Here is a 91,293-nt window from a genome sequence, read left to right on the forward strand (position 1 = left end):
CGAAATAACAAGGCCGATAGTGGATGATTAGGCTCCAAGCTGAAAGTAAACCACCTCCGCAGCCATTTATTGGTGTGGTCTACAGAGGATTATGTCTTTTTAGAGGGGAAAATCCCTAGAACCCCACAATGGAACGATTGTGCTCGACTCATTTCAAATTGCATTATTTATTATAATTCCGCGTTACTATCGGCATTTTTACAAATCCAAGAGAGGAACGGTAGGCAAGATGTGGTTGATGTTATTTCTCGGCTTTCACCTGTTGCTTGGCAACACATTAATCTAAATGGGGAATATGCCTTTAATAAAGACCGCAAAGAAATCGACTTAGCTGGTTTACTTAGTGATGTAGAATCAATAAGTTAAAGAATGCCATCTGTTTGTATTTCTAATTCAAAAGGTACTGCGCATCAAAGTGCCATTAAAAATTGGAGGTGTTGATATTCTATATGCTTGATATATACAAGCTAACATTGATAGAAAACAGATAAGCTAACAAGTTTTTAGTCGAGCCATGAACTGTTCTATAATTGTTCTAATTGCAAAACTCTTCAATTTGGTTTGTTACTAGATTTAAAAATACTTTTCTATGCTCGATTTTAGTAAGTAGCAGCTTTTGGATGTCTTCAGGAACTTTTCTTTCTCCTGCATCTATTGCCATTAGTAATGGCTTGATATCAACTACAAGAAGACCTGCCGCCCTTGCTGCTCGAATGAACTTTAATCTCTTTAATGCACATAAGCCGTAAAGTGAATGGCCTGACTTAGTTTTTTCTTCGCAGTGTACTAAGTTCTCAAGAACATAATTTCTTACCGTATGGACAGATGTTTGTGCAGCTAGTGCCAGTTGAGAAATACTCAAAGGAAAATCCAACGCATCATCATCACTACTAATGAACTTATTGATGTCAGGTATCTCTGTCAAAAAACTGACTTCACCAACAGGAATGTTTTCAACCTTAGATTTAATCATGATTTAGCATGCTTCCAATTTGTGTTGTTAATGGAATGCCTTAAGATATCTTGATTACATTCAATCAATTGGCACTCCATTAACATTTCTGTAAGTACATTACCGTTAAATGATTACCCTGCGCAGCAAGATAGCTCTTTAACGTCTTTGCTAAAGGTTTGAGCGCATAACTTCAATCCTTCAACCATCGTCAAATACGGAAATAGTTGACCTGCCAATTCTTCGACTGTCATTTTATTATGAATAGCAAGAGCCGCACTTTGAATCAGTTCTCCGCCTTCATGGGCTAAAATTTGTGCGCCTATCAGTTTTCCCGTGGATTCTTCAGCTACCAACTTGATAAAACCATCCGTTTCAAAATTTGCTAAAGCTCTTGGTACGTTTTCCATATCAAGTACACGACTTATCGTATTTATTCCTACCGCTGAAGCTTGTACTTCGGTTAGACCTACCGTAGCAACTTGTGGGTCGGTGAATATAACAGCAGGCATGGTAGATAAGTCGAGTTGCGCATTTCCACCTGTCATATTAATTCCAGCCCTACTTCCGGCAGCAGCAGCAACATAAACAAATTGTGGCATATTGGAGCAATCTCCAGCGGCATAAATGTTAGCTGTTGATGTTTCCATCATACTATTAACAACAATGGCACCACTTTTATCTGTTTCAACACCAACATTTTCTAAACCAAGCTTTCCAGTATTTGCATGGCGACCCGTAGAGATAAGCAATTTTTCAGCGATTAATGTTCCTTCGTTAGTTTCCAATGAAAAACCATTGCTATCATAAGAAACATGACTTGCTTGCGTATTATTAAGTACCCTAATACCTTCTTTTTCAAAGCACTCTGCCAGTTTTTCACCTAATAACGGATCTTCAGCATATAAAAGGGTATGTCTGGCTAGAATTGTCACACGGCTACCTAAACGGGCATAAGCTTGCGCAATTTCCAGAGCAACAACGGAGGAGCCGATGACAACTAGACTACTCGGTAACTCTTCTGCAAATAAGGCTTCTGTTGATGTCCAATAAGGTGTATCAACTAAACCCTTAATTGGCGGAATGCTTGGTGTAGAGCCTGTTGCAATTAAAATGCGATCTGCAACCAGCTCTTCTTCACTACCATCAGACTTGTGAACTAGCAAGGTATTTTGATTTTTAAAACGTGCATAACCTTTAAGTAAAGATAGCGCGGGATTACTCTCTAAAATACGTTGATATTTAGCATCGCGTAGTTCTTCGACGCGAGCGTTTTGCTGATGTGCTAATAAGGAGCGGCTAAGTTGTGGCTGAATATTTTCTAAACCATCAAACGGGTTAGTACGTTGCTGATGCGCTAATTGCGCAGCACGGATCAATATTTTTGAAGGAACACAGCCGACATTTACACAGCAACCTCCGATTACATCGGCTCCTTCAATGATAGTAACTCTTGCTCCGCCTTCTGCTGCTTTAATCGCACTGGCAAAGGCCCCTGAACCACTACCAATAATGGCTACATGTAATTGTTCTGGCTGGATGTCATTTGACGAGCAACAACTATTCGTTGACATATTTTATTCCTCTAAAAAAGTTAAGCGGTACAAGTTTCATCATCACAGCGTTTATTCGCAGGAGAAACCATGTCCCAAATTGATACAGCAACCATTAGTCCTAGCCCCGTATAAGTAACGTATGAACTCCACCCGTACTGGAACCAAGGGTATAAAGAGAGTAAAACCAAAATGGGGCCAATTGAACCGATAAAACTACGGTACCATTGACGATGGCTAAACCAGCCTAAGATATTCATTGCCAGCGCTAATACTGCAAACAGTGGTAACAACGTATTGATAAATACCCCTTCCCACTGACTAAGAAATCCCATCCCAATTGCCGCACCAAGACTAGCTATCGCGGGAAAACACATGGCGCATCCCATTGCCGAAACAAGTGCACCTATAGAGCCTGCTTTATCTCCGATACGCGTAACTAGTTCTAAGGGGCTAAACATTACTTATTTTCACTTTTTAAATTTGAAGGGTAGCCAGCGTTGGTAGTCGCTGCAATTAATGCATTGATGTTGGTTTTAGTGTCATCAAAAGAAACAACAGCTAGCTTAGGCTTGTAGGTAACTTTCGCATTTTCAACGCCATCAACATTTTCTAATGACTTTTTAACTGTGATTGGACATGTCGCACAGTTCATCGTTGGCACTTCCAGTGTAACTGTTTTTACTTCAGCAAAAGCACCAAAACTAGAAAGTGAAAGCAGTGCGGTTAATAATAATTTTTTCATAATTAGCTCCAAATTTTAAAATGTTATAAATTTCTTGATCTGTATATTAAGCAAACAAAAGTATCCAATAATTACTGGTCACTAAAATTGTCGCAACTATAGCGCTCAGCCAGAAAATGACTTTTCGTTGTTGCTGTTTCTTAGGAATTGCACAGGCCGTTCCCGGCTCACACTCTTCTACAGGACGGTAAATTTTCCAACCTGAGTAGCCAAACAACAACACTACAAATGCGATAAATAATGGCCTATAGGGTTCAAATGCAGTTAAATTACCAATCCATGAGCCACTTACCCCAAGTAATAACAGGAGCAAAGGACCTACACAGCATACGCCTGCGCCTAATGCTGCTATGATGCCTCCTATCATTGGAAGGTTTGATTTTTTTTGATTCATATAGATACCTCATTAAGTGATAATGCAAGTGTATTGCATGTACCTAAGTACGGAGTCAAGGGTGATTTATAAAAAATTTATCTTTGATAATCTGCTACGACAGATACGGGGAATAAGCTAACTTGAATTAAGGCGCAGAAGTAAAATTGGATATGCTGTTTTAGTGGGAAATGGTAGTTAAGTGAATCATTTACTTCGGTTGCAACGAATCAATTATTGGGCAGTGGCTATCGTCATCATTATTTTGGCATTGTCCTAAATGTTCTTCCAAAGCGTGTTCTAACAACAACAAGTCAGCCATCTTTTTTTGTACTGCGATCAGTTTTTTATTAGCTAATTCTTGTACTTTACTACATGGACTATCGTTTAACGCAAGTAACCCTTCAATCTCATTTAGCGTAAAACCTAATTCTTGAGAACGCTTGATAAAATGTATTCTATTTACCGTTTCTTTCGGGTAATGTCTATAGCCCTGCATAGGCTTTGGTGGTTGTTTAATTAAGCCTTTGCGTTCATAAAAGCGAATTGTTTCGACATTTACACTCAGTTCTTTAGCCAACATACTTATGGTTCGTTTAGACACGTTATCAATTACCTTACTGACTTTTTGTTTACTTACTTTATATCTAATTAAAGTGATCTGATTTAATGGCACCGCACACTTTTGTGAAGGATAATTAGTCCAACAACAAAGGTGTGAAAATGACCCAACGAAGAAAACCTAGAAAATATACTGATGAGTTCAGAGAAGAAGCTGTAAAGCTAGTCACTGAACAAGGTTACAGTGTTACTGAAGCAGCCAAATCATTAGGCATAACAACTAAGCTGCTTTACAACTGGAAAGACAAACTAGCCAAGCAAACTTCAGGCGAAGCATTAAGCAAAGATGAGAGAGCTGAACTGGTTAAGCTCAGAAAAGAGAATAAACGCTTACAGATGGAGCGTGAGATCTTAAAAAAGGCGAGTGCCTTCTTTGCGAAAGAAATGAAATAAAGTTCGAATATATTAAAGAGCAGCAATGGCGCTTTCCAATTAGCGTTTTGTGCGAGGTTCTAGAAGTGAGTCGGTCAGCCTATTACGCATGGCTGAGGCGACCAGCCAAGATTATTAGTGTTGAAGAGTTAATGCTTTATCGTCGCATGAAGAGGTTATTTGATGATAGCCGCAGTAGTGCTGGTGCCAGAACCTTAATGAAGTTGCTACGCAAAGAAGGCTTTAAAATTGGTATTTGTCGGGTTAAGAGCTTGATGAAAAAGCTCGGTTTAGTCGTTAAACAGCGAGTGGCTTATAAAGTGACGACTATGCGCAAACATAGCCATGCGGTTGCTGATAACTTATTGAAGCGCCAATTCAATCCAGCCAGAGCAAATCAGGCGTGGGCGGGTGATATCACCTATCTAAGAACGCATCAAGGCTGGATGTACCTAGCTGTTGTGATGGATTTGCATTCTCGCCGTATTATTGGCTGGGCGTTGAGTAAACGCATGACGGTTGATTTAACCATGAGAGCGATGCAAATGGCTATCAACCTGCGTCAACCCAAAGCAGGCTTGATCTTCCATAGCGACAGAGGCTCACAATACACCAGTAAGCGTTTTCAATCATTGCTATGGAGCAATCGAATTACGCCATCAATGAGTGGTTGTGGAGCATGTTTAGATAATGCTGTGGTTGAAAGGTTTTTCGGCAGCTTGAAAAATGAATGGCTATTAAATGTTTACCATTTAACCAGAGAAAGCATGAAAACTGATGTAGAGAAATACATCAAATACTACAACTCAGTTCGGCTTCATACTTCATTAAATGATATGTCGCCAATTGAGTTTGAAAGTGTAAGGAAAAAGTGTGCGGCCTAGCTTGACCAGATCACATGTCTGACACATCAAAATCAAGCACTGGAAGCATCGAGTCGAGATTCATCTTTTTTTGAAGAGCTGAGGATTCCAACAAACCAAACTCTTCACCATTATGATACTGAAATTGGTATTTTTTAGGCTCACTAGCAATGTCAACTAAGCGCCGTAACTCACCTGAGTTACCAGCGTAATAAAGATATCCAGCCTGACTAAAAGGGTCGAACTTCTTAATGTCGCAAAATGCAATGTAAGTCTTTAAGGCGCTTAATTTAACTACTAGAGACCATGCATTGGTTTCATTTTTCTTCTCTTGATCAACCCATCTTTTTAGCTTTTGCATTCTTTCCAGTCGAGAGGGTTTAGCTAATGGTTTTTTGGGATCACACTGTTCATGACACCAATAAATAAAATTGTGTCTTGTGCTGTTTAGCACCCCTTCTGGCCGTATATCAACGATCAAATCTAATGAAGTAACATTTTTCTTAGTAATCGGCGGAGCGGGTGATTTATTTTGATTTCTCGATGCTGCTAATCGACTTTTTGCCATATCATCACCTCAGCGATTGTTGTGCGAATTGATTTTTACGCTGAGCGAATTCCAACCATGTTTTATTGTCATTCATGTAGTTAACGTATTTTTGAGTGGTAGAGGTGCTTTCATGCCCCATCAAATCAGCCAGCTCCTGTAACAAAGCCTCGAAGGGCTTACCTGTTTCCATATGTTTGCTGTACAGCCAGTCGGTTGCGAAAGTGGCTCGTAAGTCATGAGGGGCAAAATAAATATCAAGCCCACAGTGTGTCAAATCATTGCGGATAGTTTCCACATACTTTTGAATGGTGTTTGGAGCGTAGATATTGCCATTCGATTTAACGAATAAGTGGTTATGGCGAAGTAATCCTTTTTCAATAGCCTTCTTCCTCGCCTTACTTAACTTGTACTCGTACAACAGATCCATGACACTGGCTGGGATTTCAATTGTTCTGTTTTTTTTGAACTTGGTTAAGCAACCGTTAATATTCTCACCAATTTGCACCTTAACTACTTTAGCTTTTGGCTTGTCCACGACAGAGGCAGGAAATGTTATTAATTCCTCCAATCTCAATCCCGTTTCAGTTTTTAAGTACACCATTAGGGCTTTAGTGTCAGATGAATTTTCAATATCAAGGTGTTTATAAAGCTCTTGTTTTTCATCTTCACGAAGTGGGTTAAGCTCTCGAATATCAGCATCTTGAGGTTTTTTTATGTTCTTAAATGGTCTAGTGAGACCTGTGGTGTATACAATAATTTCCTTACTGTGACTGCGATTGAGATGTGAGAGCATTTCATGTTGTGCTCTGTTTCCTTTGTTGCTTATGCGAACAGTCTTTGCCTTAAACTCAAATGGTCGAAAGGTTTTGCTGATTGAAATGATCCGCTGGCGATGAAGGAAGATGAAGTAATTGACAACTTTCAAAACATAGTTAGAGGCTGTACTTGGAGAACCACCGACTTTTCCAGTTTCATCCTTGGTATAAAGGTTTTCCAATAAATAGTCTCGATATCTCACGATTGGACTTTCCTCTACCTTCTCGGTGCAGTCATATATTGTTAACGGAGGTTTTTCATCAACCAGAAGGCCAGTCCTTGGGTGTGTATGTTCGGGGATTTCCGTGCTCAACCACCGATAGAAGCTCAATAACGCAACTGCATGGGATTGAATCGTCTTATCGGAGGATATATCTGGATCTGCCAACAAAGAGTGAAGATATAGATTCACTGGCACCACATTGATACCATCGGGGTCTATTAAAATTGGAAGTTTATGAGCAAATGGTTTTGAGTTGTCCCTAACGTCATGGATGATCTCGCCACTGTCAGGGTGTGGCCTACTTATAAATGAGGGATATTTCTCCGTACTAATCCACATAAGACAATAGTCAAAGCCGAAGTCATCTGGAAACGACCTATTTTGTTCAATCACATTAACACCTAAATCATCCGTTATTCACACTGCTAAGCCTTCCCCCAGGGGGTTACGCGTTCATACATCTACTTTTTCAAGATATTTCTTAACCAATAGTAAAAATTGTAACCACCCCTCATCTCGACGTCTAATTTATACAACCTGAAACATTACAACATGTGATGTCTAAAGTATTTCCCAACTGTAAGCGCATAGTTGGACGAGAATGCCAAAATGCCATGGCGCTGCATTTCAGCTTTGATTTGAAAGACGGGTACGCCCATTTTAATACCGAGTAACTTAGCTTCACGCGACCGTGCAACCACGCAGCCGTCATTGTTGGACAGCACCACAATCGGCGTATCTTTTAAATCAGGACGAAACAGCTTCTCACAACTGGCGTAAAAGTTGTTGCAGTCCACCAAGGCAAATACTGGCATGGGATAGTCACGACTTACGGCGTATGTTTCGCACCACATTGGTGACCACACCAAATATCTCTAACTCTGTCCCTTCAGGAATATGAATGGGCTCATACACCTGGTTTCTTGGGATCAGCATGACGCACGGCCTTAGTTGAAGCTCCTTTACCGTGAGTTCACCATGGATGCCAGCGATGACAATGTCACCGTGTTCGGCTTGGACAGAGCGATCAACCACCAGAATATCATCTGGGTGAATCCCGGCATCAATCATTGAATCACCTTCAACACGCACAAAGAACGTTGCAGCCGGTCGCTTGATGCACAGCTCGTTGAGGTCGAGCGTTTGCTCAACATAATCCTGCGCTGGATTCCCATATGAACTCATTCTGCCCATATCTTGTCAGCTCTCTGTAGAAATTGAGGCGCTACTGAGTTCCTCCAGCGCCAAGTCGATATAGTCGCGGAGGAGGGCGCTCAATTCAGTAGGACTCCTGCCGTGTCTGAGTTCGATAGCAATGTCCTTGAGATTGGACCGTAGCGATTCAACGGCAAGCTTTGCTTTAATCAGGTCTAAGGTACTTCCAAACCTCGCCACTTCCTCGAAAGCCAAGTGAATATACGGTTCAAGACTACTGATCGAAGTATGCCCCGTGTACTCTTGAACCTTTCTCTTGAGGGTCTCACCATCCAGGAGAGCACGCCGAAAATCGTCCCCATTTTCGAATTCATGTTGCTCAATCAAAGCCACAAAAAGCTTGGTAATGAATCTATGCCGGAACATGTGTGCGCAGGCTTGCTCTTCGATCTTGGCAGCCTTGGCAAGCAGCAGTAGTTCATTCGTCAGCGTCTCGGTAGCGAGCCTTAGTCCACTACTTTCCGAAATCAGCAGATAGCCCAAGTCACTAGCGCTACCGATGGTCTTCTTAATGATCCGGTGTCGGAACTTTTCGATGAAATTTACGATCAATTCAAGGTCCATTTTGGAAACCGGCAAGTATCTGTACTCTTCCCTTCCTCCCGAGCGCTTGGCGGTGAAGACCTTGAGAACAGGCTCTTGCTTCATCTTCCTCGCGTTATAGATGTCTTCGACTCTGATGTTCGCGATCTCAACTCGCCTTGCCCCAGTAATCTCCAAAAGCTTGACCAGAATGAAACGCCGTCTTCTCTGATAGGTCGTCGTGCTCACATCCGGAATCACTTCGATCAGTTTTGCGATATTTGTAGAATTGATAGGTAAGCGCCGTGTTGGAGGCTCGGGGTTAGGAAAGGAATGGTGATGCCAATAGGTATGGACTATCTGCTTTCTCTGACCAGCCAGCTTGAACTCCTTCGTCTCAGCCCTGATCGTTCCTGCGGCGCCGACGAACGACGGTTCTAGATAGAGTTCTCCAACGAATCCTAAAAAGCCGAGGCAGGTTCTCCCTATGTTTGCCACATGGGCTGCTCTCCGTTTTCTCTGCTCTGGTTTTCGTGGATCCATTTCTCCTTGGAGCGTTCTGATGAATAGTGAAAAGCGAGAATCAGTCAACCCTATGAATGAGTAGTTGTTGTTAAAGCAAAAGCGAATAAGGTGTGAAAGAAGCTTGGCATATTGAGTAAGTGTCCCACCGCCTTCCTTACGGGAAAGTCCACGCTCAAAACAGTGCAGCATATATAGGTTCGCCTCGGTGCACGGCCTGCCATCGGGCCAACAGAGAAGCGGAATGTTATCAGCTCTGACGCTGAGGACGTGGCTATTTCGATCAACCCCGTAAGGTAATCGGAAAACATCGCTCGTTAGATTATAGAGTTTCTCATCCTTCGGCATTGGACGGGCTCTCATGTAAAGGCGTCTGAGGCCGCTTGCTTAATGAGAACATTAAAAGCAGCTCTCTACGGCGCTTTTTGAAAAGGATCAGATCTGCCGGGTCTGGGCATTTCTCGGCAAACTGTTGGGCGAGTGTTACTGATTCTCTAAAAACATTCGTAACCAGTGCGATTTCATCCCACAACTGAGAGATGGTCCTTTCCTGAGCCTTAATCTTATCTTTGAGGTCCTGCTTGGTTATAGAGGACGATGAAGGCTTGACTACGGTTGAATCGTGAATAGCTTTTGCGGCCTGGCGTCTCAGGTGATCAATAGTCGTAAACCCACCAGGGAGTATGTCATTCGCTCTGTTCTTAAGCGTATTGAGAGACATAGGAGAAATAAAAGCTTCGCTAACCGCCAGCTTTGCAAGTCCACTTTGGCTCTTCAAAGCGATCAAAAGTGTTATGTTTTCTTGATGCTCGGCGGGTGAGTGAATAATCGATTCGAGATACTCAACGCGAGAAAGAACAGATCTGTTGCTAATCTCAAGCTGAGCAGACACCTGCCGTGATGCTTTCTTCATGAATTTTCTCCGGTGATTTTAAAGAGGATCTCATGGCGCTTTCCTGTCGGTGTGTCGAAGAAGACTGGCTCTATCTTTAGCAACCCTTCCATCATTAGGTCTTCGATATAGTCTGCGACTTCATCCGACTGCATGATGGAAAATGATGACAATCCGTAACGCTCACGTAGGAGATTACCCAGATCTTCTGTGTTGCTCTGCCCTATGAGAAGTGCATCAGATGCGTATTCGGCACCGATTCTTCGCAACACCTCTCCTGGAACGGTCTCTGTGATGTAGTGATAAACATGCTCGACATTCGTATGACCCAAAAACCACCGAAGTGTGTCTAGGCCGCCAAATCCGCCGGCCCAGAAGAATGTCATAGCGAAGAAGCGTCTAAGTTGATGGGTACGAATGTAATAACGATGCCCAGTAGCGTCCTGTTGGACTTCGAAATAGTCAGAAAAGCGGTTTAGCACCTTGGCCGCGTCTACTGAACCCATCGCAGACAGGCCAACTTCGCGATAATGAGGCTTGCTGAACAGCCTATCTGAAATCGTAACTGAACTAAGCAAGGAGAGCTTCTGACGAAGATCACCCAAGCTCAGAATGCACCGGGCCGCGACATTGGGAATGGGACGAAGGACCTGTTCACGAGTCTTGCCGAAGTTCCGTTTCCGCAAGTCAAACTGTAAATAATAGCCATGGGACTTCTTAACAAGGCAGGTATCTGCCTTAAGATCCCTAAGCTCTCCAGAACGTCTGGCACTAAGCGCAGCGAGTATTATCCAGATGGCACCATAAAGTACCTCAATTAGCTGGAGCAGTCCCTCATTCTCTCTGAACCGCTTAAAAAACAGAGCGCTACCGCCTCCACGGTTCTGCCCGCGAAAATCTGCCGAGAGATCCCAGATACTTACTCCGATGTCTCGCAACCTCTTTGGGATCAGCTCTATCGTTTCAGATTGGGTCAAATCCCCGATGGCACATCCACGTGCATCAGCCTCTCGCGCCAAGGCCAGATAACCATCGATAAGGACCTGACCCAAATCTAAGTAGAACTCCACTGCGTTCCGAAACGATGAAAATACGACGTCCCGAGGCAGCGACCGGTAACGCCCGGTGCCCTTCATCTTAAGTTGCCCGAGGAAAGCTCTATTATCCAAGGCTGTTAGCGAAAGATGGTTGATATGGTCCAGCCCACAGAGCTTAAGGAGTTCCATCCGTTTAAGCGATTGTCGGTAGAAATCAACCCCAGCCTCAGAGGGAAGTGGATCATCATACAGAACCATGGACGAAACCATGGGATACTCTCTAAAGGTCTTCTCGGATGGGCTAAAGTGGAGCTCGTCCAGCACCAGCCCCCGGAATTTAGGCGTCACTAAAGTTCGCTCATGATAAATTTCAGAGTAGATACTGTTTGGAGAAACTTGATGACTAAAAAATGAATGCCCATGACTACCCGCCTTAATCGGTATGCGTTTGTAGTTTCCGTTGATCCACAGAAAAATCCTAGCCGCAACAATCTCCGACTCTGATAAGCCAAGGTTGCTCTCATCTACATCATCAACAATAGCGATTCCAGGAACCTTTGATAGAACGTACTGTGTCTCCAGCTTCGTAACCTGATGGCTGTTGAGGCGAAGGAAACGCTGTAGCTCTTCACGCGCAGCGTAGAGATTGTTCTTAGCGTACTGATCAGTAGCCAACACAGCCATGAACTCAGTTATGTCATGCGGCGTAATTAGCTTGAACTGATGGGATGCCAGTTGGAAATGCTCGGCTCTCAGGAGAAAGTAGTCGATGATACCTAAGGTCGTACGAACCCTTTGCTGTACCGTCTTCGGGGCAAGCTGGCTGCCTCCGGTGGCCAACGGATGGGACGACAGACATAAATATGCCTTTATGCTTTCCAAAAGGTTGTGATGTCTTGGGTGGGTGAGCAGTAGCCCATCATCGAGCCTAACCCTGAAATCAATAACAGTGTCTCTCTTGCCATTTTCGGCAAAACGAGCGCTCCATACTGGGTCATCGAACTTCGAATTGAGCCATTCAGCGCTTCGGAATAGTCCTAGATCCGCATCGACTGATCGCGTTATGAAGTCCAATTCGCGAGGTAGCGCGCTGCTATCATCCATAGACTAGACCCTCAAACTGTTGAGGATTCGCTATCCCCTTAGCCTTAACTAGACAACCGCGGATATATGGATCTAGATAACCATCAGATTCAATGTGAGCCTCTATCTTCGCTGCGAACTGGCTCCAGTACACAGCCGTTCCCGCCGCACGTGGGCCAGCTTGCTCAACGGCCATTTTTAGCGAGAGGAGCACACCAAGAACGCCTTCATCGATAGAAATAACGATCTCTGGATCTGACGAACCAGATATTTGCTCAGAGGAACTACTCAGCTGTTCGGGTTCTTCAGGCGGCGTTCGAAGGGCATGCGCCTCTAGAAACATATCCAACTCACTCATGCTGCTAAAGTCCGTTGCATCAAGCAGATAAGGAGAGTCCTTCATAGCGTGGACAATCACCGCGTTTTGGAAAATCCTGACCCACCGCTCTTGGAAAAACTGCATGATGGTAGGCGGCAGATAATGGTTCATGGCGACTCGTTTCGAGTTGCCTAGTGACTCTGCCATTTTCTCTATGCTTAACGACTTGAGGTAGACGAGAACACCTGCGGTAGCCCTTATCCGGGCCAGCGACAATACGGAGACCATGTCTCCTAACTCGGCGCTATGAGCTTGTATAAAGGCTTTCTGCCGGAGGATCTTGGCGAAGCTGGTCTGGTTTGTGAAAGTGTAAGGTTCCTGAAAGCCCTGACCACCCGCGACGATGAACAATCGTCGCCAGGCATCATCCCTTTTCTCCTTGAGATAGCGCCTAACCGGGGCCGTGATCTGGATAAGCAGCTCGACCACCGAAGCTGCGTCGTCGCTCAGTACAACCTCCTGTTGCTTCCCTTTCCGGTTTTTCTTCACAACAAGCACAGATCCAGAGTCGGTCTTAACAAAGCCGGTTCGCTTACCGTTTCGGTCGAATAACTCGCATTTCAATAGAGATGCCTCGGTCAGAACGGGATGCTGCGCTACTAGCCAGAGAGCGATGGGAGCAATCGCATACTTCGTCGGCATAGCCAGATTCGCCGCTAACTCCGATGTTGAAAAAGAACTCCCTGTTGCGCTTACCAAGTGGCCGCGCATAGCGTGGTCGATGATTGCAAATCCGTTGTGGGTTTCTTTTACAGTTCTGATAAGGCTGTTCATCCCCATCACAGGCTGGCCATAAGCCCGAGCAGATATTCGAGAACCTAGCGTTATCAGATCCCCTTGATCGCAGGCCTGATCAATAACGTTCAAACGATGAGCTATGTGATCAATCTCCCGTCGAGCCCACCGAACGACTTTATTGAAGTCGTCTTCGATCTGTCTGAATAGAAGCTCCGTTGCCTCCTTATCTGTGACAGACAGTGGGATCTGGGTCAAAAGCTTTTGTGATACAAGGGATTCACCATCAGCGTATCGATGGTGGCCTACTTCATGGAGGAATCGAGTGAGCTTTTTGCTCCCTTCGGGCCACACATCGCCAAGCGGGGAACACATAAGCCCTCCGCTAACCAGAACAGACTTTGCCCAACAGATGATTCTGATCCATTGGCGCTGAAGGTTTGCCAACACCCGTTCCGTCGGTTGGGTTTGGCTCCGCTCGGAGTACCCTTCGAAATGCCAGCGCTGAAAGCTCCAGAAAAGCTGATATACAAAGACTGGATCTTGGAGCACGTGAGCGTTTAAGGAAGGTCTGTCTATCGGATCATCGTCATACCAGCGCAGAAAATCATCAAATCGAGAGACCACATTAGCGTAGTTACTATAATGACTATGAGCCAAGGCGTGCTTCTTACTCTCCTGGTGTAATTCCATCGTAAAATCAGGCCCAAAAACATCGAAGATGGCTCCCATCTTTAATCGAAATGAGTTCGCGCTTCTGTCTGCGACTTGCCACCCCATGAGCTTGGCTGCTCGTACAGGGTCAATCCCAATAGCTTCAAACTGAGCGATGCATTCTCGGACCTGGCTATCTGTAAGGTCTGAATATACAAAAATATTGATAGGAGACGATTTAGACAGCTCAGCGAGGAGTTTAAAGAAATACCGGACAAGTCTCTGTCTGCCTGAGTATTTTACTTCAGCAGCCAGAAAACAGTTTGAGTAAAGCGCGCCATAGAAAAGGCGCTGAATGCTCAGAAAAGCATTTGTTCGAAGGTCTAGAGTGCTTGTGATAGGTGGATGGTTGATTAGCCACAGGAAACATTCGAAGTAGAACACAGCCCTATTAGCGCTCCGCCGCTGGGACGGCGGTAAATTAGCAAGGTGAGATTGAATTAGAAGCAAAACATTACCGGACAGAACCAGAAACTGGAAATTCTTATCTGTGTGGCCTTTCGTAATGATACCTTGGGGAAAACTTTTTGGGGAAACCCGACTCATAAAGAGATCTCACTCACCTTGCTCTACAAGATAAGCCTACTATAAAAAACTGTATATACATACAGTTTTTTATAGCGCGAGATACTGCTAAATGACCACACTGCTCAACTACGGCCGCAGATAACTACCGTATAGCCGTCTCTGAGGAGCAGCGTTAAAGGGGGAGAGGGCATACGCTCACTGTTGCTTTAACAGAGCCAACTGAAATTTCCGGAACCGGACGTTAGATGATTTTCCTGCGCATATACCGGAGTCGGCACAATGCGGACATACGGAGCGGCCTGATCGATGTCTTTAGCTGCGATTTAGCTGCCGCTATAAAGGAAGATTGAAAGAACACCTCTCATCTTATGATGCTGAGGTGCTTAGTACCCGCCAAGTTGCCTTAGTTATAAGAAGCGAAAATTTCTCTACCTATTTTGGCAATAGCTTTATTTCTCTCGTCAAACGAAGCTTCAGTCTGGGTGAGATATATCGCAACAATTAATGGCTGCTGTTCATTTGACCAAATCGCAGCGGTGATTCCCCTAGACCCAAAACCACCAGCACCCGACCTATCAGCAATTGACCACCCCTCTGGTAGCACTGAACGCAACAAGCTATCGGACACCTTGTTGCCAGCCATCCATTCAATTAATTGTTCTTTAGAGCCACTTGAGAGTTTCTCGCCATAAAGCAGTTTCCCGAGGCTTTTTACAATCGCGTTAGGTGTTGTTGTATCACGCTCATCCCCGCTTCGCGCTTCATTTAAATGAGGCTCTATACGATCCAGTCGCGTTACTTCATCACCGAGTTCTTTCATGAACAAGGTCAATTCAGATGGGCCACTAATACCGTCCAGTACTATATTAGCCGCTGTGTTGTCACTCATAACCATTGCAGCCGTGCAAGCCTGCTTGAGGGAAAAGCTCTCTCCAACAAGCTTTTCTGTTATCGGCGACCAAGTAATAAGGTCTTGTTCCTCAATCTTCACAGATCGATCAATCGACAGCTTCGCCGTTTCAACATCGTGGAGCAATTTCGCACATGCAAGAGTTTTAAAGGTGCTCATCAACGGAAAACGTGAATCGCCGTTGTAATGCCAAAGGTAACCATCAGAAACGCTGTAGATTGAGACTCCTACTTTAGCACCCAGGTTTTGCTCTACCTCTTTGATGCTGTTGACTATCAGGTCTGGAGAAGAGTTGGCAGGAATGCTGAGGGTTAAGCTGCTTAACAGCGATACAAAAACAACAAATTTGGAGTACATACGATAGTTTTTTCCTAGATATAAAGAAAGGTGTTTCCTGCTCGCGATGATACATCAAAACGAATATCGATTAAAGAATTAGCGTCTGTTATGGGTCGCGACCTGCGGTTTAAAGCAGCTTCGAGTGAAAGAGAATTGCGTCTGCTTTACCAGTTTGTTTAAAAACTCTCACGGTTCGGAGTGGGCCAGCGCTTATCGAGGCCACCGAAGTTGTTCCGTCTCGCCTGAGTCGGACAAGGCCATTTATATTATTTAGTTAACTAGCCTAACTCAACTTTGCTCGGATGAGCGCTAAGGCAACCAATTAGGGGATCCCAGCGGGGATCAGTGAAAAAACTCGACCGAGTGATAGTTGTCAACGCCGTAAAAGTAGGTATGAACGAGATTTATCTTACTATCTTATTATTTTTTCGTTATTTATTAATAGATTTCAGAACATTGACAAAAAAGAGCAATATGGGAAAAGCGCTGGTGAAGGAAAACCAGCAGAAACACGTTCCATGAACAATGGAATACGAAGGCGCTTGGCTTTGATGAAGGCAAGTGCGCCGCTACGGCCTATCAGCGAGACACTCATGACGAACCTCGAAAAATCATAATTAATACTGTTTGTTTATACAGTATCTAATGCTATGCTGATTTCTACAAGTAAAATTGTAGGTAAAACTGTAGTTGTTCGAGTAAGACGCTGTGTTGTCGGTGATTTCTTTTTTGTGTTGAAAAACTAGATGTGGGGGGATCGCTCGCCCTCGTCAAAGCCTGCAAGGCTTGGACAATACTGCTTCTGCCTACTGCTCTTGTTTCTGTTACTGATCCTGTTACTGCTACTGGTTAACGCATGGGTCAAGTAACCGTCAAACAAGGCTTGTTGAACCCTTTGCAAAGGGTTTAAAAACAGTTAGTAAAATTCTGCTTCGTATTGAATTTACTGGCTTAAAGCGAAGTCAGGAGCATCATTAAAATGCTCAGTCGAACTCAGTTCAAGCCTTTTTCAACCGTTTGAAAAGGGGTTGGCTAAGCCATACCTAAAGGGTATCGGTAAGGGTTACCTAAAGGGTTTAGCTAAGGCTTTCTGAAAGGCTTAGCCAAAGCCTTCATACATGGGTTCACCCAGTAGAAAGATTAAAAAAACGCTGAGGTATCCAAGGTGCATTTAGAAAAACCTGTGGCACAGTGAAATCACCTAAAGCGAACAATAGAATTGAAGAGGAACCATCAATGACAAGAGCCCCTGCGCCATTTCCGCTAGAGCGCCTCGCGGATATCCCAGAAAGACCAGAAGATTTTAGATTGCTGGAGCGTATTCCATTAACGCGTGAGCCGCAGTCCTGGCCACTTGAACTATCTCCTGTGGTCGGTGATGAACAGCCAATGGTGCTGCTCGATACAGAGACAACTGGACTGTCTGCCGATGACGAGTCCATTATTGAGCTTGGTATGGTTAAGGTGCTTTACAGTCCCTCGGCTAAGCGGATTGTGTCGATTGTTGATGTGATCAGTTTGTATGAAGATCCCGGCAAGCCAATCCCCGAGCTGATTACAGAGTTAACCGGTATTACCGATGACATGGTGCGAGGCCAGCGCATTGATGATTCACTGGTAGCGAGTTGGTTATCCGATGATCCGCTGGTGGTTGCACACAATGCACAGTTTGATCGTCCTTTCTTTGAAAAGCGGTTTGCTGCATTAGGCCATCTATCTTGGGCCTGTTCAGCCAGTGGCATAGATTGGAAGGCGCTGGGTTTTGAAAGTCGAAAGCTTGAGTACCTGCTGCTTCGCTTAGGTTGGTTTTATGAAGGACACCGAGCCGCAACCGATTGTTTGGCGATGGCCTGGTTGTTCCATTTGTTGCCCGAGTCCGTTGCAAACTTGTTGTCTGAAGCAGACAGGCGAACTGTGTTAGTTCGTGCGTTTGGTGCGCCGTTTGACGTAAAGGACTATTTAAAAGAACGTGGTTACCGTTGGCATGACGGCGTTAAAGGTGCCAACAAGCATTGGTGGCGCGAAATCAGCGAAGACGAGTTGCCGCAGGAACAAACTTACCTGGATGATTTGTATCATCGTGGCTCAGAACATGCCCACTATGACTACAAAGATGCCCGTAATCGATTTAAAGCTTTGTAGCTCTCTACAAGGTAAGCCTTGCATATTTGAAAACCTCTGGAAAATGGAAAGTGAACTCATGGTTTAACCAACAAGAGGAATCTTTCCATGTACCAAGACACCTACATTGAATACTGGGGCGAAATCTTCGTCTCTGCCCGCATCATTGAATTTGGCATCACGTTCGAGCGCTTTCTTAAAGATCCATGGAAGCACTTGATGTCCTGTGGCCAAGACTCAGCCCCAGACGCGATTGCTGAAGGGATGTTGCCATTGCTACCAGCCCAGGCAGAGGTTGCTAGGCGCATTCGGGAGAGTGAACAACGAGCCCTGATGTCTACAGGGTCGGACAAAGGGGTATCTCATCGCGGTAACATCGTGGTGCCACTGGTTCGGGTAGCGCATTGATAGCGGCTATGATCGATGGACCAAACAAGGTCTTCACATTGATACCTGAGCGGCAATTGCAATCCAGATCAAAAAGTTGCCGCTTAGTCTTCCCTACAAAACAATTTGTGATAGGATGATACCTAATAAAATTAATTAGGTTGAAGCCTATTCAGTGTTTTATGTCCATCTGTCCAGCTTCAACCAGTAGAGATTGATTAGTCATTGTGGATGAAGAGCAGCATTGAGTGATGCTTTTCAATGTGATTACGTGATGTCTGACGGTACTTTATAAACAGAGTTTTAAGAAACTGGTTGAATTGGATAAACAAGACGCATGACAAATGATGGTCTGAAACAAACAGTAGTGGCGAAGCCAGATAGGCTTTCGCAGATAGCGCAGTTGCCACAAGCAACCAGGGATCGCATTGCCCACATCGATTTCACCTTATTGTTTAAGGGCGAAGCGGTGCGGGCGGATTTAGTCGATCGCTTCAGCATAGCCGCCGCACAAGCAACGAAAGACTTCACAATGTACCGAGAGCTTGCACCAGGCAACATTGAGTATGACCAAAAGCTCAAGTTGCATAAGCGTGGTCAAGCTTTTGAACCCTTGTTCGACTACGACGTTGTGAGAACGCTGGCGACGATTAGCCAAGGGTACGGCGATGGCTTTACTGGAAAGGTAAAACCACCTCTTGCGTGTGAAGCGCCTTATCACCTTAACAAGCCGAGCTTATCTATAGTAGCGAAAGTCACCGAGGCCATACACAAAGGCAAAGCCTTGCGTATCACCTATGTATCGTTATCGAGCGGTGAAACCACGCGTGAAATTGTGCCGCATACGCTGGTAGACAATGGCCTGCGTTGGCACGTTCGTGGTTATGACCGCAAGCATAATGAGTTCCGTGACTTTGTGCTTACCCGAATTAAAGCAGCGGTTGTGATTGAGGATTCGACTTTGTCTGAAACTGAGCTCGAAACCCAAGATCGGCAATGGAATCGCTTTGTAGAGCTTGAGTTAGTGCCGCACCCACGCATAGAGCACTGCGAAGCGATTGAACTGGATTATGGCATGGCGGGTGGCGTTCTAAAGGTTGAGATTAGAGCGGCAACTGCGGGGTACTTGCTTCGGCTTTGGAATGTTGACTGTTCATATAATCACTCATTAAAGCAACTTGAATATCAACTATGGCTGAAAAACAAACAAGCGTTATATGGAGTAGCAAACTTAGCTTTAGCGCCAAGTTATGAGGAAGATGAATGAACAATATTACGGAATATCATGCTAAGTATTTTGCGCACGAATTATCAATCCTGCATTCAAATAATGGGGTTGATAGGCTATCCCAGTCGCTATTTGACGCCAGTGTTGATCTGAACCCACACCAGATTGAAGCCGCACTTTTTGCCATTGAAAATCCGCTCAGCAAAGGTGTTGTACTTGCTGATGAAGTCGGTTTGGGTAAAACAATTGAAGCTGGATTAGTCCTTTGTCAATACTGGGCTGAACGTAAACGGAAGTTGTTAATCATCTGCCCTGCGTCATTGAGACGTCAGTGGGCCTGTGAATTGTTAGAAAAATTCAATCTGCCATCTCAAGTTATTGATGCAAAAACATTTAACCAGTTGCAAAGGGAAGGTATTTATAATCCTCTCAATAACAAGCAAATTGTCATCATGTCTTACCATTATGCGGCAAGATTAGAAGATAAACTTGTTGCTGAAATGTGGGATTTGGTCGTAATTGATGAAGCCCACAAGCTTAGGAATGCACATCGTGAAAGTAACAAAATGGGTCAAGCTCTCAAACGAGCTTTAGATGGCCGAAAGAAACTGTTACTGACTGCCACGCCATTACAAAATTCTTTAATGGAGCTTTATGGCATGTCTACATTAATTGACGAGCATGCTTTTGGCGATCAAAAAGCATTCCGAAAACAATTTATGCAGGCGGATAGCGACCCTTTGGAGTTGAAAGAACGTTTGTCTGGGTTTGTAAAGCGAACGCTGCGTAAAAACGTGCTTGAATACATTAAGTACACTGAGCGAAAGGCTATAACAATACCTTTTTACCCTAGTGAGCAAGAGCAAGATTTGTACGAACGCGTGCAATTATTGCTTGAACGAGAAGACAGCTATGCACTACCGAAGAGACATCGACATCTGACAGGATTGATCCTGAGAAAACTTTTGTCTTCAAGTACAAAGGCAGTGCTTAACAACTTGCAGATCCTTAAGTATCGATTGGAAAAGTTAGCGAGTGACGGGGAAGATGACAGTGCAATCGACATCGTCCAACAAATCATTACAGACGACGATTTGGAGGATGATTTTGTTGATGAACTTGATAGTACATCTGAAGCGCAAGAGAAAAAACCAATAGATTTTTCTGCTCTTCATGCTGAAATCTCAGAACTGGAAATCTTGATCAATAAAGCAGAGCAAATCGGGGTTGATACCAAATCAAAAGAGCTACTTGTTGGTTTAGAAAAAGGGTTTGTGCAACTCGCTGAAATGGGCGCTGCCAAAAAAGTCATCATCTTCACTGAGTCAATGCGTACCCAACAGTACTTAGCAGAATTTCTCGAAACCAATGGTTATGCCGATAAAGTCGTTACTTTTAGTGGCACTAACAACACGCCTCAAGCGAACAAGATTTATCAACAGTGGAAAGAGCAATATCAAGGGTCATCACGTGTTACAGGGTCAGCACAAATTGATAAGCGCTCTGCGCTGATAGACCATTTTAAAGAACATGCAGAAATTATGATTGCGACAGAGGCAGCGGCTGAAGGTGTTAACCTTCAGTTTTGCTCTCTGTTAATCAATTACGATTTGCCTTGGAACCCGCAACGTGTAGAACAGCGGATTGGCCGTTGTCACCGATATGGTCAAAAGTTTGATGTCGTTGTCGTTAACTTTCTCAATCAACGAAACCAGGCAGATCAGCGTGTACTCGAACTGCTAACAGAAAAGTTTAATCTATTTGATGGTGTGTTTGGCGCATCAGATAGCGTGTTAGGCAGCATTGAGAGTGGTGTAGACTTTGAAAAAAGAATTCAATCTATCTATGACTCGTGTCGCTCGTCTGATGAAATTGAAGCTGCATTCTCGTTGCTACAAAAAGAGCTAGAAGATGAAATTAGCGTCAAAATGCAAAGGACCCAAGAAAAGTTAGTTGAGCACTTTGATGAAGACATCCACGATATTCTAAAGATCAAACTCGACGAAGCGAGAGAACGCCTAGACAAAGTGGGACGGTGGTTTTGGGCTGTAACGCATCAACAATTAAAAGATTGCGCCAGTTTTGACCACGAAAATTATCGATTTACGCTACAGAAATCAGTCAAGCAGCTGCCAGTAGGTCAATATCAATTGCTGAGAAAAGCAGGTAGTGAAAACAGTGAGTTGCAAGTTCAAGATCAACATAGCCATGCTTACCGCATTAATCATCCACTTGGTGAATATGTAATTGATAATGCTAAATCGATAGAAACTAAACGAGCGCTGCTGTCGTTCGACTACACCAATCATGCAACAAAGATATCCGTTGCTGAAAAGTTAAAGGGCCAGTCAGGGTGGTTGACGTTGAGTGTTCTTGGCGTTGATGCATTCAACAGGCAAGAGTTTTTGCTTTTTACAGCTAAAACAGACAGTGGCCAACTTATTGATAATGATGCTTGTAAAAGGCTGTTTAATTTAGGGGCGAGTGTAGGCCGAAGTGAGAACGGCAACGAGCAAAATACCCTACCTTCTGAGCTTATTGAACTGAAAAAACGCCAAATTGACGCCAAGCTGGCTGAAGTTATGGACGAAAATAATGCATTGTTTGAAGTTGAAAGAGACAAATTAGAGAAGTGGGCTGAAGACAAAGTGTTCGCCGCAGAGGAAGCGCTGCGAGATACGAAGGCACAAATTAAGTCAGTAAAGAGAGAGTCTAGGCACGCGCTAACAGTTGAAGAGCAAAAGTTAAATCAAGAGAAGCTCAAGCAACTGGAACGACTACAAAAACGCCAGCGAATGGAGATATTTGATATTGAAGACGAAATTGCTGATAAGCGGGATGAACTAATCACGGCTTTAGAAGAGCGCATGAAGCAAAGAACTGAAGTGACAGAGTTGTTCACAATTCGTTGGCAAGTAATTTAATTTTATAAGAGAAGACTATGAGCAAGTACAACGAGCTAGTTAAAAAGCTAAAAGAGATTTTTCAGATTGACCGTCCAGAGTTGGACTTTGGCATTTACCGTATCCTCAATTCGCGTGCTGACGAGATAAATGACTACCTAGACAATAAGCTTAAAGCAAAAATACAAGCTGCATTGGCTGATGCAGGAAATGCGAATAAGGCTGATCTTGAGCAGCAACTCCAAGCTGTAATAAAAGCGACAACGGAAGCAGGGTTTGAGCCAGATCAAAGTCCAAAAGTTCAGGCGTTGAAAAAGCAAATAGCTGAGACAGCAACAGGTGCTAGCGAGCATGAAAATGCCGTATTCTCGCACCTGCTTACCTTTTTCTCACGCTACTACGATAACGGCGATTTTATCAGTAAGCGTCGCTACAAAGGTGATACTTATGCTATCCCTTATGCAGGTGAAGAAGTCATGCTGCATTGGGCCAATAAGGACCAGTATTACATTAAAAGCGGAGAGAACTTTGCCAACTATGCTTTCAAACTCGATGATGGTCGTAAGGTAAGCTTCAAACTGCTGTCGGCAGATACCGCCAAGGATAATCGTAAAGATAACGATGCTGACCGTCGCTTTGTCCTCATTGAACCCCATACTCGCACCAAATTTGACGAGGATGGAGAAGAGTTTGAACAGACTTATCAACCAGTTGAAGTCATAAAATCGACAGAAATTATTAACGGTGAATCAGTTGAAACCGAAGAATTAGTAATTCATTTCGAATACAAAGCGATGAAAAAAGGCACCAAGCAAGATGCCTTAGTGCAAGCCGCGATTGACACTATTTTATCAGATAGCCAAGTACAACAGTATTGGGCGGATCTTTCCAAACGAGCGCCAACCGAGAGCAACCCTAGCCGCACAGAGCTTGAACGCCATCTTACCACCTACACTCAGCGTAATACCGCAGATTACTTTATTCACAAAGATCTCGGCGGATTCTTGAGCAATGAGCTGGATTTTTACATCAAGAATGAAGTAATGAATCTAGATAATGTTCAAAATGCGGAAGTGTTTGCGAACATCGAAAAGCAATTGCGCATGATCCAGTGTTTACGAACTGTGGCGCAAGAATTAATTACTTTCTTGGCACAGTTAGAGAATTTTCAAAAGAAACTGTGGACGAAGAAGAAGTTTGTCTCGTCTTCGCATTACACCATCACACTAGACCTTCTAACGCCAGAGCTTAAGCAAGAAGCTGTAAATAATAAGCTGCAAATCGGGCGTTGGATTGATTTAGGATTTATCACTAGTGAGGTGGACATAAAGGATTACGATTTTCTTCCTGTGGACACTGAGTTGTTTACAATTGACTTTAAAGAAAGTGTGATAAATTTATTCGATGATATAGACTCTAAAGTTCAACACCTAATGATAAATGGTGATAACTATCATTCCTTACGACTAATAAAAAATAAATATGCTGGTAAAGTAGACTCAATTTATATAGACCCGCCATACAATACAAATGCATCTGAAATATTATATAAAAATGGGTTCAAACATAGTGCATGGAATTGCTTAATTGAGAATCGGGTGTCTGAGGGGTATCAATTATTAAGTGATACAGGAACTCAGGTGTTTACGATTGATGATTATGAGCTAGAAAATAGTTTATTGATTAATAATGAGATTTTTGGTTCTGAAAACCATCTCTCTACAGTACCTATTCGCAATAATCCTCAAGGTCGATCAACGGTTTCAGGTTTTTCAATTAACCATGAGTACGCAATTTTCCATAGAAAGACGGAGCAAGTGAAATCAGTCGGTCGTCTACCAAGAAGTGATTCGCAAAACCAACGGTACAATGAAACTGATGAGAATGGTTTAAAGTTCCTTTGGGAGAATTTTAGAAAAACAGGTACGGATTCAAGCCGAAAGGATAGACCAAAACAGTATTATCCTATTGTTGTCCAAAACGGACGTTTAGAGATCCCAAGTATGGTATGGAACGAGGCTAAGAATGAGTGGGATTATGACTTAGCAACGTCTGAATCTGCCGTAGTTGTTTTACCGAATGATTCAACTGGTACCGAAAGAGTTTGGAAATGGGGAATTGAGCGTGCGCGAAAAGAGCTTGCACACCTTAAGTATGAGAAAACTAAAGATCGGTATGAAATTTATAGACGTAATTATCTTAACGATGAAGGAAAATTGCCAGGGACTTGGTGGGATGATGCGTCATACGCTGCTGGTTCGCATGGAACCAATCTTCTGTCATCTATGTTTACTCGTGAAAGGTTATTTTTATTTCCAAAATCTTACAAGGCTGTTGTTGACTGTCTTAAAGTAGCCGGAGCAAATAGGCATAGCTTAGTTTTGGATTATTTTTCTGGTTCAGCAAGTACCGGTCACGCTGTTGTAGTAATGAATGATGAGGACGGTGGTACAAGAAGCTCTATTCTTGTTGAGCAAGGAGAGTATTTTGATTTGATCACAAAACCACGAATGCTCAAATGTTTATTTGCTTCTCAATGGAAAAATGGTCGCCCTCTTGTTACGAGAAACAAATCAAGCATTACTAAAGTTGTAAAAATAGAAAGCTATGAAGACACCTTAAACAACATTTCTTTGACTAAGAAGAATGCTGATTTATTTGAATTGATTTCTTCCGAGGCATCAGACGACTATTTATTAAAATATATGCTAGAAGAGGAAAGTAAAGGTTCATTGCTGAATACAGATAACTTCCGCAAACCATTCAACTATGAAATGAATATCGCCACTGACTCTGCTGGTGCAACAGAGCGTAAGCCGATTGACTTGGTAGAAACGTTTAATTTCCTGATTGGTTTACAAGTTAAGTCGATTGAATCGAATATCGAGCGTGGCTTTGTGCGTGTTGAAGGGACTTTACCAAGTGGTGAGCGTACACTTATTTTGTGGCGCGATTGCGACAAAATTGGTTATGAAAAACTTAATGATTACGCTAACCGCTTTGATCTGTATGCCAAAGAGCAGACTTTTGATGTGATTTACATTAATGGCGACCATAATTTGCCAACTGCATTTACGGTTGATGGTGACGACGGCGAAGTGTTACGTAGCTTAAAACTCCGTCAAATTGAGCCGGAATTCCTGAGCCTGATGTTTGCTGAGGAGATTTAAGCATGGCCCGTTCTCCACAAAAAGCTGCGTCTACTGGGAAAGCAGTTAAAAAACAAAGCAATAGTAAATTAAGCTTCCATAAACAACTGGTGCTTAATCGTTTTATGTTTCGCTTTTTCAAAGATGGGACTTTGCAAGGTTTAAAACTACGTTTAGGCGAAGACCGTTTTGAAGGCATTCATGAAGATGGACAAAGCTTGTTCTTCCATGAATTGAGTAACTATCTCTTTGAGGTCGATTTAATCGACCTTGATGAGCTGCGTCACTACGACTTGAACATTGTTAAGCATTGGCAACAGATCACGCAGCACCGTAACCGTAAAGAAGATACGGTACTGAATATGAAGTATTTCCAGTACTTGTCTCTCTTGTTTACAGAGATTTATCTCGACTGGCACTTCAATCGAAAACAAGAGCTGCTTAATGGGCTGAATCGCGAGCTTGAAGCTTACAATTTAGAAAACAGTAAAACAGCGAAAGACAGAGCCAATCAGTTTAGACAGTATATTTTGGATGATTTGAACAAGCTGGCATTTTGGAATGCTACGGGTTCAGGTAAGACGTTGTTATTACACGTTAATATTTTGCAGTATTTGCACTATTTTCAAAATGGTAATACCAGCCATTACCCTGACAAGATCATTCTGTTAACACCGGATGAGCGCTTGTCACAGCAGCATATGAATGAACTGTATGACTCAGGATTTTCTCATATTCAGTTGTTTGATAAGTCTAAGCCAACACCGTTCAGAGGCACGATTGAAGTTATTGATATCAATAAACTTGCAGATGAAATGGGTGACAAAACGGTAGCGGTTGAAGCTTTTGAAGGTAAAAACCTTGTGCTAATTGATGAAGGCCATAAAGGTACAGGTACTGCTGCTGGTGCTTGGATGCGTCGTCGTGACAAGTTGACCCGCGATGGTTTTGCCTTTGAGTATTCTGCCACCTTTGGTCAGGCTGTTTCCGACGGTAAAACGGTTGACTCAGTTGAAGCGGATATCAAAAAGAAGAAAGCTAAAATGCTGTTCGAAACGACAGCTTTAGGTAAGTTAACTGAAGAACAGTTAGCACAATTGGAATTAGATACAGAGGAGCAGCGTGACGCTCGCATTCAAGCAACACGCGAAGTGTATGGCAAATCAGTGCTATTTGATTACTCGTATAAATTTTTCTACGAGGACGGTTATGGAAAAGAGTCACTAATCCTTAACCTGAACCCAGCGCAAGATAAACAAGATGAGCGACGTTATGAGTACTTCACTGCGTGTTTGCTCAGCTTCTACCAACAGCAATATTTGTTCACTAAAAACAAAGACCAGTTAGCTGAGTTCAACATTGAAAAACCACTTTGGGTGTTTGTGGGAAACACTGTTGGCGGTGAAGATTCTGATATTCATGCTGTCTTACGCTTTCTAGCTTGGTTCTTGAATAATGAAGCACAAGCTAAAGCTTGGATAAAAGATCTGGTGGATAACAAAGCGCGGATTCTGGATACCAAAGATCGGAATATTTTTGAGAAGCGTTTTATAGCTTTGATGAATGGTCCTGAAGATATTTATGCCGATATTCTTGCCAAGTTATTCAACACAACTCATTCAGGCCAGCGTCTTCGAGTATTAAATCTGATAGGTAGTAAAGGTGAGTTGGCGCTTCAGGTTGGCGAAGCTGCGCCATTTGGTTTGATTAACATCGGCGATTCACCATCGCTTTACAAGATGTGTGAAGAGGACGCCACCTTTGATTATCAAAGGGATGATTTTGCTAGATCACTCTTTCATACCTTGAACGATAAAGACTCTAAACTGCATATCTTGATTGGTTCTCGTAAGTTTACCGAAGGCTGGAGTAGTTGGCGTGTATCTACTATGGGTCTTTTAAATATGGGTCGAGGTGAAGGTTCGCAGATCATTCAGCTGTTTGGCCGTGGTGTACGCTTAAAAGGTCGTGACTACTCGCTAAAACGCAGCACGCCGGGGCAACGGCCAAAAGGGATTCATTTAGATAAGCTTGAAACTTTGAATATTTTTGGTGTTCGTGCCGATTACATGGCGACGTTCAAGCAGTATCTCGAAGACGAGGGGATTACTCCTAGTGATGAAATATTAGAGCTGAATTTTGAAACGCGTCCTAACTTACCGGCAACCAAGTTGAAAACGCTAAAATTGAAAGATGGGTATAAAGATAATCAGAAATACGGCTTTAAGCGTGTTCATTATCCTGATCTATATCAAGTTCCTACTGAGTTCGAAGGGAAAATTAAACTTCCTCATGTGAAGTTAGACCTGTATCCAAAGCTTGAATCCATTGATACAAATAGAAAAGGCGACAACACGCCCGTCAATGTTCGATTTGAAGGTAAACTCGATTATAAAGTGGTTTCTGCATTCGACTTTGAGCGCTTATACCTTGCAGTTCAGGATTATAAATTGCAACGAGGTTGGTCGAACCTTCGTCTTGAAAAGCAACGGCTAATGGATTTCTGTTTAAGCAATAGTGGTTTTTCAAACAAGTGGTACACACTGCTTATTCCGAAATCAGAGCTAGACATCAAGCAATTTTCTGATGTTAAGAAGCAAGAAGATATTATGTTGCGCCTGTTGCTTGACTATACAGAGCGATTTTATAACGCGTTGAAAAATGCTTACGAAGGACAGTTCTATCAGGTAACGCAAGTCCAGGAAGACGATCCTGGCATGATCAAAATGTATCATTTTGAAATTGAGGAATCGGATGACGGCTTAGATTATGCTCAGCGATTAGAACAATTGCAGGATATCGTTGCTCAAGGGGATATTGGCAAAGCTAAAGAATGGAATGCCCCGGGAATGGTGGCAGTGACCTTTGACAAGCATTTGTACTATCCACTTCTCTCGATTGAAAAAAATGCTGACTTGCCCTTAAAAATGCGACCTATGGCATTTGATGCGCCAAGTGAAATTACTTTTATCCAAGATTTAGAGGCATTTATTGAAACACCAAAAGGTCAAGAGATTATTGGTGACAAAAGTCTCTATCTGTTGCGTAACGCTGATACTAAATCGAGAGGTTTAGGCTTTGCTACTGCGGGTAACTTCTATCCTGATTTCCTCCTATGGCTGGTGGATGATAAAACGGGTAAGCAGTGGCTTAGCCTTATTGATCCCAAAGGTATTCGAAACCTGAATTTAGATGACGCTAAGTTTGGACTGTATTCTGAAATTAAAGCATTAGAGCCGAAGCTCGCTGATAAAGACTTAAGCTTAAGTGCTTTCATCGTATCTGAAACGTTGCATTCGGATTTGATCAACGTATCTGAGCCAAAAGATAAACTTGAAGATCGTAATGTTTTATTTATGGAAGATACTGGACCGGTTTATTTAGAGAAGTTGTTTAGAAAAATGGTTGCTTAGCTTAGGCAGGCCTGAAGGGCTGAAAAGCCCTTCGATTACATCCAATGTGTTGGTATCTCTAACTCGAAATTTTTAGCAACATACTGAAGCATCGTGATGATCTCACGATGCTTTTTTTCATCGTAGGGTAACCCATCTTGCTTTTTCTGGATGATGTCTTTTAGCTCGTTCAGGTTGAACATTCCAAGCTTATAAAAATTTCCCCAGCTAGGAACTCCAAATAAGTTATAAATCGTTTCAGTGGCATCGCGCTCGCTAGCAAGACGCTTGGGTTCATCGATTTTAGCAAGAGCCGCTTCACCTTCTTCTTTTGTATCGTATGTATTCAGTTGTTTCATAGTTTTGCCACTTAAATAGCTTAAAGATTCGATTATTTATCTGATGACAGATATTGCCATTTACTAAGGATTATACCATTTTTGCAGGGGTATTTATGCTTAGTAGATTTTTAAAGTCGCAACACCAACCTGAGTCAACTGAATCGGAAATCCCACGCTATCCGCCATTCCTTAAGGGGTTGCCAGCCGCGTCACCTGAGGATTTGCAGTCCACACAAGACGAGCTAATTGCCAAACTACGCCAGGTACTTGGCTTTAATCAGCGTGATTTTCAAAGGCTGATTCAGCCCTGCATTGATCATCTGGCTGCTTATGTTCATTTGCTGCCAGCTTCTGAGCATCATCATCACAGTGGTGCGGGTGGTTTATTACGTCATTCGTTGGAAGTTGCTTTCTGGGCGGCACAAGCTGCTGAGGGGATCATCTTTGTTGCCAGTGGCACACCGGTTGAGAAAAAAGAGCTTGAACCAAGGTGGCGTGTTGCGGCGGCTCTTGGCGGTTTGTTTCATGATATTGGTAAGCCAGTTTCAGACTTGTCCATCACAGATGAAGATGGACGCTATCAATGGAACCCTTTTTTAGAAACCTTATCCCAGTGGACCACAAATAACAGCATTGAACGCTATTTTATTCGCTGGCGCGACGGACGATGCAAGCGGCACGAGCAATTCTCAATTCTGGTTTTAAACCGGGTGATGACACCTGAGTTGCTCGCCTGGTTAACCCAACCGGGCCCTGAGATTTTGCAAGCTATGCTGGAGGCAATTGGCAATACCGATCCCGAGCATGTCCTGTCTAAATTGGTTATTGAAGCCGACCAAACCAGTGTCCAGCGAGACCTGAAAGCTCAACGAATTTCCGTTGACGACAATGCCCTTGGTGTCCCAGTCGAACGCTATCTACTTGATGCCATGAGGCGATTGCTTGCCAGTTCCCAGTGGTTAGTCAATCAGCGAGACGCCAGAGTCTGGGTACGAAAATCGAATCAATCAACCCATCTTTACCTGGTTTGGAAAAGCGCGGCTAAGGACATCATTGAGCTATTGGCCAAAGACAAGATACCTGGCATACCAAGAGATCCCGATACCCTTGCGGACATCCTCATTGAGCGAGGATTGGCCACTAAATCCGCCTCAAATGAGCGATATGAAAGCCTTGCCCCTGAAGTGCTGATCAAAGACGGCAAGCCAATCTGGCTACCCATGCTGCATATATCTGAGGCCGATTTATTGTTCAGCTCGAATGTACCAAGTGGTGTGACACTGTTTAACAAATCTCAGTGGGAAGCAACACAGCAAACACAAGCAGAACCACAGAGTCGTTCCAGTGAGCATTCAGACTTGCCTGAAGCGTCATCATCAATCGAACATAGCAATTCGGCAGAGTCGCCATCGTCAAAATCGTCCGAACAAGGTGATGAACTTCGTCTTGCTAGTGATGTTAGTAACCCCCAGGCAACTGAAAATGCTCCGGGTGATGGATGTGAAAAGCCTAACAATTCATTTGATGGCGCTATCGCGAATAACGTAAACCAGCAAAACGAAGCAGCATTGAATCTCCCTGAATCTTTGGCGTGGCTCCCAGAGGCCAGCAGTGCGTTGGTTATGGTTGGTGAACAGATACTGATCCGCTATCCCGATGCCGTAAGACCTTGGTGTGCTCCCCGAAAACTGCTTGCTGAACTCAGTCGATTAGATTGGCTTGAATTAGATCCCGCAAACCCGACGCGTAAAGCCAGAACTGTGACTAGAAATGATGGCGTTCAGGAGCAAGGGTTACTGCTGAAAGTATCGATTTCTAAAGGGCTTACTGCACTGATTGACCTTCCCAAACAAGACGCAGAACCGGCGGCAGCAATTCAGAAAGAAGAGGCTTCACAGCGTCCGAGTCGAACTAAGATAACCAATGCCCAAGCAAAAGAGCCCGCCACAATAGCGGAGCGTAAGCAAAAGCCGATTGCGCCCAATGCGAACTCAAGTACAGACCCCAAACACGCGCAGCGGCAACAGATGGTTAATTTTGTGAAAGATTTGCCCATCTTACTGACCGATGGCGATTACCCAGACGTGGATCATAGTGCCGATGGTATTCGCGTCACGATTCAAACCTTACGCCAAGTCGCCAATGAGCATGGCATTCCAGCCGGACAGCTACTTCGGGGGATCTCGGCCAGTGACCAATGCCAGTTTGATGAGGGGGAAACGGTTCTGTTTACCGCTCACGCTAAACGTTAATCCATTTGAAGTTAAGCAGATTGTAAACGGTTATTTTGCGGAGCATGAATGAAAGAAAACGCATATGAGATGCCCTGGCGCACGAACTATGAAGCCATGGCAGTAGCAGGTTGGCTGGTTGGAGCAACTGGGGCAATTGCCGCAGAAATGCTGACTGAGCTACCACCTGAGCCATTTTGGTGGATGACAGGGATTTCCTCGGGCATGGCGTTGTATCGCCTGCCCGAGGCTTACCGTCTTTATAAACTACAGAAGGGGCTAAAAGGCAAACCATTGGCTTTTATGGAGCTGTCGCATTTACAAAAGGTGATGGCAAAACATCCTGATGAATTGTGGTTAGGGTATGGCTTTGAGTGGGACCAACGTCATGCTCAACGCGCTTATGAAATCCTAAAGCGGGATAAGCAAACCTTGCTTAACCAGGGGCACGGTAAGCAAATGGGTTCGACCTGGATTCATGGTGTTGAGCCCAAAGAAGAAGATGTGTACCAGCCAGTTGGTCACACTGAGGGGCATACCTTAATTGTCGGCACGACCGGGGCAGGGAAAACCCGATGCTTTGATGCGATGATCACCCAGGCCATTTTGCGTAATGAAGCCGTGATTATTATTGACCCTAAGGGAGACAAGGAACTTAAGGATAATGCGCAGCGAGCCTGTATTTCCGCCGGTAGTCCTGAGCGCTTTGTGTATTTTCATCCGGGCTTTCCAGAGCATTCAGTACGTCTTAATCCCCTGAGAAACTTTAACCGAGGCACTGAAATTGCCAGCCGAATTGCGGCATTAATCCCATCTGAAACCGGTGCTGATCCATTTAAAGCCTTTGGCCAAATGGCACTTAATAACATCGTGCAAGGTCTGTTGCTTACTTCACAGCGTCCTGATCTGAAAACACTGAGACGATTCTTGGAAGGTGGCCCAGAAGGCTTGGTAGTAAAAGCCGTCACAGCCTGGGGTGAGCAGGTGTATCCGAACTTTAGTGTGGAGATCAAGCGCTTTACCGAAAAAGCCAACACATTAGCTAAACAAGCCATGGCGATGCTGCTTTTCTACTACGAACTCATTCAGCCCATAGCCGCCAATACCGATTTAGAGGGGCTATTGAGCATGTTTGAGCATGACAGAACCCACTATTCCAAGATGGTGGCCTCATTGATGCCGGTGCTCAATATGCTCACTTCAAGTGAATTAGGTCCATTGCTATCACCGATTGCAAACGATGTGGATGACAGCCGGTTAATTACGGATTCTGGCCGTATTATCAACAATGCCCAAGTGGCGTATATCGGCTTGGATTCATTGACCGACGCCATGGTGGGTAGCGCCATTGGCTCGTTGCTTTTATCCGATCTCACCGCCGTGGCCGGTGACCGCTATAACTATGGTGTTGATAATCGTCCCGTAAATATCTTCATCGATGAGGCGGCTGAAGTCGTCAACGATCCTTTCATTCAACTGCTCAACAAAGGCCGTGGCGCAAAAATGCGTTGTGTGATTGCTACTCAGACCTTTGCTGACTTTGCAGCTCGTACAGGCAGCGAAGCTAAGGCTCGCCAGGTGTTAGGTAACATTAACAACTTGATAGCCCTTCGGGTGATGGATGCCGAAACGCAGCAGTACATTACCGACAATCTGCCTAAGACTCGGTTGCAGTACATCATGCAAACTCAAGGTATGTCGTCAAACTCGGACAGCCCCGCGTTATTTACCGGCAATCATGGCGAGCGCTTGATGGAGGAAGAAGGCGATATGTTTCCACCGCAGTTATTAGGCCAGCTCCCCAACCTGGAGTACATCGCCAAGCTTTCAGGCGGCCGCGTGATCAAAGGCCGCATTCCTATTTTAACCAGCTCTACACAGGCAGCATAAGGAGTCTGTATGCATCATTCTGTCTGTCTTAAAATGACAACAATTACCAGTAAAGAAATGCTCGCTCAGTGGCAGCAACATAACCCCCAGTTCAAGGAAACTTTAAGACTGCTTGAAACCGACTGGCCTCATGCTTTGGCCTCAGTGCACTGTTTGGCGGACTATTTAACAGATGCGCTCACTTTAGATGGTCATTCCATCTTTGATTTGTGTCTGTGCAATGGCTTGGGTAGTTATGAAGAAGTCAGTTGCGATGATGATAGTGTCCGACTGTGGCATTTCATTGAGGCGCTGACCTGGAGTGCCGCCAGTGCTTTAACTGGGATTCGCCTGCGTGATCCTGACCATTTCGAGTGGGCCGCCGTGGATGGTGTGTATTTCCACACCTGGATTCGTAATCGTCCAAATCGGATGGCGCATTTGGCTGAAGGACGCATCGACGTGCGTTATGTCAGTGGCCATACGACGACAAAGCGGCTTCAACAAGTGATTAAAGCCCGGATTATGACGCCAACCGTTGCAGCCATGCTGGCCCGAGTAGAAGAGGATGTTTGGCATGAGCAAGCATAAGTCGGTTTGGCTACTTTGTCTGGCGCTGATGCTGGAGATTATTGCCATTGGCGTGTTAGTGCCCGGTGATTGGACTGGCCGGGTCATCAGTAAAGAGAAGCAGATGATCCAAAACCAATTGGGCGCACAAACAAGCTATTGGATTGGTCAAACTAGCCATGGCTGGTATCAATCATGGGTTGTGGATACGCAGATGGAGCAATCTGTGCGTGATTTTCTAATCCCCAATGAAGAGCAGCGACTGCGCTCTAAAGGGATGGAGAACATGGGAGGCTTTTGGTTTGTCTGGGTGGAAGACCGTATTCAGGCATTTTTTGATGTGTTGTACCAAGTGTTCACTCGATTTGCTTTGCTGATGGTCTGGTTGCCCTTTGCGCTTATTCTCATGTTACCGGCGCTGTGGGACGGCTTGATGACCTGGAAGATTAAGAAAACAACCTTTGATTTTTCGAGCCCTATCATTCACCGCTATAGCATGATAATTCTGGGCTCAGGCATCATCTTGTTATTTATGGGATTGTTCGCCCCGCTGGCTATTCCACCGGTGGTGTTACCGTCGCTGATCATCGGTTTGGCATTGATGGCGGGGTTGGCGTTAAGTCACTTGCAGAAGAAAATATGAGGCCAGTTAGGCCTCATCTTGTAGAGCTAAAACCTTACGCCTACTGCATTGCCATTCTCGTCTTCAGCAGGCAAATGGTAAGTATCAATAAGGTGGCCTTGAAGCCAAATATATTGAGGCATCCAAAAAGAGTACTGTCGTATAAGAGCCAATACTTCTTTTAACGGTTTGTTTGCATGAGGCTCGGCAAGACGAAAGTACATGAATGAGCAATCATCTCGAAAATACTCATGAAGCTCTGAATCCGATAGCGTTTCTTTTAGCGGTCTGTTTTGTTCGTCGTCCTCATCAGGGGAATTGGCATAAATTTCAAATAGCTGCTTTTCAGTAAGCATCTCCAAGAAGTGGTCTTCAATTAAAACCCCATCACTGGTATCGACATCCATACCATCTTTGACATCAAAAGCCATGACACATCCAGAAGATAATGCCACTTCTGATGGTTTAAGTAAGTCATTAGCTTGCACAACTTGATGCCAATGATTAAAACCAGCAGATACTGCAATTTCATCGAGTGCTTGAGTGTGTGTAATGGATTTTTCACGCTTAAGCTTTCGCGCTTTTTGCTTTAAACGTTCAACCGTGGCAGAGGAAATGATTTTAGTAATTTGCATTGAGTTTCTCCTATTAGCGAATACGGTGCCCACTGCCGAGGTCGCAGAAAAAACCTAAGCAAAAAATAAATTTGATATGCATGTCGTCCCGTCCGGGTTTGCTAAAGTGGGCAGCTGGTCTCGACACGACCAATATCTCCATCATATCAACCGCATCAAAAAGATCAATTGTTAGTATTGTCTGAGTAGAACCCTCAAAACCTTCAAGAATTCGGCATCTAGCTGACCACTGAAGCTGCCAATCCCAAGGCATCCTTCACTTCTCAATTCAAACAACGAGGAGTGACTATGGAACCTGTGAGTATTCCGTCCTATATCGATGACCCGCCGCACTTCCTGCTTTGGAGTGCCGATGAGATGGCTCCCATTCTGTTGGGGCTAGTGATCGGCATTTTTACCGGTAATGCCTTGGTTTTATGCCTGTTGGGGTTGGTGACAACCAAGCTCTATCGGCGTTTTCGTGATGGTCGCCCAGATGGTTTTATTCTTCACGCCATCTACTGGGCCGGACTGTTGCCAACCAAAGCCAAGACGATCCCTAACCCATTTATCAGGAGCTATCTGCCGTGAAGTTCGACGTGTTTTTAAAATCATGGCAAGGCACGCAATTAGAGAACCGATGGCAACGGTTTCTGATTACAGTGCTGGTGCTATCTAACTTGCTGCTTGCGGTTGCGGCATTTTCTCGCAATACCGTAGTGGCCATTCAACCACCAACCTTGTCTGAAACGGCTGAAGTGTCACGAAACCAAGCCACTCAACCTTACCTGGAGTCCTGGGGGCTCTACCTGGCTGAGCTTATGGGCAACGTGACGCCGGGTAATGTGTCCTTTATCCGGGTTGCTATAGAACCACTGCTTTCTCCAGCGGTGTACCAGCAAGTGGTCGATGCACTGGAAATTCAGGCAAGGCAAATCCGAGAAGACCGAGTCACGCTCAAATTCCAACCCAGACAAGTGGAGTATGAGTATGAAACCGGCCATGTCTTTGTGACCGGTTATTCCTTGGTCTCTGGACCATCTGGAGATGAACAGCGCCAAACTCGCACCTATGAGTTTGACATCGATATTGAGCAATACCGTCCAAAGCTCAGTTGGATGGATACGTATGAAGGGCAAGCTAGAACGAAGCGCGTTCGTGAAAAGTTGACCCAAGAGCAAAACCGGAGGGTGAATGATGCGAACCAAAATTAGTCGATGGATGACACCAAGCTTAATCGCAATGAGCTTGAGTGGCGTCCTGTTATCTCAAGCGTCGTATGCAGACGTGGAATTGCCAATTGTGCCAGCCAGTGTGATGAAGCAGTCTGCCACTGCAAATCCACCGGTTCAAAGCAATACGGTTGCAGCGGATACGCCAACAACGCTACTGATGACACCGGGGGTTAATGAACTGATCCCTGTAGCACTTGGTCATCTGAATCGAATTGTGACGCCGTTTGAATCGCCTCAGGTGAGAACAACCAGTGATGCTCAGACGCAAATCAAGGGGAATGTTGTATATGTAGCCACGGACAAAGAATCACCGGTTTCACTTTACATCACACCGCCTGGTCAGGAAGCGCCCGCATTATCAGTCACCTTAGTACCTCGTCGTATTCCACCGCGTGAAATCACCTTAGCTATTGATGGTCAGCAGTGGCCTATTAAGGGCGTCGTGAACCGCAAAGCCGCCACTTGGGAAACGGCTCAACCATACGTCGATAGCTTACGTGACTTACTCAGAAGCCTTGCATTAAATGAGTTACCACAAGGCTATGACATCCGTTTAGCTGGCCAAACTGACACAAGCCCGAAATGTTTTCAGCCTGGCTTAAAGTTTGGTTTTAAGCAGGGGCAAATTGTGACGGGACATTACTTCACAGTCTATGTAGGACTGGTTGAAAGCTTTGCCGATGAGCCGATAGAAGCCAGTGAAATAGCCTGTCATGCACCAGATATAGTGGCAAGCGCTTACTGGCCTCGCAATATCTTGTTGCCGGGTGAAAAGACTGAGTTGTATGTGGTTGTTCGCAATCATCGTGAAGAACCAGTGGAAAGTCAGCGACCTTCGCTTCTTGTGGGAGGTAAGTAACGATGAAAGCACAATGGGAACAAATGAGCCCGAACATGAAGCGGGGTCTATCGGTTGCTGGTATTGCTGGTGGTCTCATCCTTATGGTGATGGTGTTTTCACCTAATCCTGACGATGGCTCAAGTAGTCGGAACCGGCAGGAAACAATCCGGCACATTCTTACGGATACCAATACTCGTGATGTTGGGGTCGATAGTTTGGCTGCGAACGTAAAACTACTTAGTGAGCGCAATGAACAGTTACGTCGTGAAGTTGAGCGCTTGCGTCGTGACGTCGATTCAGGACGGCTAAGCCCAGGTTCGCCTTCTATACCAAGTGAGGTCAATGCGGAGCTGGCCCGCCTTAGAGCGGAACTTGATGATGTTCGCGCAGGAGGTGATGCAGCAGTTGAAGGCACAAATAGCCGTTTTGAAGTGCCTTTATCTGCCATGGAATTACCCAAAGACGAAAAGCCTCTGCCGTCTAACCCAGACGACTATTTTGCCAATGCGCCGCTGCCTGATCCGCTCTATCAGCAGCCAGCCAATGGCCACGGTACACGAGCACGAGATGTTCCATTGCCGCCAATCACGATTCGTATGATTGAGCCTGAAGTGGTTGCTGAACCAGAGGTTGTTGTGCAAGAAGCGCCGCCTTTGTATCTACCGGCGGGCAGCATCATCTCAGGTACTTTGATCACAGGTTTGGATGCTCCTACTCACGAGTCCGCAAGACGCGAGCCTTTTCCTGCATTGCTGAGGATTCAAAAGGAAGCCATTTTACCTAACCGATTTAGAGCGGATATCAAAGAGTGTTTCTTGATCGCCGCAGGTTACGGTGATTTGAGCTCTGAGCGTGCTTATTTGCGAGGCGAGACCATTTCATGTGTGAGAGAAGATGGTGGCGTCATTGAAACGCGACTGGATTCTTATGCTGTGGGTGAAGATGGCAAAGCCGGTATTCGTGGCCGATTAGTGTCGAAACAAGGCCAGCTGGTGGCCAAATCGATGATGGCCGGATTCCTTCAGGGCTTGGCTGGCGCATTTGATGTAAATCCTGTTCCGACGATTCAGACGAGTAATGCCGGTGATACTCAGCTGTACCAGCAAGTCATGAGCCAAGAAGCATTACAAGGCGCTGCGATTAAAGGCACAGGTAAAGCATTGGATCGAGTGGCCAAGTTCTATTTGGACATGGCTGAAAATATGTTCCCAGTCATAGAGGTAGACGCTGCAAGGAAAATTGAAGTCATAGTCACTCGTGGTGCCTCGTTGTCGTTGGCCACTTCGCAAGGGGGAGGTGCAAGAAGATGAAAAAATCCTGCATGTTGCTAACCGATCGAAGTCCGTTTCAGACAATAAGATGTGTATCCAGAGGAGAGTTAACCATGACGACATCAATGCAGAACAACCCAAAGCACCAGTCAAAACAGTGGTCTAAAGCTGGATTACTTTTATTGGCAGTCGGCTCCACCTTATTGTCTGGCTGTAGTTCATTGGGTCTTGGGAGTAGTGAATATGGATGCCCTGGTATGCCTGACGGTGTGCGCTGTTTATCCGCTCGTGAAGTCTATGAGCTTACCAGTAATGGGGCTGCACCCAAGACGATTGATGCTGTGGCGACTCGAATTGGTTCTCCCTCTGGGTATTCACAATCTGATTTAGAGGCAGGGCTGTTGAGCCATCCAGCATTACCTGAGACGCAGCAATCTGTACCTATTCGCATTCCTTCAAGGGTGATGCGGATTTGGATTGCGCCTTGGGAGGATGACCGTGGAGATCTGAATTTATCCAGCTACGTGTTTACCGAAATTGAACCGCGCCGGTGGGATATTGGGGTGTCAGCACCTCGAACGGTTTCGCCAGTGCTACGTCCACTTCAGACTCAAAGCGATTCAGCCTCAGCGGGAGCTGATGGTAAGCGCGATAACTTGAGTATCTACGGAGAAACTAACGAATGACAAATGCAGTTCGCACCATTCAAACTCAGCGCCTAATGACCATTGGTGCGCTTGGTTTAATGGCGTTAATGATTTCGGAGCCCTCATTTGCGGGCACCGGTGGTGATGCTTTCACCGATGTGTGGGATACCCTAAAAGACTGGACCCAAGGTACTTTGGGACGGATCGTAGCGGGAGCCATGGTACTGGTGGGTATTGTGGGCGGTATCGCTCGCCAAAGCTTGATGGCTTTTGCCTTGGGCATTGGTGGCGGTATGGGTCTCTACAATACGCCAACAGTCGTTGAAAGTGTTATGTCTGCAACTTTACCTGTTGTTGCCAGCACTCAAGAAGTTATTGGCACAACTGTTCCAGCAATCAGCGCCGTTTTACTGGGCACCTGATAAACTTAGTAGAGGCCTTTAAAAGGTTTGGGTCTACAAAGTCACTGCTTTTTAGACCCAATTTTTTACATTCTAAACTCATTATTAGTAACGTTGCCTAGTAATTCGTTACTCACAGTTTTAAATAGTTTCGCCAAAGTATTTTGCAGGTAAACTTGAAACTTATCCTGAGCTAGGGTTCTATCAAATACATCTGTTGGTAAGAAACGTTTCATTTCTGCAATGAACGCTTCACTAGATACAATATCAGGAAGTCGGTCGAGAAAGTTATCCAACATTTTGTTGAAGTGCTCAAGTTTATAATCTGACACCTTGTTTTTAACTAAGTCCATATTGAGTGTCGCGCCTTGTTGCTGTAACCAAGCTAAATCCCATATATCTCGGTGGCGGACATACCTTGTAGTGGCAGGCAAGGAAATGATTTTATCCGCCATGACTTCATCCAAGCTTTCTGTCAAAATTAGCGTATCACTGTATCCATCAGGCAAAAAATCATAGTTTATTTGAAGAGGTTGGGGCTCTCTTGTATAGGCTGGAATGTTTGCCACTTCTACTTTGATTTTTTGTTTTGGCAGATCTTTTCTCTCAGGAGAAGTCACTACAGCTATTTGCCACTTATCAATGCTCAATTCAGAATATTTAGGATCTTGCTTTAGATCCTTTGGTTCTTTTACTGTCACTTCAAGCCCGTATCGTTCGCCAATGTACTTTTCTATACAATGTTTCATGTCTGCCAGCATCGCTGAGCTGAAATCCTTCCCGCCAGCAAAATCCAGATCTTCGCTGAAACGATTGCCGCCATAACAAAGGCGCAATGAAGTGCCACCTTGAAAAGTTAGTTTGTCTAGAAGTCCACCTTTCTCTAGCGCAAATAAAATATCGTAGTGTAAGAGCTCTTTCTCTATCACTGAGCGCATATGAGATACATTTTCAACCTGCATTGCTTTATTTACCAATTGCGCGAAATTTTCTTGATCAATTTTCATATAGCCCATCCTTGCTTACTAAATGTGTATTTCGGCCAACTCGTTTTAAGTCTCTGTATGCAGTTTGTTTCGTTGCTAACCTAAGCGGTCTGCCGACTAAACTGGTATTTTCTAAAATATCCATTGGATCTCGTTTCGTATGCGTAAATTCAATTGTACCCAAAGGTGTTTTGAATTCACCGGAACGTCCCGTTGTCATAACAGTTAAGCGATCTACTGGAATTTGCGAAATAACTCCAAAATCAGAAAGTGCAGACTCTAGGCTAATGTAGTTATATTCTCCACGCCGAATGGTTTTAGCAATTTGCTCCAACGTATCGCTGCCTTTCGACTGCGCTAAATTGTATAAGTACACACCATTAATGATTCGGGTGAGTAAGCCATCGTCTTGCAAACGTTTAATTCCCGCACGCAATGCTCGTTCATTATCTTGATGAAAGATTTTCGCCAGATCTGAATTAGTAAAAACACAGCGACCACGCTTGTCATATTCTAAGAGCTTTTTAATTGCCTCAGCCTTTTTCACAATACGCCTCTAGTTATCAAGGATGACATTTAAACATGTCATAAGTGTAGACTTATTTTTTATGGGGCGCAAGTGTACAATAATGACGCTAAAAGGTGTCAAATTTGTCAACTTGACCTCTGGGGGTATTAAAAGGACTTGGTTAGTTTACACTGTGATGAATTTTAACACCCAGAGTGTGAAAAAGCGGATTTAGATAAACTAGATGAATTGGGGGAAGCCTGTAAGGCTGCCAGAATGAAAGCTATATCTGAACTAATAGTGCGTAACAACAAGTGGCACCCTAGCAAGGCATCCAATTCTTCAATCTATCTAACCGAGTCCACATAGGACAACTGCATAGACTGGAGCCTCGATTTACATTAACGAGGACTCCTCATGCGAAAACTATCTCCAATTATTCTGGCGCTTGCGCTGTCTCCATTGGTTCAAGCTGAACCTGTGTCTGAAGTGTCGCCCGTTGGCAGAATTGACGGCATGGTTTCTTTACCTGTCACGGGTATGAAAGCGGTCGAAAGCAATGGCCGTATTGTTTTCATGTCAGACAGTGGCCGGTTCGTCATTGATGGCACGCTCTATGATGCCTGGTCGAAAAAGCCGCTTACCAGTCTTGAAGAAATTCGTGAAGCGGGGAACACGCTGGACTTAAGTCGTCTTGGCTTAAAAATGGATGATTTGAACCCACTGACGCTGGGCGAAGGCAAAAAGAAAGTGGTGGTCTTTGTTGATCCACGATGCCCGCACTGCCATGAGCTTTTGAAACAAGCTTTACCGCTAACCAAAGAATACACCTTCCAAATACTCCCTGTGCCAGTGCTTGGTCCTGATTCAGAGCGTCAGGTTCGCCAGCTTGGCTGTGCGCGTGACAAGAAAGCGGCCACCGATGCATTGCTCAATGGCCGGATTGGTAACCTAGAACAGGATGATGCCTGCAACTTAGAGCCAATGCAGCGTACCTTGGTGACGGCTCAAATCCTGGGCATTCAAGGTGTGCCTTTCATTGTCGCCAATGATGGTCGCATCAGCCGAGGCCGTCCTTATGACCTTTCTGCTTGGTTGGAGGGGCGTTAATGAAAGCCTCTCTGTATTCAGGGCAACGCGCTTCAGAGCTCTTGCCAGTATTGGCCTATTCAGACGATGAGCAACTGTTTTTCATGGAAGACCAGAGTGTTGGCTTTGGTTTTCTATGTGACCCATTGCCGGGTGGTGATGAGTCTGTTGCAGATAGGGTTAATGTTCTACTCAACAACGACTGGCCAAAAGACACTTTGCTGCAATTTGGCCTGTACGCCTCGCCTGATATTCAAACCGACATTCAGCGAATGATGGGCTTACGGCATCGTCAATCTGATCCATTGCTCAGGGCGTCTATTCGCAAACGTGCGGATTTCCTCGATGGGGGCACGGTTCAACCGATAGAAGAATCGACCCAGACTCAGGTACGCAACTTTCAACTGATCGTCACCTGCAAATTGCCTTTGGAAAGTCCTATACCGACGGAGCGTGAGTTGAGTCGAGCATCCGCGCTTCGGGCTTCTTTCTCGCAAGCGCTGGCAACGGTTGGTTTTCGCGTCACTGAGATGACTGACCGAAATTGGCTCGCGGCATTAAGTGCGCAACTTAACTGGGGAAAAGATGCTTCTTGGCGCAATCCATCTCCAATCCGCAGTGAGGCAGATAAACCACTTCGAGAGCAAGTGTTGGATTATGACCGAGCTATCAAGGTGGATAGCCAAGGTCTGATGCTGGGCGATTACCGAGTTAAAACCTTATCGTTTAAGCGCTTGCCTGAGCGGATCTGGTTTGGTCATGCCGCAAGTTTTGCGGGCGATATGATGACGGGCAGTCGCGGTTTACGCGGCAGCTTTTTGCTGAATGTCACCATTCACTTTCCTTCAGCCGAGGCCATGCGATCTCGTTTAGAGACGAAGCGTCAATGGGCGGTCAATCAGGCCTATGGCCCGATGCTCAAGTTTGTGCCGGTGCTTGCAGCCAAGAAAAAGGGATTTGATGTTCTTTTTGAAGCCTTGCAAGAAGGTGATCGTCCTATTCGGGCAAACATGACCTTAACGCTGTTTTCCCAAACGGAAGAAGCGTCCATCAGCTCTGTTTCAAATGCTCGAGCTTATTTCAAAGAACTCGGATTTGAGCTGATGGAAGACAAGTACTTCTGTTTGCCCATTTTTCTGAATGCCCTGCCATTTGGTGCCGACCGCCAGGCGATGAACGACTTGTTTCGATTCAAGACCATGGCGACACGACATGTGATCCCACTGTTGCCTTTGTTTGCAGATTGGAAAGGCACGGGCACGCCAGTGATTAACTTTGTTTCCCGTAATGGCCAGATCATGAGTGTGTCCCTTTATGACTCGGGCAGTAATTACAACTGTTGCATCGCGGCGCAATCGGGGTCGGGTAAGTCATTCCTGGTGAACGAAATCATCTCCTCCTACTTATCTGAAGGCGGCCAATGCTGGGTGATTGATGTTGGCCGCTCTTATGAAAAGCTGTGTGAAGTCTATGACGGTGAGTTCTTACAGTTCGGGCGGGACAGTGGCATTTGCTTGAATCCGTTTGAAATTGTTGAGGACTATGACGAAGAAGCGGATGTGCTGGTTGGGCTATTGGCCGCAATGGCTGCACCTACGCAGTCATTAACTGATTTTCAGATGGCCAACCTAAAGCGTCAGACCCGTGAACTTTGGGAGAAAAAAGCTCGTGCCATGTTGGTTGATGATGTGGCTGAGGCCTTAAAAAGTCATGAAGACCGTCGTGTGCAAGACGTGGGTGAGCAGCTCTATCCGTTTACGACACAGGGCGAATATGGCCGTTTCTTTAATGGTCACAACAATATTCGTTTCAAAAACCGTTTCACCGTTCTGGAGTTAGAAGAGCTCAAGGGACGCAAGCACCTGCAACAAGTGGTGTTGCTTCAGCTTATCTACCAAATCCAACAAGAGATGTACTTAGGTGAGCGTGATCGTCGCAAGATTGTGTTCATTGACGAAGCCTGGGATCTGCTGACTCAAGGTGATGTCGGTAAGTTCATCGAGACGGGTTACCGTCGATTTCGAAAATATGGCGGCAGTGCTGTAACGGTAACGCAGTCGGTCAACGATTTGTATGACAGCCCTACAGGTAAAGCCATCGCTGAAAACTCGGCCAATATGTACCTGCTTGGTCAAAAAGCTGAAACCATCAACGCGCTCAAAAAAGAAGGCCGCTTGCCACTAGGTGAAGGCGGTTATGAATACCTGAAAACCGTTCATACCGTCACTGGTGTCTATTCCGAAATTTTCTTTATTACCGAAATGGGCACCGGGATTGGCCGCCTCATCGTCGATCCGTTTCACAAGCTGTTGTACTCGTCCCGTGCAGAAGATGTAAATGCGATTAAGCAGTTAACGCGCAAAGGCCTTTCTGTTGCTGATGCCATCTCCCAGTTGTTGAAGGAGCGAGGCTATGAATAAGTCCACGCTTTGGCCATTTATGGCCTCTATTACTTTGTCTATTGCTGGTAGCGGTTTAATGACCAGCTGGCTCTTAATGAAAACACTCGAACCCATCCACAGCCAGTTGGCGTTAAGTACGCCCATTGCAGTCGTGGATTTTGGGGAGGCGGTGTTGTCACTGGGCCCCAATGCCAGCGAACAAGACATCGAATCCAGGTTGCTTCAGACCAATCAACAAATTGAAAAGCTAAAAGCAGCCGGTTTTATCGTGCTGGATGCCCAAGCGGTGGTGGGTGCTGATGATTCCGTATTTGTGCCAGTAGGCTCAAAGGAGGTGTCTCATGCAGATACTCCGTAAAAGAATGCCTTGGCGGCCATATTTCATCCGTTTGACCGTTCTTGCGTTAATCATGGCCATGGTAGGCACCTACGCCATGATGCGCTACCGAATAGGTATTGATACCCAGCAAGAGCGCTGTCTGCCTGATACCACGGTGTATCTGATTGATCTATGGAATAAAGAGCCTGTTAAGGATGGTTTGTATGCCTTCCACTCAAAAGGACTCGCTCCGTTATATAACGACGGTACTCGTATGTTGAAACGCCTAACAGGGATGCCTGGGGATGAAGTCAATGTGACGCCTGAGCATGTGCTGGTGAACGGTGCTGAAGTCTCAACCGGCATGGCATTAGCCCAGCGTCTTGGTGTGGCTGAAACAGAATTTAGCCGCTCATTGACGCTGCAAGAAAACGAATATTGGTTTTCCGGCGAGGCTGCTACGAGTTTCGACTCCCGCTATTGGAATGCCGTTAAGCGCGAGCAGATTGTTGGTCGCGCTTGGCCGCTTTGGTAGGAGGTGGAAGATGAGAAGACTATGCCTCTTATTTTTGTTGGTTGCGCCATTGGCTTTTAGTCAAGTGTCCTGGGCACAAGAGCCTTATCCGTTGTCTGACGAGGACAAAAAGATCGTCGAAATGAGCCGCAGCATTTTACAAAGTGCTGTGGATGGTTCATCTGAATTTATCGAGCCTTTTTCACCGATTGAACAACCTAAGTCGCTCAAACACAACGATGAATGGTTGATATTTGCGTCGTCCTCACTGGGGGATTCCTCACTGATGCAGCTATTTAAAGAGGCCAGTGCTACCGGCGCTATTGTGTTGTTTCGGGGAATTCCTGAAGGAAAGACCTTGGGGGCGGCTATCCGTGATTGGCATACCCTGATGGCGGGACTTGATCCTGTTCCTCAGGTTCGAATCGATCCGAAAGCCTTTGTGCACTGGCGGGTGACTAGCGTGCCTGCCATTTTCCGCATAGAAGATGACAAGGTGACTGCAAGTGCACTAGGGGTTTACAGCAAGGACTGGTTGCAACGTCAAATTGAAACAGGCAATACCGGATCTTTGGGTCAACGCGGTCCGATTCATTCCATTTTAGAACCGGATTTGATGCAAGTGGCGATGCAGCGTTTACAGTCGCTTGACCTGGGCGCGTTAAAGAAAAAAGCCATTGAGCGTTTCTGGTCTCGCCAAACTTTCACTGACTTACCCAAAGCCACGCAGTATCGGATAAGAATGGTTGATCCAACCATCGTCATGAAGCGGCCACTATTGGATGCCAATGGCCGAACATTGATCCCAGCAGGAACGCGTATTAACCCGCTCAAAGCCTTGCCATTTACTCAGCAGCTTGTGGTGTTTAATGCGTCGGACGCTGAAGAAGTGGACGCAGTTTCGCATTGGCTTGAGGGCCAAGATAGGACACTGCGCCGCATTACGCTTATCACCACGCAGCTCGACCGTGCTCAAGGTTGGAATAGCCTCAATGCGCTCGAAAAGACATTGGACAGTCCGGTTTACCTTCTCAATGCCTCGCTAAAGCAGCGCTTTGATTTGCAAGTCACCCCGTCGTTTGTTCAAGCAAAGGGGCTCGCGTTTGAAATAGAAGAAATTCCAGCAAAGGAGCTTGTTCATGCAAAAGCTCAATAATACGTATCGTCTGATGCGGACTCTCGTTGTCATGCTTGTCCTGGGCGCATCTATTCCTGCAAAAGCCGAACTGACCTGCCCAGACGCGGGTTTATTGTCTGGCAAGTTGCTGACGGATGTTTGCTGGTCATGCATTTTTCCTATCCGGGTTGCAGGGCTTCCTCTTGGCTCTGGCAATGTCCCAAGCGGCGCATCAAACAAGTCATTTTGCTTATGTGAAGACAACTTAGGTGTGCCAAGGCCAGGTATTGCTACCAGCATGTGGGAGCCAGCGCGTTTGATTGAACTGGTCAGAACGCCAGGTTGTTCGCCTTCACTGGGAGGGATTCGTTTACCGTTAGGTGATAGGCGATTGCAAGGTGGTCATGGTGAAGGTGAATACGATACCGGTGATCTTGCTTTCTACCATTACCATTATTACGCCTTTCCGCTTTTGGTCATGCTCGATTTGTTCATGGATGGCAATTGCAATGCCGATGGTTACATGGATTTTGACTTGATGTATTTGTCGGAATTGGACCCAACATGGCTGAACGATGAACTGGCCTTTTTTACTCAGCCTGAAGCTGCTGCTGTTGCTAATCCATTGGCTATCTCTGCTTGTACCGCTGACGCTGCTTCATCAACGCTTGGTAAACCCATCGACCAGTTGTTTTGGTGTGCTGGCAGTTGGGGCCATCTCTATCCGTTATCTGGCCACACCTTAGCCTTTGGTTCATTAGCAGAAAACACCAGCCATTTAGCGGCGCGTGCAATCGCGGCTCAACACAGGCGTGGTCTTGCAAGACGAACAATGGGGAACAGTGCGCTATGCCGACCTGTTATCGAACCCATGCTGCCGAAATCCCAATACAAGATGAGTATGTTCTTCCCTGTACCGGAAACTGAAAGTGCGCATGTCATCGGTGAAAGCACCATGAAATGGGGAGAGTGGCGAACAATCTCTGGTGCCGGTGAAGATGCGCTCTACATTTTGTGGCGCTGGCAAGACTGCTGTAACTCGGGAGGTTAAATATGAAACCAACACTTTTTACCCGAGTTTTAGCGGGTGTTTTATCAATCACTATGGCGTGCTTGCCCTTACATGGTGTGGCCGCTGATGTACAGCGCCAATCCGGCCTACGCGGACAACAAGAAGGTAAGCAATTGCTGCAAAACTGGACGATGCCCGCACTCAATGGCAATACATTGTCGGTGCCGAATGGCGGTGGTAATGAGTCCATTAACTTGCAAGAGCTTTTCCCTGGTATGGATCAGGGCTCATTGGATGTCTTAACGGGCGTTTATGGCTCTGATGCCAGCATGAATCAATTGGGGACACAGCGCCAAGAGAGCATGGCATCCGAAAGTGGCGCTACGGGTGAAGCGTTTCGGTCTCTACAGCAAATCAAAGACAGGTCTCGGCCAGATATGGTCAATGATCCGCTTTGGGCATTAACCGATGCGGTTCAAACTGACCCAAATCTATTAACGCAAAGCTTCCCAGGCTGTGAGTCTCAAGGTGAAGGCAGCCCAAACTACCAGCAATGCGACAGGCTCAATACAGCGGTTAACAGCTGCACTATCACTCACGATTACACGGCAGGTATCATTGAGCATGTTTCAGGGCCGATGAACCTTCGCTCTTGTGGTGAAGGGTGTCTTGAAGTTTGGATAGGACGAATTGGTGACAACTACTGGAGTGGTAGTTGTAAAGTGTTCGAACAGGCCATCACACTCAAAGTCGTGAATCCCGATGCGATTACCTCAGCCGTACTTGAGTACGCCAAATGGGATGACTACATGCAAGTGTGGCTTGGTGATCAGAAAGTCTGGTCTGGGCCGAACAATAACTTTCCACCAGAAACGGCAGGTCGCTGCGAGCTTAGTACCAGTTGGGAACGCAATCCTAATACTGACCTCACCGCCAAGCTAAAAGCGGTAGAGCCCGGTTTAGAAGTGCCAGTCAAAATTCGCGTATCGGTAACGGGTAGTGGTGAGGGCTATGCACGCATCAAGGTGCGCTTTGATCCAACCAAGGTGGTGATGAATGATAGTTGGTCACCGCAATCCTGTATTGAACAAGCAGCGGATATCCCGACGAAGTTTTCAGACTACAGCATTCAATGTACGGATCAGCCGTCATCAACCAACGGATGTACGGTGGTCAATGGTGTTTCAGTTTGTGAATCCTATTTTGCCCCAAGCCCAGTGACTGGCATATCGCCTTTGTGTCGGCGTGTACAAGTAAGTGTGGATGACGAAAGCTATAGAGGGATTGAAAATCAGGCCTGCCAAGTGCTTGAAACGAATCCTTCCTGTGGATTCATGTCGTCAGAATGTGCCGAAACCAATGATAAAGATGAATGTATTCGTTTTACCGATACCTATGACTGTGGATTGCAAACCAGCGATCCAAAGTGTGTGGTATCCAATCTTATGCCGAGTAGTTTTGAGGCCTGTGAGCCTACTCAGAAGATTACGCCATTTACTGAAACCAAGCATGTACCGGATTACCAGGTGTGCGAGAAGATCAGCACGCTTACTCAGTGTCAGTTAGAGCGACGTGTATCCGCTGAAACCCATCAACAAAGCTGGTCCATTGAGCGTGGTTGCTTTAGCTCCGAAACGCTCAGTTTTGTTCCACAGCACAGCAGTACTATGCAAACTGGAAACGCGACGCTGAGGATTTTTGATAATCAAAATACTGAGATAAAAGTCACCGAGTCGCCATCCAAGGCAAATGGTTGGAAAACGACACTCTCACTGACGGGCAATAAGGAAACGGTGACTGAGACGAAACCGTCGATTAAGTACCCTGAAATGACCTGTCCAAAAGGAACCTTGGTTGGCTCATTGTGCAAGGTCGTTAATGGGTCGATTATTTCGTGGCATGAACCCCAGGAAGTCACTCGTTCCAGATGTGAATTCGGCTGGAACAAAGTCGATTTCGATACTTGCAGCCGAGAAGTTCAGAAGTGTTTGGCTCCTGCGAAACTGAGCGCTTCATTGACCTTCTCTGGCAAGTACTTAGAGCAGGAGGTAGTTCATCAATCAAGTGATCTGGGCATAGACCAATGCTTGATGCAAACGGATCAGTTTACTGCGGTGCAGTGGCAGTGTTTGGATACGGGCACAAAACGAATCGACGAGTTAACGGTTGGTAGTGGCGAGTTGGCCAATCTTGGAAGCCTTTATCCGGCGGTAGTTTCGTCTCCTGCTCATTTAACCAGTCGCGGCAGTTCTGATGGACTGGGGCTCTCATGCTGGAGGGCAAGAGCGACCTACAATGCTTCGACTGCTCATCCAGAGTTCAACATGGGCAGCTCAGATAGCTGGGTAGATGCCAATGGTAATACACAAACCATCGTCAATAACGGACAAAACACGACCACCAATACGTGTTCCGCGCTGGAGCAAAACCCGGCCTGCCAGTATGTCAGAACCGAATGCACTGAAGGCGGGGCTGGTCATGAAGGCTTCTGTTATATCCAAAGTTTGGTGTATGACTGCGGACAAAGCGTTGAAGTGCAAAACGCTCGAATGGAAACTCAATACAACTGTGAGGGGCCAGTTCGCTGTATGGGCACAGATTGTTTAGAGCCAGAGTCAATTAAGCAGGCTAACTTTGCAGAAGCCGCTGCGATGCTTAATGCGGCGCAATTTATGACCAATGATATGTCATGCACGGGAGCTGATGGCCAAGATAACGTCGAGTGTACGGTTTTTAAAGGTAATGCAGGCCAGTGCAAAAAAGCCGTTGGCGGTATAGTGGATTGCTGTGAAAAGCCAAGTGGCGTGTCGTTATCGGATTACATCACGATGATAGTGGCAGTTAACAAGCTTGATACAGCAGTCATGGCCATGAATCCGTCGTCGGCAATCTATGGTTCGTGGAATACGCTTAGGGAACCGATAACGAGTACTTGGAGTGCGGTTAAAGAGCCTTTTGTGTCTGCATGGGACTCTCTCATGGGGGCTGGGCCATCAACGGCTGCTGGCGCGGGAGCGGAGCAAGCTGCGACAGGCTTCATGCAGGTGTTGACCAACAAAACGGCTGAATGGGTAGGCACTACCTTTGGTTCGGGGGCGCAATCGGCACTGTTTAGTAACGTTGGTGGCGCGGTTGGAGCCGATGGTGTCGTTTCTGGCGGCAACTTTGCCCTGGGTGGCGCTGCGGGCGCGGTTCTGAGTACGGTTATGACGGCCTACATGATTTACTCAGTCACCATGATCCTCATTCAGCTTATCTGGAAATGTGAGCAGAGTGAGTTTGAAATGAACGCCAAGCGGGTATTGAAGAGTTGCCATTACGTGGGCTCTTACTGCAAGTCTAAATTCTTAGGTGCCTGTGTTGAGAAACGGCAATCATATTGCTGCTTTACTTCGCCGCTTTCACGGATCATTCAAGAACAAGTGCGTCCGCAACTTGGTCTTGGCTGGGGCAGTGCCAAGTCACCAAACTGTGAAGGTTTGACCGCGAGTCAGTTAAACCAAGTGAATTGGAGCCAAGTCAATTTGGATGAATGGATAGGTATCTTGTCAATAACAGGCAACCTACCAGAAATACCGTCACTGGATTTGGAAAGACTCACTGGCTCAGGAAGTACGCTAAACGTTGATGGTAATCGTCAGAGTGCCGCAAACAGAGCTATTGAAAGGCTAAACGGAATGGATGCTCAGAAATTGCGCCAGGAGGCGACGGAAGAAATTTCGGGGAACAATTAAAAGAAATTGCTCCGTTAGCCTGGTTTTGCAGGGCTAATGGAGCATATAAAAAATAATAAATATGCATTGAATTAACTACGACTAATTTGTGTCAGATGTGTTTGTAGTAGGAGCGATAAAAGGGTTTGACTTCTCCGGACAGACAGCTTTGAGCGAGGAACTGAAGGTCGGACAAACACATTTTTGGACAGGCGTCCGTTAGATCTTATGCCATAAAGCGTCGACTTCGGATAAGCTGCACTTGGCAAAACCCTATTAACTAGCCACTGACACAGAAGAGGGTGAACCGGAAAATGACACGCACCGCAACTTCTTTATTGACCCTGTTGGAACGAGAATAAGGCACTTGATTAGCAACACATCAACTTAGCAAAATCACCCAAAATACAAACTACTTTTTCATGTTATAAACGATCTGTTCTTGTAGTAACTTACTAATGATTTTTATATCTAATACCAACGCCGCGCTCTGAGGCAAGTTTGGAGCGCAACGGATAACTTGTACGACTGGGATATCAGGTTCGCCCAGGACATTTGGGTATTTCAGAATTAACTTTCCCTTCGTACAACCAAAGGGCCCACTGTCTAATCGAACCACCATTCCTTATTCTAGAAGCCTCAGCCCAAGAAAGGTTATACTTATCAGATAGGTAATTTCCAATATCTTTTCCTGAAATATCGTTATTTGATTCAATCAATTTTACAATTTCTAGAAGAATACTTTCTGAATTTGCACTTATCCAAATAGCTTCACTAAAGTTTGAGAACTTATTAATCCTATCTAGAGCTAACATGTAACTATTTTTTTCAATAATAACAAGTTCAAATCGCTTTAGAACTGCAAGTGCGTTTCGATAGCCTTTCGGCTTCTCTTCTTCCTTAGCTACATCTCCATTTTCTTTCAACCAATTTAATGTCTCTAAGACTAAGGCTGGTGATGCGGGGGCAGTAAATATATTACTCTTTCTTCGCCTCCGTTCTGATTTTAGTCTTTCAGTAACGACATCCCCCTGATCACGGTATACCCAGCCATTACCTGACACCTCTATAAATCCGCATAACTCTAACCACCGACAAAGCCTAACTGTATAACTATGCCATGTTTTTTCAGCATATTTGTTGTGGGGAAATAATTGTTTCAGAGTTTCAATTAGAGCATTAACCGTCACAGAAGAGCGGGAAGCTTTTTCTTTAAAGGCATGTGTAAAAGCATGCTTTTTGAATTTTTCTCGTATGGCTTTTAGAATACTAGCTTCATTACCTTCTAAGATATCTTCACTAAGCGAATAAAGGCCGCCCTCCCTGTTAGCAACCCCAAACATAACCATATCAGAACCAATATTTTGAATTGTTCCTTCAGATAATGTTGCTTTTCCTGATAGATCTTGTATTGAAAGTTTAACCCCATGATCAAGGTATCTAACCACTTTGTATAATGATGAAAAATCAGTAGACGGAAGATACCTCAAAGGTATAACAGGGACATTCCCTGTTAATATGTACTCTCTGAAAATATCCCAGTAGACATTCAGTCTATCACCACTCCTGATGACCAATCGTCTATTAATAAGTGACTTTAAAGTATCAGGACCTGATGTTTCGATTATCTCAAACCAGTCAACTGGCGCTCGTTGAGCTATTAGTTTTAAACAAGCTGCTTCACCCGGCTCAAGCTCTTCCATATCTTCTTTAAACAAACTTGCAATATCTAGCTTATTCTCTAGCAAGTCGTTCTGATCAAAACCATTATCAATTTTATCATAAAGGTGAATACACAACTTTTTTAGTAGCCAAGGGTATCCCTGACTACTTGCAATTAGGTTGTGTTTCAAATCAGTGTGTAACTTCTGGTTAATTTCTTTTTCAAATATACTTATCGCAGCGCCGGACTCGCCATCAGAAAAAGGGACTAATTTTCTAGTGACACGATAATCTGAAAGTTGATGCCAAAAGAAATAAGCAGGGTGCTCACTATGAGTTGTACTATCAGTTTTCCAAGCAAAGCCTAAGCAAAAATTAAGTTTAATAGATGCTGCATTTAGTAGTAATGACTTGGCTTTTTCAAATACTTCAAATAGCTCTGGTTTAGAATATAGCTCTTCAAACTGATCAAAAACCAATGTTACGATCTGGTTTTTTGGTTCTAATGACTCTAAGAACACTCGAATTGCTTCAGAATTAAGCGGACTACCAACATCAGATAGTATTAGATTGATATTTTGATCACCAAAGCCAGACTTTTGTGCGCTTTTCAAAGCATTCAATAATGAAGAGTAGATATACTCTGGGCCTGTCGCTGCACGAACATCAACAGGGAAAACAAAAAATTTATTCTTATTCTGATAATTTCCCGCTTTACTTTTTAGCTTAGCTATAAACGAACTTTTCCCCATTCCAGAATTCCCTGTTATGGCGAAAATTCGAGTGTTGGTTTTCTTTTCCTTAATGTTTTTTAAAAACTCAAATATATAGTTTATATCTTTCGTTCTACCGACAAAATCCTGAGGTCGAGCTGGGCGATAATCAGTCCATGCATCACCAGTTTGTACCTGAACAACATCTACTACTTTAGGTGTTTCTATTTCAGTAGTTCTGGCTGCTTGGCTTTTCATAAGAGAAAAGTCTAGCTTATTTAAACTAGTATCTGTTTCTGAAAGGTTTTCTAGAAGCTTGGGGTCGGTTACCAATTCATTTTTATTTGCGTAATAACATATCACTCCAGAAGGAATACCACCTGATAATGTTGCAGCAGCCCAAAACATTCCATATTTTGTGACTAATAATACCCATTCTCCAATAAGATTTTCACTGCCAGCATATTCTGATGCTTTATCCTCTGGCCGACTTTTTATTACTCCAGCACTAATAAGTGATTCAATAACTTTCTCAGGATCATAAAAACTTAACTTGGTTGCTTGTTCTTGTGGTTTATTTTTCCATTCTTTAACGAAGCCCTTTGCTTCTTTTCCATAGTCGCCAGTGGCGATAAGCCACGCTTCTGAATAATCCTTAAAAATCAGTGTGCCAGCTAGGTTCTTGAGAATATTTGCATCGATATTTTTGTCCCGATATGCCTTGCACTCTACATATATTTCTTTGCCACTGATTTTGTGACGACATAACAAGTCTAACTCTACAGCAGTAAATCTTATTTCTTTGATAACTTCATACGACTGCGCCTTCAAGAGCTTTTCAGTTAGCTCTTCCAGAAGATCGCCTCTCTCTTTAGGTGAGGCCGACTCATTTAGTGCAACTTCTATTTTCATTAAATATTTCCGTATTCGTTAACGTACGCAAGAACCTATCAACTATTAGATCCCTAAATGGGGAGTTTAAACACCTCATTTGGGAATTCGTAGGCCTTAGGTGAATGCCAACAGTCAGTATAAAAACATGTTTTTAATAAGATATCATAGATTTGATCAAAACCGAGAACGACAAAATACAACTATGCGTGTTATTTCTACACGCCTCACGATTAGTAATAGGAAGTCTAACTAAACTCTTGGGATGAGATGGAATGCGTTTGCCTTCGCCAGGACGGGAAAGGGCAAAAGCGAGTTGAACGAAGCCTGTTTCAGCTAGTTTTCATTAACAGCTATCTGATACATAGCAATTAGACTTACCTTGAATGCCTCTAATCCTCGAATCACGTACTTTTTCCCATTCATCAGCGGGGTCCATTCTTGACCAAGCTTCAAATAGCTGAGTTTGTTGCCTGCTTAGTCTTAGGCCGTATTGATCTCGCATGTAGAAATAGATTCTAGCAATATCACCCTGACGGTTAGCTGGCGGTTCTACTCGACGGTCTTTGAAATCAACTTCGAAATCACATTGACCATAGGATCTTGGTTCATTCGGAATCATACCAAATCGAAAATTTGATCTATCCCCATTGAGTTCTCCTACAGATGGTACAAGGTTATGGAGATCCGACACCATTTTAGAAAACTCAGGATCATTCTTTTCACAGTTCCGACGACCACCATTTTGCCAGCATTGGCGTTGATGGCCAATTTCCCAAGCTGAGACAACGTGCTCCCACTCTAAGCGTTCTCCTCGTTTCGGTTGCTTCCTTGGTTCATATCCGCAAGATGCAGCATCAATCGCACCATCATTGTTATAGCTACATCCACAGTAAAACGTACTCTGGTTGTCTTGGTAAATTTCTCGGGCAAATCGTTTTGCCTGGCTGAACGATGTTGGGTGTTCTGCAAATGCAGGGATAGCGAACAACGCTATTAAGAAGGTAACGAGAAAATTAGTTCTATTCATGTAAATTGGCCAAAAATGACAGTTAAATTCATTTTAATGATTTTGATAGAAAATACAGCAAGATGAAGAGCCCCTTCGAGAGGGGCTGGTTGATGGGAGCCTAGTTGGCTAGTTGGCGGGGTTATCTGTTTCCTCTTCAGTGATATCGTCATCGGTTGAAGGCACCGCTTGCTCAACTTCTGCTTCTTTACCCTTAGCTTGGGCTGATTTTCGTGCTCGAATTTCGATATCAATTATGCGTCGAGCCAGTTTGATGATGCGCTGTTGCCATGCGTAGTTGCCATCAACACGTTGCTTGTTGCTAAGCACGCTAGACAACCAGAGTGTGTCCATTGAGATCATCAACGCATCGAGTTTGCGAACTAAGCCGACAAACTGGCCAACCTGAGGCGAGCTGATTTTGGCGATGAAGGTAATCGGGTCGGTGTAGTCAGGTACTTCATCGATGCCGTTGGACTCCATCAGTTTGTCCAAACGAGCTTGTTCTTTGTCTACCGCCTTAGCGCAATCCTCGATCAACTGGCTAATGATCTGTTCCACTTCATCAATTTCGTTCTCATCGCCAATGATGCGTAGGATGACATCGATTCCGTAAAGCGCACTGACCGTGCGCCTAAAAACACGGTCAACGACACGTTGCGCCTGTAAGCTGTTAATTGTGAATGATTGTTCAAAGATGGGTTTTGAGTAATTGGGTTTTGCTTGGGCCATAAGTTTGCTCCTGATATGACAATAATCAGTCCCTAGACTAATCCTCTGTGAGGTAATGGCCTTTCAGCTAGGTGGAAGAATTGAGCATCTTTCTAACTATCCTGTCTGGATAAGACGGTTACACTGACTATCAAATATTGCTGATCTGTTTCAGTGATATCTGCGCCTGAGAGCATGAGCTCAAAGGAAGCCCGCCGCTGAGTTTTCTCAGTGGTACTAAGAGGTAGCTAGCCTCCTTAAACAAATAGCCTGCATGTTTTTACATGCTCAACCATGCGTTCCTTACGGTTCGCCTTTTCACCACCCAACTGGGGGAGTTTTCCCCAGTTGGGGGTGACTCCTTCAAAACCAACATAAGGAGTCACCAATGGAATATATCTTCGGATTTATTATCCAAATCGCAGGCATTATGTTACTTGCAAAACTGAGCTGGTCGCTTTTGCGATTGCTTGCTCGTCAAAGCGTGCGCCCGTTTCGATTTGTATTTACTCAAATCAAGCGGTTGCTCACACCAACACCAAAACGTCGTCCAATGGCAGTGCCTAAAGCTCCTGGTATGCCCCGTTTGACATCTGCGTTTTACAAAGAGCCACATCAGTACGACATGGCTTTACTCGAAATACCAACCTATCTGCGTCGTCAGTCTTCTTTGCCCAGCCGGGTAGAAGCGACTGTGTGCACAGAGTTCAACTAAGACGAGGAGAACATCATGAAAAACCAAGTAACACTCATAGGCTACGTTGGCTCTGAGCCAGAGACACGAGCCTATCCATCAGGTGATTTAGTGACCAGTATTTCACTGGCCACTTCTGAGAAATGGCGCGACCGTCAATCCAATGAGCTTAAAGAGCATACGGAATGGCATCGGATCGTTTTTCGAGACCGTGGTGGATTTAAGTTAGGGCTAAGAGCAAAAGATTTGATCCAAAAAGGAGCGAAGCTTTTTGTTCAAGGGCCTCAGCGCACGCGCTCATGGGAGAAAGATGGTATTAAGCATCGATTGACCGAAGTGGACGCGGACGAATTTCTGCTTCTTGATAGTGTGAACAAAGCATCCGAGCCATCACCGGCAGATGATGCGGGCTCCCAAGGTAATTGGGCACAAACATATCCTGAACCAGATTTTTAACTGAGCGAAAACGCTTTAACCCAGTCGGGAGTACTTTCCCGTCAGGGGCAGACTCCCACTTTGATTGTCGGAGTCCAAAATGGAAAAACCAAAGCTAATCCAACGCTTTGCTGAGCGCTTTAGTGTCGATCCAAATAAGTTGTTCGATACCCTAAAAGCAACAGCATTCAAGCAACGTGACGGTAGTGCACCGACCAATGAGCAGATGATGGCGCTCTTGGTGGTTGCAGATCAGTACGGCTTGAACCCTTTCACCAAAGAGATTTTTGCGTTCCCTGATAAACAAGCTGGAATTATTCCAGTGGTAGGTGTCGATGGATGGTCTCGCATCATCAATCAACACGACCAGTTTGATGGCATGGAGTTCAAGACTTCAGAAAACAAAGTCTCACTGGATGGCGCGAAAGAATGCCCTGAATGGATGGAATGCATCATCTATCGGCGCGACCGTTCGCACCCAGTCAAAATCACTGAGTATCTGGATGAAGTCTATCGACCGCCTTTTGAAGGTAACGGCAAAAATGGCCCTTACCGTGTAGATGGTCCATGGCAGACGCACACTAAGCGAATGCTAAGACATAAATCCATGATCCAGTGTTCCCGCATTGCGTTTGGCTTTGTGGGAATTTTCGATCAAGACGAAGCGGAGCGAATTATCGAAGGCCAAGCAACACACGTTGTTGAGCCATCTGTGATTCCACCTGCGCAAGTTGATGATCGAACCCGAGGGCTTGTTTACAAGCTTATCGAGCGGGCGGAAGCTTCAAACGCATGGAATAGTGCATTGGAATATGCCAATGAACATTTTCAAGGTGTTGAACTGACGTTTGCGAAACAAGAAATATTTAATGCACAGCAACAAGCAGCCAAAGCGCTCACACAGCCTGTAGCTTCTTAGCGCCACGCATTCATTTTACGAACCCTGGCGGGATTATTCTCCCGTCAGGGGGAAGGTCTCGTCTTTTTTTGGAGATCTTCCATGACTAAATCAGCCTCACTTTTTCGCTTGGTATTGGTTGTTGCCCTTGTCGTAGGTTCGATTCAAGCCGGTATAGCGGCAATTGATTCGGTTCAAGCAAGTGTTGTTCAGCACCAAACAGCGTTAGCACAAGCTGCAAAGTAACCACTTAACCCTGAAGGGGAGTTCTCTCCTTCGGGGGAGTCTCCCCTCAAAGGAGGCAATATGAAGGTTATCGACCTATCACAACGTACTCCTGCATGGCACCAGTGGCGCATTGCAGGGGTTACGGCATCTGAAGCCCCAATTATTATGGGGCGTTCACCCTACAAAACACCTTGGCGATTATGGGCAGAAAAAACCGGATTCGTATTACCGGAAGACCTGTCGAATAATCCTAATGTGCTTCGAGGTATTCGGTTGGAGCCTCAAGCAAGGCGAGCATTTGAGAATGCGCATAATGACTTTCTTCTGCCGTTATGTGCAGAAGCCGATCATAACGCAATCTTTCGAGCTAGCTTTGATGGCATCAACGATGCGGGTGAACCCGTTGAATTGAAATGTCCTTGCCAGTCAGTTTTTGAGGATGTGCAAGCTCACAGAGAACAAAGCGAGGCATATCAGTTGTATTGGGTGCAAGTACAGCATCAAATACTGGTCGCCAATAGCACGCGAGGTTGGTTGGTTTTCTATTTTGAGGATCAACTGATTGAGTTTGAAATACAACGAGACGCGGCGTTCTTAACTGAGTTGCAAGAAACAGCGCTTCAGTTTTGGGAGTTAGTACAGACCAAAAAAGAACCGTCAAAATGCCCTGAGCAAGATTGTTTTGTTCCCAAGGGTGAAGCCCAATACCGTTGGACATCGCTGTCTCGACAGTATTGCTCAGCACATGCCGAAGTGGTCCGACTGGAAAATCACATTAAATCTTTGAAAGAGGAAATGCGAGACGCCCAGTCAAAATTGGTCGCCATGATGGGTAACTACGCTCATGCCGACTATGCTGGGGTCAAACTCAGCCGCTACATGATGGCGGGCACGGTGGACTATAAGCAATTGGCCACCGATAAGTTAGGCGAGCTGGATGAACAGGTTTTAGCCGCTTACCGAAAAGTGCCACAAGAGCGGTTGCGCATTAGCACCAATAAGCCAGAGCAGCCCGTTGAAACACCAATCAAAATCAGTCTTGAGCAAGATAACTTGGTTCTGCCAGGTGACTCGCCGAGCTCATTTTACTTTTAACGTTCACTTGGAGCCGATTTCGGCTCCTTTCTCATGCGCTTACATCGAGTGCATCAGAAAGCAGTTTCACTCGTAGCCAATGCTGGGTACGAATGATAGAGCGAGCTGAACTCTCACATACACAGCCATACCACAATCAACACACCACCCGACGGGGACTTCATTCCCTGTTGGGGCATGGGGCCTCGTTAAAACTAATGAGGTTTACCATGACTGAACAATCCCCATTTTTGGTTCAAGTGAATCAAGCGTTTAATGTCCCGGCTCCTGATGCTTTCGTTCTGGAAGGATTTAGTGCCGACACTACCCATCCAAACATTCCCGTTCGCAAGGACGAGTATGTTTTTAGAAAAGAAGACTTACGTGACGTATTGGCGTTCTTGTCTAACCCAGACGGTGACGGTTTGTATATTACAGGCCCCACAGGATGCGGTAAGACCTCGCTAATTTGCCAAGTTGCTTCTCGATTGAATTGGCCTGTTCAGCAAATTACTGCGCATGGTCGATTGGAGTTGTCCGATCTTATCGGTCACCACACGCTGGTTAATGGCAACATGACCTTTGTGTATGGACCGCTAGCACTGGCTGTAAAGCATGGCCATTTGCTGATCATTAATGAAATGGATCTTGCTGAGCCTGCTGAACTGGCTGGACTCAATGACATTTTGGAAGGTGCCCCGTTGGTCATCGCACAAAATGGCGGTGAGATCATCATGCCACATAACAAGTTTCGTTTTATCGCTACCGGCAACAGTGCGGGCAGCGGTGACCAGACGGGCTTGTATCAAGGTGTGCTTCAACAGAATTTGGCTTTCCTTGATCGCTTTAGAATCATTGAAGCGACCTATGCAGAGCCATCTGTAGAGGAAGCCATTCTGGAGAATGTTGCGCCGGGCTTGCCAGAGGTCTTTCGCCAAAAAATGGTGAAAGTGGCTGGTGACATTCGTCGTCTTTTTATTGGGGGCGCGGATGGCGGTGCTGAGCTTAGTATCACCATGTCCACTCGGACCTTGGTGCGCTGGGCAAAGCTAACACTTGCTTTTAAAGGCGCTCCTAACGCAGTGGAGTATGCACTGGTTCGGTCTTTGACGGCTCGTGCTGAGTTGGAGCAACGTGAAGCCATTCACCGTATTGCCGCTGATGTCTTCGGTGACCACTGGGAGGATTGATGATGGAAAAGTGCTTTGCTCTTTACCGTTACAGTCATTCTGATGGGACAGCCAAAGAATGGGCCATTTACGTTGGATCAGACACCCAGGAGATTGAAGTTCGGTTTGGAAAAGCCGGTCAATTGTCGCAGCAGCGATTGATTGATTCGACTGATCCTAACGCTGAAGCAGACCGAAGAATCAATGAGAAAATCAACAAGGGTTATCGATTTGTTGGACAAGTCGGCATTGATCATCAAGGGCGGCCATTTGAACTCTCAAATGCGCTAGATAGCGTCGCGTGCGCCAATAACGTCAGTTGGGAGTTTCGTACTCGCAAGGACGTCAATGGCCAAATCTCGCTGGCTCAAAAAGCGTTGTTCGATATGGCAAAGCTGCTTGAAGCCTATGGCTTGGCTGTTATTGATGATAACCAGGTCAGGATTGGAGAATGGTCATTAGGGTTTTGCAAAAGCGGATTACCTAGTACCAATCAAATCAGCATGGTGTCAGGTGAAGGCGCTGGCATTGTTAACACTGATGATGGCCCGTGGCCATTGTTGCTGTTACTGGCCTTTAAGCGTCAATTACCACCTCTGTGTTCGCTCACAGTAGCGAGTCCTGAAGGGATAGAAGTATCCGACCAACTGAAGTTGGAAAAAGATGTATTGCGGTTACTAGGCAGTGATTTAGAGCGGGTTCGCCCGATTGCTGAAGCACTGGACTTAATGCCTGCGAAAATCGATCTCAACCAATCGTCGCCTGATTCGCAAAATTACTATTTCTGATAGTGATGTTGCCATTAGCGCGTCAACGACTACCACCCAAATGGGGGCCATTGCTCCTGTTGGGAGTGGTGCGTCCCCATCTCGCATGAGGATGTACTATGAGTATTCAAACCCTCGACAAACTTTTGATTTGTCACATCGACTGTTCCATCTGGAGCGGTAGAAAAAAACTAAGGCCTGAAGATTTCAGACTAGCCAATGGCAGCCAACTTCCACCGAAGGATGTTGCCAGCTTAGGGAGTAAAAAAATTTGCGACCCTGAGGCATTGGCGAACTTTGAAAGGCTTAAGAAAGAAGCGCAGCGCTTGTGTGAGCAAGTCGGTGTGCGGTTCTTAGGTGGCTATGCCGTCCCTGAAGACCGAATTGATCAAATTGTTCCAGAACTTGACCGGATCGGTCAGGAGTTTGCGCAGTGCAAGCAGTTGTTCTTGGACAACTATGATCAGGTGACGTTTGACTGGGTTGCAAAACACCCGGAATTTGCAGATGCAATCCGGCGTGCGCTGTCACCCATCGAAGACGTGGAACAACGGCTTCAGTTCGATTATGCCATCTATCGAATGCAACCGGCTGACCAAGCTGGTGGCTTAGATGACAAGGTCAATGGTATGGGACACACCCTCTTTAGGGAGGTGGCTCGTGATGCCAATGATCTCTTTGAGCGTTCCGTTGCAGGTAAGAATCAAATCAGTCAGCGAGCCCTTAACCCTCTCAAACGGTTAAGAGACAAGTTGGATGGTTTGTCATTCCTGGATCATCGAGTTCAGCCGATGGTCGAAGCGATGGACAATTTATTTGTTCGTCTGCCGAAGACCGGCCCTGTGACAGACAATCTCTATCACGAACTGATGGCGACCATTTTAATTTTGTCTGATCCAGACAAGATGAGAATGCACGGTGAAGGACAATTGGATATCAGACAACTGATGCCCAAACCTGAACCTAAACCCGCACAGCCAGTATCTGCTCAGGCAGATAACTTGTGTGCAATACCACAACCAACCGTCAGACCAAACCTTGGTTCGACTGTACCAAACTCATTTTATTTCTAACGTCCTTGAGGGCATGTTGCCCTGAAGGGCGCATGTCCTCTGAACTATGTAAGAGGAAATTATGCAATCAACCATCCATAACCCCAGCCAACTGAACCAGTTTGAAGCACATTTTCGTGGTGTGACTGATGCGGTTGAAAGTGAATCGATACCAGAAGTGGCGTGTTGTCGAACGTTAGTACAACGGTCGTACTCAACACATAGTGTCTTGATCCCCAAGAACCCTGTTTTGATCGCAGATGCGGACGCACAAGGAGTTTGGGTAACGGCCATGGTATTTGTTCCAAACATGGCATTGCAGCAAACCGCTTATGAGCGGGCCTGGCTGCAATATCAACACGAGGTGTCTACTCAGTTACAAGACCAGTACGGTCTGACATTGGATGACATCCTGAGTTTAGACCAGCTTAAAACGTCATTTGAGCAGCACGAGAGTCCAGCTCAATTGGTGGCTTGGTTAGGTCAAAAATACGACCTGGATAAGCTAAAAGCACAGGTTTAAACACTTACATTCCCAGCGGGGAAACGCTCCCGCTGAGGGAGTATTCCCCCTAATAATTAGGAGACTCCCATGAATCATCCATTAAAAAACGCACTGCCAATCGTTGCCGCCGCTTATGGCGAAAAGTTTGGTGTGAAGGTGCTTATTCAAGGACAAGATGCGTTTACCGATGGTGAGCGGATTGTGATCCCAACAGCAAACCCAGACGACCCACACTATCAACAGATAGCTTGGGGTTATCTGGCTCATGAAGCGGCGCATATTCGGCATACCAATTTTGACATGGTGAAGAAGGCGTCGTCTAAGCCGATCCGTAAGGCACTTCTCAATATTATTGAGGATGTGCGCATTGAAAACGAATTGGCAAAGGATTACCCCGGAACCCGGCGCAGTATTTCGCAAGTGATTGAGTACATGGTGGACACACAGCAAATGTGTGTACCTGAACAGCCTGAGCCTGCATCTAACTTGCAAGCCTGGTTGTTGTTTCGCTTGAGATGCCATTTTCTGGGCCAGAAAGCGCTGACGCCTTTGTATCAAGCTGTTGATGAAAGAGTGAGACAACTCTTTCCTGCCGCAGCGATGAGCCGGTTAAGCGCTATGCTGACAGCAGTGCCTAGCCTGGCATCTACAGGTGAAGTGCTGAAACTTGTCGATGCCATCGTTGCCATGTTGGAAGAAGAATCTCGTCCACCACAGGATGAGTCTGATGCTGATGGCGGTGATGACATTGGACAAGATGCGAGTAATGACAGCAATAGCAGTAGTGACAGTCAAACCCCGGAAACAGGTTCGTCTGCAACAGGGGATGCTGCTGAAACGAGTGATTCTGATAACTCTGATCAAGCTGACAATTTGCGACAAGCCTTAGAGGCCAGTGCCGCTCAGTTTGAACCCGATACCTTTGCCCAAGTGGCAGAAGTGTTGTCGGAACAAGCTGAAGGACATCAGGGCGTCACTCCACTCAGTTTGCCCCAAGCAGAGCAGGCTATGTTGGGTGATGAGGCCATTTTGACCTTATCGGCGTCTGAGTCGGCTCAAATTCGAGCCCGACTTAGGGGCATGGTTCAGTCCAGTCAGGACAATCGGAATCATGCCAAACGGTACGGTCTTCGAGTTGCAACTCATCGTCTTGCCGCTTCACAAGCAGGTGAGTCGAGATTGTTTATTCAAAGGCAGCCGCGCATTGCGCCCAATGCTGCTGTGCACTTGCTTGTTGATATATCGGGCTCAATGGGTAAGCCCATTGGCGAAGGTAATCGCAAGTACTTTCATGTTGCCAATGAAGCCGCTTTGGCTTTGGCCATGGCACTGGAAGGCATACCGGGTGTTGTACCTGCGGTCAGTTATTTTCCTGGTATTCATCAGGAAGTTTCTATCGCGTTATTGCCCAAGCAATCGGTTCGACATCGGGCCGCCTGTTTTGACCAAAAACCACGAGGTTGTACCCCTATGGCACAAGCAATGTGGTTTGCGGCAAACAGTTTGTTAGCACAAAAACAGAAGCGAAAGCTAATGATAGTGCTAACGGATGGTGACCCAGATGATTGGGCTGCCACGCATGACATTGTTGACCGGTGCAGACGCAGTGGCTTTGAGCTGCTGGGGATCGGGATTCAAACACGCAGTGTTGAGAAATTCTTTCCTCGAAGCATCGTGATTAACGACGTCAAAGATCTTAAGCGTGAGTTATTCGAAGTAACACAACAACTGTTAATTCAGTAACCACATCCATTTTACCACCCTGCGGGGACGATTCCGTCCCCTTCAGGGCATGGGTTCGTCTCCGTTTTTTTTTGGAGACTCCTATGAAAAACAGAAAGTTCTTAGCTGGCGAAGAAGCCGGTACTTACATCGTTCCTGAGCAAGTGACTGAAGCGGATATCTTAGATATGGCGCTCAAGCTTGCCCGTGGTCGATTGAGTAAAGGTCGAAAAATTGAACAGCCATCGTCGGCGTTCTCATACCTGCAAACACTGATGCACGAGTATGAGCACGAAGTCTTTGGCGTACTGTTTCTTGATACAAAGCATCGCGTTATTCGATTTGAAGAGCTGTTCAAAGGCACTTTAGATGCAGCGAGCGTTTATCCAAGGGAAGTAACAAAACGAGCGCTAGAACTTAATGCGGCAGCAGTGATACTGGTTCATAACCATCCATCGGGTGATCCTGAACCCAGTGAAGCTGATAAACGCATCACTCATCGACTCCGTGACGCCTTGTCACTTGTTGATATTCGAACGCTTGACCATGTCGTGGTCGCATCCGAGGGCTGCGTTTCGCTTGCCGAACGCGGTTATCTTTAATGAATGGGCGCATTGCCCATTCTCCTTCATCACAAAAGCAGTCCTATCAACACACGTCATCACAGCTCGAATTTCTATTTGAGTTTGATGATGCCCCAGTCACTTGGTCTGACACGGAAATCTGGCAGTTACGCGAAGGCATTCTATTGGATGCGATCCGTGTATTGCTGGACGGTCGTGTCAGTACTCGGTTGCGCAAGGATGTGTTGTCGTGGATTCAAAATGACGAAATAGCGCCATTTTGCTTTCGTGTTTGCGCGATGGCTGCCGTTGTCGATCCTGATGTGCTTCGTGAGTCCATCATGTGGCTATTAAGACGACATGGTATCCAGCTTGACTAACGCTCCTGTATTAACCGAACGGCTAATGCAGGACCTAAGCTGACTTTTACCACCTGTGGTAGGAGTCGGCATTTTACTTAAGGAGGTTATATGGCGTTACCTTTACAAATTGAAACAGTAAGGCCATATCTTAATGGCCAATGGCTTCAAGTCTTGGCGGCATTGGTGCCAGAACTTGATACCGCTATTGCTCGAAAAGGCCGTCATGTGGCTTGCCCTATTCATGGCGGTCGTGATGGCTTTAGGCTGTTCAAAGATGCTGAATATACCGGAGGTGGCGTTTGTAACACCTGCGGTATCTTTCATGATGGCTTTGAACTGTTGTCTTGGATTAATGGATGGAACTTTGCTCAGTCTATTGAAGCAATCGGTCAAGTTCTAGGTATTCAACCCGGACAAGTACCAACTCGGGTAATACTGAGCAACGCTGTTGATTGGAAGGCTAGAAAGCAGGAAGAGGACAAAGCGATTATCCATCGCTTGAATCAAACCTGGGGAGAAACGTTATCTCTTGCAGATACTCGTGCGCAACCTGTTTGGAACTACTTACATCGTCGTGGCATTGTGACGAGGCTTCGTCCTGAATGGGATTCGGTGCTGAGGTTTCATCCTAACTTGCCTTACCATGATGAAGATGGTCTGTTTATCGATAGCTACCCAGCACTGCTTGGTAAAATCGTTACTCAGCAAGGGCGTTCGGCCACGTTTCATCGGATCTACCTAAGTGAAGATGGATTCAAAGCGCCGGTTGAAAAGCCTAAAAAGATGATGCCGATACCAAGTGACCGAACAATCACTGGTGGTGCCATTCCGATAGGTGAGCCTGGTGAGGTATTAGGTGTTTCTGAAGGTATAGAGACGGCTTTAGCTGTTACCAGAGCAACGGGGCAAACATGTTGGTCGGTTGTGAATGCAACCCTACTGGCTAGGTTTGAACCACCAAGTAATGTGAAAATGCTGTACATCTGGGCAGACCACGATCTCTCTGAGACCGGCCTGAATGCAGCGAATGAACTCAAGAAAAAAGCCTGGCAAAAAGGCATCCTGACACAAGTCCTGATCCCTCCGATACCAACGTCACTCGGCGTGAAAAGTTGGGATTGGAATGATGTGCTGAATGTTTACGGTGCCATGGGCTTTCCGAAAGTTCATATCTGATCCAAGGGGCTTCGGCCCCTTTTTTGCGCCTTGCATATTTGAAAAAACATGGAGAATGAAAAATAGATAACCAATAGGAGAACAAACATGATGGTATTAACCCTGTTAACAAAGCAGATTGATGGTGAGTTTACGGTTTACTGGAAGACCGGCCTTCGAAGAGGTGGTGAGCTAAAGGTCAATTTAGGTGAGCAATACGACATGCTACCTGAGCAGCAAAAGCCAATTGCCGCTGAGCTCTATGCAATTCACCACCTACTGTCAGTGAAAGAGGTGATGGGAAGTAACCGAAGCGGCAATGGGCTTCAAATCCGAGTCAGTAAAGGAGCCATCAAAAAGTTACAGAAACAACGCTCAACTCAGCATTCACTTTACAGCCTGACTAGGTTTTTGCTCACCCGTTACCAAGAAGCACAGATCTCGGTAGAAAAACGGGAAGATTGGCTCTCACATTCCTTCGAAGAATACAGCGTCGATAATGTTTCAGTGAGAGAAATCGATGAGGTCATCAACGTTCCGAACATTGGACCTGTCGTGGTGACTCGTCACGCGCTAGAAAGATTCGTGGAAAGGCTTTCAGACGGTGTACCTAAGCATCCTTGGAAGGCTTTGTGCACAAAGCTGCTATGCTCAGGGCTAACTAAAGCACAGTTACCAGGACGCGTCGCTATCCAAAAATCAAAAAAATATGCACAAGAGGCCGAGTTCTGGCAGCATGTTGGTAGCAATATGCACTTCGTTGTTGTGCCAAATGGTTTAATAAAAACGTTGGTTACTGTCTTCGTAGCTAAGTGAGAATATTTGGAACTAGCAGATAGAAAATGTTCTCTATATGCCAAAAACTTAAAAGATGTATTTCATTCATTTTCGACCAGAATGTTGAGAGTGCTCCATTTCCAGATTATCTAAATCTTCAACTTCTTCCAAGCAGTCATCATCGTAGCTTAATAAAGTATAAATAAACCCATCCTTCAACAGAATTGAGCTGGCGTATAACTCGGTTAATAGAATTCCATTACGCTTAGGTACGACCCAATCTATAGGATCTACAACATCATATTCATTTGGATAAGCTTGGTAATTTACATCTACACAAGAAGCTAATTGATCGGTAGATAGGTTGGTCTTTTGAATATAAAAATCAAAATGCGCAGTAGGAACAAAACGCTTAAACTGCTTGTTTTGGTGGATTACCATTGCTACTGGCGCTTTCTCAAGCCATGCTAGTCTTCTAAAAACAGCTTCCAAAGATGTGTTGCAGAAATCAGATATTTGCTTGATGTTATGCCAATTTACTTCGCCATCAGTCAAAGGCTTAACTAACCGCCTAGGCATTAATAATCCAGATGCAAAGCCATTCGCTTGGCGTTCGAGTGGATCTTTAAAGTAATCACCCATCTCAGAGTTGCCACACGCAAAATTCTGAGAAGAGCCTTGCATGATGTGCATGCAGACATGTCCTATTTCATGTGCCGAAGTGAAGTTTAGTCGTCGAGAATCAGGAATATTACTATTGATAATAATGCCTGCCCCATTTTCATTGCCTACAGCCTTACCTAAAAACTGATCAGATTCAAAAGCAAAGAATTCTATGCTAACAGGGAAGCTTTCGTCCGAAATAGCATTAATAAATTGATTTACATTTATAGGTAAATGATCAAAACCCAGATCTTCAAGTAAAGATTCGGCCTCCTTTGCTCCTTTTTGTTCTTCCATACCAACTCCTTACTTCTTGGTGAAGCGTTCCATCATTTCTCGTAATATACGCTGGTCCTGTTCTGGCAGCTTATCAAGTTCTCCCCACTTTCGATAGAATTCAGTGGTTTTATCTCCTGAATCTTCCGGAGCATCTTCTCCGGTTATTTCATAGGGTTTTACACCTAGTGCCGCAGCGATCTTTCTTAGCACAACAATAGTTGGCATTCGGCCTTCGTCTTTTTCTATTTTGCTCAGTGCTGCTGCTGTTATCCCAGCCTCGCTAGCCAGCCTTGACTGTGTCCAACCAAGTAACTCTCGCATGTGTTTTATGTTTTTACTGATAAGTGCGGCTTGTTGAATTTTGTCAGCCATAAAATATCCCTCCGTTGATTTATATATTAACAGCTGTTGATCTGTTTCGCTATAAGATGTAGCATATTAACAGTAGTTGAAATCTAAACCAGAGTTAATGAGGTGTCTAATGGCAAAAAATGCCCCTGTTGGTGATGGCCGTCGCATAGGAGCGGTGAAAAGTCGCTCGCAAACTCAAACCCATAGTGGCCATTGGGTAAAACGAGACGCTGACACCGGCCAATTTATGGATGTTAAAACATCTGATAAGCGCCCGTTCAAAGGTGTAAGAAAGGAGAAGTAAATTGAATGGTTTTGCACATGCATTAACAGGCGCTACATCTGGATTAGCAATCGCGCTATTGGAAAAAGAAGCGATAAAAGATAAGCCCGAACTACTTTTGGCCGCCCCGGTGGCTGGTTCGTTGTTCGGGAAACTGCCAGACATTGTCGAGCCTGCATTTAAAAATCCAAATCACAGGCAGTTCTTTCATAGTCTGGCCTTTGTGGGTTTAGTTGGGTATGGCCTGAAGAAAGTATATGACTGGAAGCCGGAAGACCGAACTGAAAAAGCTATCCGTCTGTTAGCACTGTGCGCTGCTGTGGGATATTTAAGCCACCTGATGCTAGATGCTACGACACCGAGAAGTCTGCCAGTTTTCGGCAAGCTTTAGAATGTTTCAACTGGAGATATCTAAATATGTCTGTGCAAAACAAGTTCATAAAATTTCATGACAAGATAAAACTCGGCAGAGAGGATGAAGCCTATCGGGAAGCCAGAGCCAAGGATAATAGTATCTTGGACGAACTCAAAACCGAATTTAAAAACGCGGGTTATCCAATAATAGAAACATTTATTCAGGGTTCTTTAAGCATGTATACAGGCATAAAGCACCCTGAAGCTGACTTTGATATCGATAGAGCAGTGGTTATTGATACAGACAGTGCTCCTGATGATCCAGTTGAAGTTAAAAAGCTTGTGCTAAAAGTATTGGAAAAGCGCGGCTTTAAAAATGCAAAAATCAAAAAGCCTTGTGTCACTGCTGACTACATGAATTTAAACCTGCATATCGACATTGTCATATACCGGAAACGAGATGAGCGGTATGAACTGGCAGTGGGTAAATTAAACTCAAATGCAGAAAACCGCGTGTGGTCTCCTTCCGAGCCAAAAAAACTGATACAACATGTTAATGACAGCAGCCAGTACATTGGATCAGCAGACCTGAAAATCAGACAGGTTAAACGCTTGGTCAGATACGTAAAACGCTGGCGCGACGAAAAGTTCGGCCAAAATGTTGGCAAAAAAGTGTTTTCAATTGGACTTACACTAATGCTGAAAGACAAGTTTTGTCCATCTATCAGCGATGACGGCAAAGTCAGTGACTTGCAATCGCTGCGCGACACTGTTTCAGCAATTTTGAATGCCAATTATTTCCAGTGGGTTGATGATGGTAAGTACAAAGTCAATGTGCGGTTACCGGTTCAACCATACAGAAATGTGTTTGAAAACAGTAGCATTGACACTGGAACACAGCTCTATAATAAGCTGAATGCGATGCTGACTAAACTTGATCAGGCATTGAACGAGGACTCTTTGCGTAAACAATGTGAAATTATGCAGGGGCTTTTCGGTGGCGATTTTGAAGTGCCAGAAAAGGAGCAAGACAGTAATGCCAAGAAAGTGGCTTATAGCAGTGCTGGGGTAGTTGGAACGTCACAGGGAGCATAATTTGCTAAGCGAAATAAAACAGCACCTTATCAAGCAGGGCTTCAACTGCATAACCATTGAAGCAGGTGCAGGAGAGAGGATCGTAGTGGAAACAACGATCCTTAATCACGCCATACAATTGATGATGGTAGAAGATCCTCCTTACTATAGCCTACCCGGATTTTTCTTAATTAACCCTGATTTCTTAGGCAGGCTGGCTCATGTATCTGTTCATGAATATGCGGGGATTCAGATTGGCGCTGTTTGTGTTAATGCACCAGAGTCCCTATCAGTCAATTTCGAACAACCACTATTAGTTGTAGAGGAATCGCTTCGCAGACATATCTCATTGTTAGAGAAGTGCATAACGAATCCAGATTGGAACCATAGTGAATTGCTTCGTGAGTTCTACAGTGACTGGTTGCGAATCTGTGATCCAGATAGCTTTAAACCCTTGTTGGCAAATATCGCAAAACCAGTCCTACAAACGTTATCGGTATATAGCCCGGTAAATGGCAAACAATTTGGCATCGAAAGCCACTATATGGTTCACCCGGCTGATGATTCGCTTTCGGGTATCAGTGATATTCAGCTGTCTATACAGAAAGATAATCGACGCATAGCAGGAAAAGCGGTTGTGATTCCAATCGAGACACTTACTCCTGCACCTAAACATTCAGATGCTCTCGATGAATGGTATTTACATACAATATCTTCGCTACCGATAAAGGTTAGAACTGAATTACAACAAAAATACGGTCAATGGCGTGAAACTGCTTATTGGGTCGTATTTACCGCCAAGACTGTTAATGATGAACGTACTTGGTTCGCACTGAAACTTAGCGGTAAAGCCAAAAAAGCGCTACCACTATCAGGTGAAAAGCTAAAAAACTGGAAATTAGAAGCTTTACCTATACGGCTCTTCAATCAAGAAAATACTGTGGAACGTGGTGGTGGTATTCTGACGTTAGCAGGCAAAAAGGTAGCTGTGATAGGTGTTGGTTCAGTAGGCAGTGAAATTGCGCATAAGTTGTCTGCTGCCGGTATTAGGCATTTAACATTAGTAGATCCTGACTTATATGAAATCAATAATCTATATCGCCATATTTTAGAACAGCATTGGGTGGGAGCACCTAAAACCGTAGCCTTAAGTGTAGCTCTTCAACGACAATTTCCCTGGTCTTGTGCACAATGGAAACTAGATAAACTGATGGAGTTTGCTCGAAGTAGCCGTATGAATGATTTTGACCTGATCGTTATTGCTATAGGCAATCCGACCCAGGAACGATTGTTTAAACAATACCTTTTGGATACCAACTCAAAAGTTGCAGTAATTAACAGTTGGTTGGAAGGTTATGGTGTCGGTGGCCATGCAACATTGGATATTTCCAATGCTAAGGGTTGCCTATTGTGCTCTTACGTTTGCCAGGAAACAGGTTGCAGAGGTCTGGTGTCGAATATGAATTTTATCGAACCTGACCAGGTAACCATGAAAAGCGTTGCTGGCTGTGGAGAACAATTTATTTCATATGGCGCAGCGAGTTCGGCTCAAACAGCTGTCATGGCAGCGAATTTGGCAATTCGGTATTTGGAAGGTAAACAAAATGAGTCTTGTAAGGTCAGCTGGAAGGGTTTAGATGAAGATGCAATGGCGGAGGGCATCAGGCTGACTCATCGTTACTACAATTTCAGCAGTTCGCTTGAATACTTACCTTTGGTTGATGAGGACTGCGATGTCTGTACTCATTGAGCAAGATACGGGCATCAAAGATACGAAAATTTACCTTTCCGAAGAGCTAATTGATCTTTGGTATTCTTACAGGCAGATGTCGCGTGATAGAAGCGAAGCTTTTGGGGCATTGATTGGTTCTCAGTCTGCTGACGCAAATGAGTTCTGGTTAGAACACTGCACTACTCCCCAGAAGGAGGATTCTGCCACCAGAGTTAACTTTAATATGCGTGCCCCACATCACCAGAAATCGGTTGATTCTTATTACAAAATCTCGCATGGCAAACTAGGCTACTTAGGCACATGGCATACACATCCTGAAGTAACACCCACCCCGTCGAATATTGATATTACAGATTGGAAGAAATGCATAAAACGTAACCCTGACAGAGAATTAGTCTTTGTGATTGTTGGTCAGAAGGACGTCTGTATCTTTCGGGAGATTAACGGATATTTTAAAAGAATTTTTAAGGAACAAATCGATGACTGACGAGAGGTTAAATTTTCATCAAGCATGTTTTTATCCCATAGAGTCATTAGACAAGCTCACGGAGTTTCTATCGAGTATTAAGACATCTTTTGCGTGGGAGCATGTTGGATTACTTACCGACGAGCGTGTGAAAAACCAGATATATATATTGTATTCACATGAGTTCCGAGCCAGTTTTCGGCTTAACATAATTGATGCGGAGCTTAAAGATGCTTTTTCATTGATGGGTTGTGGGGATAATATTGAGGTTCGCCACCTCCAGGGCCGAAACCTTTCCAAAGACGAGTATGGAGCAATAGATTCGTTATTAAAAATATGGGATTCCTGTGTTAACCAATCTATAGTCTTGTCAGTCAATGACGTTGTTGACTATATCTCTAGGAATATCGAACAGCGATTTAATAAAGGTCGTGGCAAAGATTTCACACAGTCGACAATCAATCAAGTTATGCGGGATAGTCATGGCTATTGTATGTTTGAAGGCTGCGGGGATAGGTTGGATATTGATTATCTAACGGGAGCATCTGGTAACTATTCATACTTGGCTCACAATGTTGCGTCTTCCGAGAGTGGCCCAAGGGGGATACCTTATCTATCTGAAGAACTTTCAAATGAGCCAGCTAATATCCTACTTCTATGCGACAAACATCACCGATTAATCGATAGAGTTGCGTGTGCTGATTACCCTGCATCTAGACTTACTCAAATGCGAACGGATTTTTTAATTAGTACTGAGAAATTACTTGAAGGACTGAGTTTTCAGCCTATTCCTGTATTTTCAGTTCTTTGGCCTGTAGGCGGACACGTTGTTTCCCCCCCTGAATCAAGAGACATTGCAGGAAGCTTATCTAGGTTAAGAACTCGCATTAGAGGAGCATTGAATAACCTTAGTGACAATGAGCGCCGATACAGAACCAAACCTGAAAGTTTTGTCAAAGAAATGGACGAAATTGTCACAGAAGAAGCCGAAACCATAGTCAATCAAACAAAGAATTATGGATATCGAGCGGCACTATTCGCATTTGGACCAATGCCTGCCTTGGTCGGATTAGGGGCATGTCTAGGAAATAAATCTGAAATCACGCCAATGCTTAGATATCGAGATGGAAACTGCTGGGTTTGGCCTCAGGATTATCGTTCAGACACACCTTACAAGGTGAACTGGAAGAACGAAATAGGAACATCACCTGAAGTCACGATCTCTATAGCGTTAACCCAATATCCTGAAGTAATGAAAAAGACTGCAACAGCTCTCGGTTATCCAGAGATTGAAATCGTAGCCAAGCAAATGGGTAATGCGGCGATCCCGCATCCGGAAAACGGGTTGGAATTAAAAAGTGAACTTCATGGAATACTGAAAAAACTTCATGACCAATTTGCTGTTAAGCGTATTCACTTGCTCATCTGTGCATCTAATGCAGCTAGTGTATTCGTGGGCCAAGCTTTCGATCTTTATCAGCCAGCACTTTTTGTATATGACTTTGAAGGTGACGAAATGAAAGCTAAGCTATGTGTAGAGCATGTAAAAGGAAAAGTTACTCTATCAATACCTTAACTTACGAAAACTCTGTTGTTTAGCAAGGGTATAATTTTGATAGACTGATGTTTAAAATCGAATGTTGGTACTCAGGTGATGCCTACATTCGATTTTTTGAGGTAAACGTCGGAAATTTGCTCCTCACAGAAAAATCATCATCAATTTCATCCATGATTCAAATTAAAGTAATTTAAAGGTTTTACCTATTTTTGTCGAACACACAGGATAGTCAGAAACACTCACAATTCCTTCATCTATCTGTTCAATCGCTCTAACGTGGATCTTTAGCATGTTAGCTCTATGAAATTTTCTGGAGCTGACAATGAGAACGCCTTTGTTACCTTGGTTTATCCTATGGGTGACCATCCCAATCATTATTTTCTTTCTATTCATCTTGCCCGCCCATGCTAGTGATGGGCAATTCTATCAGCGTGGTCAGGAAGGCTGGTTTTGGTATCAGGTCATTCCTGAGCCAGCGGAGGATGAAGAGCTTATAAAGCCGGAATCTGGTGCGGCAGAGTCGAGTCAGAGCGGGCTAAAGCCTTTCAGTGCTGCCTGGTTTCGTGAGCACATGCAGTCGTTCATGGACAAGGCAATTGATGAGCCGACGAATGAGAATGTCAGGGCTTATCTGTATCTTCAGCGCGTCATGATGGATAAGGGTTCACAGTTTGCTGATGTTAGTCAGCAGGTGGTCATGGGCGATCCTGTTTTGGATGAAATCAGTCGTAGACCCTTGGCGACTTATGCCGCCAATCGGATGGACCGAGAAGCTGGCGCTCAACGTGATGTAGCTTTAGGTGAAGTAGCAAAGCGAGCAGGCTTGTTCTTCTTTTATCGTTCGGATTGCCCTTACTGCCATGCTCAAGCGCCAATTATTGAGTCCATAGCCTTGAACTACGGTTTCGAGGTGTTTGCTATTGCTGTCGATGGCTTGCCTTTACCTGGTGGAGAATTTCCAAACTACAAAGTCGATTCAGGACAAGCTCAATCCCTGTCCGTTACGACTGTTCCAGCTGTGTTCTTAGTAGACCCGCCTAATGTTATTACTCCAATTGGCCAAGGTGCAATGAGCCTTGATGAGCTCAATAATCGAATCATTCTCGCAGCCCATCAAGCCGGTTGGATTGACGATCAAACTTACTATGCCACCAGACCTGTTCAGCCCGGCGTGTCACTCGCGATGTCAGCCCAAGAGCTTAACGAGAAGATATTACAGGACCCTGAGTTCCTTGTTCGCTATTTGCGTGCACAAGGAGGGTTATAACGATGAAAAAAGTATTCCAAGTATCGCTAATCGCCTGTGCGATTGGTTTTTCTTCTATAAGCCAAGCAAGCTTGCAACAGGAGATGAACCAGTTATTTGGTTCAATGACCAACACCACTGCGCCTGGTGTATTCGAGAGTCAGCGGCGTGGCGTTATATCTGGCGGAAGTGTTGTTGTCCGTAACAGAATCATGAACGAGAACCTCGTCTCTATGGTGCCTCCATCATTCCAAGCAGGTTGTGGCGGCATTGATATGTTCGCTGGAAGTTTGTCATTTGTTAATGCTGATCAGTTCGTTCAATTGCTTCGCTCTGTAGCGGCAAATGCCAAGGGGTACGCATTCCAATTGGCGCTCAGTGCTATGTGTGAGAAATGTTCCCAGCACATGGAGACTCTGCAAAAGAAAATCCAGCAGTTGAACGAGTATTTTGGCAATTCCTGTCAAATGGCTCAGGGAGTCGTGAACGATACCCTGTCCGCCTTTGGTAAGAAGGGGCAAACAGAAGCCAGCATGTTGAGCTCACTTAAAGGGGCTGGAGACATTTTTACCAGTTGGAGTGAATCCAATGGTAAGAACCCTTACGAGAATGCTTCAAGTGTCGCGGCATCTGATGTGAACAAAACGATTAAAGGCAACTTGGTTTGGCGAGCACTGAAACGTCACTCTGCATCAAGCTGGTTTGCATCGGGGGATGACCGTTTTCTAGAAGCGGTTATGTCTGTGACGGGTTCGATCATTGTTGGTGATCTAGCTAATGCCGCTGATGGCCAAGGTAAAGCCCCAAAACTGACCAGGCTGAATGGCAATAAAGTGACTATTGAGCATCTAATTCACGGCGGTAACGTCGCTATGTACCGATGTGACACAGTGACGCAAGACGGTTGTCTGAACCCGACAATTACTAACGTGACTCTTACTGGGTTATCAACCCAGGTAGAAAATTTACTTCTAGGTACAGGTTCTAGTAACGGCATTATTTTTAAATTTGCTCGAAATACAGGGGCAGCTAGCACCACTGAAAAAGCTTTTATGACCTCGGCTCCTGCGAGCATTGGCGGCATGATTCGAACACTTTCTGCATTAAATGAAGGAGCTGCTAGGTCGTTTGCTTCAAGAGCGGCACCATTTATTGCTGTTGAGATGGCCCGAGCATTGGTTGAAGACATGCTCAATGCAGCTAGAAGCACCTCTGGTGTGGAAGATCATGCCTATGCGAAGTTGTTAACGGAAGATCTTGAGCGTGCACGTCGCCAAATCAATGAGGAATACGCCGCGTTACAGCGAAGATACGGTTCAGAGCAAGAATTGCTGGCGCATTTTAATCAGGTGATTCAGACCATTCGCAAGCAGCGTTATTACACCGTTAAATCTACGGCACTGGGGGAATAGGTCATGTGGGAGATCTATTCCATCGGGGATTCGGCATTTTTAGAGCAGGTCTTGAACGCTGTCGCGATGATCACTGGTACAGGCGACTTTACTTCAATGGTTCGCATTGGCTTGCTCATTGGGGTATTGATGGTCTCTGTTCAGGCTTTAATGCAAGGTGGTCGTGGGATTAACTTTCAGCACGTTTTAGTCTCATGGCTAGTCTTTGCAACCATGTTTGGACCCAGTACCCGAGTGAGCATTGAGGATGCGTACACGGGGCAAGTTCGAGTGGTTGATAATGTACCTATCGGTGTTGCTGCCGCAGGCAGTACGATTTCGACTGTTGGCTTTCAAATCACGCGATTGTTTGAAACGGCGTTCTCAACTCCCGCCATGACGGAATACGGCTTTGCATCCAGTTTACAGTCACTGATTAAAGTGAGAAAACAGGTGATGGATCGCTCTGGGTTGGGTGATGCAAATCGTGTCGGCGGCTCGGACATCGAGCAATCGTGGTTTAATTACATCAAAGAGTGCACCTTGATTGGTATCGACATTGGCCAAAAGAACCTCGATCAGGTGCTGAGTGATCCTAACCCGATGACTGCGATTAGGTTTGATTCGCGCATTTATGGCACGCGCATCATGCTCAGTGGTAGCAGTAGCGATTTGGACTGCTCCGATGCCTATAGCCAGCTGAAACTCATGACAGAATCAACCTTCATTCCAAGGCTTAAACAGGTTCTGTCAGCCTCATTGGGGACTTCGTCAGCTACTGATACTGATGACGTGATCCGAAATGCACTGAATAACCTTGGTTTGGCTTCGGTTAACACCCAAGAGTACATGACCGCGTCGGTGCTTTTGCCTATTTATGAGCAAAGCGTGACGGGCAAGTATATGGATGATCAAGCTTTCACCGCTGCCGTGATGGTTAACCAAGCGATTGAGCAGCGCAATACGCAATGGGCGGCGGAGCAGACCCTGTTCCAAAGTATCGTTCGTCCGATGATGACGTTTTTTGAGGGTTTCATTTACGCCATCACCCCATTGATGGCCTTTGTGATTGCCCTTGGCCAAATCGGGATGCGAATGGCCGGGAAGTACTTGTTAATCCTGCTTTGGATTCAACTTTGGATGCCTGTCATGGCCATCATTAACCTATATATCCATTTAACTGTTGCTGGGAAAATGTCGGCTCTTGATGCCTTTGCAGGTACAGAAGTGCCATCTTTTGCTGGGATGATGCAGATGGATTCAGTGCTGCAAACCTGGATAGCTACTGGCGGCATGTTGGCGTCGAGTGTTCCGGCGATTTCGCTCATGCTCGTGTATGGCTCAGCAATAACCGCTACCCACTTGGCTGGACGTCTTCAAAACGGTGATGCCATTGATGAAAAGATGGCAAGTCCAGATGTCGCGAAAAATGCCCCGGTGATGCAATCACAGTCAATGTTCCAAAATTCAGCCCTCACTGGTTCTGCTATGACCGGCGCGTCAAACCTACTTAGCAGTTTCTCTGTCGGAAATGCGGTGGGTTCAATGGTCGGCTCTGCAAAAGAATCCATGACTCAGGCAACTCAAGCCTTTAGCCGTCAAGTTGGCAATACCATGAGCCGAACTTTTGGTGAAAAGCTAAGTTACGACAACCTTTCTTCGGTTGGACGTCAGATTGGTTCTTCTAATTCCGCATCTAGCGCCGTTGTTAATCAGGTCACTGATGACCTGCAAACACGGTATGGTTTCGGAGACGATAAAAAAGACGCTGTACGTGGCTTGGTATCGGGCGTGTTATCTGGCGGGCTAAGGGTTGGTGGCGATGGAACCATTACTAATCCCGGTGAGAAAGAAGTTGCCGATAAGGGTTTTCTTGGGAGGCTTCTTGGAACGGGAGGCAATGATTCTCCACAAGGTAATTTGCCTGGAGTTGATAAGCCAGATTCATCTCGTGTACCAAAACTATCAAGGGTACGAGCTGGGTTGGATCTAGGTGGTAACTTTAGTGGCCAAGTTGAGTCGTCAGAAGGCAGTTCTCGGTCTACGAGCGCAAATACGCTCACTGGGGAGATGCAAAGCTTGGCATCGAGTGATTCACGACGTGCTGAGTTTCGCGATGCGATGGTTAAGGACTTTTCAGATTCAAGACGCTCTGGCGTTGAGATGTCGTTGTCTAATCAAGACTATCAGTCACTTCAGAGTTCAGCACAAGACGTTATCACGGCATCAAACCGCTTTAGTGAGCTTGATCAGGCCAGCTACAGTCTATCAGGACAAAGGAACACGGATGGTGCGACGTTAACTCGATTAGCAGCGGATAATCCTGAAGTCATGGATTATTTAGGTCGCTATATGAACCAGCATGTTGAAGCAGGTAACCGATTACGTGAAAACCTTCCAATGTATCAGCGCTTGCTACCTGATGATAATCAGGCGTATGTGGCCGCAGCTATGGAGTCTTTAACCTATAGCAACTCCTCTACGCCCGCTGAACGAGACAATGACTATCAAGCAGCAATGACTGTTATGGCCATGGCTACCGGAGCCGATTTACGATCTATTCAGCCACGCTCTAATGAAGGCTTGTCATCAACGGCACCTACTTTTGGTGGCACTCAAAGCCAAGTTGAATCAGGTGTTCTGGGAGGCTATGAGGATGCTGCAACAGTTCAAACGCAGTTCAATTCGGCTCAATCTGCTTACCAAACCAATCTTTCTGGTGTAGATGGACAGCTGAATGCGCATCAGCAGCAAGCTCAGCAGACCGTAGCTACTGACACAAGTACCTATCAATCTGGACTAAACAGTGAAGCTGGCTCTCAGTGGCGATCTCGCATTATGGCTGATGATAGCGGAGTCTCTGGTGCTGAAATGTTCTTCAACAGCGCCAGTGCTATTGGTGATTTCAGTGGCAAGCATACTGATGCAGCATTGCATACCTTGAATCACTTTGGCGAAGACTATGAGAGTTACAAGGAGCAAGCGCTTGAAGACCCTGGCTCACGAGGTTTCTTGCACAATGCAACTGTGGCCAGCAAATCAACATGGGATGGGTTAAAAGCAGCCGTTGATGCCGGAACCTCTTTGGAAAATCCTTTGACGGCGTTTAATGATGCATACAGTGGATCGAGTTCGCAGTATGCCTCCGAAGTTAACTGGGGCACTAAGTCTGAAGCCATGTTGGCTGGGGCATTCGGTGCGGCAGTTAACAATCGATACGGTGAGTTCTTAGAACAGTACGCCGATGATTTTAAACAGGAAGCATACAGCGAAGGACAGAGAATGGGATTGACCCCGATTCAAAGTCAAGTGTTCGCTCAAGCTTTCAATGAAGGTTTGGCGGGGCGCGTATTCAACTCTGAAGACTCATCGAGTTGGTCGCCTGAAATGCTAGGTCTAAGGGAGCAAATGCTAAATGAGTATCGTCAAAAGGATGAGAGTGGCGCTTACATTCCTGACAGTGTGTCCAAAGAAGATAAAGCATTTGTGGATAAGCAGATAGCGGTGATCTCAAATGCATCGCTTGCGGGAGATTATGCTCAGAACAACTTGATCGATATTAGGGCCTATAACCAGGCATCAGGAAGGAACTGAAAATAGAAGGTAGCCAGCTTGTGGTTGGCTGGCTATTTTTTTGGCTTTTTGGGATACCTTGGATAAAAGCCATCAAAAAACGAATGGAGCTTATACCAATACCATTTTTCTTCAATGCTCAAAGTTCTACCCGAATCTTTAACTTGGCTACTCAAGAATCTAATTCCAGTACAAATAGCTAAGAAAAAGAGTCCCAAACCAACAATTGTCCAACTCGCTTGCCAATATGCGATTGCTAAAAACATAGTGGTGATGGCTATAAGGCCGATGGGGTTGCAGGTCGCTTTGAATCCCAAGTAGCTGAAAAAAACGACGGTGCAGAACAGAAATGGCAAAGCCGCTAACTTGGCAAATGCCGTTAATATTTCTGATGGAAAAAAATGAGCCGCAGCCAAAGTCGCCAGAAAAAGCCCCAGTGATATAACCCAGCAGCGTGCTGGTAAAGATTTAAGTAAGTTTGTCATCTTAGTACTCTCAAAGTGCACGGGCGGTGCACAATCAAATCATGTATCAGCATGTTAGTTCTCAAAAAGTGCTCTAGTGGTTTGCTCGGCCATAATCTCGCACACAGGACATTTAAGCTGAATGCGCTGTTGAGATACCGTCAAATACAGACTACCGCATCGACACCGGTGTAAGGATGCAAGCTGTGATCTTAAATCACGAGCTAGAACCCAACCTTCATTGATGGTCAGTTTTTTCCAGGGGATCTCAGCTGGAAGGTCTGCCTCTTCTCTTGCAACCAAGTACGCATCGTAAGCCTTCATCAAAGCATCGATATTTAATTGCTTGTAGACATTATCACCACCAATATTGACATAAAGCGCCATCAGCAGGGAGCCTTCAACTAGGGCTCTTCTGCTTTTAACGATGGCATCAGATTCTGGCAATTGACCAGGACAAGGTGACTTGCCAGTCACTTCTTTGTGCAGCCTTCTGATAATGTGGATTGGCAAACCTGTATCGAGCGCGATAATGGTCGTTCGAAATCCGTACTTAATAAGCAGCGAGGCTCGGGTAAACAGCTCACTTTTGGACAGGTTATCAATCATGCATCCCCCTTGTTGTTTAGGGTTGATAATAAATAAGCGATTCTTGGGATACCTGTGCCTTTGCTCTTCACCATCTCAATCAGTTGGCTTTGGTTACCCCTTGGTTGAAACAGCATGAATGATGAGGTCGCCACTCGTTGCAGGTCGTCAACACCGGCATTAATCAGTGCATCCACCACGTCGCGTGTAAGTCCAAAGCGCAAGACCGCCTCTTGCGGATCAATTCGCGATAATTCACGTGCTGCGTGTAGGTACGCCAAATTTAATTGATAGAAGTCTTGTTGATTGGTTGTCATTGACGGACCTCCAGTTCATGTAAAATATTGCGATAGATAGAAAGCACTCTTTGCCCATACCAGCGTGCACGCTCTTCGTTCCAACTGTGATAGCGGCCTATGCCAAGCTCTAAATCGTTTGGTGAAGACTTGATTGCTTCGGCCAAAATACTGGAGCCGACAGTAAGGTTGGTGATGGGGTCTAGCAGTTCAGCTGCTGAGCTCACTCGATGCCCATGCCAATGCAAATTGATTTGCATAAGGCCAATATCGAGCTGGTATTTTTCACTCTCTTGAAGTGCCTGGTTTAACAGTTGCTCCGCTTCTGTCTTAGATTTGGCGTAGGTTGCGTTTGAACCATTGCGAATTGCGTATGGCCATGGACTGGTCATGTTAAGACCTCGATGTGAGGCTGACTCAGCCAAGGCAACGGCGTAGAGCATGACTGGATCAATACCAACACTTTGTGCTGCTTTTTCCCACTGATAGCCCGGAAACGCATAGACTGAAGTGCTTGCGGACATAGCTATCACTAGGGCAACGGTTTTTGCTTTAATCGTTTTCATTTTTGTCCTCTAATTGATTTCCGAGAAGCGCCTGAATGGCTTTCGGGCTTATTCTTTTCAAAGGCACTGCGCTAAAATTGGCGATGCCTCTCGTGTAAACTTGTGCCGCTTTTGACCAGTCACCCACGGCAACAGGCGCTTGCATATCAAATCCTTTTTGCTGGTTCTGATGGTCTGCAATACCCTGTAATAGCCTTGGGTATTCACCCACTTCGTCCCGCAGCAAGTAAGCCTGGTAGCGTGTTAAAAACTCTTTTTGCTTAAAGGGGTATTCCCTGTCATCAACTTTGCAGAGTTCAACCCATCCCCCCATGTCTGAAATCACGCGGTGGATAAGTGCATCGTCAAACATCACGGATGTCCAAGCACCAACCTGACGAACAGCCTTGTCAACTTTGTTCCAAGCAACCATGGCTCTTGAACCCGAGTTGCCATCGATATGCTTGATGACGTCAGCGGGCTTTGGAAAAAATTGCCCAGTATCCGGTGATTGAATATGCCGAGTCAGACCGATTCGCACTTCTTCAATGCTATAAGCACGAAGGGCTTCAAATGCGATGGATAGCAATTGCGGTGATACGCTTTTGCCATACATGGCCCAAGCTGCTCCCCAAACTTCAGCAAACTCGCGTTTATCAACCTCCTGCACTTGAACGAACCTCCCGAATACCTGGTCCGGCCCAGCTTTCAGCGATGCGACGATTGCTTTCTTCAATATTCAATTGGTGATTGCTGCCCTTTAGGCTCGTCGATGATTGCTGTACTTCATCAATGCGAACGTACTCGTCTTCCCATTGCCGGTTTAAAAGCCAGTTATGTGGCATAGGGGTCTTAGTCCGATCTTGATACTGCAATCGGTTGTCTCGTTGCTCTTTCCAGCGTGTTAGCACTTCCAAGGCGAGTTCATGGTCTTCATTGAGGCCCATGCGTAGCCATTCTTCTTTGGCTTTAGCTTTTTTTTCTTTGCGTATTTGTACATCCCAGAAGTCTTCAAACTGTATGTGATAAACAGTTTTAACTGTTGGTTTATTGCTTCTCTCAGAGTCATCCGACCGTTGAGAGTCCCTTACCGGGTTGCCAACAGGCATAAACAATGATGAAAATTCTTCTGGAAGCCGAGCTTGAAAAGCGGCAAGAGATTTCAAAAGCGATGCCATACCAACGAAGTCGGCAGGTACATCTTTAAGCAACCGAAAGGCTGCCTTACCTTGGTTTGGGTTTTCGATTGGGTTGTGCTTCAGAAAGCTTCGAATCAAAGTCCAACCAGATTCCTCGCAACGAATCAGGAACTGATCTTGTTCTAACTCACTTAACGCCTTGGCAACCTGTTGCTCATCCCAGTTCAAGTCAGAAGCAACGTAACCAATCGGCAGTCGAAAGCAGCCAAGCAAATTACAATGCGGGCATGTAAGCAAATACAGTCCTAGCAACTTCGCTGAGTCACTCCAGGACAAAACATTTTGCTTTAGCCAAAAGCGGGTATAGACCTTGCCATAATCACGCATGGAGGTACTCGCTTTTGTGTTTACGTAAAATGCTGACCATTAGTTGCCCTTAATCCTACTGGTTACTGGCTTTCAGCTCGCTTGGGCATTCGGGGTAGATGTCCGGTCTTAACTGAGATCGGGTTACCTGTCCTTGCGTAGCTTGTTCGATGGGTAAAACGAATTCAGCGGGAACACGCCCTGATTTATTCAACCAAAACCAGACGTTTTGCTGTTTTGAGTTGATGGCTCGTGCTAATGCTGATTGCCCGCCGACCAAGTCAATGGCACGGCGGAGATGTTTTTGTGTCGTGTTGAACACTTCCATACCGTCTCCTGTTACAATAATAACTGTTACAAGATTGAATGTTACAGTTTAAACTGTAGGCAAGTCAACAGTTAAAATTGTTGAAAGGCTACAGTTTTATTTGTAGAATACGGGCTTATGAAAACTTTATCCGAACGACTAAACCATGCCTTGCAGCTTACTGGGGTGACTCAGTCTGAGTTGGCTCGTCGCATTGGTATCAAACAGCAGTCGATCAGCCAGATTTGCTCTGGTAAATCGGCTAGGTCTCGTTACACCATGCAGATCGCGGAGGCGCTTCGCGTGAATGCTCATTGGCTCGCCACAGGTGATGGCGAGATTGGCTTGGGGGTCGGTAATGTAGAAGTAGGGCCTGACATTAAAGGGAGTATTCCTCTTATTAATTGGGTTCAGGCTGGGGATTGGACTGAAATAGCGGAGGGATTTGCCTTTGAAGATGCAGAGGAGTGGCGTGAAGTCACTGGGAAAGCACATGAAGGTTGTTTCGCGCTTCGCGTAAAAGGCGACAGTATGGAAAATCCAAGCGGCAAAAAATCAATACCAGAAGGTGCTGTTATAGTTGTAGATCCTGATGCTCCTTACTCATCTGGTTCATTGGTTGTAGCGCGGCTTGATGATTCAAGAGAAGCAACCTTTAAACAATTAGTCTTGGATGGTGAGCAAAAATATTTGAAGCCTCTCAATCCACAATATCCAGCAATACCGATCAACGGCAATTGCTCAATTATTGGCGTTGTTAAACAAGCTATCATCGATTTTTGGTAGCGAAGGAATTTGTGGTTTAGCCACAGTTGTTCATGAGCTGAAGAAGCAACGATTGCAAACAGCTACAACTGAGCATTGGCGCACGCTGAGAGTAAATGGTAACCGATTAGATAACCATTGATTGTTTATAAAGTCAAGATCAGCGAAAATAGCGACCAATTACGATTAACACGACGGATTTGACAAGCGAAGAACTGAAAAGAGAGTACTTCCAAAAGTGTGTACAAATCCGTGTACAAACTAAAAGAATTTATACATGGCAAACCAAGATTTTCTCAATGAAATCAATAAGCGAAGGACCTTTGCTATCATCTCGCACCCGGATGCCGGTAAAACAACCATTACTGAAAAGGTATTGTTATTCGGACGCGCTATCCAAACTGCCGGTACAGTAAAAGGTCGCGGTTCCAACCAGCATGCGAAGTCTGACTGGATGGAAATGGAAAAAGAACGTGGTATTTCGGTTACCACGTCTGTTATGCAGTTCCCTTACAATGAATGTCTCGTAAACCTGTTGGATACCCCAGGACACGAAGACTTCTCCGAAGATACTTATCGCACACTGACTGCCGTAGACTCATGTCTGATGGTTATCGATGCAGCGAAAGGTGTTGAGGATCGTACCCGTAAGTTGATGGAAGTTACCCGCTTGCGTGATACGCCAATCGTAACGTTCATGAACAAACTCGACCGTGATATCCGCGACCCAATGGAGTTGCTGGATGAGGTCGAGAGCGAATTGAATATCGCTTGTGCGCCTGTTTCATGGCCAATTGGTTGTGGTAAAGAGTTCAAGGGTGTTTATCACATTCATCGTGACGAAACCATTTTGTACCAAACAGGCCAGGGTCACACTATCCAGGACTCTCGTATTATCAAGGGCATTGATAACCCTGAGTTGGATGCAGAAGTTGGTGAAGACTTGGCAATGCAACTTCGAGAGGAGTTGGAATTGGTGCTGGGTGCTTCACATGAGTTTGATCAGGAAATGTTCCTGAAAGGCGAGCTGACACCAGTGTTCTTCGGTACAGCGTTGGGTAACTTTGGTGTTGACCATATGCTCGATGGCCTGACTGACTGGGCGCCGGCACCATTGCCTCGTCAATCCCATGAGCGTGCTGTTGAAGCAGGCGAAGAGAAGTTCACGGGTTTTGTCTTCAAAATTCAGGCGAACATGGATCCTAAACACCGTGACCGTATTGCTTTCATGCGTATCGTTTCTGGCAAGTACAGCCAGGGTATGAAGATGAAGCATGTGCGCACCGGTAAAACTGTGTCTATTTCCGATGCAGTAACCTTTATGGCGGGTGACCGTTCACGTGCCGCTGAAGCGTACGCGGGCGACATTATTGGTTTGCATAACCACGGCACTATCCAGATTGGTGACACCTTTACCCAAGGTGAAGATCTGAAGTTCTCAGGCATTCCAAACTTTGCGCCTGAACTGTTCCGTCGCATCCGCCTGCGCGACCCGCTGAAACAGAAGCAACTGCTGAAAGGTCTGGTTCAGCTGTCTGAAGAAGGTGCGGTTCAGGTGTTCCGTCCGATGATCTCTAACGATCTGATTGTTGGTGCGGTAGGTGTACTGCAGTTTGATGTGGTTGTTGCCCGTCTGAAATCTGAATATAACGTTGAAGCGATTTACGAGCCTGTGAACGTTGCAACAGCCCGCTGGGTTGAATGTTCTGATGCGAAAAAGCTGGATGAGTTCCAGCGTAAGAATCAGTCCAACCTGGCATTGGATGGCGGCGATAACCTTACGTATATCGCACCGACCATGGTGAACTTGAGCCTAACACAAGAACGTCATCCAGACGTGAGCTTCCGTGCAACGCGTGAACACTGATCGTTCAGCAATGATTTGAATTGAAAGCCGCTACTGCAGTAGCGGCTTTTTTATATCCAGCATTTAGCATTATCACGGATTGCTGAACCATCAATGCTAAAGTTCAGTTGCTCTGATGCACTGTTAATAGCCATGGTATGGCACTCTGAGTCATTGTCCTGAATCGACGTAGATTTCGGTTTGGCCTTAATGATGTAAGCGTTGTTGCCTGAACCTGATGTATCTATCGAAAAATCGTACTCTTCAGAGACCTGGCATTTAGCACAGACCAATGTTGTATCGCTCGGATACGTCCAATTATTCTCGGTGAAATACTGTTCGGTATGCACCTGTAACTGATACAAATCCATCTGAACCCGGTTTCTCTCTGACTTGATCAAATACTTCCCGACTGCCGGAGCGGCGATGGCAGTTAGGGCACCTATGATTGCAATGACAATCAAGATTTCGATCAACGTCATACCCTTATGTAATGTCTTAATTCTCAGCGTCATTTTTTGGTTCGCTATGCGGGAAATCCATTTTAATTACAGCGAACTACGTTATATCTGTTGGTAGTATGGAGACAAGGTAGAGAGAACGCCTGAGGAAATTGGTGTGAGATATTGGAATCTACAGCGCGGATTTAGCTTAATTGAAATGATAACAACGGTATCAGTGCTGGCTGTCGTCACAGCGGTTGCTGTTCCTTCCTTCGTTAATGCCAATAAAACGGCCATGGTCGAGAGTAAGGCGACACAATTGCTCACCATCCTAGAAGTAGGTCAGTCAGAATCAATGAAACAGCACAGCAATATTTATGTTCACTATGTTCCGGCAGATGCGGATAGTGATGGTTGCATCGGGTTGAGTCATAAATCCAATGTTGCTGAGTTTAACTGCGCGCTGAATGAAGGCTTACAAAAATTCGTCATTGAAAATAGCGGTAAAGTCACTATTCAAGAGCCATCAAGCGCGACTGCAGAGCGGTTGTTTTACTTCTCACCAAAAACGGGGCTCCCTTCACTCGATAAAACAGTGAAACTTGCTTTCGGGACTGACGCCGGAAAAGAGTCAGGGGTTTTGATTCGTAGATACTCTGGTATCAAAGGGTGCAGTAATACGACGGTTGTCGGCTGGGAGGCCTGTTCATGATGAACAGAACGCTTCTCAGGGGATATACCCTGGTTGAGATGATGGTTGGGTTAACCGTCAGTTTAGTTGTTCTTGCTGCATCTATTGCACTGTTTTCAGTCAATACAAATATGGGAACGTCGCACCTGCAGCGTGACTTCTTGCGTTCTCAGTTAAACCTGTTGTCGGACAGGTTAAAAAATGACATTTCACGAGCTGGCTTTTGTTATGACTGCTCAACGATAAACCCATTTATTGTTGCAGGGGCCCCGGGTGAGTTCTCATCAATATTGATAGACGACAGTGCGATTAAAGAGGCAGAAGGTACCTGCATACGATTTGCATATAACCACGATAAACGTTCAGGCCCGAGCTCTTTAGACAAAGACGATGCCATGGGATACCGACTGGGTAAGGATGCAAATGACGACCCAGTCATTGAAATGTATGAAAACTGGAATGACCTGACAAACTGGACGTGTGACAGTGGTTATTGGCGCGATATGACATTTGACCGCTTAAAAATAGATAACCTAACGTTCCAACGTTCTAATCACAACGTAGTAGGCAGTGCAAACAGACTCCAGCATATTGAAGTGGAGATCGTCGCCTCTCTTAAATCAGATAGCTCAATCTCAGACTCAGTGTCTTTTACTGTCTCCGTACCTAATGTGGATGGGTAGTGCAAATGAATAACAATAAAGGAATGGCAACACTGGCAACGGTGAGCGGTGTGTTGTTGATGGTTGGATTGTTTGCAGTGTCGGTTGCAAATTCAGGTTTTGGTGAAATTAAAAAGACACAGAACCTGATGATTGATGCTGAGCAAAGAGCGCGTGCGAAAGCAGGGCTTGATTGCGCCATAGCAACGATTTCACAGTATGAGCCAACGGCTGTTCAACTAAACGATGGCAGTTTTCTATCAACCATCACTGACAAATGTGCGGGTAAAACATCTAGCCAATTCGCTCTTGTTGGGACAGATAGTCCTTGGTCACTGACGTCGTCCTCAGGTTTTGCCAATTACGGTGCGATGATTGCCAGTGGCGGGGGAACCGCATCCGCTTTCAAAACGGCAGGGAGCTTAGTAATAGAGGGCGGCAACTCTTGGATTCCGGCAAAAGGCGAGCATGTTGGCAAAGAAGGCCAAACTGAAATCTATGAGTGTATGGCAATCATTGCAGGCGGTGATGTCACAATAGATACAGGAAAATCAACTGCTAAATTTGAATCGCAACTGCTGGCGACCAATCTGGAGAAGTGCAAAGAAGGCTATAGCACCACTGTTGCTGCCAATAAAAAAGTGACCAATAACTTTGAGGCAGACATTTTGTATCAACAACCAAACTTGACGCTGTTTAAAGACAAATTTCAGACAGAAAAAAGTGATTGGGCAAGTGTTAAAGCTAAGTTTGATGGTTCAATAAGTACGAAAACGACTGAGACGGATGGGGATTCCACTGTCATCGTCGATAATGCAGGTAAATGTGGCACACTGATCAATGAAAAACGCAAAGAGGTCATCGACGACAAAAAACTCCCAAATGGTGAGTTAGTGACGCTTTGGGTGGATGGTGACTGTGATTTAACTGGTGTAGTGAGTGATAGTAGTAACCCTGTTTCAATAGTGGTTAAAGATGGCGTGATTGCATACAACGGTTCACTTGCTAACTTTAACGGCTCTATTTTCCAGTTTAATTATGAGAGAGAGAATTTCCTCGACTCTTGGCTGGATATCGAAATAGTAACGGACGAAGATGGAAATCCAGTACTCGGTAGTGACGACAAACCAGAAACCAAAGTTTCTTGCACCAACGGGCCAATGAAGCTGATGTGCGATCTATTTAACGAGCCGGAAAATTTGGGAATGAATCCGGATAACTGGAAATACCTGCCATTTCTGTTCTTTGGTTCTTTTGAAACCAGAGGCAGTTATATCGTTGATGTTGAAAATGGCACATCAAAGGTCTTTGGGGCGTTTAAACCAGGGTATGACGCGAGTGTAGATGAGGACCCCAATTTTCCAACGCCTCCCAGAGTACTAAAAGGCAGCATCCATGATTTCTAATCGCGGTTTTTCATTGGTAGAAGTTTTGATCTCTATCGTTGTCGTGGTACTCGCTGGAGTTGGGACGCTGAAGCTCTATAGCTATATAGAAGTAGAGAAAAGTAATGTGATGATGGCAGTAGAAGCAAAGCGCGTTGCAGAAAACCAAATTTCTGCACTTCAAGCACTGAACACCCTGGACTCTAGTTGCGCTGGAAAAACACTGGACGATATCAATACGTGTATATTGACGCTTCCGGCTGGGAGTCCTTTTACTGTGGTTATGAACAACGTAAATACAGTTGATAGTCGGGTAGTAGGCGGTGCTGCGGCAGAGGTGTATGCGAAAGTCATTGGGGTTGAAGTCAGCTGGACAGACCGAAATGGCCAGAATAGAAGCATTGAATTACCTGTGACCGTTTCTAAATTCACCAATCTGCTCGATTAGTAGACGTTCGGCTGCTTTTTGTGAGGTTTTTCGCAAAAAGCGGTTGCCAACTGTTTTTCTCTCCCTATAATGCCGCCTCACCGACACGGAGAGCGGCTTCCAAGTTTGGAAATCGAATCTAAATCGGCGTGATGAAAGCCTTACGAGGCAAGTCAACAAGACGTTTTGAAGGTTGCGAAAGCAGCGTTGAAAAATCTCAAAATTTCTTCTTGACTTCATCGCCTGGCAGCGTAGAATTCGCAGCCCTGACGGTGAGAGGCGAAGCTTCTTAAGTCAACGTTCTTTAACAATTTGACCAATGCAATCTGTGTGGGCACTCGTCATTGATAGACAAAAAGATTTATCAACGAACTGAGTGACCAAACGAAACTCTTCGGAGTTATCGGCACAGTCAATTCGTTTTGCTTCTGCTTTTTTAAAAGCGGAGACAAAACAAAACAGTATTCGTTGAGCCAAAATTCTAATTGAAGAGTTTGATCATGGCTCAGATTGAACGCTGGCGGCAGGCCTAACACATGCAAGTCGAGCGGCAGCACAGGGGAACTTGTTCCCTGGGTGGCGAGCG

At 45.2% G+C, this 91,293-nt stretch carries 85 protein-coding genes, 1 rRNA gene and 2 pseudogenes; 55 read left to right on the forward strand and 33 right to left on the reverse strand.

The features are described from left to right. The first annotated feature begins 72 nt into the window (after positions 1 to 72). Positions 73 to 366 (forward strand): Tn3 family transposase, encoded by a 294-nt coding sequence (locus tag KU854_RS18235; RefSeq protein ID WP_158088382.1) that lies wholly within the window; start codon positions 73 to 75, stop codon positions 364 to 366. Positions 367 to 535: 169 nt separating this feature from the next. Here KU854_RS18235 and KU854_RS18240 read toward each other — a convergent pair whose 3' ends face one another. The 6 genes from KU854_RS18240 to merR all read right to left on the reverse strand — a co-directional run bounded on the left by KU854_RS18240 (position 536) and on the right by merR (position 4,206). Then, a complete protein-coding gene (locus tag KU854_RS18240; protein WP_008110853.1) occupies positions 536 to 973 on the reverse strand; it encodes a MerR family transcriptional regulator in 438 nt (145 codons plus the stop codon). A gap of 113 nt (positions 974 to 1,086) precedes the next feature. Continuing rightward, the gene (merA, locus tag KU854_RS18245) at positions 1,087 to 2,526 is read right to left on the reverse strand and encodes a mercury(II) reductase (protein WP_008467329.1); all 1,440 of its coding nucleotides are present in this window, start codon (positions 2,524 to 2,526) and stop codon (positions 1,087 to 1,089) included. 20 nt (positions 2,527 to 2,546) lie between these two features. Then, positions 2,547 to 2,966, reverse strand: a complete 420-nt coding sequence (gene merC / locus KU854_RS18250; protein ID WP_012517596.1) for an organomercurial transporter MerC — start codon at positions 2,964 to 2,966, stop codon at positions 2,547 to 2,549. Further along, a complete protein-coding gene (merP, locus tag KU854_RS18255) occupies positions 2,966 to 3,250 on the reverse strand; it encodes a mercury resistance system periplasmic binding protein MerP (RefSeq protein ID WP_008110847.1) in 285 nt (94 codons plus the stop codon). Before merP ends, merC begins: the two co-directional genes overlap by 1 nt. Before the next feature lie 46 nt (positions 3,251 to 3,296). Next, complete coding sequence (locus KU854_RS18260) at positions 3,297 to 3,644, reverse strand: mercuric transporter MerT family protein (RefSeq protein WP_012517597.1); 348 nt, start codon at positions 3,642 to 3,644, stop codon at positions 3,297 to 3,299. Positions 3,645 to 3,834: 190 nt separating this feature from the next. Then, a complete protein-coding gene (gene merR, locus KU854_RS18265; RefSeq protein WP_033011277.1) occupies positions 3,835 to 4,206 on the reverse strand; it encodes an Hg(II)-responsive transcriptional regulator in 372 nt (123 codons plus the stop codon). Between the two features lie 140 nt (positions 4,207 to 4,346). Between merR and KU854_RS18270 the strand changes: the two genes are divergently transcribed. Beyond that, positions 4,347 to 5,500 (forward strand): IS3 family transposase gene (locus KU854_RS18270; protein WP_102140835.1). Its coding sequence is split into 2 segments (ribosomal slippage): positions 4,347 to 4,593 and positions 4,593 to 5,500, totalling 1,155 coding nucleotides; the frame shifts between segments, so codons are not numbered across the junction. Between the two features lie 10 nt (positions 5,501 to 5,510). Here KU854_RS18270 and KU854_RS18275 read toward each other — a convergent pair. The 10 genes and pseudogenes from KU854_RS18275 to KU854_RS18320 all read right to left on the reverse strand — a co-directional run. Then, positions 5,511 to 6,047: a hypothetical protein gene (locus KU854_RS18275; protein ID WP_201797620.1), complete on the reverse strand. Its 537-nt coding sequence runs from the start codon at positions 6,045 to 6,047 to the stop codon at positions 5,511 to 5,513. A gap of 4 nt (positions 6,048 to 6,051) precedes the next feature. Then, positions 6,052 to 7,461: a tyrosine-type recombinase/integrase gene (locus KU854_RS18280; RefSeq protein ID WP_061094527.1), complete on the reverse strand. Its 1,410-nt coding sequence runs from the start codon at positions 7,459 to 7,461 to the stop codon at positions 6,052 to 6,054. Positions 7,462 to 7,613: 152 nt separating this feature from the next. Continuing rightward, positions 7,614 to 7,883 carry a Y-family DNA polymerase gene (locus KU854_RS18285; RefSeq protein ID WP_040522710.1) on the reverse strand — a complete coding sequence of 90 codons (270 nt, stop codon included), beginning with the start codon at positions 7,881 to 7,883 and terminating at the stop codon, positions 7,614 to 7,616. A gap of 7 nt (positions 7,884 to 7,890) precedes the next feature. Further along, positions 7,891 to 8,238, reverse strand: a pseudogene (gene umuD / locus KU854_RS18290) (translesion error-prone DNA polymerase V autoproteolytic subunit); the annotation flags it as partial. Positions 8,239 to 8,268: 30 nt separating this feature from the next. Next, positions 8,269 to 9,348, reverse strand: a complete 1,080-nt coding sequence (locus tag KU854_RS18295; RefSeq protein ID WP_158088367.1) for a site-specific integrase — start codon at positions 9,346 to 9,348, stop codon at positions 8,269 to 8,271. A gap of 313 nt (positions 9,349 to 9,661) precedes the next feature. After that, complete coding sequence (locus KU854_RS18300; protein WP_025441396.1) at positions 9,662 to 10,240, reverse strand: hypothetical protein; 579 nt, start codon at positions 10,238 to 10,240, stop codon at positions 9,662 to 9,664. After that, entirely contained in the window at positions 10,237 to 12,360 is a 2,124-nt protein-coding gene (locus KU854_RS18305) for a site-specific integrase (RefSeq protein ID WP_025441397.1), read from the reverse strand. Before KU854_RS18305 ends, KU854_RS18300 begins: the two co-directional genes overlap by 4 nt. Next, on the reverse strand, positions 12,353 to 14,713 hold the full coding sequence (locus KU854_RS18310) for a hypothetical protein (protein ID WP_025441398.1): 2,361 nt from the start codon (positions 14,711 to 14,713) through the stop codon (positions 12,353 to 12,355). Before KU854_RS18310 ends, KU854_RS18305 begins: the two co-directional genes overlap by 8 nt. A gap of 385 nt (positions 14,714 to 15,098) precedes the next feature. Further along, positions 15,099 to 15,962 carry a class A beta-lactamase gene (bla, locus tag KU854_RS18315; RefSeq protein WP_025441399.1) on the reverse strand — a complete coding sequence of 288 codons (864 nt, stop codon included), beginning with the start codon at positions 15,960 to 15,962 and terminating at the stop codon, positions 15,099 to 15,101. Between the two features lie 466 nt (positions 15,963 to 16,428). Next, a pseudogene (locus KU854_RS18320) lies at positions 16,429 to 16,539 on the reverse strand (UV protection and mutation protein); the annotation flags it as partial. Between the two features lie 641 nt (positions 16,540 to 17,180). Between KU854_RS18320 and KU854_RS18325 the strand changes: the two are divergent. From KU854_RS18325 to KU854_RS18350, 6 genes are all read left to right on the forward strand, one after another. Continuing rightward, entirely contained in the window at positions 17,181 to 18,086 is a 906-nt protein-coding gene (locus KU854_RS18325; protein WP_218359845.1) for a 3'-5' exonuclease, read from the forward strand. An 87-nt stretch (positions 18,087 to 18,173) separates the two neighbouring features. Further along, positions 18,174 to 18,473, forward strand: a complete 300-nt coding sequence (locus KU854_RS18330) for a hypothetical protein (protein WP_218359846.1) — start codon at positions 18,174 to 18,176, stop codon at positions 18,471 to 18,473. A gap of 316 nt (positions 18,474 to 18,789) precedes the next feature. Next, the gene (locus KU854_RS18335; RefSeq protein ID WP_218359847.1) at positions 18,790 to 19,719 is read left to right on the forward strand and encodes a WYL domain-containing protein; all 930 of its coding nucleotides are present in this window, start codon (positions 18,790 to 18,792) and stop codon (positions 19,717 to 19,719) included. Continuing rightward, positions 19,716 to 22,604 (forward strand): SNF2-related protein, encoded by a 2,889-nt coding sequence (locus KU854_RS18340; protein ID WP_218359848.1) that lies wholly within the window; start codon positions 19,716 to 19,718, stop codon positions 22,602 to 22,604. Before KU854_RS18335 ends, KU854_RS18340 begins: the two co-directional genes overlap by 4 nt. Before the next feature lie 17 nt (positions 22,605 to 22,621). After that, the gene (locus KU854_RS18345; protein WP_218359849.1) at positions 22,622 to 25,753 is read left to right on the forward strand and encodes a site-specific DNA-methyltransferase; all 3,132 of its coding nucleotides are present in this window, start codon (positions 22,622 to 22,624) and stop codon (positions 25,751 to 25,753) included. A gap of 2 nt (positions 25,754 to 25,755) precedes the next feature. Then, the gene (locus KU854_RS18350; RefSeq protein ID WP_218359850.1) at positions 25,756 to 29,145 is read left to right on the forward strand and encodes a DEAD/DEAH box helicase family protein; all 3,390 of its coding nucleotides are present in this window, start codon (positions 25,756 to 25,758) and stop codon (positions 29,143 to 29,145) included. A gap of 35 nt (positions 29,146 to 29,180) precedes the next feature. Here the strand turns inward: KU854_RS18350 and KU854_RS18355 are convergent, their stop codons facing one another. After that, positions 29,181 to 29,483 (reverse strand): hypothetical protein, encoded by a 303-nt coding sequence (locus KU854_RS18355; protein ID WP_169618682.1) that lies wholly within the window; start codon positions 29,481 to 29,483, stop codon positions 29,181 to 29,183. Between the two features lie 95 nt (positions 29,484 to 29,578). On the opposite strand from KU854_RS18355, the gene mobH reads away from it, so the two are divergent. The 4 genes from mobH to KU854_RS18375 are packed head-to-tail and all read left to right on the forward strand — an operon-like array spanning position 29,579 to position 34,778. After that, positions 29,579 to 31,717 carry a MobH family relaxase gene (gene mobH, locus KU854_RS18360; protein WP_218359851.1) on the forward strand — a complete coding sequence of 713 codons (2,139 nt, stop codon included), beginning with the start codon at positions 29,579 to 29,581 and terminating at the stop codon, positions 31,715 to 31,717. A 48-nt stretch (positions 31,718 to 31,765) separates the two neighbouring features. Then, entirely contained in the window at positions 31,766 to 33,586 is a 1,821-nt protein-coding gene (gene traD / locus KU854_RS18365; RefSeq protein ID WP_218359852.1) for a conjugative transfer system coupling protein TraD, read from the forward strand. A gap of 9 nt (positions 33,587 to 33,595) precedes the next feature. Continuing rightward, positions 33,596 to 34,156, forward strand: coding sequence for a conjugative transfer protein (locus KU854_RS18370; RefSeq protein ID WP_218359853.1), 561 nt, complete (start codon positions 33,596 to 33,598; stop codon positions 34,154 to 34,156). After that, positions 34,143 to 34,778 (forward strand): IncC plasmid conjugative DNA transfer DtrJ family protein, encoded by a 636-nt coding sequence (locus KU854_RS18375; protein ID WP_045611026.1) that lies wholly within the window; start codon positions 34,143 to 34,145, stop codon positions 34,776 to 34,778. The genes KU854_RS18370 and KU854_RS18375 overlap by 14 nt, the downstream gene beginning before the upstream one ends. A 26-nt stretch (positions 34,779 to 34,804) precedes the next feature. On the opposite strand, the gene KU854_RS18380 is transcribed toward KU854_RS18375, so the two are convergent. Beyond that, positions 34,805 to 35,392 (reverse strand): plasmid-related protein, encoded by a 588-nt coding sequence (locus tag KU854_RS18380; RefSeq protein ID WP_218359854.1) that lies wholly within the window; start codon positions 35,390 to 35,392, stop codon positions 34,805 to 34,807. Between the two features lie 288 nt (positions 35,393 to 35,680). Here KU854_RS18380 and traL point away from each other — a divergent pair, with 288 nt between their 5' ends. The 6 genes from traL to traA all read left to right on the forward strand — a co-directional run bounded on the left by traL (position 35,681) and on the right by traA (position 39,787). After that, positions 35,681 to 35,962 carry a type IV conjugative transfer system protein TraL gene (traL, locus tag KU854_RS18385; protein WP_000433891.1) on the forward strand — a complete coding sequence of 94 codons (282 nt, stop codon included), beginning with the start codon at positions 35,681 to 35,683 and terminating at the stop codon, positions 35,960 to 35,962. Then, entirely contained in the window at positions 35,959 to 36,585 is a 627-nt protein-coding gene (locus tag KU854_RS18390) for a TraE/TraK family type IV conjugative transfer system protein (RefSeq protein WP_207806053.1), read from the forward strand. Before traL ends, KU854_RS18390 begins: the two co-directional genes overlap by 4 nt. Next, the gene (locus KU854_RS18395; RefSeq protein WP_218359884.1) at positions 36,569 to 37,465 is read left to right on the forward strand and encodes a TraK domain-containing protein; all 897 of its coding nucleotides are present in this window, start codon (positions 36,569 to 36,571) and stop codon (positions 37,463 to 37,465) included. The genes KU854_RS18390 and KU854_RS18395 overlap by 17 nt, the downstream gene beginning before the upstream one ends. 2 nt (positions 37,466 to 37,467) lie before the next feature. Further along, positions 37,468 to 38,757 (forward strand): TraB/VirB10 family protein, encoded by a 1,290-nt coding sequence (locus tag KU854_RS18400; RefSeq protein WP_218359855.1) that lies wholly within the window; start codon positions 37,468 to 37,470, stop codon positions 38,755 to 38,757. 74 nt (positions 38,758 to 38,831) lie between these two features. Then, complete coding sequence (locus KU854_RS18405) at positions 38,832 to 39,404, forward strand: TraV family lipoprotein (protein ID WP_138686590.1); 573 nt, start codon at positions 38,832 to 38,834, stop codon at positions 39,402 to 39,404. Then, a complete protein-coding gene (traA, locus tag KU854_RS18410; RefSeq protein WP_000180225.1) occupies positions 39,401 to 39,787 on the forward strand; it encodes a TraA family conjugative transfer protein in 387 nt (128 codons plus the stop codon). Before KU854_RS18405 ends, traA begins: the two co-directional genes overlap by 4 nt. A gap of 65 nt (positions 39,788 to 39,852) precedes the next feature. Here the strand turns inward: traA and KU854_RS18415 are convergent, their stop codons facing one another. Then, entirely contained in the window at positions 39,853 to 40,773 is a 921-nt protein-coding gene (locus KU854_RS18415; RefSeq protein WP_138686592.1) for a nucleotidyl transferase AbiEii/AbiGii toxin family protein, read from the reverse strand. After that, positions 40,763 to 41,299, reverse strand: coding sequence for a type IV toxin-antitoxin system AbiEi family antitoxin (gene abiEi, locus KU854_RS18420; protein ID WP_007105006.1), 537 nt, complete (start codon positions 41,297 to 41,299; stop codon positions 40,763 to 40,765). Before abiEi ends, KU854_RS18415 begins: the two co-directional genes overlap by 11 nt. Positions 41,300 to 41,677: 378 nt before the next feature. Between abiEi and KU854_RS18425 the strand changes: the two genes are divergently transcribed. The 7 genes from KU854_RS18425 to traN are packed head-to-tail and all read left to right on the forward strand — an operon-like array spanning position 41,678 to position 51,447. Further along, on the forward strand, positions 41,678 to 42,370 hold the full coding sequence (locus tag KU854_RS18425) for a DsbC family protein (protein ID WP_007105005.1): 693 nt from the start codon (positions 41,678 to 41,680) through the stop codon (positions 42,368 to 42,370). Continuing rightward, complete coding sequence (gene traC, locus KU854_RS18430) at positions 42,370 to 44,769, forward strand: type IV secretion system protein TraC (protein ID WP_218359856.1); 2,400 nt, start codon at positions 42,370 to 42,372, stop codon at positions 44,767 to 44,769. The genes KU854_RS18425 and traC overlap by 1 nt, the downstream gene beginning before the upstream one ends. After that, complete coding sequence (locus tag KU854_RS18435; protein WP_004249366.1) at positions 44,762 to 45,109, forward strand: hypothetical protein; 348 nt, start codon at positions 44,762 to 44,764, stop codon at positions 45,107 to 45,109. Before traC ends, KU854_RS18435 begins: the two co-directional genes overlap by 8 nt. After that, the gene (locus KU854_RS18440) at positions 45,093 to 45,605 is read left to right on the forward strand and encodes a S26 family signal peptidase (RefSeq protein WP_218359857.1); all 513 of its coding nucleotides are present in this window, start codon (positions 45,093 to 45,095) and stop codon (positions 45,603 to 45,605) included. Before KU854_RS18435 ends, KU854_RS18440 begins: the two co-directional genes overlap by 17 nt. A 10-nt stretch (positions 45,606 to 45,615) precedes the next feature. After that, positions 45,616 to 46,740 carry a TrbC family F-type conjugative pilus assembly protein gene (locus KU854_RS18445; RefSeq protein ID WP_048608537.1) on the forward strand — a complete coding sequence of 375 codons (1,125 nt, stop codon included), beginning with the start codon at positions 45,616 to 45,618 and terminating at the stop codon, positions 46,738 to 46,740. Then, complete coding sequence (locus KU854_RS18450; RefSeq protein ID WP_218359858.1) at positions 46,724 to 47,752, forward strand: TraU family protein; 1,029 nt, start codon at positions 46,724 to 46,726, stop codon at positions 47,750 to 47,752. Before KU854_RS18445 ends, KU854_RS18450 begins: the two co-directional genes overlap by 17 nt. Positions 47,753 to 47,754: 2 nt before the next feature. Beyond that, positions 47,755 to 51,447 (forward strand): conjugal transfer protein TraN, encoded by a 3,693-nt coding sequence (gene traN, locus KU854_RS18455; protein WP_218359859.1) that lies wholly within the window; start codon positions 47,755 to 47,757, stop codon positions 51,445 to 51,447. A gap of 515 nt (positions 51,448 to 51,962) precedes the next feature. Here the strand turns inward: traN and KU854_RS18460 are convergent. The 3 genes from KU854_RS18460 to KU854_RS18470 form a co-directional block, all read right to left on the reverse strand. Then, positions 51,963 to 54,713 (reverse strand): restriction endonuclease, encoded by a 2,751-nt coding sequence (locus KU854_RS18460; RefSeq protein ID WP_218359860.1) that lies wholly within the window; start codon positions 54,711 to 54,713, stop codon positions 51,963 to 51,965. A 325-nt stretch (positions 54,714 to 55,038) separates the two neighbouring features. Continuing rightward, the gene (locus KU854_RS18465; RefSeq protein ID WP_218359861.1) at positions 55,039 to 55,722 is read right to left on the reverse strand and encodes an endonuclease; all 684 of its coding nucleotides are present in this window, start codon (positions 55,720 to 55,722) and stop codon (positions 55,039 to 55,041) included. 108 nt (positions 55,723 to 55,830) lie between these two features. Next, the gene (locus KU854_RS18470) at positions 55,831 to 56,433 is read right to left on the reverse strand and encodes a hypothetical protein (RefSeq protein WP_218359862.1); all 603 of its coding nucleotides are present in this window, start codon (positions 56,431 to 56,433) and stop codon (positions 55,831 to 55,833) included. A gap of 367 nt (positions 56,434 to 56,800) precedes the next feature. Between KU854_RS18470 and KU854_RS18475 the strand changes: the two genes are divergently transcribed. The 14 genes from KU854_RS18475 to KU854_RS18540 all read left to right on the forward strand — a co-directional run bounded on the left by KU854_RS18475 (position 56,801) and on the right by KU854_RS18540 (position 67,852). After that, entirely contained in the window at positions 56,801 to 57,127 is a 327-nt protein-coding gene (locus KU854_RS18475; RefSeq protein ID WP_067206285.1) for a plasmid-related protein, read from the forward strand. 15 nt (positions 57,128 to 57,142) lie between these two features. Next, positions 57,143 to 57,562, forward strand: a complete 420-nt coding sequence (locus KU854_RS18480) for a single-stranded DNA-binding protein (RefSeq protein ID WP_218359863.1) — start codon at positions 57,143 to 57,145, stop codon at positions 57,560 to 57,562. Positions 57,563 to 57,641: 79 nt separating this feature from the next. Beyond that, positions 57,642 to 58,460, forward strand: a complete 819-nt coding sequence (bet, locus tag KU854_RS18485; RefSeq protein ID WP_218359864.1) for a phage recombination protein Bet — start codon at positions 57,642 to 57,644, stop codon at positions 58,458 to 58,460. An 81-nt stretch (positions 58,461 to 58,541) separates the two neighbouring features. After that, a complete protein-coding gene (locus KU854_RS18490) occupies positions 58,542 to 58,685 on the forward strand; it encodes a hypothetical protein (protein WP_008844794.1) in 144 nt (47 codons plus the stop codon). A 60-nt stretch (positions 58,686 to 58,745) separates the two neighbouring features. Next, complete coding sequence (locus KU854_RS18495) at positions 58,746 to 59,762, forward strand: YqaJ viral recombinase family nuclease (RefSeq protein WP_218359865.1); 1,017 nt, start codon at positions 58,746 to 58,748, stop codon at positions 59,760 to 59,762. A gap of 209 nt (positions 59,763 to 59,971) precedes the next feature. Beyond that, complete coding sequence (locus KU854_RS18500; protein ID WP_007104990.1) at positions 59,972 to 60,931, forward strand: AAA family ATPase; 960 nt, start codon at positions 59,972 to 59,974, stop codon at positions 60,929 to 60,931. Then, positions 60,931 to 61,698 carry a hypothetical protein gene (locus KU854_RS18505; protein WP_032469939.1) on the forward strand — a complete coding sequence of 256 codons (768 nt, stop codon included), beginning with the start codon at positions 60,931 to 60,933 and terminating at the stop codon, positions 61,696 to 61,698. Before KU854_RS18500 ends, KU854_RS18505 begins: the two co-directional genes overlap by 1 nt. Positions 61,699 to 61,796: 98 nt before the next feature. Continuing rightward, the gene (locus KU854_RS18510) at positions 61,797 to 62,750 is read left to right on the forward strand and encodes a DUF3150 domain-containing protein (protein WP_175080742.1); all 954 of its coding nucleotides are present in this window, start codon (positions 61,797 to 61,799) and stop codon (positions 62,748 to 62,750) included. 61 nt (positions 62,751 to 62,811) lie between these two features. After that, positions 62,812 to 63,252, forward strand: a complete 441-nt coding sequence (locus KU854_RS18515; RefSeq protein ID WP_022614431.1) for a hypothetical protein — start codon at positions 62,812 to 62,814, stop codon at positions 63,250 to 63,252. Between the two features lie 69 nt (positions 63,253 to 63,321). Beyond that, positions 63,322 to 64,977, forward strand: coding sequence for a VWA domain-containing protein (locus KU854_RS18520; protein WP_218359866.1), 1,656 nt, complete (start codon positions 63,322 to 63,324; stop codon positions 64,975 to 64,977). Between the two features lie 167 nt (positions 64,978 to 65,144). After that, the gene (gene radC / locus KU854_RS18525) at positions 65,145 to 65,558 is read left to right on the forward strand and encodes a RadC family protein (protein WP_200905311.1); all 414 of its coding nucleotides are present in this window, start codon (positions 65,145 to 65,147) and stop codon (positions 65,556 to 65,558) included. Then, positions 65,558 to 65,899, forward strand: a complete 342-nt coding sequence (locus KU854_RS18530) for a hypothetical protein (protein ID WP_032475691.1) — start codon at positions 65,558 to 65,560, stop codon at positions 65,897 to 65,899. The genes radC and KU854_RS18530 overlap by 1 nt, the downstream gene beginning before the upstream one ends. A 90-nt stretch (positions 65,900 to 65,989) precedes the next feature. Next, complete coding sequence (locus KU854_RS18535) at positions 65,990 to 67,057, forward strand: DUF7146 domain-containing protein (RefSeq protein ID WP_218359867.1); 1,068 nt, start codon at positions 65,990 to 65,992, stop codon at positions 67,055 to 67,057. Between the two features lie 87 nt (positions 67,058 to 67,144). Beyond that, on the forward strand, positions 67,145 to 67,852 hold the full coding sequence (locus KU854_RS18540; protein ID WP_218359868.1) for a hypothetical protein: 708 nt from the start codon (positions 67,145 to 67,147) through the stop codon (positions 67,850 to 67,852). Positions 67,853 to 67,918: 66 nt separating this feature from the next. Here KU854_RS18540 and KU854_RS18545 read toward each other — a convergent pair whose 3' ends face one another. Together KU854_RS18545 and KU854_RS18550 are read right to left on the reverse strand one after the other, a co-directional pair. Further along, positions 67,919 to 68,773: an ImmA/IrrE family metallo-endopeptidase gene (locus tag KU854_RS18545; protein ID WP_218359869.1), complete on the reverse strand. Its 855-nt coding sequence runs from the start codon at positions 68,771 to 68,773 to the stop codon at positions 67,919 to 67,921. Positions 68,774 to 68,782: 9 nt separating this feature from the next. Then, positions 68,783 to 69,127 carry a helix-turn-helix domain-containing protein gene (locus KU854_RS18550; protein WP_218359870.1) on the reverse strand — a complete coding sequence of 115 codons (345 nt, stop codon included), beginning with the start codon at positions 69,125 to 69,127 and terminating at the stop codon, positions 68,783 to 68,785. A gap of 109 nt (positions 69,128 to 69,236) precedes the next feature. On the opposite strand from KU854_RS18550, the gene KU854_RS18555 reads away from it, so the two are divergent. The 9 genes from KU854_RS18555 to KU854_RS18595 all read left to right on the forward strand — a co-directional run bounded on the left by KU854_RS18555 (position 69,237) and on the right by KU854_RS18595 (position 80,804). Then, a complete protein-coding gene (locus tag KU854_RS18555; protein ID WP_193239125.1) occupies positions 69,237 to 69,410 on the forward strand; it encodes a hypothetical protein in 174 nt (57 codons plus the stop codon). Between the two features lies 1 nt (position 69,411). Next, positions 69,412 to 69,780: a metal-dependent hydrolase gene (locus tag KU854_RS18560; RefSeq protein ID WP_119908940.1), complete on the forward strand. Its 369-nt coding sequence runs from the start codon at positions 69,412 to 69,414 to the stop codon at positions 69,778 to 69,780. Between the two features lie 26 nt (positions 69,781 to 69,806). Further along, positions 69,807 to 70,838, forward strand: a complete 1,032-nt coding sequence (locus tag KU854_RS18565) for a nucleotidyltransferase domain-containing protein (protein ID WP_218359871.1) — start codon at positions 69,807 to 69,809, stop codon at positions 70,836 to 70,838. A 1-nt stretch (position 70,839) separates the two neighbouring features. Then, the gene (locus tag KU854_RS18570) at positions 70,840 to 72,567 is read left to right on the forward strand and encodes a ThiF family adenylyltransferase (protein WP_218359872.1); all 1,728 of its coding nucleotides are present in this window, start codon (positions 70,840 to 70,842) and stop codon (positions 72,565 to 72,567) included. After that, entirely contained in the window at positions 72,551 to 73,036 is a 486-nt protein-coding gene (locus KU854_RS18575) for a Mov34/MPN/PAD-1 family protein (protein ID WP_218359873.1), read from the forward strand. The genes KU854_RS18570 and KU854_RS18575 overlap by 17 nt, the downstream gene beginning before the upstream one ends. Further along, entirely contained in the window at positions 73,029 to 74,591 is a 1,563-nt protein-coding gene (locus KU854_RS18580; RefSeq protein ID WP_218359874.1) for an SAVED domain-containing protein, read from the forward strand. The genes KU854_RS18575 and KU854_RS18580 overlap by 8 nt, the downstream gene beginning before the upstream one ends. A 304-nt stretch (positions 74,592 to 74,895) precedes the next feature. Beyond that, positions 74,896 to 75,840, forward strand: a complete 945-nt coding sequence (locus KU854_RS18585) for a thioredoxin family protein (RefSeq protein WP_218359875.1) — start codon at positions 74,896 to 74,898, stop codon at positions 75,838 to 75,840. Positions 75,841 to 75,842: 2 nt separating this feature from the next. Continuing rightward, positions 75,843 to 77,231: a conjugal transfer protein TraH gene (locus tag KU854_RS18590; RefSeq protein WP_218359876.1), complete on the forward strand. Its 1,389-nt coding sequence runs from the start codon at positions 75,843 to 75,845 to the stop codon at positions 77,229 to 77,231. Between the two features lie 3 nt (positions 77,232 to 77,234). Beyond that, complete coding sequence (locus tag KU854_RS18595; RefSeq protein ID WP_218359877.1) at positions 77,235 to 80,804, forward strand: conjugal transfer protein TraG N-terminal domain-containing protein; 3,570 nt, start codon at positions 77,235 to 77,237, stop codon at positions 80,802 to 80,804. Between the two features lie 32 nt (positions 80,805 to 80,836). Here KU854_RS18595 and eexS read toward each other — a convergent pair whose 3' ends face one another. Genes eexS through KU854_RS18630 form a run of 7 tightly spaced genes read right to left on the reverse strand, consistent with a single transcriptional unit; the run spans position 80,837 to position 84,509 of the window. Then, positions 80,837 to 81,268, reverse strand: a complete 432-nt coding sequence (gene eexS / locus KU854_RS18600) for an entry exclusion protein EexS (RefSeq protein ID WP_218359878.1) — start codon at positions 81,266 to 81,268, stop codon at positions 80,837 to 80,839. Positions 81,269 to 81,322: 54 nt separating this feature from the next. Beyond that, positions 81,323 to 81,856 carry a FlhC family transcriptional regulator gene (locus KU854_RS18605; protein ID WP_000566753.1) on the reverse strand — a complete coding sequence of 178 codons (534 nt, stop codon included), beginning with the start codon at positions 81,854 to 81,856 and terminating at the stop codon, positions 81,323 to 81,325. Next, positions 81,853 to 82,152: a flagellar transcriptional regulator FlhD gene (locus KU854_RS18610; protein WP_115113645.1), complete on the reverse strand. Its 300-nt coding sequence runs from the start codon at positions 82,150 to 82,152 to the stop codon at positions 81,853 to 81,855. Before KU854_RS18610 ends, KU854_RS18605 begins: the two co-directional genes overlap by 4 nt. Beyond that, on the reverse strand, positions 82,149 to 82,697 hold the full coding sequence (locus KU854_RS18615; protein WP_000848909.1) for a lytic transglycosylase domain-containing protein: 549 nt from the start codon (positions 82,695 to 82,697) through the stop codon (positions 82,149 to 82,151). The genes KU854_RS18610 and KU854_RS18615 overlap by 4 nt, the downstream gene beginning before the upstream one ends. Then, positions 82,684 to 83,346, reverse strand: a complete 663-nt coding sequence (locus tag KU854_RS18620; protein WP_001158521.1) for a DUF6475 domain-containing protein — start codon at positions 83,344 to 83,346, stop codon at positions 82,684 to 82,686. Before KU854_RS18620 ends, KU854_RS18615 begins: the two co-directional genes overlap by 14 nt. Continuing rightward, positions 83,333 to 84,202, reverse strand: a complete 870-nt coding sequence (locus KU854_RS18625) for a hypothetical protein (protein WP_096991850.1) — start codon at positions 84,200 to 84,202, stop codon at positions 83,333 to 83,335. The genes KU854_RS18620 and KU854_RS18625 overlap by 14 nt, the downstream gene beginning before the upstream one ends. A 55-nt stretch (positions 84,203 to 84,257) precedes the next feature. Next, a complete protein-coding gene (locus KU854_RS18630) occupies positions 84,258 to 84,509 on the reverse strand; it encodes a helix-turn-helix domain-containing protein (RefSeq protein ID WP_000451746.1) in 252 nt (83 codons plus the stop codon). 117 nt (positions 84,510 to 84,626) lie between these two features. Here KU854_RS18630 and KU854_RS18635 point away from each other — a divergent pair, with 117 nt between their 5' ends. Next, the gene (locus KU854_RS18635) at positions 84,627 to 85,274 is read left to right on the forward strand and encodes a LexA family protein (RefSeq protein ID WP_015066602.1); all 648 of its coding nucleotides are present in this window, start codon (positions 84,627 to 84,629) and stop codon (positions 85,272 to 85,274) included. Positions 85,275 to 85,530: 256 nt separating this feature from the next. Continuing rightward, positions 85,531 to 87,120, forward strand: coding sequence for a peptide chain release factor 3 (prfC, locus tag KU854_RS18640; protein WP_218359879.1), 1,590 nt, complete (start codon positions 85,531 to 85,533; stop codon positions 87,118 to 87,120). Between the two features lie 50 nt (positions 87,121 to 87,170). Here the strand turns inward: prfC and KU854_RS18645 are convergent, their stop codons facing one another. Further along, positions 87,171 to 87,614, reverse strand: a complete 444-nt coding sequence (locus KU854_RS18645) for a type IV pilin protein (protein ID WP_218359880.1) — start codon at positions 87,612 to 87,614, stop codon at positions 87,171 to 87,173. A gap of 103 nt (positions 87,615 to 87,717) precedes the next feature. Between KU854_RS18645 and KU854_RS18650 the strand changes: the two genes are divergently transcribed. The 5 genes from KU854_RS18650 to KU854_RS18670 form a co-directional block, all read left to right on the forward strand. After that, on the forward strand, positions 87,718 to 88,254 hold the full coding sequence (locus KU854_RS18650; RefSeq protein WP_336245266.1) for a pilus assembly FimT family protein: 537 nt from the start codon (positions 87,718 to 87,720) through the stop codon (positions 88,252 to 88,254). Beyond that, complete coding sequence (locus KU854_RS18655; RefSeq protein ID WP_255555640.1) at positions 88,251 to 88,916, forward strand: PilW family protein; 666 nt, start codon at positions 88,251 to 88,253, stop codon at positions 88,914 to 88,916. The genes KU854_RS18650 and KU854_RS18655 overlap by 4 nt, the downstream gene beginning before the upstream one ends. A 5-nt stretch (positions 88,917 to 88,921) precedes the next feature. After that, positions 88,922 to 90,301 (forward strand): hypothetical protein, encoded by a 1,380-nt coding sequence (locus tag KU854_RS18660; protein WP_218359881.1) that lies wholly within the window; start codon positions 88,922 to 88,924, stop codon positions 90,299 to 90,301. Then, a complete protein-coding gene (locus tag KU854_RS18665; protein WP_218359882.1) occupies positions 90,291 to 90,728 on the forward strand; it encodes a prepilin-type N-terminal cleavage/methylation domain-containing protein in 438 nt (145 codons plus the stop codon). The genes KU854_RS18660 and KU854_RS18665 overlap by 11 nt, the downstream gene beginning before the upstream one ends. A 461-nt stretch (positions 90,729 to 91,189) precedes the next feature. Beyond that, positions 91,190 to 91,293 (forward strand): 16S ribosomal RNA (locus tag KU854_RS18670); the annotation flags it as partial.

This window comes from Enterovibrio paralichthyis, assembly GCF_019209835.1.
Lineage (GTDB): Bacteria > Pseudomonadota > Gammaproteobacteria > Enterobacterales > Vibrionaceae > Enterovibrio > Enterovibrio paralichthyis.

Excerpts from the sequence above, each read along its gene's own strand:
- KU854_RS18260 (WP_012517597.1), bottom strand. The coding sequence starts at position 3,644 with ATGAATCAAAAAAAATCAAACCTTCCAATGATAGGAGGCATCATAGCA.
- KU854_RS18405 (WP_138686590.1), top strand. The coding sequence starts at position 38,832 with ATGACGACATCAATGCAGAACAACCCAAAGCACCAGTCAAAACAGTGG.
- KU854_RS18300 (WP_025441396.1), bottom strand. The coding sequence starts at position 10,240 with ATGAAGAAAGCATCACGGCAGGTGTCTGCTCAGCTTGAGATTAGCAAC.
- traD (WP_218359852.1), top strand. The coding sequence starts at position 31,766 with ATGAAAGAAAACGCATATGAGATGCCCTGGCGCACGAACTATGAAGCC.
- KU854_RS18295 (WP_158088367.1), bottom strand. The coding sequence starts at position 9,348 with ATGGATCCACGAAAACCAGAGCAGAGAAAACGGAGAGCAGCCCATGTG.
- KU854_RS18475 (WP_067206285.1), top strand. The coding sequence starts at position 56,801 with ATGGAATATATCTTCGGATTTATTATCCAAATCGCAGGCATTATGTTA.
- KU854_RS18605 (WP_000566753.1), bottom strand. The coding sequence starts at position 81,856 with ATGATTGATAACCTGTCCAAAAGTGAGCTGTTTACCCGAGCCTCGCTG.
- merP (WP_008110847.1), bottom strand. The coding sequence starts at position 3,250 with ATGAAAAAATTATTATTAACCGCACTGCTTTCACTTTCTAGTTTTGGT.
- KU854_RS18565 (WP_218359871.1), top strand. The coding sequence starts at position 69,807 with ATGTCTGTGCAAAACAAGTTCATAAAATTTCATGACAAGATAAAACTC.
- KU854_RS18380 (WP_218359854.1), bottom strand. The coding sequence starts at position 35,392 with ATGCAAATTACTAAAATCATTTCCTCTGCCACGGTTGAACGTTTAAAG.
- traN (WP_218359859.1), top strand. The coding sequence starts at position 47,755 with ATGAAACCAACACTTTTTACCCGAGTTTTAGCGGGTGTTTTATCAATC.
- KU854_RS18470 (WP_218359862.1), bottom strand. The coding sequence starts at position 56,433 with ATGGCCCAAGCAAAACCCAATTACTCAAAACCCATCTTTGAACAATCA.
- KU854_RS18520 (WP_218359866.1), top strand. The coding sequence starts at position 63,322 with ATGAATCATCCATTAAAAAACGCACTGCCAATCGTTGCCGCCGCTTAT.
- KU854_RS18635 (WP_015066602.1), top strand. The coding sequence starts at position 84,627 with ATGAAAACTTTATCCGAACGACTAAACCATGCCTTGCAGCTTACTGGG.
- traA (WP_000180225.1), top strand. The coding sequence starts at position 39,401 with ATGACAAATGCAGTTCGCACCATTCAAACTCAGCGCCTAATGACCATT.
- bet (WP_218359864.1), top strand. The coding sequence starts at position 57,642 with ATGGAAAAACCAAAGCTAATCCAACGCTTTGCTGAGCGCTTTAGTGTC.
- KU854_RS18450 (WP_218359858.1), top strand. The coding sequence starts at position 46,724 with ATGCAAAAGCTCAATAATACGTATCGTCTGATGCGGACTCTCGTTGTC.
- KU854_RS18310 (WP_025441398.1), bottom strand. The coding sequence starts at position 14,713 with ATGAGTCGGGTTTCCCCAAAAAGTTTTCCCCAAGGTATCATTACGAAA.
- KU854_RS18395 (WP_218359884.1), top strand. The coding sequence starts at position 36,569 with ATGCGAACCAAAATTAGTCGATGGATGACACCAAGCTTAATCGCAATG.
- KU854_RS18510 (WP_175080742.1), top strand. The coding sequence starts at position 61,797 with ATGAGTATTCAAACCCTCGACAAACTTTTGATTTGTCACATCGACTGT.
- KU854_RS18615 (WP_000848909.1), bottom strand. The coding sequence starts at position 82,697 with ATGAAAACGATTAAAGCAAAAACCGTTGCCCTAGTGATAGCTATGTCC.
- KU854_RS18495 (WP_218359865.1), top strand. The coding sequence starts at position 58,746 with ATGAAGGTTATCGACCTATCACAACGTACTCCTGCATGGCACCAGTGG.
- KU854_RS18355 (WP_169618682.1), bottom strand. The coding sequence starts at position 29,483 with ATGAAACAACTGAATACATACGATACAAAAGAAGAAGGTGAAGCGGCT.
- KU854_RS18655 (WP_255555640.1), top strand. The coding sequence starts at position 88,251 with ATGATGAACAGAACGCTTCTCAGGGGATATACCCTGGTTGAGATGATG.
- KU854_RS18505 (WP_032469939.1), top strand. The coding sequence starts at position 60,931 with ATGATGGAAAAGTGCTTTGCTCTTTACCGTTACAGTCATTCTGATGGG.
- KU854_RS18325 (WP_218359845.1), top strand. The coding sequence starts at position 17,181 with ATGACAAGAGCCCCTGCGCCATTTCCGCTAGAGCGCCTCGCGGATATC.
- radC (WP_200905311.1), top strand. The coding sequence starts at position 65,145 with ATGGCGCTCAAGCTTGCCCGTGGTCGATTGAGTAAAGGTCGAAAAATT.
- eexS (WP_218359878.1), bottom strand. The coding sequence starts at position 81,268 with ATGACAAACTTACTTAAATCTTTACCAGCACGCTGCTGGGTTATATCA.
- KU854_RS18535 (WP_218359867.1), top strand. The coding sequence starts at position 65,990 with ATGGCGTTACCTTTACAAATTGAAACAGTAAGGCCATATCTTAATGGC.
- prfC (WP_218359879.1), top strand. The coding sequence starts at position 85,531 with ATGGCAAACCAAGATTTTCTCAATGAAATCAATAAGCGAAGGACCTTT.
- KU854_RS18590 (WP_218359876.1), top strand. The coding sequence starts at position 75,843 with ATGAAAAAAGTATTCCAAGTATCGCTAATCGCCTGTGCGATTGGTTTT.
- KU854_RS18545 (WP_218359869.1), bottom strand. The coding sequence starts at position 68,773 with ATGGAAGAACAAAAAGGAGCAAAGGAGGCCGAATCTTTACTTGAAGAT.
- KU854_RS18490 (WP_008844794.1), top strand. The coding sequence starts at position 58,542 with ATGACTAAATCAGCCTCACTTTTTCGCTTGGTATTGGTTGTTGCCCTT.
- KU854_RS18530 (WP_032475691.1), top strand. The coding sequence starts at position 65,558 with ATGAATGGGCGCATTGCCCATTCTCCTTCATCACAAAAGCAGTCCTAT.
- KU854_RS18480 (WP_218359863.1), top strand. The coding sequence starts at position 57,143 with ATGAAAAACCAAGTAACACTCATAGGCTACGTTGGCTCTGAGCCAGAG.
- KU854_RS18660 (WP_218359881.1), top strand. The coding sequence starts at position 88,922 with ATGAATAACAATAAAGGAATGGCAACACTGGCAACGGTGAGCGGTGTG.
- bla (WP_025441399.1), bottom strand. The coding sequence starts at position 15,962 with ATGTACTCCAAATTTGTTGTTTTTGTATCGCTGTTAAGCAGCTTAACC.
- KU854_RS18415 (WP_138686592.1), bottom strand. The coding sequence starts at position 40,773 with ATGAAAATTGATCAAGAAAATTTCGCGCAATTGGTAAATAAAGCAATG.
- KU854_RS18665 (WP_218359882.1), top strand. The coding sequence starts at position 90,291 with ATGATTTCTAATCGCGGTTTTTCATTGGTAGAAGTTTTGATCTCTATC.
- KU854_RS18400 (WP_218359855.1), top strand. The coding sequence starts at position 37,468 with ATGAAAGCACAATGGGAACAAATGAGCCCGAACATGAAGCGGGGTCTA.
- traL (WP_000433891.1), top strand. The coding sequence starts at position 35,681 with ATGGAACCTGTGAGTATTCCGTCCTATATCGATGACCCGCCGCACTTC.
- KU854_RS18440 (WP_218359857.1), top strand. The coding sequence starts at position 45,093 with ATGCAGATACTCCGTAAAAGAATGCCTTGGCGGCCATATTTCATCCGT.
- KU854_RS18240 (WP_008110853.1), bottom strand. The coding sequence starts at position 973 with ATGATTAAATCTAAGGTTGAAAACATTCCTGTTGGTGAAGTCAGTTTT.
- KU854_RS18555 (WP_193239125.1), top strand. The coding sequence starts at position 69,237 with ATGGCAAAAAATGCCCCTGTTGGTGATGGCCGTCGCATAGGAGCGGTG.
- merA (WP_008467329.1), bottom strand. The coding sequence starts at position 2,526 with ATGTCAACGAATAGTTGTTGCTCGTCAAATGACATCCAGCCAGAACAA.
- mobH (WP_218359851.1), top strand. The coding sequence starts at position 29,579 with ATGCTTAGTAGATTTTTAAAGTCGCAACACCAACCTGAGTCAACTGAA.
- KU854_RS18335 (WP_218359847.1), top strand. The coding sequence starts at position 18,790 with ATGACAAATGATGGTCTGAAACAAACAGTAGTGGCGAAGCCAGATAGG.
- KU854_RS18625 (WP_096991850.1), bottom strand. The coding sequence starts at position 84,202 with ATGCGTGATTATGGCAAGGTCTATACCCGCTTTTGGCTAAAGCAAAAT.
- KU854_RS18345 (WP_218359849.1), top strand. The coding sequence starts at position 22,622 with ATGAGCAAGTACAACGAGCTAGTTAAAAAGCTAAAAGAGATTTTTCAG.
- KU854_RS18435 (WP_004249366.1), top strand. The coding sequence starts at position 44,762 with ATGAATAAGTCCACGCTTTGGCCATTTATGGCCTCTATTACTTTGTCT.
- KU854_RS18425 (WP_007105005.1), top strand. The coding sequence starts at position 41,678 with ATGCGAAAACTATCTCCAATTATTCTGGCGCTTGCGCTGTCTCCATTG.
- KU854_RS18575 (WP_218359873.1), top strand. The coding sequence starts at position 72,551 with ATGTCTGTACTCATTGAGCAAGATACGGGCATCAAAGATACGAAAATT.
- KU854_RS18540 (WP_218359868.1), top strand. The coding sequence starts at position 67,145 with ATGATGGTATTAACCCTGTTAACAAAGCAGATTGATGGTGAGTTTACG.
- KU854_RS18375 (WP_045611026.1), top strand. The coding sequence starts at position 34,143 with ATGAGCAAGCATAAGTCGGTTTGGCTACTTTGTCTGGCGCTGATGCTG.
- KU854_RS18350 (WP_218359850.1), top strand. The coding sequence starts at position 25,756 with ATGGCCCGTTCTCCACAAAAAGCTGCGTCTACTGGGAAAGCAGTTAAA.
- KU854_RS18550 (WP_218359870.1), bottom strand. The coding sequence starts at position 69,127 with ATGGCTGACAAAATTCAACAAGCCGCACTTATCAGTAAAAACATAAAA.
- KU854_RS18370 (WP_218359853.1), top strand. The coding sequence starts at position 33,596 with ATGCATCATTCTGTCTGTCTTAAAATGACAACAATTACCAGTAAAGAA.
- KU854_RS18445 (WP_048608537.1), top strand. The coding sequence starts at position 45,616 with ATGAGAAGACTATGCCTCTTATTTTTGTTGGTTGCGCCATTGGCTTTT.
- KU854_RS18630 (WP_000451746.1), bottom strand. The coding sequence starts at position 84,509 with ATGGAAGTGTTCAACACGACACAAAAACATCTCCGCCGTGCCATTGAC.
- KU854_RS18340 (WP_218359848.1), top strand. The coding sequence starts at position 19,716 with ATGAACAATATTACGGAATATCATGCTAAGTATTTTGCGCACGAATTA.
- KU854_RS18330 (WP_218359846.1), top strand. The coding sequence starts at position 18,174 with ATGTACCAAGACACCTACATTGAATACTGGGGCGAAATCTTCGTCTCT.
- KU854_RS18460 (WP_218359860.1), bottom strand. The coding sequence starts at position 54,713 with ATGAAAATAGAAGTTGCACTAAATGAGTCGGCCTCACCTAAAGAGAGA.
- KU854_RS18305 (WP_025441397.1), bottom strand. The coding sequence starts at position 12,360 with ATGGATGATAGCAGCGCGCTACCTCGCGAATTGGACTTCATAACGCGA.
- KU854_RS18515 (WP_022614431.1), top strand. The coding sequence starts at position 62,812 with ATGCAATCAACCATCCATAACCCCAGCCAACTGAACCAGTTTGAAGCA.
- traC (WP_218359856.1), top strand. The coding sequence starts at position 42,370 with ATGAAAGCCTCTCTGTATTCAGGGCAACGCGCTTCAGAGCTCTTGCCA.
- merC (WP_012517596.1), bottom strand. The coding sequence starts at position 2,966 with ATGTTTAGCCCCTTAGAACTAGTTACGCGTATCGGAGATAAAGCAGGC.
- merR (WP_033011277.1), bottom strand. The coding sequence starts at position 4,206 with ATGTTGGCTAAAGAACTGAGTGTAAATGTCGAAACAATTCGCTTTTAT.
- KU854_RS18595 (WP_218359877.1), top strand. The coding sequence starts at position 77,235 with ATGTGGGAGATCTATTCCATCGGGGATTCGGCATTTTTAGAGCAGGTC.
- KU854_RS18610 (WP_115113645.1), bottom strand. The coding sequence starts at position 82,152 with ATGACAACCAATCAACAAGACTTCTATCAATTAAATTTGGCGTACCTA.
- KU854_RS18585 (WP_218359875.1), top strand. The coding sequence starts at position 74,896 with ATGAGAACGCCTTTGTTACCTTGGTTTATCCTATGGGTGACCATCCCA.
- KU854_RS18500 (WP_007104990.1), top strand. The coding sequence starts at position 59,972 with ATGACTGAACAATCCCCATTTTTGGTTCAAGTGAATCAAGCGTTTAAT.
- KU854_RS18285 (WP_040522710.1), bottom strand. The coding sequence starts at position 7,883 with ATGCCAGTATTTGCCTTGGTGGACTGCAACAACTTTTACGCCAGTTGT.
- KU854_RS18580 (WP_218359874.1), top strand. The coding sequence starts at position 73,029 with ATGACTGACGAGAGGTTAAATTTTCATCAAGCATGTTTTTATCCCATA.
- KU854_RS18645 (WP_218359880.1), bottom strand. The coding sequence starts at position 87,614 with ATGACGCTGAGAATTAAGACATTACATAAGGGTATGACGTTGATCGAA.
- KU854_RS18465 (WP_218359861.1), bottom strand. The coding sequence starts at position 55,722 with ATGAATAGAACTAATTTTCTCGTTACCTTCTTAATAGCGTTGTTCGCT.
- KU854_RS18275 (WP_201797620.1), bottom strand. The coding sequence starts at position 6,047 with ATGGCAAAAAGTCGATTAGCAGCATCGAGAAATCAAAATAAATCACCC.